This is a genomic window from Thalassolituus pacificus, assembly GCF_025318105.1.
Lineage (GTDB): Bacteria > Pseudomonadota > Gammaproteobacteria > Pseudomonadales > Oceanobacteraceae > Venatoribacter > Venatoribacter pacificus.
In genome coordinates, this window is record NZ_JAOANI010000019.1 from 375,201 (window position 1) to 490,543 (window position 115,343).

102 protein-coding genes and 1 other RNA gene (1 of these 103 only partly in view) are annotated in these 115,343 nt (G+C 52.7%); 26 read left to right on the forward strand and 77 right to left on the reverse strand.

Features of this window, described 5'->3' with window-relative positions; all coding sequences use genetic code 11:
- From NYR02_RS12340 to NYR02_RS12350, 3 genes are all read right to left on the reverse strand, one after another.
- Window positions 1–222 (reverse strand): HvfA family oxazolone/thioamide-modified RiPP metallophore (locus tag NYR02_RS12340; protein WP_476756256.1); only part of this gene is annotated, 222 nt, incomplete at its 3' end.
- A 230-nt stretch (window positions 223–452) separates the two neighbouring features.
- Window positions 453–4,370 (reverse strand): ATP-dependent RNA helicase HrpA, encoded by a 3,918-nt coding sequence (gene hrpA, locus NYR02_RS12345; protein ID WP_338055952.1) that lies wholly within the window; start codon window positions 4,368–4,370, stop codon window positions 453–455.
- A 170-nt stretch (window positions 4,371–4,540) separates the two neighbouring features.
- Window positions 4,541–6,220 carry an AMP-binding protein gene (locus tag NYR02_RS12350; protein WP_260976656.1) on the reverse strand — a complete coding sequence of 560 codons (1,680 nt, stop codon included), beginning with the start codon at window positions 6,218–6,220 and terminating at the stop codon, window positions 4,541–4,543.
- A gap of 236 nt (window positions 6,221–6,456) precedes the next feature.
- Here NYR02_RS12350 and NYR02_RS12355 point away from each other — a divergent pair, with 236 nt between their 5' ends.
- Together NYR02_RS12355 and NYR02_RS12360 are read left to right on the forward strand one after the other, a co-directional pair.
- Complete coding sequence (locus tag NYR02_RS12355) at window positions 6,457–7,368, forward strand: alpha/beta fold hydrolase (RefSeq protein WP_260976657.1); 912 nt, start codon at window positions 6,457–6,459, stop codon at window positions 7,366–7,368.
- A 46-nt stretch (window positions 7,369–7,414) separates the two neighbouring features.
- A complete protein-coding gene (locus NYR02_RS12360) occupies window positions 7,415–7,891 on the forward strand; it encodes a MaoC/PaaZ C-terminal domain-containing protein (protein ID WP_260976658.1) in 477 nt (158 codons plus the stop codon).
- Between the two features lie 100 nt (window positions 7,892–7,991).
- On the opposite strand, the gene NYR02_RS12365 is transcribed toward NYR02_RS12360, so the two are convergent.
- The 26 genes from NYR02_RS12365 to ybfE form a co-directional block, all read right to left on the reverse strand.
- On the reverse strand, window positions 7,992–8,954 hold the full coding sequence (locus NYR02_RS12365; RefSeq protein WP_260976659.1) for an AgmX/PglI C-terminal domain-containing protein: 963 nt from the start codon (window positions 8,952–8,954) through the stop codon (window positions 7,992–7,994).
- Window positions 8,954–9,460 (reverse strand): ExbD/TolR family protein, encoded by a 507-nt coding sequence (locus NYR02_RS12370; protein WP_260976660.1) that lies wholly within the window; start codon window positions 9,458–9,460, stop codon window positions 8,954–8,956. Before NYR02_RS12370 ends, NYR02_RS12365 begins: the two co-directional genes overlap by 1 nt.
- Entirely contained in the window at window positions 9,457–9,966 is a 510-nt protein-coding gene (locus tag NYR02_RS12375) for an ExbD/TolR family protein (protein WP_260976661.1), read from the reverse strand. Before NYR02_RS12375 ends, NYR02_RS12370 begins: the two co-directional genes overlap by 4 nt.
- A 13-nt stretch (window positions 9,967–9,979) precedes the next feature.
- A complete protein-coding gene (locus NYR02_RS12380; protein ID WP_260976662.1) occupies window positions 9,980–10,630 on the reverse strand; it encodes a MotA/TolQ/ExbB proton channel family protein in 651 nt (216 codons plus the stop codon).
- 207 nt (window positions 10,631–10,837) lie between these two features.
- Complete coding sequence (locus tag NYR02_RS12385) at window positions 10,838–11,155, reverse strand: hypothetical protein (RefSeq protein ID WP_260976663.1); 318 nt, start codon at window positions 11,153–11,155, stop codon at window positions 10,838–10,840.
- Window positions 11,152–11,766, reverse strand: coding sequence for a tetratricopeptide repeat protein (locus NYR02_RS12390; protein ID WP_260976664.1), 615 nt, complete (start codon window positions 11,764–11,766; stop codon window positions 11,152–11,154). The genes NYR02_RS12385 and NYR02_RS12390 overlap by 4 nt, the downstream gene beginning before the upstream one ends.
- Entirely contained in the window at window positions 11,747–14,608 is a 2,862-nt protein-coding gene (locus NYR02_RS12395; RefSeq protein WP_260976665.1) for a tetratricopeptide repeat protein, read from the reverse strand. Before NYR02_RS12395 ends, NYR02_RS12390 begins: the two co-directional genes overlap by 20 nt.
- On the reverse strand, window positions 14,601–16,571 hold the full coding sequence (locus tag NYR02_RS12400; RefSeq protein ID WP_260976666.1) for a tetratricopeptide repeat protein: 1,971 nt from the start codon (window positions 16,569–16,571) through the stop codon (window positions 14,601–14,603). Before NYR02_RS12400 ends, NYR02_RS12395 begins: the two co-directional genes overlap by 8 nt.
- 25 nt (window positions 16,572–16,596) lie before the next feature.
- Entirely contained in the window at window positions 16,597–17,115 is a 519-nt protein-coding gene (locus tag NYR02_RS12405) for a hypothetical protein (RefSeq protein ID WP_260976667.1), read from the reverse strand.
- On the reverse strand, window positions 17,112–17,633 hold the full coding sequence (locus NYR02_RS12410; RefSeq protein ID WP_260976668.1) for a peroxiredoxin family protein: 522 nt from the start codon (window positions 17,631–17,633) through the stop codon (window positions 17,112–17,114). Before NYR02_RS12410 ends, NYR02_RS12405 begins: the two co-directional genes overlap by 4 nt.
- Window positions 17,603–18,208, reverse strand: a complete 606-nt coding sequence (locus tag NYR02_RS12415; RefSeq protein ID WP_260976669.1) for a hypothetical protein — start codon at window positions 18,206–18,208, stop codon at window positions 17,603–17,605. Before NYR02_RS12415 ends, NYR02_RS12410 begins: the two co-directional genes overlap by 31 nt.
- Window positions 18,205–18,930, reverse strand: a complete 726-nt coding sequence (locus tag NYR02_RS12420) for an SH3 domain-containing protein (RefSeq protein WP_260976670.1) — start codon at window positions 18,928–18,930, stop codon at window positions 18,205–18,207. Before NYR02_RS12420 ends, NYR02_RS12415 begins: the two co-directional genes overlap by 4 nt.
- A 127-nt stretch (window positions 18,931–19,057) precedes the next feature.
- The gene (locus NYR02_RS12425; protein ID WP_260976671.1) at window positions 19,058–20,239 is read right to left on the reverse strand and encodes a vWA domain-containing protein; all 1,182 of its coding nucleotides are present in this window, start codon (window positions 20,237–20,239) and stop codon (window positions 19,058–19,060) included.
- A 4-nt stretch (window positions 20,240–20,243) separates the two neighbouring features.
- On the reverse strand, window positions 20,244–21,086 hold the full coding sequence (locus NYR02_RS12430; RefSeq protein ID WP_260976672.1) for an AAA family ATPase: 843 nt from the start codon (window positions 21,084–21,086) through the stop codon (window positions 20,244–20,246).
- Between the two features lie 154 nt (window positions 21,087–21,240).
- The gene (locus tag NYR02_RS12435) at window positions 21,241–23,493 is read right to left on the reverse strand and encodes a VWA domain-containing protein (protein WP_260976673.1); all 2,253 of its coding nucleotides are present in this window, start codon (window positions 23,491–23,493) and stop codon (window positions 21,241–21,243) included.
- A gap of 23 nt (window positions 23,494–23,516) precedes the next feature.
- The gene (locus tag NYR02_RS12440; RefSeq protein WP_260976674.1) at window positions 23,517–24,185 is read right to left on the reverse strand and encodes a YEATS-associated helix-containing protein; all 669 of its coding nucleotides are present in this window, start codon (window positions 24,183–24,185) and stop codon (window positions 23,517–23,519) included.
- A 378-nt stretch (window positions 24,186–24,563) separates the two neighbouring features.
- The gene (locus tag NYR02_RS12445) at window positions 24,564–24,935 is read right to left on the reverse strand and encodes a hypothetical protein (protein WP_260976675.1); all 372 of its coding nucleotides are present in this window, start codon (window positions 24,933–24,935) and stop codon (window positions 24,564–24,566) included.
- On the reverse strand, window positions 24,923–25,363 hold the full coding sequence (locus NYR02_RS12450) for a YcgN family cysteine cluster protein (protein WP_260976676.1): 441 nt from the start codon (window positions 25,361–25,363) through the stop codon (window positions 24,923–24,925). The genes NYR02_RS12445 and NYR02_RS12450 overlap by 13 nt, the downstream gene beginning before the upstream one ends.
- Window positions 25,360–25,644: a YcgL domain-containing protein gene (locus tag NYR02_RS12455; protein ID WP_260976677.1), complete on the reverse strand. Its 285-nt coding sequence runs from the start codon at window positions 25,642–25,644 to the stop codon at window positions 25,360–25,362. The genes NYR02_RS12450 and NYR02_RS12455 overlap by 4 nt, the downstream gene beginning before the upstream one ends.
- Window positions 25,625–26,806, reverse strand: a complete 1,182-nt coding sequence (gene rnd / locus NYR02_RS12460) for a ribonuclease D (protein ID WP_260976678.1) — start codon at window positions 26,804–26,806, stop codon at window positions 25,625–25,627. The genes NYR02_RS12455 and rnd overlap by 20 nt, the downstream gene beginning before the upstream one ends.
- Window positions 26,803–27,462 (reverse strand): hypothetical protein, encoded by a 660-nt coding sequence (locus NYR02_RS12465; RefSeq protein ID WP_260976679.1) that lies wholly within the window; start codon window positions 27,460–27,462, stop codon window positions 26,803–26,805. The genes rnd and NYR02_RS12465 overlap by 4 nt, the downstream gene beginning before the upstream one ends.
- 1 nt (window position 27,463) lies before the next feature.
- Entirely contained in the window at window positions 27,464–27,790 is a 327-nt protein-coding gene (locus NYR02_RS12470) for a YbaB/EbfC family nucleoid-associated protein (protein ID WP_260976680.1), read from the reverse strand.
- 55 nt (window positions 27,791–27,845) lie between these two features.
- Window positions 27,846–29,990 carry a DNA polymerase III subunit gamma/tau gene (gene dnaX, locus NYR02_RS12475; protein WP_260976681.1) on the reverse strand — a complete coding sequence of 715 codons (2,145 nt, stop codon included), beginning with the start codon at window positions 29,988–29,990 and terminating at the stop codon, window positions 27,846–27,848.
- A gap of 82 nt (window positions 29,991–30,072) precedes the next feature.
- Window positions 30,073–30,169, reverse strand: an RNA gene (ffs, locus tag NYR02_RS12480) — signal recognition particle sRNA small type.
- 83 nt (window positions 30,170–30,252) lie between these two features.
- Window positions 30,253–30,819: a hypothetical protein gene (locus NYR02_RS12485; protein ID WP_260976682.1), complete on the reverse strand. Its 567-nt coding sequence runs from the start codon at window positions 30,817–30,819 to the stop codon at window positions 30,253–30,255.
- Window positions 30,820–30,940: 121 nt separating this feature from the next.
- Entirely contained in the window at window positions 30,941–31,210 is a 270-nt protein-coding gene (ybfE, locus tag NYR02_RS12490; protein WP_260976683.1) for a LexA regulated protein, read from the reverse strand.
- A 130-nt stretch (window positions 31,211–31,340) separates the two neighbouring features.
- On the opposite strand from ybfE, the gene NYR02_RS12495 reads away from it, so the two are divergent.
- Window positions 31,341–33,731 (forward strand): Lon protease family protein, encoded by a 2,391-nt coding sequence (locus NYR02_RS12495; RefSeq protein ID WP_260976684.1) that lies wholly within the window; start codon window positions 31,341–31,343, stop codon window positions 33,729–33,731.
- Window positions 33,732–33,772: 41 nt separating this feature from the next.
- On the opposite strand, the gene NYR02_RS12500 is transcribed toward NYR02_RS12495, so the two are convergent.
- The 5 genes from NYR02_RS12500 to NYR02_RS12520 all read right to left on the reverse strand — a co-directional run bounded on the left by NYR02_RS12500 (window position 33,773) and on the right by NYR02_RS12520 (window position 38,378).
- Window positions 33,773–35,407, reverse strand: a complete 1,635-nt coding sequence (locus NYR02_RS12500; RefSeq protein WP_260976685.1) for a response regulator — start codon at window positions 35,405–35,407, stop codon at window positions 33,773–33,775.
- 430 nt (window positions 35,408–35,837) lie between these two features.
- The gene (locus tag NYR02_RS12505; RefSeq protein ID WP_260976686.1) at window positions 35,838–36,398 is read right to left on the reverse strand and encodes a chalcone isomerase family protein; all 561 of its coding nucleotides are present in this window, start codon (window positions 36,396–36,398) and stop codon (window positions 35,838–35,840) included.
- Window positions 36,399–36,492: 94 nt separating this feature from the next.
- Window positions 36,493–36,831, reverse strand: a complete 339-nt coding sequence (locus tag NYR02_RS12510; RefSeq protein ID WP_260976687.1) for a diacylglycerol kinase family protein — start codon at window positions 36,829–36,831, stop codon at window positions 36,493–36,495.
- A gap of 92 nt (window positions 36,832–36,923) precedes the next feature.
- Window positions 36,924–37,388 carry a DMP19 family protein gene (locus NYR02_RS12515; protein ID WP_260976688.1) on the reverse strand — a complete coding sequence of 155 codons (465 nt, stop codon included), beginning with the start codon at window positions 37,386–37,388 and terminating at the stop codon, window positions 36,924–36,926.
- A 96-nt stretch (window positions 37,389–37,484) separates the two neighbouring features.
- Window positions 37,485–38,378 (reverse strand): alpha/beta fold hydrolase, encoded by an 894-nt coding sequence (locus NYR02_RS12520; protein WP_260976689.1) that lies wholly within the window; start codon window positions 38,376–38,378, stop codon window positions 37,485–37,487.
- Window positions 38,379–38,633: 255 nt separating this feature from the next.
- On the opposite strand from NYR02_RS12520, the gene NYR02_RS12525 reads away from it, so the two are divergent.
- Complete coding sequence (locus NYR02_RS12525) at window positions 38,634–38,816, forward strand: gas vesicle protein GvpG (protein WP_260976690.1); 183 nt, start codon at window positions 38,634–38,636, stop codon at window positions 38,814–38,816.
- Here the strand turns inward: NYR02_RS12525 and NYR02_RS12530 are convergent, their stop codons facing one another.
- From NYR02_RS12530 to NYR02_RS12545, 4 genes are all read right to left on the reverse strand, one after another.
- On the reverse strand, window positions 38,817–39,434 hold the full coding sequence (locus NYR02_RS12530) for a MiaE family protein (RefSeq protein ID WP_260976691.1): 618 nt from the start codon (window positions 39,432–39,434) through the stop codon (window positions 38,817–38,819).
- The gene (locus NYR02_RS12535) at window positions 39,431–39,847 is read right to left on the reverse strand and encodes an acyl-CoA thioesterase (RefSeq protein WP_260976692.1); all 417 of its coding nucleotides are present in this window, start codon (window positions 39,845–39,847) and stop codon (window positions 39,431–39,433) included. Before NYR02_RS12535 ends, NYR02_RS12530 begins: the two co-directional genes overlap by 4 nt.
- A 341-nt stretch (window positions 39,848–40,188) precedes the next feature.
- Window positions 40,189–40,956 (reverse strand): flap endonuclease Xni, encoded by a 768-nt coding sequence (gene xni, locus NYR02_RS12540; RefSeq protein WP_260976693.1) that lies wholly within the window; start codon window positions 40,954–40,956, stop codon window positions 40,189–40,191.
- Window positions 40,956–42,788, reverse strand: coding sequence for an ABCB family ABC transporter ATP-binding protein/permease (locus tag NYR02_RS12545; RefSeq protein ID WP_260976694.1), 1,833 nt, complete (start codon window positions 42,786–42,788; stop codon window positions 40,956–40,958). Before NYR02_RS12545 ends, xni begins: the two co-directional genes overlap by 1 nt.
- A gap of 59 nt (window positions 42,789–42,847) precedes the next feature.
- Between NYR02_RS12545 and NYR02_RS12550 the strand changes: the two genes are divergently transcribed.
- The 3 genes from NYR02_RS12550 (at window position 42,848) to NYR02_RS12560 (ending at window position 45,704) form a co-directional block, all read left to right on the forward strand.
- Window positions 42,848–43,900: a M14 family metallopeptidase gene (locus NYR02_RS12550; protein ID WP_260976695.1), complete on the forward strand. Its 1,053-nt coding sequence runs from the start codon at window positions 42,848–42,850 to the stop codon at window positions 43,898–43,900.
- A gap of 222 nt (window positions 43,901–44,122) precedes the next feature.
- Window positions 44,123–44,833, forward strand: coding sequence for a TorF family putative porin (locus tag NYR02_RS12555; RefSeq protein WP_260976696.1), 711 nt, complete (start codon window positions 44,123–44,125; stop codon window positions 44,831–44,833).
- 7 nt (window positions 44,834–44,840) lie between these two features.
- Window positions 44,841–45,704 (forward strand): alpha/beta fold hydrolase, encoded by an 864-nt coding sequence (locus tag NYR02_RS12560; protein ID WP_260976697.1) that lies wholly within the window; start codon window positions 44,841–44,843, stop codon window positions 45,702–45,704.
- Here the strand turns inward: NYR02_RS12560 and NYR02_RS12565 are convergent.
- The 3 genes from NYR02_RS12565 to NYR02_RS12575 all read right to left on the reverse strand — a co-directional run bounded on the left by NYR02_RS12565 (window position 45,616) and on the right by NYR02_RS12575 (window position 48,303).
- Window positions 45,616–46,137, reverse strand: coding sequence for a hypothetical protein (locus NYR02_RS12565; RefSeq protein ID WP_260976698.1), 522 nt, complete (start codon window positions 46,135–46,137; stop codon window positions 45,616–45,618). The two genes, NYR02_RS12560 and NYR02_RS12565, sit on opposite strands and share 89 nt — an antisense overlap.
- A 146-nt stretch (window positions 46,138–46,283) precedes the next feature.
- On the reverse strand, window positions 46,284–47,735 hold the full coding sequence (gene rhlB / locus NYR02_RS12570) for an ATP-dependent RNA helicase RhlB (RefSeq protein WP_260976699.1): 1,452 nt from the start codon (window positions 47,733–47,735) through the stop codon (window positions 46,284–46,286).
- 19 nt (window positions 47,736–47,754) lie between these two features.
- The gene (locus tag NYR02_RS12575) at window positions 47,755–48,303 is read right to left on the reverse strand and encodes an elongation factor P hydroxylase (RefSeq protein WP_260976700.1); all 549 of its coding nucleotides are present in this window, start codon (window positions 48,301–48,303) and stop codon (window positions 47,755–47,757) included.
- Between the two features lie 188 nt (window positions 48,304–48,491).
- On the opposite strand from NYR02_RS12575, the gene NYR02_RS12580 reads away from it, so the two are divergent.
- The 5 genes from NYR02_RS12580 to NYR02_RS12600 all read left to right on the forward strand — a co-directional run bounded on the left by NYR02_RS12580 (window position 48,492) and on the right by NYR02_RS12600 (window position 53,736).
- Window positions 48,492–49,847 (forward strand): MATE family efflux transporter, encoded by a 1,356-nt coding sequence (locus tag NYR02_RS12580; RefSeq protein ID WP_260976701.1) that lies wholly within the window; start codon window positions 48,492–48,494, stop codon window positions 49,845–49,847.
- A gap of 88 nt (window positions 49,848–49,935) precedes the next feature.
- Window positions 49,936–50,754, forward strand: coding sequence for a monofunctional biosynthetic peptidoglycan transglycosylase (gene mtgA / locus NYR02_RS12585; RefSeq protein WP_260976702.1), 819 nt, complete (start codon window positions 49,936–49,938; stop codon window positions 50,752–50,754).
- 75 nt (window positions 50,755–50,829) lie between these two features.
- Window positions 50,830–52,125, forward strand: coding sequence for a BaiN/RdsA family NAD(P)/FAD-dependent oxidoreductase (locus NYR02_RS12590; protein WP_260976703.1), 1,296 nt, complete (start codon window positions 50,830–50,832; stop codon window positions 52,123–52,125).
- Window positions 52,126–52,219: 94 nt separating this feature from the next.
- Window positions 52,220–53,503 (forward strand): GGDEF domain-containing protein, encoded by a 1,284-nt coding sequence (locus tag NYR02_RS12595; RefSeq protein WP_260976704.1) that lies wholly within the window; start codon window positions 52,220–52,222, stop codon window positions 53,501–53,503.
- Between the two features lie 38 nt (window positions 53,504–53,541).
- Window positions 53,542–53,736 (forward strand): DUF1289 domain-containing protein, encoded by a 195-nt coding sequence (locus tag NYR02_RS12600; protein WP_260976782.1) that lies wholly within the window; start codon window positions 53,542–53,544, stop codon window positions 53,734–53,736.
- A gap of 137 nt (window positions 53,737–53,873) precedes the next feature.
- On the opposite strand, the gene NYR02_RS12605 is transcribed toward NYR02_RS12600, so the two are convergent.
- The gene (locus NYR02_RS12605; RefSeq protein ID WP_260976705.1) at window positions 53,874–54,908 is read right to left on the reverse strand and encodes an NADP(H)-dependent aldo-keto reductase; all 1,035 of its coding nucleotides are present in this window, start codon (window positions 54,906–54,908) and stop codon (window positions 53,874–53,876) included.
- A gap of 410 nt (window positions 54,909–55,318) precedes the next feature.
- Between NYR02_RS12605 and NYR02_RS12610 the strand changes: the two genes are divergently transcribed.
- Together NYR02_RS12610 and NYR02_RS12615 are read left to right on the forward strand one after the other, a co-directional pair.
- Entirely contained in the window at window positions 55,319–56,200 is an 882-nt protein-coding gene (locus NYR02_RS12610) for an SDR family oxidoreductase (protein WP_260976706.1), read from the forward strand.
- 16 nt (window positions 56,201–56,216) lie between these two features.
- Window positions 56,217–57,386, forward strand: coding sequence for an acyl-CoA dehydrogenase family protein (locus NYR02_RS12615; protein ID WP_260976707.1), 1,170 nt, complete (start codon window positions 56,217–56,219; stop codon window positions 57,384–57,386).
- 5 nt (window positions 57,387–57,391) lie between these two features.
- Here the strand turns inward: NYR02_RS12615 and NYR02_RS12620 are convergent, their stop codons facing one another.
- Window positions 57,392–57,991, reverse strand: coding sequence for a hypothetical protein (locus NYR02_RS12620; protein WP_260976708.1), 600 nt, complete (start codon window positions 57,989–57,991; stop codon window positions 57,392–57,394).
- Window positions 57,992–58,064: 73 nt separating this feature from the next.
- Window positions 58,065–59,063, reverse strand: a complete 999-nt coding sequence (locus NYR02_RS12625) for a tetratricopeptide repeat protein (RefSeq protein ID WP_260976709.1) — start codon at window positions 59,061–59,063, stop codon at window positions 58,065–58,067.
- 335 nt (window positions 59,064–59,398) lie between these two features.
- Between NYR02_RS12625 and NYR02_RS12630 the strand changes: the two genes are divergently transcribed.
- Window positions 59,399–60,166, forward strand: coding sequence for a DUF6436 domain-containing protein (locus NYR02_RS12630; protein ID WP_260976710.1), 768 nt, complete (start codon window positions 59,399–59,401; stop codon window positions 60,164–60,166).
- Here NYR02_RS12630 and NYR02_RS12635 read toward each other — a convergent pair.
- The 17 genes from NYR02_RS12635 to leuC form a co-directional block, all read right to left on the reverse strand.
- Window positions 60,163–62,217, reverse strand: coding sequence for a transglutaminase TgpA family protein (locus NYR02_RS12635; protein WP_260976711.1), 2,055 nt, complete (start codon window positions 62,215–62,217; stop codon window positions 60,163–60,165). The two genes, NYR02_RS12630 and NYR02_RS12635, sit on opposite strands and share 4 nt — an antisense overlap.
- A complete protein-coding gene (locus tag NYR02_RS12640) occupies window positions 62,214–63,191 on the reverse strand; it encodes a DUF58 domain-containing protein (RefSeq protein ID WP_260976712.1) in 978 nt (325 codons plus the stop codon). Before NYR02_RS12640 ends, NYR02_RS12635 begins: the two co-directional genes overlap by 4 nt.
- Window positions 63,188–64,114: an AAA family ATPase gene (locus NYR02_RS12645; protein ID WP_260976713.1), complete on the reverse strand. Its 927-nt coding sequence runs from the start codon at window positions 64,112–64,114 to the stop codon at window positions 63,188–63,190. The genes NYR02_RS12640 and NYR02_RS12645 overlap by 4 nt, the downstream gene beginning before the upstream one ends.
- A gap of 216 nt (window positions 64,115–64,330) precedes the next feature.
- Complete coding sequence (locus NYR02_RS12650) at window positions 64,331–65,545, reverse strand: O-succinylhomoserine sulfhydrylase (protein WP_260976714.1); 1,215 nt, start codon at window positions 65,543–65,545, stop codon at window positions 64,331–64,333.
- A gap of 73 nt (window positions 65,546–65,618) precedes the next feature.
- Complete coding sequence (purF, locus tag NYR02_RS12655) at window positions 65,619–67,139, reverse strand: amidophosphoribosyltransferase (RefSeq protein ID WP_260976715.1); 1,521 nt, start codon at window positions 67,137–67,139, stop codon at window positions 65,619–65,621.
- Between the two features lie 30 nt (window positions 67,140–67,169).
- A complete protein-coding gene (locus NYR02_RS12660) occupies window positions 67,170–67,664 on the reverse strand; it encodes a CvpA family protein (RefSeq protein ID WP_260976716.1) in 495 nt (164 codons plus the stop codon).
- 146 nt (window positions 67,665–67,810) lie between these two features.
- Complete coding sequence (locus NYR02_RS12665) at window positions 67,811–68,365, reverse strand: SPOR domain-containing protein (protein WP_260976717.1); 555 nt, start codon at window positions 68,363–68,365, stop codon at window positions 67,811–67,813.
- Window positions 68,366–68,400: 35 nt separating this feature from the next.
- On the reverse strand, window positions 68,401–69,684 hold the full coding sequence (locus tag NYR02_RS12670; RefSeq protein WP_260976718.1) for a bifunctional folylpolyglutamate synthase/dihydrofolate synthase: 1,284 nt from the start codon (window positions 69,682–69,684) through the stop codon (window positions 68,401–68,403).
- A gap of 4 nt (window positions 69,685–69,688) precedes the next feature.
- Window positions 69,689–70,492: a tryptophan synthase subunit alpha gene (gene trpA, locus NYR02_RS12675; protein ID WP_260976719.1), complete on the reverse strand. Its 804-nt coding sequence runs from the start codon at window positions 70,490–70,492 to the stop codon at window positions 69,689–69,691.
- Between the two features lie 219 nt (window positions 70,493–70,711).
- The gene (gene trpB, locus NYR02_RS12680) at window positions 70,712–71,938 is read right to left on the reverse strand and encodes a tryptophan synthase subunit beta (protein WP_260976720.1); all 1,227 of its coding nucleotides are present in this window, start codon (window positions 71,936–71,938) and stop codon (window positions 70,712–70,714) included.
- Window positions 71,904–72,551 (reverse strand): phosphoribosylanthranilate isomerase, encoded by a 648-nt coding sequence (locus tag NYR02_RS12685; RefSeq protein ID WP_225691994.1) that lies wholly within the window; start codon window positions 72,549–72,551, stop codon window positions 71,904–71,906. Before NYR02_RS12685 ends, trpB begins: the two co-directional genes overlap by 35 nt.
- 92 nt (window positions 72,552–72,643) lie before the next feature.
- On the reverse strand, window positions 72,644–73,474 hold the full coding sequence (gene truA / locus NYR02_RS12690) for a tRNA pseudouridine(38-40) synthase TruA (protein ID WP_260976721.1): 831 nt from the start codon (window positions 73,472–73,474) through the stop codon (window positions 72,644–72,646).
- 12 nt (window positions 73,475–73,486) lie between these two features.
- Complete coding sequence (locus tag NYR02_RS12695) at window positions 73,487–76,675, reverse strand: FimV/HubP family polar landmark protein (protein ID WP_260976722.1); 3,189 nt, start codon at window positions 76,673–76,675, stop codon at window positions 73,487–73,489.
- A 255-nt stretch (window positions 76,676–76,930) separates the two neighbouring features.
- Window positions 76,931–78,055 carry an aspartate-semialdehyde dehydrogenase gene (asd, locus tag NYR02_RS12700; RefSeq protein WP_420864304.1) on the reverse strand — a complete coding sequence of 375 codons (1,125 nt, stop codon included), beginning with the start codon at window positions 78,053–78,055 and terminating at the stop codon, window positions 76,931–76,933.
- A gap of 2 nt (window positions 78,056–78,057) precedes the next feature.
- Window positions 78,058–79,143, reverse strand: coding sequence for a 3-isopropylmalate dehydrogenase (leuB, locus tag NYR02_RS12705; protein ID WP_260976723.1), 1,086 nt, complete (start codon window positions 79,141–79,143; stop codon window positions 78,058–78,060).
- Window positions 79,144–79,232: 89 nt separating this feature from the next.
- Window positions 79,233–79,871, reverse strand: a complete 639-nt coding sequence (gene leuD / locus NYR02_RS12710) for a 3-isopropylmalate dehydratase small subunit (RefSeq protein WP_260976724.1) — start codon at window positions 79,869–79,871, stop codon at window positions 79,233–79,235.
- A gap of 11 nt (window positions 79,872–79,882) precedes the next feature.
- On the reverse strand, window positions 79,883–81,301 hold the full coding sequence (gene leuC / locus NYR02_RS12715) for a 3-isopropylmalate dehydratase large subunit (RefSeq protein WP_260976725.1): 1,419 nt from the start codon (window positions 81,299–81,301) through the stop codon (window positions 79,883–79,885).
- A 147-nt stretch (window positions 81,302–81,448) separates the two neighbouring features.
- On the opposite strand from leuC, the gene NYR02_RS12720 reads away from it, so the two are divergent.
- From NYR02_RS12720 to NYR02_RS12735, 4 genes are all read left to right on the forward strand, one after another.
- Complete coding sequence (locus NYR02_RS12720; RefSeq protein ID WP_260976726.1) at window positions 81,449–82,354, forward strand: LysR family transcriptional regulator; 906 nt, start codon at window positions 81,449–81,451, stop codon at window positions 82,352–82,354.
- Between the two features lie 97 nt (window positions 82,355–82,451).
- Entirely contained in the window at window positions 82,452–83,375 is a 924-nt protein-coding gene (uspE, locus tag NYR02_RS12725; protein ID WP_260976727.1) for a universal stress protein UspE, read from the forward strand.
- Between the two features lie 10 nt (window positions 83,376–83,385).
- Window positions 83,386–84,339, forward strand: a complete 954-nt coding sequence (locus tag NYR02_RS12730) for a bifunctional enoyl-CoA hydratase/phosphate acetyltransferase (protein ID WP_260976728.1) — start codon at window positions 83,386–83,388, stop codon at window positions 84,337–84,339.
- Between the two features lie 41 nt (window positions 84,340–84,380).
- Window positions 84,381–84,842 (forward strand): flavodoxin family protein, encoded by a 462-nt coding sequence (locus NYR02_RS12735; protein ID WP_260976729.1) that lies wholly within the window; start codon window positions 84,381–84,383, stop codon window positions 84,840–84,842.
- Between the two features lie 10 nt (window positions 84,843–84,852).
- On the opposite strand, the gene NYR02_RS12740 is transcribed toward NYR02_RS12735, so the two are convergent.
- The 11 genes from NYR02_RS12740 to sdhC form a co-directional block, all read right to left on the reverse strand.
- Window positions 84,853–87,141 carry a putative bifunctional diguanylate cyclase/phosphodiesterase gene (locus NYR02_RS12740; protein WP_260976730.1) on the reverse strand — a complete coding sequence of 763 codons (2,289 nt, stop codon included), beginning with the start codon at window positions 87,139–87,141 and terminating at the stop codon, window positions 84,853–84,855.
- A gap of 399 nt (window positions 87,142–87,540) precedes the next feature.
- Complete coding sequence (locus tag NYR02_RS12745; protein WP_260976731.1) at window positions 87,541–89,436, reverse strand: propionyl-CoA synthetase; 1,896 nt, start codon at window positions 89,434–89,436, stop codon at window positions 87,541–87,543.
- Between the two features lie 177 nt (window positions 89,437–89,613).
- A complete protein-coding gene (gene sucD, locus NYR02_RS12750) occupies window positions 89,614–90,486 on the reverse strand; it encodes a succinate--CoA ligase subunit alpha (RefSeq protein ID WP_260976732.1) in 873 nt (290 codons plus the stop codon).
- A gap of 9 nt (window positions 90,487–90,495) precedes the next feature.
- Window positions 90,496–91,662 (reverse strand): ADP-forming succinate--CoA ligase subunit beta, encoded by a 1,167-nt coding sequence (gene sucC, locus NYR02_RS12755; protein WP_260976733.1) that lies wholly within the window; start codon window positions 91,660–91,662, stop codon window positions 90,496–90,498.
- Window positions 91,663–91,800: 138 nt separating this feature from the next.
- A complete protein-coding gene (lpdA, locus tag NYR02_RS12760) occupies window positions 91,801–93,246 on the reverse strand; it encodes a dihydrolipoyl dehydrogenase (RefSeq protein WP_260976734.1) in 1,446 nt (481 codons plus the stop codon).
- Window positions 93,247–93,268: 22 nt separating this feature from the next.
- Entirely contained in the window at window positions 93,269–94,483 is a 1,215-nt protein-coding gene (gene odhB, locus NYR02_RS12765; protein ID WP_260976735.1) for a 2-oxoglutarate dehydrogenase complex dihydrolipoyllysine-residue succinyltransferase, read from the reverse strand.
- A 29-nt stretch (window positions 94,484–94,512) separates the two neighbouring features.
- Window positions 94,513–97,350: a 2-oxoglutarate dehydrogenase E1 component gene (locus tag NYR02_RS12770; protein WP_260976736.1), complete on the reverse strand. Its 2,838-nt coding sequence runs from the start codon at window positions 97,348–97,350 to the stop codon at window positions 94,513–94,515.
- A 266-nt stretch (window positions 97,351–97,616) separates the two neighbouring features.
- Complete coding sequence (locus tag NYR02_RS12775) at window positions 97,617–98,327, reverse strand: succinate dehydrogenase iron-sulfur subunit (protein ID WP_260976737.1); 711 nt, start codon at window positions 98,325–98,327, stop codon at window positions 97,617–97,619.
- A 15-nt stretch (window positions 98,328–98,342) separates the two neighbouring features.
- Window positions 98,343–100,115 (reverse strand): succinate dehydrogenase flavoprotein subunit, encoded by a 1,773-nt coding sequence (gene sdhA / locus NYR02_RS12780; protein ID WP_260976738.1) that lies wholly within the window; start codon window positions 100,113–100,115, stop codon window positions 98,343–98,345.
- A gap of 3 nt (window positions 100,116–100,118) precedes the next feature.
- On the reverse strand, window positions 100,119–100,466 hold the full coding sequence (sdhD, locus tag NYR02_RS12785) for a succinate dehydrogenase, hydrophobic membrane anchor protein (RefSeq protein WP_260976739.1): 348 nt from the start codon (window positions 100,464–100,466) through the stop codon (window positions 100,119–100,121).
- On the reverse strand, window positions 100,460–100,834 hold the full coding sequence (gene sdhC, locus NYR02_RS12790) for a succinate dehydrogenase, cytochrome b556 subunit (RefSeq protein ID WP_260976740.1): 375 nt from the start codon (window positions 100,832–100,834) through the stop codon (window positions 100,460–100,462). Before sdhC ends, sdhD begins: the two co-directional genes overlap by 7 nt.
- 353 nt (window positions 100,835–101,187) lie before the next feature.
- Here sdhC and gltA point away from each other — a divergent pair, with 353 nt between their 5' ends.
- From gltA to NYR02_RS12805, 3 genes are all read left to right on the forward strand, one after another.
- Complete coding sequence (gltA, locus tag NYR02_RS12795; RefSeq protein WP_260976741.1) at window positions 101,188–102,465, forward strand: citrate synthase; 1,278 nt, start codon at window positions 101,188–101,190, stop codon at window positions 102,463–102,465.
- Between the two features lie 66 nt (window positions 102,466–102,531).
- Entirely contained in the window at window positions 102,532–103,407 is an 876-nt protein-coding gene (locus NYR02_RS12800; protein ID WP_476756257.1) for an NAD(P)-dependent oxidoreductase, read from the forward strand.
- Between the two features lie 66 nt (window positions 103,408–103,473).
- A complete protein-coding gene (locus NYR02_RS12805; protein ID WP_260976742.1) occupies window positions 103,474–104,052 on the forward strand; it encodes a hypothetical protein in 579 nt (192 codons plus the stop codon).
- A gap of 9 nt (window positions 104,053–104,061) precedes the next feature.
- Here NYR02_RS12805 and NYR02_RS12810 read toward each other — a convergent pair whose 3' ends face one another.
- Window positions 104,062–104,862, reverse strand: a complete 801-nt coding sequence (locus NYR02_RS12810; protein ID WP_260976743.1) for an MOSC domain-containing protein — start codon at window positions 104,860–104,862, stop codon at window positions 104,062–104,064.
- 146 nt (window positions 104,863–105,008) lie between these two features.
- A complete protein-coding gene (locus NYR02_RS12815; protein WP_260976744.1) occupies window positions 105,009–105,959 on the reverse strand; it encodes a chemotaxis protein CheV in 951 nt (316 codons plus the stop codon).
- Window positions 105,960–106,059: 100 nt separating this feature from the next.
- On the opposite strand from NYR02_RS12815, the gene NYR02_RS12820 reads away from it, so the two are divergent.
- Window positions 106,060–107,289 carry an EAL and HDOD domain-containing protein gene (locus NYR02_RS12820; protein WP_260976745.1) on the forward strand — a complete coding sequence of 410 codons (1,230 nt, stop codon included), beginning with the start codon at window positions 106,060–106,062 and terminating at the stop codon, window positions 107,287–107,289.
- 2 nt (window positions 107,290–107,291) lie between these two features.
- Here the strand turns inward: NYR02_RS12820 and NYR02_RS12825 are convergent, their stop codons facing one another.
- The 3 genes from NYR02_RS12825 to NYR02_RS12835 all read right to left on the reverse strand — a co-directional run bounded on the left by NYR02_RS12825 (window position 107,292) and on the right by NYR02_RS12835 (window position 112,282).
- Window positions 107,292–108,851, reverse strand: a complete 1,560-nt coding sequence (locus tag NYR02_RS12825) for an FGGY-family carbohydrate kinase (RefSeq protein WP_260976746.1) — start codon at window positions 108,849–108,851, stop codon at window positions 107,292–107,294.
- 87 nt (window positions 108,852–108,938) lie between these two features.
- Entirely contained in the window at window positions 108,939–110,534 is a 1,596-nt protein-coding gene (locus tag NYR02_RS12830) for a glycerol-3-phosphate dehydrogenase/oxidase (RefSeq protein ID WP_260976747.1), read from the reverse strand.
- A 71-nt stretch (window positions 110,535–110,605) separates the two neighbouring features.
- Window positions 110,606–112,282, reverse strand: coding sequence for an FAD-binding oxidoreductase (locus NYR02_RS12835; protein WP_260976748.1), 1,677 nt, complete (start codon window positions 112,280–112,282; stop codon window positions 110,606–110,608).
- A 172-nt stretch (window positions 112,283–112,454) separates the two neighbouring features.
- On the opposite strand from NYR02_RS12835, the gene NYR02_RS12840 reads away from it, so the two are divergent.
- The 3 genes from NYR02_RS12840 to NYR02_RS12850 all read left to right on the forward strand — a co-directional run.
- Window positions 112,455–113,477 carry an AraC family transcriptional regulator gene (locus NYR02_RS12840; RefSeq protein WP_260976749.1) on the forward strand — a complete coding sequence of 341 codons (1,023 nt, stop codon included), beginning with the start codon at window positions 112,455–112,457 and terminating at the stop codon, window positions 113,475–113,477.
- 99 nt (window positions 113,478–113,576) lie between these two features.
- Complete coding sequence (locus tag NYR02_RS12845) at window positions 113,577–114,230, forward strand: TetR/AcrR family transcriptional regulator (protein WP_260976750.1); 654 nt, start codon at window positions 113,577–113,579, stop codon at window positions 114,228–114,230.
- Window positions 114,227–115,343 carry the 5' portion of an MFS transporter gene (locus tag NYR02_RS12850; protein WP_260976751.1) on the forward strand. 770 nt of this gene lie beyond the right edge of the window, so 1,117 of the gene's 1,887 nt are visible here — the first part of the coding sequence; its start codon is at window positions 114,227–114,229; its stop codon lies beyond the right edge, outside the window. Before NYR02_RS12845 ends, NYR02_RS12850 begins: the two co-directional genes overlap by 4 nt.

Consider the following 115,343-nt stretch of genomic DNA (forward strand, 5'->3'; position numbering starts at 1 on the left):
ACATTTGCCTTCGCCGCACTTACCTTCGGCTTTGGTTTTTTCGCCACCACACTTGCCTTCACCACATTTACCTTCATGGTTAGCAGCCAGTTTATAACCAGACTGCAGTTCAGCCGACGCAAATGGATTTTCAGCAGCGGAGGCGGCTGGTGCCTGAGACAGTGCGGCAATAAAGGCAGTGCCGAGTACAGCAGCAACGGGTTTCATTGTTTTCTTAGCCATGAGGTAGTCCTGTTCATTAGTTTTTAGCTTCAGGGGCAGGCCTCGCAATTGAATCACCGAGGCTGACACATTAGTGACCGGAAAAGGGGCTGAATTCAACCCTTTTCCGGTGCACATAACCTTAGTCGCAGGACCTGCAGGGTTCTTACAGGCAATCAGAAAAATTTTGAGCACCTCTGAATACTTCAGTGCCCGCTTCGGGGCTTGCAGGAAAATGATTCAGAGCTGCCCTAGATATCGCGGATTTCCAGCCAGCGCTTCTGCAGGCGCTTCATCGATACCGGCTCGCGCGTGCCTAACGGCTGCGCAAACAGCGATACCCGCCACTCCTCCAGTAACCAGCCAAATTCCTGCAATTGCGGATAATCGGCTATATCAATGCGGGCCAACAGCTCCTGATACGGCGTTGCCAGCGCTTCATATTCAATCATCGACTGACGATCGCGCGGCAAGTTACCCTGCAATTTATCAATACGATATTCCATGGCGCGCAGATAGCGGCTGTAGCTTTGCAATTGCACCCAGGGCGTACGGCTCATAAAACCGGATGCCAGTAAACGCTGAAGGTGCGCTTTAACATCGCTGTAAGCCATCGCCCGGTCGAGGCTGACCGCCCCGCCAACCTGTTTCAGAATGCCATGACGTAATTGCAGCCATTCGATGTATTGCGCCAGCAGACGTTCACCATGAGCAACCAGCTCAGCGCGACGCTCAAGGCGCGCTTTGTACTCAGATTCGCTGTATGGCAAGGCTTCATCCAAGGGGACAAACACCTGGATAAACGCAGCTTCAAGCAGATCGTTGGCAATGTCAGCCTGATTACCCAATCCTTTTGCCAGCAACCAACGGCTGGCCATGGTTTTCTGGATGTGCGCTTTGAGCATGCGTTCCTGTTCCGGCAATGCGTTGCGGATCAGGCGGCTGACGCCGGTGCGGTGCGCACGGCGGGCATCATTGGCATTGGATTCAACGGTTAATTCCAGCTGCTGGCCTGTCAGGCGCAAACACGGAAAAGCACGCACCGGCAAACCATTCACCTCCGTCTGGATAGATTCAGGTAAATCGGCAAAATCCCACTGACGTATATCACTGCGCTGATAATCCTGATGCGTCAGCGTTAATACCTGCTGCTGACTGGCATCGCTCAACTGTGCTTTAAGGGCCGCCAGATCACGGCCCTGAGCCAACAGTTTTCCGTCAGACATCACCCGAATGTTCATGCGTAAATAAGGAGCTAATTCGATATCCAGTAACTGTGACAACTCCAGCGGCGGGCGCTGGGTTTTATTCAGAAAGTTCAGTAATTGCAGATATAAACCACCCTGCCCGGCATCCGCCTGACGCAGAAACGCTTCCACCGTATTGGGTACCGGGACAAAGTTTTTACGCACCACTTTCGGCAGGCCTTTAATTAACTGCGCCGTTTTTTCGGCAATGAAACCGGGAACCAGCCATTCAACCTGCACGTCCGGAACCTGCTGCAACATTGCTACCGGCACACTGAGGCTGACGCCGTCATCTTCTGTTCCCGGCGCAAAGGTATAACTCAGCGGAAAAGCCATACCTTGCCATTCGAGTTCACCCGGAAAGTCGCGTGCTCCGATGCCGGCAGCTTCCGCGCTGAGTAATTGTTCGCGGGTAAATTCGAGCGCTTTTTTCTCGGTGGCTGATGCTTTTTCATACCAACGCTCAAGATGACGTACGGATGGAATATCCACCGGCAAGCGCTGACGATAAAACTCGGCCTGCCAGGCATCATCGATCACCAGATCGCGGCGCCGGGATTTTTCTTCATATTCGGTAACTTCTTTTAACAGCGCAATATTGTTGCGGTAAAACGGCAGTTTGCTGCGCAACTGCTGCTCGACCAGGCCTTCCTGAATAAAGACTTCGCGCGCTTCCTGTGGATGCGTTAACGCATAATTAACCCGCTTACGCGGATTGACGATCAAGCCATACAGCGTGCTTTGCTCAAATGCTGTTACCTGTCCACGCTGGGCATTCCAATGCGGTTCAAAGTATTGATATTTCAGCAGCGGCTGGCCAATCACTTCAATCCATTGCGGTTCAATACGTGCCACGGTACGCGCATACAATTTACTGGTTTCTACCAGTTCTGCGGTCATCATCCATTTCGGCTTTTTCTTGTATTGTCCGGATGCCGGAAAAATAAATAACTTACGGTTGCGGGCGCCCAGATATTCCTGACCTTCCGATTTAAAACCAATCTGACTGAGCATCCCCGCCAGCAGCGCTTTATGCACCGCCTCGTAGCTGGCCGGCTCTGTATTTTCTTTTAATTCCAGTTCTTTGCACAAAACATGCAACTGGCGGTGGGTGTCGCGCCATTCGCGCATACGCATAAAAGACAGAAAGTGTTTACTGCACCACTTACGCAACTGCGCCTGAGACATTTCCTGGCGCTGCTCTTCATAGGCGAACCATAAATTGACCAGACTGAGAAAATCCGACTCTTCATGCATCCACAAGCGGTGTTTTTCATCGGCGGCCTGTTGCTTCTCTGGCGGACGCTCACGCGGGTCCTGCACCGTTAAAGCGGCCGCAATAATCGATACTTCACGCAATGATTGTTGTTGTTTTGCTTCCAACAGCATTCGGCCAATACGCGGATCGACTGGCAGGCGCGCCATCTGCCGCCCTAATGCGGTCATGTTGCCCTGAGCATCAACGGCTTCGAGTTCCTGCAGCAGGTTAAAACCGTCTTTAATGAAGCGCTCGTCCGGCGCATCAATAAAAGGGAAATCCTGCAGGCGCCCTAATTTCAGATGCAGCATCTGCAAAATAACCGCCGCCAGATTCGTGCGCTGAATTTCCGGATCGGTAAATTCTGCGCGGGCCAGAAAATCGGCTTCTTCATACAGTCGGATGCAAATACCCGGCGAAGTACGGCCACAACGCCCGGCACGCTGATTGGCACTGGCCTGAGAAATCGCCTCGACCGGTAAACGCTGTACCTTACTGCGGTAGCTGTAGCGGCTGATGCGGGCCACACCGGAATCAATCACATAGCGAATGCCAGGTACCGTCAGAGAGGTTTCTGCAACGTTGGTAGCCAGCACCACCCGCCGGCCACCGTGCGGTTTAAAGATTTTCTGCTGATCCGCACCGCTTAAACGTGCATAAAGCGGCAGAATTTCAGTGGACGGTAATTGCGCACGGCGTAAATATTCGGCACATTCGCGAATTTCCCGCTCACCGGGCATAAAAATAAGCACATCACCGTGCTGTCCGGATTTTTTATCTTCATCGCGCAACTCAGCCAGAGCTTCGGCCACCCCTTCAAATAAGGTGCGGTCATCGGCATCTTCTTCATCACGCAGCAGCGAGCGATAACGGACCTCCACCGGAAACGTACGGCCAGACACTTCAATGACCGGTGCGGGCTGTCCCTGGGCATCGGCAAAATGCGCAGAAAAACGTTCAACGTCGATGGTGGCCGACGTAATGATTACTTTAAGATCCGGTCGCTGCGGCAGTAATTGCTTTAAATAGCCCAGCAGGAAATCAATGTTCAGACTGCGTTCGTGAGCTTCGTCGATGATGATGACGTCGTATTCATTCAGAAAACGGTCATGCTGGGTTTGCGCCAGCAAAATACCGTCGGTCATCAGCTTTACCCGACTTGCATCGACGCTTTGATCGGTAAAACGCACCTGATAACCAACTTCCTGCCCCAGCTCGCAACCCAGCTCTTCGGCAATCCGCTGAGCAACTGCCCGCGCCGCCAGACGGCGCGGTTGGGTATGAGCTATTCGTCCCTGACGGCCATAGCCGGCGTCCAGACATATTTTGGGCAGCTGTGTCGTTTTACCAGAGCCGGTTTCACCAGCCACCACCACCACCTGATGATTGCGCAGTGCGGCAAGAATATCGTCGCGCTTACCACTGACCGGTAATTCTTCCGGGTACGCAATGCGTATCGGCTGTGAACGCAGAGCCACAATCTGCTGACTGCGCTGAATGCGCTGTAACAGTTTTTCCAGTTGCGACTGAGCCGCAGGATGATCCAGCGGGCGCTTTTTCAATTGCTGTACGCTGCGGCGTAAACCGTGCTGATCTTTCAGCAGACACTGGTCGATGGCTTGATACAGGGCTGCCCAGCCGGCAGTAAAAGCGTCGGCGCTCACGCGGATCTCCATGTTTGATTGTGACGGCATTTTATCGCATTCAGCGATCAATGCCTGTCCGTTTTCAGCAACCTTTTTCAGCCACCAATAAAAACGCCCCGTATCCGAAAATACAGGGCGTTTCCTAGGGCCGGCTTATTGCTGTTGCCAGGCCCCGGCAACCAGGCAAATCAGTTTTGCTTGGCCAGCTCCGCATCACGCAGCTCACGACGCAGTATTTTGCCAACGTTGGTTTTTGGCAATTCATCGCGGAATTCAATGTGACGAGGCACTTTATAAGCGGTCAGACGTTCGCGACACCAGTCTTTAACTTCCGCTGCAGTGAGGTTCTCGTTTTTGGAAACGATAAACACTTTAACCGCTTCTGAGCTTTTCGGATCAGGAATACCGATAGCCGCCGCTTCAACGATATCCGGGTGAGATACCAGCGCATCTTCAACTTCGTTCGGATAAACGTTAAAGCCAGATACGATGATCATGTCTTTTTTACGGTCAACGATCTTCATGTAACCGTCATCCGTAATAACAGCTACGTCACCGGTTTTCAGCCAACCGTCTTCAGTAATGGTTTCAGCGGTCGCTTCCGGACGCTGCCAGTAACCCTTCATAACCTGCGGACCTTTAACACACAGTTCGCCGGCCTCACCGATGGCCAGTTCATTGCCTTCATCATCAATGACTTTACAGGCAGTGCTGGCAACCGGCATACCAATGGTGCCCAGTTTCACGAAGCCTGGCGGGTTAAACGAAACCACGGGGGAGGTTTCAGTCATGCCGAAGCCTTCTGCAATTTCACAACCGGTCACGCTTTTCCACTGGTCAGCCGCATCTTTGGTTAATGCCATACCACCGGAGATGGTCAGTTTCAGCTTGCTGAAATTCAGCGCACGGAAAGCTTCCTGACCACACAGAGCAACGAACAATGTATTAAGACCCACAAAGCCACTGAACTCAGAAGACTGCAGGGTTTTGATAAAGCCTGGAATATCGCGTGGATTAGGAATCAGTATCGAATGGTTACCGGTTTCCAGCATCACCATGCAGTGCACGGTAAAGGCATAGATATGGTACAGAGGCAGTGGTGCAATAACGGTTTCTTTGCCTTCTTCCAGCACCATGCTGAACAGGCCGTGGCACTGCATCATATTCGACATCAGGTTGCGGTGGGTCAGCATCGCACCCTTCGCCACACCGGTTGTACCGCCGGTGTATTGCAGAACAACCACATCATTACGGTCAACTTTGACTGCGCTGAAGCTTTTGCCTGCACCGATTTTCAGAGCACTGCGCAGTGCAACCGCACCCGGAATATTAAAGGCCGGAACTTCTTTTTTAACATGCTTTAGAACAGTGTTAATCAATACGCGTTTGATCGTACCGTGCATATCGCCCACGTTGGTGACGATAACGTGCTTGATGCCGGTGTTCGGCAGCACCTTCTCGGCTTTGTCAGCCATATTGGCCAAAACAACCAGAGCCTTGGCACCGGAGTCATTAAACTGATGCTCCATTTCGCGTTCGGTGTACAGCGGGTTGGTATTAACCACCACCATACCGGCACGCATAGCACCAAAAACCACAATCGGATATTGCAGAATATTCGGTAATTGAACCGCAATACGGTCACCAACCTGCAGGCTGGTTTCGTTTTGCAGGTAAGCGGCGAAAGCAGCACTCTGCTTATTCAGTTCGGCATAGGTCAGGGTCTGGCCCAGACAGGTAAAAGCCGGGCGATCGGCAAAACGTTCTACGAAACCGTTAAAGATTTCGACTAATGATTCGTGCTTATCCGGGTCTATCGAACCCGGATAGGCCTCCGGATAACGCTCCTGGAAAAATTGCTCGTTCATACCGCCTCCTGATAACCCTGAATTATCGTTATATGCAGGGTTTTGTGAAATTTTGAATTGCCCGGATTCCGGCTCCCCAGTAGAAATTCCGGCCAAAAAAGCAGCCGGAGTTTACCTGTTTTCTCACATGGCGGCAAAAGTCGCTCTCCGGCTATTTACAATTCGACACATAACGGAGAAGGTAACAGCGCCACCCGGCACGGCTGGCACCCCTTCGACAGCACAGCGATCAAATAATGAACAAAATAACTATCTCTGCCGCCGATCATTCCACCTTCGAAGCGCGCCTGTGGCCACAGACCTCACCGGTTGCCACGATTCATCTGATGCACGGCATGGCCGAGCATTGTGACCGTTACATCCCATTGGCCGAATTTCTTCATCAGGCCGGCTATCAGGTGGTGACTCATAATCACCGTGGCCACGGTGAACGCCGCCCCCGCGGTCATTACGCCGATGCCAATGCCGCCGGCATGGGCGGCTGGGAATTACTGATGGACGATATTCTGCGGGTTCAGCAGGCTACCTGCGGTGATGAACCACGCATTCTGCTTGGTCACTCCATGGGTTCCTTTATTGCTCAGGGCTTTGCCATTCGCCATGGCGACCTGCTATCCGGTCTGATTTTGTCAGGCTCCAACCATCAGTCCTCTGCCCTGTTTCATCTTGGGCGCAGCGTCGCCAGCCTGCTGAAACTGCGCCAGGGGCAGCAGCACCTCTCCGGGGTTATGGATGCGCTGTCATTCGGAGCGTTTAATAAAGCCTTTCGCCCCAATCGCACCGACTTTGACTGGCTCAGCCGTGATCACCAACAAGTAGATCGCTATCTGGCCGATGCAGCCTGCGGGCATCTGTGCAGCCTGCAGTTGTGGACCGATTTATTCAGCGGACTGATTGAAATCGGCAAAGCCAATAATCTGCGCAAAATTCCGGCTCATTTACCTATCTATCTTTTCGGCGGTGATCGCGACCCGGTTGGTCAGATGGGTAAAGGCGTACCGGCCTTAAAAGCGTTTTTAGAAAAGACAGGTCATGACAATGTCACCCTGCGAATGTACCCTGAGGGTCGGCATGAAATGCTGAACGAAACCAATGCCTCTGAAGTCTTTCAGGACACACTGAACTGGCTGAAATCGTTATCGCTGTAGTTCAGGCTTTTTGAAACTTATTTCGTTGTAACTATTCGGGAACTGTATGGAAACAATTACCAATCGACCATTTGCTGAAATCGCTGTCGGAGACAGCTGCCAACGCAAGCATACCGTCAGCCGTCAGGATCTGATCCTGTTCGCAACGGTATCCGGCGACCACAATCCGGTACACCTGGACGCAGAATACGCGGCGACCACGCCATTTAAGGGGCAGATTGCCCATGGCATGTTTACCGGTGCATTAATTTCTGCGGCACTGGCGATGGATTTGCCTGGCCCTGGCACCGTTTATCTGGGGCAGAGTTTATCCTTCCGTAAGCCGGTAATGATCGGCGACGAATTACTGGTTGAGCTGACAGTGAGCAGCAAACACGACAGCAAGCCCATCGTTACGCTGGAATGCAGCGTCAGCAACCAGCACGGCAAGGTTGTCGCGAGCGGCGAAGCCACGGTAATGGCGCCAACCGAAAAGATGACAATCAATGCTCCGAAGTTGCCTGAAATCCACATCGGCGACTGAATCTGCTCTGACAGTAATCCGGAATATACAAACCGGGAAAATAAAAAAGGCCGCTGTCGCGGCCTTTTTTATTTTTGCTTTATCAGTAAAGCGATGCCGTTTAAGGCATAAAGCGGATCGGAAATTCAACCGCCGTTACATCGATGTTCGATCGTTTTTCGAACTGCATCTGACGACACTTCATTTCCAGACGTTTATGTAAACCGGCATCGTTCAACTCACTTTTAAACACCGAGCAGGAAGAAACCGAACCATCCGGCTGCACATCCATTTTCAGCGTAACAGAACCAGCCAGTGCCGGATTCTTACGCAGAGCACTGCGATACAAGCGGTCAAACTGCACCTTGTACTGCTCGAATACCAAACGCAATTCTTCTTGCGAACGGGTCGTTGCTGCAGCACTTGCCTCTTCCTGTTCCGCGGTCATTTCCACCGCCGTCACCTGGCGATCGCTGAGGTTTTCACCGACCGTCGCATTGGTTAACGAAGCGACATCAACACCGCCGGAAGTCCGGGTCGCCGCATTGCGGTCAACCACAGTACCCACATTGGTCGCTTTATTACCGGCATTGCTCAGGCCTTTGCTTGAGGTATTCAATGCAGCAATCGGCACCTGATTGCGGATATTGTTCAGCGCTGACAAGGCATCGTTACCAAAATTTTTCTTGGCCGTTTCTTTGGCTTGCTCACGCTTTTCCTTCGTTGCTTCTACCTTCGGCTTGGGCTTGGGTTTCGGCTCAGGCTTGGGCTTCGGCGGCTCCGGTTTTGGTTCAGGCTTGGGCTCCGGTTTGGGTTCGGGCTTAGGCTCTGGCTTCTTTTCTTCCACTTTAGGTGGCACTGGTTTTGGCTTGGGTTTTTCAAGCTTTTTACGCTCAATAACCTTGGCCAGCTGTGGCGGCAGCTTCTCCAGATCTTTACGGTCTTTTTCCGGCAGATCAATGGATGGAATCACCACCCCCAGCACCATAACAACGGCCAGCAAAACAATCAGTATCGGCAAAAAACGTTGTCGATCCCCATTGTCGGTCCACGGCAGTTGTGGTGCGCGCGAATAAACAGTCATCAGGCACCTCCCTTAGCGGGTGGTTTCTGATTTACAGCCAGCGAAATATTATTAAATTCCGCCTTTGCACAGGTATTCATAACCTTTTTCAGCAGCGCATAGGGAATATCCTTGTCACCCATAATGGTGACCGGCCTGCCCTGTTCTTTTTGTTCTGCTGAGAGCGGTGAACGCGCAGCCAGATAATCCAGTTCTTTTTTCAGCTCAGCAATTTCTTCACCGCTGATTTTACTGGCGGCCGCCGTACTGATGACAGCACGCCCCTGAACCAGAATATCGTCTTTGCTGACCAGCACCGTAATATTTTCATTGGGTTTGTTATCTGCCAATGAAGCGGGCAATTGAATGGCATCGCTGCTCTGCACTTCCACTTCGGATTGATTCACCATCAGGAAGAAAACCAGAATGGTAAAAATATCCATCAGTGCCGTCAGATTCAGACCGCTCTTGTTGGCATTACGCTTATGATTACGCTGCATGCGCTTGGCACGACGTGACATTTTCATGGCGTCACCTCCGTACCCGGTGCATCACCCAGAGAAATTTCCGGAAATAACGTGGCATCAACCAGGGATGCGGCAATAACCGCCGGATAAATGCGTACGCTGTCCATCACCGTAATTAACGTCTGGTAATCGATATCGGCTTCCGATAACAGGCTGATGTCTTTTTTGTCTTCAAAGCCAGGATTCTTTTTGATATCCACGAGCGCAGAAGACAGACCACTGTAATCGTAATTTCCGTCTTTTTTCGGCAGAGTCGCAAGCGATTCAGATTTCTCCTGATAAGTTCGGGTGATTTCAAACCCTTGCTTACTGACAATCACTTCGAGCGAAACATCCTCAGGATTCACAGCCCCCGGCTGATCTCCCAATGGCAACTTAAGATCAAGTACGGCCAGCTGTGAGAACACCATGTTCATCAACAGTACTGGGACCAGTACGATCATCAGATTCATAAAGGATGTAACGTTGAGCTCCGCCTCTTCTTGTATTCGTCTTTGGCGTCTCATCAGAAATTACATCTCAGTTGCTGTTTGCTGGAGTTTGACCTGGCTTACGCTCAGTGATGATGTTGAGGAACTTCACCCCGGCCATCTCGATGCTGTCGACAATTTCATTGGTTTTGGATTGCAGAAAGCTGTGCAGCAGAATTAACGGAATAGCGGCCATCAGGCCAAATGCGGTGGTGTTCATCGCGACCGAAATACTCTGCGACAACAGCGCGGCTTTTTCCGCAGGTGCCGCGTTAGCAACGGCGGTAAAGGCGGCGATCAGACCCATAATGGTACCCAGAAGCCCCATCAGGGTGGCGATATTGGCCAGAGTCGCAACGTATTGTGTACGTTTTTCCAGCTGTGGAATGGCTTCCATTAAGCCTTCTTCCAGCGCGTATTCAATTTCTTCACGACGCTGACTGCCAGGAATCCGGGCAATGGCGGCAGAGAAAATATCACCGATTTTTGTTTCAGAACTGGTGGCATAACTCAGGGCACCGCGCAGATCGCGTTTTTGCAGCATTGGCAGCAGCTCTTCGAAGGCACGACGATTGCTGGATTTTTCTTTCATCAGTACCAGTAAACGCTCAAAAGCAATGGCCAAACCAATCGCCATGATGATGGCGATCGGGTACATAAAAGTACCGCCTTCCTGAAAAAAACGTACGATGGTATCCATAGTTACTTCCCCTGGTTTTTAGTTTCTTAATTGTTATTGGCCGGTCTTACGCCGCGACCTGTTCGGGGCCAGGGCCTGTTAACACTAATTAAACAGGCCCTGGCCCATTACTGACGATTTAACCATTAAACCGCACAGCAAAAAACGTTGTTTATTACACGATGTATCACACAATGGATTGACGACTGACTTAACCATTGATTGCATTCACGGTAACGCAGAACCCTCACTCAGCTGGCGGATCCGTTCCTGATTCGGTTCTTTCGGTGCATAACGTTCTGCGTAACGCATTTCGCGGCGAAAACTGTCCCGGTCAATGCCCTGCAACCATTGTTCGCGGTAGCTGTTAATCGGCTGATATAAACGCCCGGTTCCCGGTGGTGGACGCCACGGTGTTACGTACATTACGTTCGGTTCTTCACTGTTACCCTGGATCGATATACCTTTAAGACGCACCACGTTATCAGCAACAACCTGGGCGCTTAACAACAACAGCAACAGCGTACAGAAGAACGATTTAGTCATGAGCCTTCTCCTGCGACCTGCTCGGTACTGCGGCGCTCAAGGTCAGCAATCCAGATCGCCAGGGTGGCATCGGGTTCACTCATCATGCTCTGCGCCCGCTGATACTGCTCCAGCGCTTTTGCCAGATCGTGTAAATATAAGTCATACAATATGCCCAGGTTGTAGCGCACCTCAGCATCGGCCGGGTCACATTGCACGGCCGTCTGATAGCTGCTTTCAGCCGCGCTGAATTGCCCCAGTTCGCGCTGCACCAGGCCCAATATTTTATAAGCCGGGCAAAAATCCTGCTTTAGACTGACGGCCTTATTCAGGCTGTCTAAACCTTCGGAAAATTGTTCAAGACGATATTGCGCCAGTGCCAGATTGGTCCAGCAACCAGGAAATTCGCTGTATTGTTCAGTCAGACTCTGCCAGTGAGTTTCGGCGGCTTCGAATTCTTCATCCTGCAGTAATTCAAGCCCTGCGTTATAAGCCTCAATTAATTCCGGCGGCAACGGCTTTTCCTGCTGGGCAGAATCCACCACTTCCGGTTTTGCCCCCAACAGGCTGCAACCCTGCAAGCCAATCTGCAATACAACCAGCAGTAACAGGCTAGCGAATCTGATCAACATAACTCAGCGCCTTTTCATTTTTATTGTACTGGCCTGGCATTAATACGCCCAACGACCGATAACTCTTTTTAATCCATTCATCATACAAACCGTCATAGGTGCGATTAGCATTGGTCTGGTGAATTTCAATGGCCGCTTCATCCAGCGGAAACACCTGCTCTTCCAGCAGAAACTGATACTCTTCCAGCTCCAGCTCATCCATACCCGCCGGACGCTCCGACTCCATCAGCGCTTTACTGAGCTGCGCATACAGCTGACCAATGCGATAGGTCGCTGAGGTGGTAAATTCCAGAACACCAATCTGTACCGATTGGGTATAGCGTTTCAACGCGGCCTGCATCACGGCATTTTTGCGCGTCACACTTTTATCCAGAGGCAGTGTAATAGCGATTTTTTCGTATTTAGCCCGTTCAAATTCGCCCAGTTCGTAAGCAGCACTGGCAGCCAGATAACGTGAACGATCCGTCTGATCTTTACCGGCTTTATTGTGCAGGGTTATCACCTTATCCAGCCAGAAACGGCGTTTTTCTTCGTCGTTCTGTGCAGCATAAATTTCGTTCAGTTTAAAGTGCGCTTCGACGGCCGCATCAAAAGGTTTTTTATAGCTGTGTGCGTAACGTTTATACATCACCAGCGCGTTATCCAGATCGCCGCCTTTTTCAAAGTATTCCGCAGACTGATAACAGGCGATACGCTGTTGCTCAGGGTCTTTTCCGTCGTTCCAGATACGTTGCAATTCAAAAGCCGCTTTACGCCACTCACCTTTATCTTCATAAGCGACGATGAGTTTGCTGGGAATATCGGCGGTCAATTTATGCTGCGGATACTGTTCACGGAAATGCAGCAGGACCTCAATTGCCTGATCATAATCCTTCATCTGCATTAATAACGTCGCGGCATCGTACTCGGCGATAATACGGGTATTACTTTCCGGAATAACCGTTGCAAGGCGGCGCCAGTGGCCAACAGCGGCAACCAGATCACCCTGCTCTTTTGCTTGCTCGCCCTGTTTATAAACGGTTGCGGCGACTTTATCGCGCAGTTCACGCCGGGTTTTCTTATCCAGTTTGCTGTAAGTCAGGGCTTTGCCCAGCGCTTCTTCAGACTCGGCAAACAGGCCTTGCTCAAAGCTGGCATGTCCGCGTACCAGAGCGGCACCATAGCGGTAACGTTCGGGCAAGTCGGCCTCGACATCAGACGCCAGACGCGCGGTGGCCAGCGCCTGCGGATAATATTTATCTTTCAGTAACATTTCGGCGGTATTGACCAATACCGTTCCGCTGCGCTCATCCTGCGGAAATTCCTGCACAAAGCGCATGGCACTGGCAACGGTAGCCTGTCGCCAGGCCAGAGCTTCTGTTTTTGCCGGGCGGTATTTATTAAATGCCAGAATCGCGGCATAACCGGCCTCTGCTGCTTTTTCATTGTGCGGGTATTGGTAAGCGACAATTTCATAGTGATCTTTGGCCAGTGGATATTCCTGCAGCTCAAAGGCAACCTCCGCCAGCAGAAAATGCGCTTTTACCGTATCGTCAGCATCCGGGAAGCTGCGGATGTATTCTTTATACCAACGTTCGGCTTCCGCCAGGCGCTCGCGTTTATCTTTCAGTTTTTTGCTGTTCTGTCCCCAGGCATGGTGAAAACCGGCCAGGTCCCAGATATAAGTGGTCAGAGAGACGGTCAGTTTTTGTTGTACTGCCTCAGAGTGCGTCAGCCAATAAGAACCGCCGACACCAAACATACCGATGTAAATTTCTTTGTGCTTGCGCATAAGGTTCGGATAACGGGCGGTTTTATATCCTTCGATCAGGCGTTCGTAATATACCGGAGCCAAAACATCGTCCGGGTAGCGCAGAACAAACGCACGCAAGGTAGATGCCCCGCTTTTATAATATTGTTTATCGTAATAAAGCGTCGCCAGACGATCGTAGATCAGATACTCATAATGACGTTTGCCGTGCCGATCATAGAACAGTGCAATCTGTTCCCAGTCGCCAAGATCATCAAACATAATCGCCATAATGCGCAGAATATCGTTCAACATATCCAGCTCACCGCCTTTGGCGTCGGACAGGGCCGCTGCAGTTGGATATTGCTCATCCAATACGCGGGTGAAAGCCAATAAACTGTCTTCGAGGCGATCCTGCTTAAAAATTGCCCAGCCCTGAAGATAACCGGCACTGACATAATATTGGTTATCGTCCGGACCACGATCAATCAGGCGCTGATACGCCATCTGTGCGCCTTCATAATCGCCCGAGGCATAGAGTAGCTGCGCCAGCCGGAATTCGCTTTCAAGGTAATAAACCGAACGCGGAAAATCGCTCACCAGTTGCTCAAGCGTGGCGATGGCCGACTGCATTCTTCCGGCCATGCTGTAAGCTTTAGCTAACTGATAGAGCATGGCATCGTTGTCCGACCGGTCAGGGTATGCCTGCAGCAAAGACTCGTAATCGTTAATCGAAGCTATCGCCTGCGCACGCTCTTCGCGGGTAGCACCAACATTCAGTGCGGCGTCGGACTCTTCCGGCATATTATCCAGTGCGATTTCTTCCGACTGCAATTTCAGACTGGCAATACGGTGTGCGACACGAATACGCATTTCCGGTTCGGTTGCGACATCCAGGTAACGCTGATAACGCGCAATCACATCGTCGTGACTGGTCTCAAGGGGATCATTCGACAATAAACGCACTTTCAGCGCATTAATATTTTCCAGGGTTTTTTCAGTGTCATCCGGCTGCGAAAATAAGCTACAGCCAGTCATCAACACCAAGACCAACAACGTGGTCAGACGCAAACATAAAACACGGGCATTCAGCAACGGAGTGAGCTTATTCATTTTTGCCCTCCGCTTCGCCACCGGCAATCTGTTGCTGTAACGAATCGTCATAAAGGCGGGCAACAGAAAGACGGGCCTGGGCCAGATAATCGGTAATGCGGACATCCAGTTCAGCCATGTGCTGCGACACCCGACGAATGATTTGCTCACGCTGTTGCTTATGCAACTGTTGCAATTGTTGCTCCTGTTGTTGCAAAGCCACCTGCTGCCGGGCGACACGCTGCGGGAAACCAACCCAGCTGCTGTCAGCCCACGCCAAAGCGGTGCGGGTATTGTCCAGTTGCTCGAGCAACGACGACGTAACGCCCTGCAGCTGCCAGTAATTTTTTTGTGCCTGCCACTGCCGCTCTGGTTTTTCTTCATATATACGCCATAACTGCAGGCCACGGCTGCGGCGCCAGCGTTCTTTATAAATACCGAGGTCACGGGTCGGTGTATTCAGGCGTTGCAGAAATTCAATGCGCGGCACGACAGCGGCAAGATGATTGACATTGCCCTGATCGGTTTCAGAGGCGAAGGAAAATACTTTTTTATCTTCATCATACAGGCGTTGCTGCAACGCCAGCACTTGACGGGTCAGTTCAGCCTGGCGTTGTTCCAGGCGCTGCAGTTTTTTCTCGGCATCAAGGCCGGACAGCTTTTTCTGGCGCTGTTGCAAAACGGCCTGCCATAACAACAAATCCTGCTGTTGCCGCTGGACGTCATTTAACATACTGCTCAGATCGTGCAGCCCGGCGGTCATTTGGTTAAAGTCAGCATCGTCCAGCAGATCCTGTAAGGTCCGGGACATCGGGCCATCCGGCATATCGCCAAGACGCACACGCTGCCAGCCCCAGGATTGCCCCTGCTGTTGTTTTTCCCACTCATCGAGCCAGGATGAAACGTCTGCTGTTGTATTCTGAGCCCGTAAGGCATCAAGCATGCCGACCAGTCTTTTTTCAACAAACTCGTAGGTCTTCAGTGACTGAGTGGTCGCATTTAATAATTCAAGGGCGTGAGGAACCGCGAGAATGGATTCAATAACCGCCGGATGAAATTCACTGAAGCGCTGCTGTAAAATCCGCCATGGCTGCATGGCTTCTTCGTATTTCCACTGATCTACCAAAGACCAGCCATATTGCAATAATCCAGGGGCGGTAAAGGCACTGTCGAGACTGATCTGACGCAAATAGGCTTCAGCCTGACGATATTTTCCGGCATCGAGCGCGTAGATACCGGCGACCAGTAAAATCCGATCTTTCAACGACTGCCCTTCATAATTATCGGGCAAATAATAACTGGCTTCTTCGATCAACTTTTCCAGATCACGACTGACCGCATGCAGGCGCATTAACGATAATATCTGGTTGTAACGGGCATAGCCGGTCCAGATGCCACTCTGCGTCATGGTTGCCAGAGCATCGGCGGCTTCATTAGCCCTATCCTGCTGTGCCAAACTGGCAACCAGAATAAACTTTGCTTCTTCGAGATAGGCTTTGTTCAAATGGATAGCAGGGTTGTCAGCGCGTTCATTCAACTGCAATGCACGGCGAATGCAGCGTTCGGCTTTTTCCCATTCTGAACGTGCCTGCCAACGGCGGGCAAGGTGATACCAGGCGTTAGCCGAAGCTTCTCCACCACGCGCTTCAATGTCAGCAAACAAGGCATCGGCATCCGCTTCCAGTCCCAGCGCAAGTAAAACCGCCGCTTTCATTACGGTGATTTCAGCTATGTTTTCTGACGGTACTCCAGCGTTTTGCATTTGATCAAGGCTGACCAGTGCCTGCTGGTAATTATTGGTCAGATAATGAAAATAAAAGGCACCACGCAGCAGACGCTGCGCGGCGTTTTCCGGTACATCATCCGGGGACGCCAGCAGGGTAGCCGGTTGTGCTACGATCACTTCCGCCGTGACATCGCCGTCAGCAGCACGGGCAACCGACAACACACACAGCAGTGGAAGTAGCAATAAATAATGTCGCATCAGGAAATCGTCATCCGTACGCCGGTTACCAGAATTTCAGCTGCGCACGAGCGCTCTGCTGCTCGGCAAGATCACTGACAACAAATTCAAGCAGCAGCGGCTTATCGGTTTTTTCCACCTGCTGTTCGACAACCAGCTCGCGATTCTGGCCAAGCTGATCCACGCCGCGAATAACAGCACGCAGGTTGTGCTTACCTGGCCCTAAATTAATATTGGCTAATGGCTGAACAGCTCCCATACGCAACGCCGCGACCTGGCGTTCGGTATAAATATGGCGCACAGCCTCAAATCCACTGCCCATAATTTCAATCGACAACGGCTCAAAAAATTCGCCATAGGTGAGAGAGAAATAAAATGCTGCGCGGGTTGTCGCCGGACTGAGCAGATCTTCCTCCAGCTCATACAAATCTTTATTCAGTTCCAACACCGAACGTTTAACCTGCACAATATCGGCCGCAATATTGGCATCGGCTGGCTCAGCCTGCACAGAACCAGCCAGTACACCCAACAACATAAATCCGGCCAGCATTGATGTCTTTTTCATTTTTCGTTCTCCGCACTGGCTTGCAGCTGTTGTTTCGCCATCCATTGCGCCAGTGTCTTTTCAGTTTCGTCATAGTGCGCGGATAAATCGCCCAACATCAGATGATCCAGCACACCATCATTATTAATCAGCATGATCGCAGGGCGCGGATTAAAACCCCAGCTCTGCGACCACTTCCGGTCATTCAATAACACCGGCAAACGCATTTTGGGTGGCCGATCATTCTTGCGTGGCGCCCAGATAAACCAGGCAACCAGATGATCGAGCGCATAACTCTCTGCCAGTAGCTGATAACGCACCAGTTCTTCCTCGCACTGGTCGCAGCGGTCCAGCCAGACCAGCATAACCGGTTTGCCACGCTGTTCTGACAGGCGCTGCCCCCAGCCACCGATGGCCGAAGGCATGGAGAAATCATCAACCCGCTGGCCCGGAGCAAGCGTTTCTGTGCTTTTCAACTCTGCAGCCTGAACCGTCAGAGCGGCCAGACTCAGAAATAAGAACCGAATGAAATGCCCCATTGCACACCTTTGTTTACGTTCAGCTTATCCAGGCGACTGTCGTCACTCTGGTATGTTCGCCATTCAGTCGCCAGCCAGTAATCATCGCCCAGCAGCTGCCAGGAGAACGCCAGGCCAGAATAGCGGCCACTGCTGTCACCGGTGTATTGCTCGCCCAGCAAACCTTCCACGGCCACCTGCCATGGATAACTCATATGCCCATTAAGACTGGCTGTACCCTGCAGAAAAGCGTATCCGACGCCGCCGGCCAGCACATTGGCCTGTTCGCCCGATTCCAGTAAAACCTGGCCACTGCCATTACGGATTTCATCGCGATTAAACGGAGCGTATTGTGCGGTACCCAACAAATACCAGCGCTCTCCGGCAAACCAGCGTGCACTGATATTCAATGCCGTTCGTCCACTGAGATTATCCTGCGCCTGCTGAGCAACACCGATTCCCCAACTGCCATAACGGCGACTGATATTTTCTGATTGTTCCAGCCCGGCAACTTTGATCCGTGGCTGGTAAATATCGGTGGTTTCCGCCACCGACAGCAGTGGCAAAGACAATAAACAAAGGATCAGATACTTCATAAACTCAGATTCCAGATCAGCGCGATGGCCGTATGTGCAGATTGATCAGCGCCCAGTGCCTGGGAAGCCTGCAAACGCAGCCGCAGATCAAGGCGTGTTTCCAGAGGCCAGATAACATCACCGGACAAGGTAAAAATTGCCGTTGATGTTTCCCGCCCCTGCTCATCCCAACGACGACTGCCTTCTTCATTAAGCCCAAGGCCTAATCCGGCAAACCCTTGCAAAGACCAGCCGGAGTAGCGGGAAAATAGGTGTTCGAAACCCAGCTCTGCACTTTGCCACGCCTGCTCGCCGGCATCAGAACGGGTATAACGCGCCGCCAGACGATAACGGTCAAGCGGATAACTGATGCCCAGCTGCAGTGCCGTTTCGCTGTTCCAGCCACCCTGCACATGCCAGTCACCCGGGCGCAATGCGTCGTTCAGATACCATAACTGGGCGCGGCTGAGACCGGAGGATTCGGGTACCTCACGCACCGGCAACCAACCCTGACGGCGGCCATTACTGAGCAGCAGCCATTCACCCTGCAGATACAGCGGTTGTAGTTGTTCAGTGGAAGAGACTTCGAAGATAACAGGAAAGGAGCTGCCCGGACCTTTGCGCAGATACAGTTGTTCCTGTTGCGCCCACGATGGAGCACAGATCATACAGAACGTGGTGATGTAGAGCAGCCGACTCAACTTAAAGGTGAGCGGACGCCAGAGATTCCCCAGGACCAACATCGGTCTAAAGCCCTTTTCATTTTTCTAGTTATGTGGGCATCCGTGCCATTCGTGCGCCATTGTCCTATAAAGCGCGCCACTCAATCAATCGGTACATTCGTACAGCTTGAGTTAATTATCATTCATTCTATTTACTTAGATGACGCATTGCCGTTTCCAGCCCTTTCAGCGTCAGCGGATACATATGCTGATTGACAATTTCACGGATAGCCCCCAGCGATCCGCCCTGCCCCCAGTACGACTCCGGTGCCGGATTCAGCCACACCAGCTTGCCGTATTGATCAGCCATACGCTGCATCCATACTGCACCGGCCTCTTCGTTCCAGTGCTCAACACTGCCACCTACATGAGTCACTTCGTAAGGCGCCATCATGGCATCACCGACAAAGATCACTTTATAGTCCGGGCCGAATTTACGCAGGATATCCCAGGTATCGGTGCGCTGATTATTGCGCCGGATATTATTTTTCCATACGGACTCGTACAGGCAATTATGGAAATAAAAGATTTCCATGTGTTTGAACTCGGTGCGGGCGGCGGAGAATAATTCTTCGCACACACGGACGTGCGGATCCATTGAGCCGCCGATATCAAAAAACAGCAGCACTTTCACCGAGTTGTGCCGCTCCGGCACCATTTTAATGTCGAGAAAACCGGCATTACGTGCAGTGGAAGCAATGGTATCGCCAAGATCCAGTTCTTCTACCGAGCCCTGACGGGCAAATTTGCGCAACCGGCGCAGCGCCACTTTGATATTGCGGATACCCAACTCAATGCTGTCATCCAGATCTTTGTAATTCCGCTGTTCCCAGACTTTTATTGCCTTTTTATGGCGTGACTTACCCTGTTCGATACGAATACCTTCCGGGTTATAGCCATTGCCGCCAAAGGCGGAGGTGCCGCCAGTGCCGATCATTTTATTGCCACCCTGGTGGCGTTTATGCTGCTCTTCGAGACGTTTTTTAAACTCTTCGAGCACTTTATCCAAACCACCAAGCGCTTCGATTCTGGCCATTTCTTCCGGCGACAGCATGCGTTCCAGCTCTTTGCGCATCCATTCGGCAGGAATGTTCGCCTCTTCCATAAACGAAGGCAGCGTATCCAGCCCCTGAAAATAAGCAGCAAAAGCTTTATCGAATTTGTCGTAGTGTTTTTCATCTTTAACCAGACACAATCGCGCGAGTGCATAAAACTCGTCGAGGTCGGCAAACACCACATGCGCTTTAACAGCCTGAACCAGATCCAGATACTCACGCACTGAACAGGGTACGCGGGCGTTACGGACGGTCTGAAAGAAATCGATCAGCATCAGATCAGCCTTTGCGACGGCTCATAAAAGCCAGTTTTTCCAGCAACTGTACATCCTGCTCATTTTTCAGCAGCGCACCATAAAGCGGCGGAATGGCTTTGGTGTGGTCGGCGTTACGCAACACGTCCGGACCTATCTCATCAGCCATCAGCAATTTCAGCCAATCAATCAATTCAGAGGTAGAAGGCTTTTTCTTCATGCCCGGCACCTTACGCACATCGAAGAAAACGTCCAGCGCATCGCGCACCAGTTCAGCCTGAATGCGCGGAAAGTGCACATCAACGATGGCTTTCATCGTGTCGCGATCGGGGAAGTCGATGTAATGGAAGAAGCAGCGGCGTAAAAATGCATCCGGCAGTTCTTTTTCATTATTACTGGTGATCAGAATGATCGGGCGGTGCCTGGCGACAATACGTTCCTGCGTTTCGTACACAAAGAACTCCATTTTATCGAGTTCCAGCAGCAGGTCGTTAGGGAATTCGATATCGGCCTTATCAATCTCATCGATCAGCAGAACAACGGGTTTGTCGGCGGTAAACGCCTGCCACAGTTTGCCTTTAACGATGTAGTTAGCAATGTCATGGACTTTGTCGACACCCAGCTGGGAATCACGCAAACGCGATACAGCATCGTATTCATAAAGGCCCTGATGAGCCTTCGTTGTGCTTTTAATGTGCCATTGAATCAGGTCGGTACCCAGAGACTCGGCTAATTGCTCTGCCAGCATGGTTTTACCGGTACCAGGCTCCCCTTTTAACAGCAGTGGACGCTGTAATGCGATGGCGGCATTCACTGCCAGCTGCAGATCCGGCGTTGCAACGTATTCCTGGGTGCCCTGAAACTTCATACTAACCTCTAAGTCATTCATTCGACAAAATAGGTCAGCAGTATATGGTTGAGGGTGCTTATCAGCAAGGCATTAGCGGCCAGCAACCCCGGGGTTACCGGCCGGACCGAACCCGTGCAGGTCTTTGCAGCCCGCCAGGCGGGCGTGGTGTTATTCAGCCGGGTTTATTAGTGTCATCATCGGCGGCATCGGCAAGCGGATCATCATTGGTGTCGAATTCACCCCAATCTTCGTCTGCGGCTTTGTTTTCATCCGGATCAATGTCGAAATCATCATCCATCGAGACATTGATATCAGCATCTCCTCCCATGGAAGATGGCGCAGAGGATGGCAGTGGTATTTCTTCTTCCGATTCGCCATCGAAGGCATCAAAATCACCGGCAAAATCTTCATCCGTCAGGTCGTCGTGCTGCAGGTCATCCGGCAGTGCCTTATGGTCGGCCGATGCCGGCGCAGCAGCATCTTTACTCTGACGGCGTTTCATAAACCACCAGTAACCGGCTCCGCCAAAAATGAGCAGATTCCCCAGCGCCAGAAGCAGGTACACCCACCAGGCGATGCCTTCTTCTTCAGCTACAGGAGCTTCTGTTTCAGCCTCCTGTTCAGCAAAACGTTTGGCAAGATCCGGTTTCACCGGCTCAACGACGGGCGCTGCTTCGGCTGCCTTTTCTTCAGGTGCCTTTTCTTCTGTTGGTTTATCTGTCGCAGCATTCACTTCTGATGCTTTGTCATCACTGGCGTTTTCAGCAACCGCAGGAGCAACCTCTGCAGCCGCAGGCAAATCCGCAGTCGATGCAGCCTCTTCTGCCTGATTATCTGGCGTAACCGGCGCATCAGGATCGACCAATGGGAATTCAATACGAATATCATCAGGCTTACTTTTGAACGTCGCCCCGCCCTTGGACACGCCGCGGATATTCAGTACAACGTCATAGCTCCCCGGGCCTTTATCAGCGCGTAAATCCAGCAACCAGGCTTGTCGTTCAGCATCAAACTCCATCGATTGAATGATTGAGCTCTCGTCCGGACTGCTTATTTTAGCGATCACCCGACTCAGGCCCGAGTCGACATTGGCGCCTTCCGGAATAACACGAATTTCAACTTTCTGCTCAGCTGGCAGAGGATTCACCTCAACCCGTAGCGGTTCCATTAATGTGGAACTTAACACCTGGCGACGTTGGAATGTGCGACCAATGGCATTGATTTCAAAACGGTATTCACCAACCTGTGAGAGACGGGTTAATGCCTCACGGAAAACACCATCTTCCGGTAGTTTTTCCGGGTCTGATAATAATTTACTGCCCGAGCGACCATCCGGAGCAGTGACCTTAAGACTGATATCGGTAAGACGTAACAACGCATCTTCGGCCACCACGGTGCCGGCGTTTTTCAACGCTATCGCAAGATCGATCGGATTACCGGAAAACAAACTGATCGGCAGACCATCAACGCTCAAGGTCAGATCAGAAAGGATTTGCACACGGTTATCAGGGTCGAGGTCAGCATCAGCAGCCCAGCTTCCGGCCTCCGGTGACTGCACGGTGATCAAATCGAAATTAACATCCCGATGCCAGCGCACAGACGCCTGCTGCTGCGCCCCCTGATAGGCAATAACGGTTCCATTGGGCTGAACAAGACGGGTTTCTTTACCACCACCTTTACGGAAAATAAGTGCCGTAAACTCTTTGACGCTGGCATCAATATCAAAGCGGTTGTCGTCCATCGGGACTTGTTCAACCGGTACCGCACGGTCAAAGGCTTTCAGAAACGCTTTCAGTAATTCATCCGCGCTGGAAGCCTGCAAAAACAGGCCACCGGTTTCCAGCGATATTTGTTGCAGTAATTCTTTGTCCGCTTCTTCCGACAGCGCCAGGGTATGAATACGGGCACCGGCGGCGGCATAAACAGGCAACACTTCGCTAAAGAGGCGTTCCCTTTCTGCAGCGTTGACTTTATCAGCATCCTGACCGGCTTCAGCCATGTCGATTTTGCCATCGGTCAGCAGGATAACACTGTGATTAAAACCACTGTCGGCTGCGACTTTCCAACTGGCCCTGGCCAACGCATCGGTGAGATTGGTGCGTAAACCAACCGAGTTAATTGATTGTCCCTGCGCTTTTGCAGCATCACGCCACGCCTGATCAACCGACCCCAGTGGTACCAACATGTTGACGTAACGACCAAATGTCCAGACTCCGGACTGAGCTTGATCCGGTAATAATTCAACCAGCAAATTTAAGGCAGGAATACGCAGATTATCGGGATCTGTCTCCTTCATACTGCCGGAGATATCGATAATGATGCGTACATCAGAGGGTTTTACAGAGGGTTCAGCCGCAGACGTTACGGCAAAAAATGACAGGAGTGATAGAAATATCACCCCCGACAGCCAACGATTAATCATCATAACTGCTCCCGGGGGCAACACTGTTACAGGTTAGATTCGAGTACGCGACGGCCTTTCTCAGTGATATGCCAGCGAACACCGTTTTTACCGCTGACCTTACCGGCCAGACTACGGGTTACCAGCACATGCAATGTTTTCAGAATGGTCGACTCTTCTTCATTGGCTTCACGACAAACCCCGGCCAGAGAACGGAAAATAAAGCGTCCGCTGGAAAGAATTTTCAGAACATGGGTCGAAGTAACATCCAGTTCGTCATTAACCTGTACAACCTGCGGATCTTCACCGCTGGTATCCTGCTCAGTTTCGGTATCAATCAGCGGCAGCAGTTCGCTCTGAATAATACGCAGATTCTGTTGTACTTCTTCGGAACGTTGTTTCGCGACCTGCGCTTCATTGAGAATCCGGTCTGACAGATTATCGATAAAGAAGCGGCTCAGCAGCGCTGAAATAAGACAGAAGCCTGTAAAAATCAGCAAGCGTGACGGATCACCCTGGCTTTCAAGAACAAGTTCGCTGTTAACCATATCCAGTACCACCGGCACCAGAAATGACGCACCTACACCCACCACTAAAAATCGTGGCAGACTTGCTGCATCGGGATCTTTATCCCCATACAGATAATAATTCACCAGCCCCCCAAAAATGCCAGCTAACAGCATCACAGTTGCCAGAATGAAGATATGATTAGCCATGTTTCCAACCTCTCATCCGTTAGAGCGCAGACTCTGCTGCCCCTAATCCGATTACTCCACTGACGGAAAACCCCAAGTTTAAGTACCGCTCCGGATTACGCCGGCCACCTGAGGAAGACCGTCAGAAATACAGAACACTCCTGCATTAAAACTAGCAAAGTTTTATGGGTTAGCCAGAAAAGTAATAAAAAAAATGCATAACTGGGAAAAATGCCGGGATAAAAAAATTAAACCCTGAATAGTAGGCTGGAAACGCTCTTGATTATTTAATGAACAATTGATTATCAAAAGACTTTTACTGCCGCTCATTGCTGCCTGAAGCGTAAAAGAAAGGCAGGTTGCGCGCATGATGGGGCGTTAAAAATAAAAAAGGCGCACTCAGTGCGCCTCATCCTGTTCATTATTTGTCCGCAGCCGACTGCGCAGCCAAAGCAATAACTGGCGTATGCCTAACACCAAAACACCGAGACAAAGTGCTGCCAGTAACCAGCTAACGGCATACAGGGCAGCATTAATGCCTTCGTTGATCGCGGTAAAAGGCAAGACGACCAAAACCGGGGCGAAATAATTTGAATCTTGCGCAATCGGAGCCGGGGTAAACAGCAACACCGCACCAATCATGCGTAAAAAACGTCGAACATCACTGTCTTGTGCCAGCCAGAAAAACATCCGGTTCCAGCACCAGTAGCCTACCAGAGCAGATACCAGATAGGCCGCCCAAAAGGGTAAAAACTGAATTATGCCTTCCATATAATACGATCCTGCCACTCATCTTCGGGAATTTGGTCGTCTGCAATTCCCTTATTCAGAATTGAAATACCAGCCTCATGAACAGAAGCCGGATTGCCGGAAACCAGCGGGTGCCAGTCAAAAAGCGGCTTTTTTTCGGCCAGCAGACGATAAGCACAGGTTTCCGGTAGCCAGAAAAAGCTTTCGGCCTGCTCCGGACTCAGCCAGACACAGTTTGGCACCTTGATATTGCGCTCCTGATAAACTGTGCAACTGCAATTACTGGTATCCATATAGCGGCAATGAACGTCGGTGTAATACACCTCACCACTGTCTTCGTCTTCGAGTTTATGCAGACAACATAAACCACAGCCGTCGCACAAAGATTCCCACTCTGAGCGGCTCATCTCGCGCAGCGTTTTTTCTTCCCAAAAAGGTTTCGCGCTCATTCTTTGTCCAGTTTGCAGAACAAATCGAGCATGTAGGTCTCTTTAGCCGGTGGCATCTGCAGATAAAACCCCTGCTCATCCAATGCCTGAAGAACCTTGTCGATATCGGCTCTGGCCAGTTTTTTCTCCGGCGTCAGAATCATGGTCATTGCCAGTTCAGGCTTGCCAAATTGTTCGATCAACGCATCCGGAACACGCGTCAGCGCATCTTTGCGGGAAACGTAGAGGTAAGCTTCATCTTTCTTTTTCGTCTTGTAGACGTCACACAGTACTTTCGTCATGGCTCGGTTTTCTCAGCGAGATCACTCTCGTCTGATCCTGCAAAATCATCATTAAATAATCCCCGATTTCCGCCTTACGCCAGCCGCTGAGACTTTCCGGCAATTTGAAGGGGCCATTCGGGTATCCAGAGCGTATCAACGCTTCCAGGGCTTTTTTTCTGGCCAACAAATCCGGCGGAATATTCAGCAATTCAGCCTTGCTCACCACGGTTTCTTTAAGCAGTTTTAACCACTGCCCGGCCTGAGGCGAGAGCGGTTTGTCCAGCTGCCTCGGCCACAGGCTTTTATCCATGGCCTGAATCTGGCTGACAATATCCAACAGTAACTTGCCGTCTTCACGCACTGCTTGCGGACGCATCCCGGCCTTTATCAGCTGATCACGATTACGCGGTTTGAAGCGCGCAATATTCCACAGACTGTTATCGTCGACGACTTTACTACGCGGCACATTGCGCTCACGCGCCTGCTGTTCACGCCATAACACCAGATGTTGCAGCAGCAATAATTCTTGCGGGCGTAACTTCCACGCCAGTTTTACCCGGCGAAAATACAGACTGGCCTTTTCTGATTTTTCTGACAGCGTCAGCAATCGTTCGCAATCCTCCGCCAGCCAGGACTGACGCCCCAGCTTTTTCAGCAACGACACCAGCTTCGGATACAAGCGGTACAGATAATGAACATCGGCAACCGCATAACTGATCTGCTCTTCACGCAGCGGTCGCATCAGCCAGTTAGATCGTGTTTCTTCTTTCGGCAGATTGATGTTCAGCACTTCTTTTACCAGACGCTGAAAACCCATCGACGCGCCAAGTCCGGCCATGGCTCCGCCAATCTGAGTGTCAGCCAATGGCGCTGGCACGACGCCGGTAAGGCGGCGACAGACTTCAAGATCTTCGGTGCAGGCATGAAACACCTTAACCACCAAAGGATGTTGCAGAACCTCTACCAGCGGCTGCCAGTCACTGATGGTTAACGGATCAATCAGGTAGCTGCCATGGCTGTCTGCAATTTGCAGCAAACCGGCTTCCGGATAAAACGTTGTGGTGCGGACAAATTCAGTATCCACCGCAATGTAGGCTTCCTGACACCACAGCCTGCAAGCGTCCTGCAGTTGCTCTTCTGTGGTAATCCATTGCGGTTGAGGAATTTTCAGACGCGTCATTCTTCTGCTCCTGCCGGGGCACAACCTGCGGCAGATGATCGCTGCGCACGCTGTAAATCAGCATCCAGTTGCCGCGGAGTTAATACCTGCACCTGGCAGGCAAGATCCGCCAACATATCTTGAATAAATTGTCCGGTAGCATCGGCTTCAACAGAAGACTCCAGCACGACCTGCACCAGCAACGGTCCGGCCGTCGATGGTTCATGTACGGCCGGAATACCTGCTGAAGCAATATCCGCAGAGCGGATATCTTCGCCGGCAAGCAGCGCTTCGACTCTTCGCTTCAGCTGCGGCAGATGCAACTGGCGTGGCCCGACACCTGATACCGGCGACAGCAGACCATGCAAAATGAAATAACCACCACGATATCCGGCTTCTTCCCACAGCGTTAGATCGTCTACGCCGGCGAGGACCAATAAACGCGATTGCTGACGCTCGCCGTCAGCACACAAGGTACAGGTGGGCGTCAGACTGTAACTGCGGCATTGACTGCAATGCTGCAGCGCATCACGTCCACGCAGAATCGCCTGCTGCAGGCGTTCGCCAAGGTCATGCTCAAGTACGTGCTGGGCCAGGCGTGCGGCCGCACGCGGCCCAATACCCGGCAAAGCATCAAAGCAATCAATCAGCTGGCGGTATTCTGCGGGTAGCTGCATATCAGAATGGCAGTTTCATGCCCGCAGGCAGACCCATTCCTGCGGTCAGCTTGCCCATTTGCTCCTGATTCTGCTGTTCGATTTTACGCACGGCATCATTTACCGCCGCCGCCAGCAGGTCTTCCAGCATTTCTTTGTCTTCTTCCATGATGGAATCATCCAGCTCAACACGTTTAACATCGTGGCGACCATTCATGGTGACTTTTACCAGGCCGGCACCGGATTCGCCGGTGACTTCTGCATCGGCCAGTTTTGCCTGTGCCTGTTGCAGTTGCTCCTGCATCTTTTGGGCCTGCTTCATCAGGTTCCCCATTCCACCTTTCATCATAATATTCTCCACTATCGGTATTTAGCTGTCCGGCCATTGGGCTGACCGGCTGTATTTAACTGACCGGACGAACACTGTCGTCCACTACAAATCCACCAAATTCGGCCAGAATCCGCTGCACCAGCGGGTCAGCCTCGATCGCCTGCTTAGCACCATAGTGCGCTTCGGCGGCTTCGCGCTGACGGCGCTGCTCCGGCGTCTCGCCGCGCGGCAACTGCAGGCTCATTTCGACCACAGCCTGCGGTAACCATTCACGCATTGCATCCTGAATACGCAGACGCTGTCCATCATTGAATAATGCGCCCTGTACCGGGTCGACATCAAAAATATAACGATCACCATCCACCTGCACCAGCGCGCTGTTGCGGGCGATGGCCATTGGCAGGCCAGCTAGCTTCAGGCGGGTAACCCACTGCCACCAGGTATAAGGCGTCGGAGCATCATCGGTCTGCGCAGCAGGCTGCTCAACGGCAAGATTGACGGATGGCTCACCCGCGACGCTGGTCGCGCTGACAGCTGCGGTGCTGCCCGCATCACTATCGGCGATTTCAGAGGGCCGATGCCCGTAATCATCCGAATCAGAATCATCCAAACCGGAATCTGCGAAATCGTCAGGTGAACGGGAATAAGGCTCGCCCCCCACAACCGCTGAATGATCGCTCAGCTCAGGAGCAGAATTCACCGCCGATGAGGCTGGCGCTTCATCGGGCAATACAGAGTCCTGGGGCGTTTTCTGAGGCTGCTCATCAAGCCCTTCATGAGAGGCTTGTTCTTCTGCAGCCAGAGCCGCTGAGGATTCTTCATGGTTTAACGCGGAGGCAGGTAATTCAGCAAGAGAAGGCTCAGCATTCGAACATTCAGTAAACGATGAAGCGGCAGGCGATGCATCAACCGCAGACTGAACAGAAGCCAGCGCAGTTTCTGAAGCCGTTTCTGAAGCCGTTTCTGAAGCCGTTTCTGAAGCCGTTTCTGAAGCCGTTTCTGAAGCCGTTTCTGAAGCCGTTTCTGAAGCAACACCCGCCAAAGCTGAAGGCTCATCGGCAATCAGCGACTCAGGACTGAGACGCTTTTTTTTTTGCAGCGCCGATTCCAGATCAAGTTCGAGCGGAGCTGCAGGTGCAGGACGGAAAGCCAGCATACGCAGCAAAATCATCTCAAAACCCTGACGCGGGTCCGGGGCCAGCGCCAGATCGGCACGACCACTGAGAGCAATCTGATAATACAGCTGAAGATCTTCCGGTTGCATCGCCATCGCCAGCTGCAGAATCGCATCACGATCGCCCTGCGAGTTTTCAATAGCATCCGGTACAACCTGGCCTAACGCCGCACGGTGCCAGATGGTCAATAGCCCCTGCAGTACTTCGTCATAGTCCGGACCATGCTCAGCCATGGCCGCCACTTCATTCATCACCTCAGCAGCATCGGCCTTGGCCATAACTTCAGCCATCTTGAACAAGCGGCCACGATCCATAGTGCCCAGCATGGCATTAACCTGAGCTTCGCCCACCAGACCCTCACCATAAGCAATGGCCTGATCGGTAAGGCTGAGCGCATCGCGCATACTGCCTTGAGCGGCACGGCCAAGCTGCCACAAGGCAGGTTCTTCATAGCCGATTTTTTCTGCCTCAAGCACCTTCTCCAGATACGAAACAATGCGTTCCGGAGTCATGTTTTTCAGGCTGAATTGCAGGCAACGCGACAATACCGTAACCGGTAATTTTTGCGGATCGGTGGTTGCCAGCAGAAATTTAACGTGAGCAGGAGGCTCTTCCAGTGTTTTCAGCAGCGCATTGAAACTGTGCGTCGACAGCATGTGCACTTCGTCAATCAGGTAAACCTTAAAGCGGCCACGGCTTGGCGCATACTGGACGTTATCCAGCAGCTCGCGCGTATCTTCTACCTTGGTGCGCGATGCGGCATCGACTTCAATCAGATCAACAAAGCGACCTTCGGCAATCTCGCGACAGGCACTGCACTCACCACAAGGGCGGGCACTGATTCCCTGCTCACAATTGAGACATTTGGCCAGAATGCGGGCAATGGTGGTTTTACCGACCCCACGGGTACCGGTAAACAGATAGGCATGATGCAGACGTTGTTCGTTAAGGGCATTAATGAGTGCTTTAAGCACGTGCTCCTGCCCCACCATTTCATCAAAGAAACGTGGTCGCCACTTTCGAGCAAGTACTTGATAACTCATGAATTTTCCAGCACCAGAGATTACGCAATGAGGCGCATAATACCTTGTAAGGATGGGAAAGTCAGGAGAATTTGGAGATGACCTCTACCAGCCACACCCCGGCACACGAGTCAGCCACTACCGTTGCTCCCTTCCGGGCCTGGCGGGGTTCGCGGCGTATCGTTGCGAGGGGACCAGCAGAGGCCACCATAACGACCCGATGAACATCAGGTGGCGGCACATTAACGAAAACTCACTGAGATATCAAGCAGTTATCTGCTTTTTAGCCGTCAACCAAAGCACTGCTGAGATTCAGATGCTGCAAAGCATCAACAAAGCGCTTGAGTCGCTGCTGCGGACCCAGCATTTTGGGACGGGAAAAATAATCGGACATGGTGCCGGAAATACGTTGCTCCACCGCCTCACCATTAAAGTAGATGCGCAGCATCACGGTCTGACTGCTGGCAATACGATCCAGCTGCTCAGCACTGCTGGCAAAATAACTGCAATGAAATACCGACTGAGAATCTGAGCGCTGCAGACTGAGGATTTCGTGCTCACCATCGATATAAAGCACCAGAGGCTTGCCCGCATCCAGCGGACGACGATGCTGATCACAAACCTGCAACATCGGCTCGCTACCGCTTTGCCACACCGCACCCAACGCCAACTCCGGCATGCCATACAGTGGGACGGGCGTAAGGCTGAGGTGATCGAGCGTCTGATTCAGCTGACCAGGCGCAACGCCTTCGTCAAGGGCGGAAGATTTTGTCGCTTTACCGCCACCAACACAGGCAGCAAGCGGTAACAGAAGGGTCAGGACAAGAATGCCCGATTGCAATCCATGCACAACGATATCCTTTTCGTTTATACGTATAAGCTGATTATAGTGTCAGTTTAGTGAACAACGGAACAGCAACGCAATTGATCCGCTGCACGAGCGGCAGAAATACCTGCTTAAGACTGAACGATTACAGGTGCAGCCAATGCTTTAAAGCCAACTCAAGCACGTCTGCGCGCGCCAGATTCAACTCCGTACATACTTCATCCAGCCGCTCAACAACCTGAGCATCCAGCTTGACTTCCAGGCGGTGCAGACCACGTTCTTTATCGCGCTGCCGCTGCGTACGCTTATTGAAACGACACTGCTGCGAACGCTCATAAGGGTTGCTGCGTGGGCGTCCCGGACGATTGGCGGCAAACATATCGATGGTGGTTCTGTCTTCTGGCTGAACGGACATGCATCCCCCGCGGTAGTAAAAGCGGCGCAATTATCACCACCGGCCGAAGAATTGCAACGCTGACTGACTTGCCAAGCCCTGTCGTTCTCAATACTGTACCGCCTTTATTCGCCAAAATTGACGACTCCGAATGGCCAAACTCCAGACTGCAGTTAACGCTTCCGCCCTGACACAACGTATTAATCCATCCGCCTTTGCTTTTCCCGACACCCGCGAACTGGAAATATTCCAGGGCGTTCTTGGTCAGGACAGAGCCGTTAACGCCATTCAGTTTGGCGTGGCCATGCAGCGTCCGGGCTACAATATTTTTGTCATGGGAGAAACCGGTACCGGCCGTTCATCCTACGTCCGCGACTACCTGAAAAGCGAAGCAAAACGTCAGGCAACGCCCAGCGTCTGGTGCTACGTCAATAATTTCCGTAACCCGCGCGAGCCACAAGCAGTAGAAATGCAGCCGGAAGAAGCCGGGGTTTTACGTCAGCACATCAGCGAGTTAATCGACCAACTGCTGGCCACCTTCCCTGCTGCTCTGGAACACCCAACCTATCAGCAGAAAAAGTCCGCAATTGACTACGTATTCAACCGCCGTTACGACAAAGCGATCGAATTCGTTGAGCGCGAAGCGCATAAACGCGGCGTGGCGGTGTATCGCGATTCCAGTGCCATCAGTTTTACGCCGATGCGTGAAGGCAAAGCACTGGACGAAACCGAATTCGCGCAACTGAGCGAAGAAGAGCGCGACGGTTTCCATAACAACATCGCCGAACTGGAACAAATGCTCAGCGAACAACTGTCAGAGTTGCCACAATGGAAGCGTGAAAGCAGCAATGATCTGCGCCAGCTGAATCAGGAAACCATCAAAAACGCCATCACGCCGCTGATCGAACCCATCCGTACACGCTTTGTTGGCCACGAAAAACTCCTGAACTACCTGCAGGATATGGAAGAGCACCTGCCGCGCCTGGTACTCGAAGAACTGGTTGAAGAGCGCCTGCTGGAGCTGCGCGAGGAATACGTCAAACGCAGCATTCTCGAAGAAGCACTGACCCCGAACATTGCCACCCATCATGCGGAAAACAGTGGTGCTCCGGTCATTTACGAACCCCACCCCAGTTACGCCAATCTGTTCGGGCGAATTGAATACGCTAACGAGCAAGGCGCGCTGGTGACCAACTACCGCCGCGTTTGCCCCGGCGCCTTACACAAAGCCAATGGCGGCTACCTGATTCTGGATGCGGAAAAAGTATTGTCCGAGCCGCTGGTGTGGGACGCCCTGAAACGCGCCTTGCAATCACGCCAGTTAAAAATGGAATCCCCGTATTCGGAAATGGGATTAATTAACACCACGACCCTGTTACCGGCGGTGATTCCGCTGGATTTCAAACTGGTCTTAATTGGTTCGCGTCAGGTGTATTACCTGCTGCAGGAGTACGATGAGGACTTCAAACGATTGTTCCGCGCCGTGGTCGATTTCGACAGTGACCTGCCGCTGAACGATGAGCATCTGCTGGCTTATGCCCGCCTGTTGAAAAGTCGCATCGAAGAACAGGGCTACGCAGACCTCGACCACAGCGCCGTGGTGCGCATGGTGCGTTACAGTGCACGCTTGGCCGAGCAGCAGGACGTTCTCAGCGCCCGCATAGGTGAGCAATTCGACCTGCTGGCCGAAGCCGACTTTATCCGCCAGCTGGCACAGGATGAACTCATTTGTGCAGACCATATTGATCGCGCCCTGGCGGCTAAATTTGAACGCACAGGACGTGTCTACGACAAACTGTTTGAGCAGATGCTCGACGGTACCGTCCTGCTGGAAACCAGCGGCAAGGCGGTCGGCAAAATTAATGGCTTAACCGTGATGTCACTGGGCGACACCAGTTTCGGCTCACCGGCGCGCATCACCGCGACAGTTTATCCGGGCAGCAAAGGTGTGGTCGATATTGAGCGGGAAGTATCTCTCGGACAGGCCATTCACTCCAAAGGCGTGATGATTCTCACCGGCTTTCTTGGCAACCGCTATGCCCAGCGTTTTCCGCTGGCTATTTCTGCCCACATCGCCATGGAGCAATCCTACGGTTACATCGATGGCGACAGTGCGTCACTGGGCGAATTGTGTTGTCTTATTTCAGCCTTGATTCACACCCCTATTGAGCAAAGTTTTGCCATTACCGGTTCGGTTAATCAGTACGGTGAAGTTCAGGCAATCGGTGGTGTGAACGAAAAAATTGAAGGTTTCTTCCGCCTCTGTGCCGCTCGCGGCCTGACCGGTGAGCAAGGGGTGATTATTCCGGCATCCAACCGCCTGAATTTGATTCTCAACGATGAAGTCGTCAGCGCAGTTGCTGCAGGAAAGTTTCACGTTCATTGCGTTACCCACGTGGATCAGGCCATCGAAATTTTGATGAAACGCAAAGCAGGCAAGGTAAACAGCAAAGGGGAATTCACCGCAGGCAGTGTTAATGGTGACATTATTGCCCGCCTCGAAGCCATTGCCAGAATGGGCGAAAAGCATCAGAGCGATTAATGCCTCCGGAGCCAGGTGGCTCTGAATAATTCAGTGCCCGCTCAGCGGGCATTTAACAACCAATTAATCAGCCGCTGTTTATCCAGAGGCTTACCCTGCACATCGTTCATGCCGGCCTGCAAACACGCTTCCCGCTCACTATCAACAATGCCTGCGGTCAGCGCCAATAAAGGTCCCTGGTAATCCAGCTCACGTAAACGCCGGGCAGTTGATGGACCATCCAGCACCGGCATATGGTAATCCAGCACAATAACGTCCGCTGTGTGATAAAGACCGGAGTCCAGCAATTGCTGACCATCCGCAAAGACCTCAACGCGAGCCCCTTGTTGCTCCAGAATTTTACGGATAATTTTCTGACTGGTCGGATCATCCTCACTAATCAGAATCACCCAACCCGCAAGCGCATCAGCCGCCAGCGGATCAGCAGCAGTCTCGTCCACCACAGGAGCCTCTCCTCGCTCCAACGGCACCCGCAACCAGAAGCGACTGCCATACCCGGGCTCACTGTCAGCGCCAACACAGCCACTCATCAACATCGCCAGACTGCGGGATAAACTCAAACCGAGCCCGGTTCCACCATAATGACTGGCCGTTTGCGCGCTTTCCTGTTCATAGGCATTAAAAATATCAGCCAACCGCTCTGCACGAATGCCCTTGCCGTTATCGTCCACCTCGGCAATCAATTCATAGCCATCAGCCGCCACAACACAGGACACGCGCAGCGTTATCCGCCCACCTTGCGGAGTGAATTTATAAGCGTTACTGAGATAATTAATCAGTATCTGCTGAATACGCTGAGCATCCCCGCGCACCCATTGCGGCAAATCATTGCCCTGTTCAACCTGAAAACGAATGGCTTTCTGCTGCATACCAACAACAAAGATAGCGGCGACTTTTTCCAGCAACTGCGGCAAGTGAAAATCGTGAACGTTAAGCTCCAGCTTACCGGCTTCTATCTTGGCAACATCCAGCACATCATTGACGATGCCCAGCAGCGCAGAGCTGACATAACGCAGATCGCGCAGCAGCTCAGCCTGCTCGGAAGAAAGCCCGGTGTCGTCTAATAACTCAACAATACCGGCAATACCATTCAGCGGCGTGCGGATTTCATGGCTCATATGAGCAAGAAAATCGGTTTTCGCCAGTGAAGCACGATCGGCAAGCTGGCGCTGATGCTCCGCTTCGGCGATGCGCCGAGCCAGCTCTTCTGCCCGCAGAATGTCACTGAAACTGCGAATGGCGGCAGTCAGCGACAAAAAAAGCCGGCTTTGAGTGGCATCAGACTTCACCAGATAATCGTTAATGTCATAATCCTGCACGACTTGGCGCTCAGGTGCATAGCCGGCCTGTCCGGTCCGCAACAAAATGCGGACATGATGGTTATTCAGTTCATGGCGGATGTGCTCAACCAAGCGCAAACCGGCATCGTCACTTTCCATAACCACATCAAGCAAAATAACCGCGATATCAGGACGCAATGCCAGGGTCGCCTTCGCCTGAGCGGCACTGCTGGCTTCCAGTATTTCCAGAGAGCGGGATTTATAACGGAATCGGGACAGAACGAGACGGGTGACCTGCAGCACAGCCTCATCATCGTCCACCACAAGCAAAACGATTCGCTCAGGCAGAAAGGCGTCGCCAGATACAGAGGTCAGTACCGCTTCATTATTATTCAACAACCTGCCCCATCGGTGATGACAATTGAATTCAACAACCGCTTTACATCCTTGTCGTGTATAGCAAAAGTTAAGCAATAACTGACGAATAAGCCAGTTTCGCACGAGAAACAAACAGACCCGGACAGCAAACGCTCACGATACGGCATTACGTTGACTGATCATGCTGATGGCGTACTTATCAACCCCTCGCTATATTCCGGAATCTGCGTTCTTCTGCAACATTTGAGGACAAATTTACATTCACCTTGAATAATGCCGGATACATATCCGCCAAACATTCCTTATTTGACACCGATAGAGAACAGATTGTCCGTTTTTGACCAAATGACGATCACAACAACACCGACAGAGCCCTGCCAGAAATGCTGAGTTAAAATGCACCTATAAAAAAACGGGCCGCAGCCCGTTTTTTTTATAATTCACTATTTCAGCCGTTGATCAGGCCTTTTTTCAGCGATTTCTGAATAGGGTCTTCAGATAACCAGATACCGAACAACGCCTGCTTAAACTTAAGACCTTTAACGTTCGACTTCATTTCACCATTGCGATAAACGGTTACGCCGCTTTCCGGGGTATAAGCCAGCTCGAATACATCGCCTTCTTTCACTTCATCACGGAAAGCTTTAATCAGCTCTTCAACATCCTGTTCGATCGGAGCCAGATTGCCACCGGTCGAACGGACAAAGCCATCACGGGTCGATTCCGACATACGCTTGCTGTTAATCATGCCGGACACAATGTGCAAACGAATCGCCATCGGTTCATCAGCAGCAACGATCGCCTTGGCATCATCACTCTTGCTACCCAGGTACAGCGCGGCGACATAAACATCAAGAAAGAATTTGGAACGGACACCAGCACCATTGAGAGTCAATGCATGGCCATTCAGTGTGATCTGCTCTGCAATATCGGCACCTTCAAGCTGTCTGGCATTCACACTGAATATCAGGCTACAGGCCAGCGCCAGGCCCAGTAAGATACGAGTCATGGGAGAATTCCTTAATACTTGTTTTTATTAATAGTTAACTGACGTTTTCTGATCGGCTGCGCCTCAAAAGCAAAAGCTGACATCACCCAGAAGATTACGACAGCCAGTGCGGAATAAAAATCAGCGTGCCGATAATAACAGATGCGAATGCCGATACCAGCACTGCAGCCGCAGCAAGATCTTTGGCTTTACCAACCAGGGGATGATGAGAGGGATGAAGCGCATCAGCCAGCGCTTCCAACGCCGTATTCATTGCCTCAAATGACAAAACCAGCGCCATGGACAAGACCAACACCGTCCATTCAGAGGCTGCCAGGCCGGTTAAAAAACCGACACTGACGACGACGACAACCGCAAGCAGATGAATTTGTGCATGCACTTGCGTGCGCAACATATAGGCCAAGCCAGAAAAGGCATGACCAAAGCCCTGCACACGCCGCACAAGCCAATGCATCATTGCTGTTATCGTCCACTGCTTAAAAGATATCGGCTAATCACCGGCGGCATTAAACACCGGTGATTGTATCAGCGGAAATCTTTCAGGTTTTTACTGACAAAAAGCAGCGTTAATTCAACCAGATTTTCGCCCACATCATAAAAGCGATCATCAAGTTCGGCGATTTCGTCTGCGTGCTCGCTTTCGATATGATCAAAAATCTCAATACGCTCATCTTCGTCTTTAGGGATTTTCTGCCCATCAAACAAGTCGATTAACCGCGCCAAAAGGGCATGAGTCCCTTTTGCCTTAATTTTCTCCAGCGCTTCGAGGGTTTCCTCAGCATACGCTCCTACGTCGTGGTGGATGAACTGTACGAAGCCACCGTTTTCCATTTCCTTTAACAGGTTATCAATACAAAAAACGGCTTTCTCTGCATCCGTCAGCGCTTCAAATCCTGACTCAGTTTCCTTGTCATAAATGACGTCGGTAATCTGAAGAAATGAATCAGTTTCATCGGCAACATCAAGCGCTGCCTGAATCTCCATGTTCATAAATCCTACTCGTAGTTCTCTTTTATTAGGCCAAATGGTTAAGCCACAATAGCTTACCCTTATTTATTTGACAAAGGTTTTAACAGAGAACCGAAATCAAGACTTCTGCGTCAACAATGCCTGAATCCGCTGTGCCGTCTTCAGCGGCTGTTCCATCGGGAAACAGTGGCTGCCCGGCGCCATTTCGAAGCGGATATGATGATTAGCTTTGACTGCTTTGCGCGCCGACTTAAGAATAAAGGGATAGCTGTCAGCAGCTACCAGAATATCGACCGGCACCCTCACCCGGTGTACTGCCTGCCACAACCCTCGCGGATAAGAACCGAAGATGGCTGCTTCCCAGGCGGGATTACAGGCCAGTTCAAGCCCTTCCTGGGTCGGCTTCGTTGCCCCCTGAATAAAACCTTCGAGTGCTGCAGCATCCCAGTTACGGTACAGCGACTTACGCTGCAGGTCCTGGCGCAGATGGTCAGCATCCGGCCAAACCGCACGGCGGGCCTGAACCGCTTTAACCAGTGCTCCGCGTTTCCACAAACCTGTTTTGCGTGCCAAGCGCTGAAACAGAAGAATTTCAGCCGAGAACAACACCGGATCCAGCAAAATAATGCGTTCAAACAAATGCGGACGCTCAGCGGCCAGCATCAATGTCATCACGCCTCCCATAGAATGGCCGATCCCAATGGCTTTGCGACCGTCATTGCGTGCTTCCAGAGCATCCCCTACACGGCGGGCCATGCGCAGCCAATCGGGCATATGGTGCGCTGGCTGCTGTGAACCGCCGTGCCCCGGCACGTCGGTCAGCAGCAGGTTCCAGTCCGACGGTAATGCATCTGCCATGGGTGCCAGCGTATGCGCACTGAAACCATTACCATGCAGAAAATGCAGCAGTGGCGCCTGCCCTGAACCGACGCGCTGCAAACCATGCAGGTCGCGGTCTGGCCCATCCCACCAGGACGTCAACGTACTGAAAATACTCGATTCAACAGACATAGATAAGTCACAACTCTGACAGTAAAAATAGCGGCGCCTATAGTAACGGCTGCCCATAGGGATAAAAAACTTTTATATCAACATCGTCCAAAAACATCGCCAGGCATTAATGCCTGCAATAAAGCAAAAAACGCCACATTTACCGAGATTTGTCCGCATTGAAGCAACAGAAAGAAAATAATACTTCCGACAGATTCCACACCTGCTGATTATTTCCTAGTCTTCTGGCAACAGGGAGCACAAAAGGAGAAGACCATGACAGCACGTACCGTCCTTAACGCACTGGAAGCGAACCGCCGTTTTACTGATCTGAAAGATGCTGAAGCGCGACTGTCCCAGGCGCGCCGCGATCTGGATGCCGGCGCCATCGACGAAGAGGAATACAGTAATATTGCGGATGTCTGCCGTAAAATCATCCGCGCCAGCAGTGACGGCTGATTAAGCCGCCACAGGCACACCGCTGTGAAAGCGGAATTCAGTATCGGGGGATTCGATCAGTTCACGCTCGAACTCACGGAATTCCGCCACCCGCCCGGCAATGGGCGCGTCGGCATACTGTGCAGCCAGCGCCAGATAATCCTGATAATGACGACCTTCAGAGCGCAACAGTGAGCGGTAAAATTTTGCCAGAACGTCATCCAGAAACGGTGCCAGCTTGGCAAAACGTTCACAGGAACGGGCTTCGATAAACGCACCGACAATCAGTACATCGACCAGCTCATTCACCCCACCTTTTCGCACCTGCTCACGCAAACCCGCCGCGTAACGGGACGATGACACATGACGGTATGCAATGCCGCGGTCTTTCATAATGTTAACCACCTGCTCAAAGTGCAGCAGCTCTTCACGCGCCAGCTGACTCATTTTTTTCAGCAGGTCGTCACGGTCAATGTGCTTGTAGAGCAGATTCATCGCCGTAGTAGCGGCCTTCTTTTCGCAATTGGCATGATCAATGAGCAGGGTTTCCTGATTATTCAGCGCTTCATCAATCCAGACATCCGGCGTAACACAGCCCAGAAATCCGTTAATTTCAGCCAATACGTCTTTCACACTCATAAACCATCCTCAATCATGGTTTGCAGCACCGCCCGGGCATTGCCTTCAATCGCAACCGCTTTCTGAGTTTCTGAATCCATCAGGCAGAAAGTCACCACCGCATCAGCGATCAGCGTAGTCGCCTCACCGTCTTCCAACAGACGAACTTCCTGCACCATCTGGGCACTTTTATTGCCGATTTTTTCCATCCTGGTACTGATGCGGATGACTTCACCCGCATACGCCGGACGGCGGTAGCTGATATTGATGTTGGCCACGACAAAGGCCAGATTCTGCGCTTCAAATAACTGAATAAACTGATGACGGTCGAAGTAATCCCAACGCCCCTCCTCGAGAAATTCCAGATAGCGGCCGTTGTTAACATGATGGTAGATGTCGAGGTGATAACCCCGGACTTTGATATCGACGGACATACAACGTCCTCACAGAAAAGGCGGCGATTTTAATCAATCAGGCCGCTGAGTACCAGCCGCCCTTTATCCTAGGGCCTGTTAACACTAAGTGAATCAGGCCTGCTGAGAGCCAGTTTTTCTCAGAACAAGGAGAGAGGAGTGATATTAGCGAGCTAAATGAATGACGAACGACGACGTTAATGAGGAAAACTGGCCTCAGCCCGAAGGGTTATGGCTAAACATTCCTCATCCTGCGTTGCTGTTCGCTCGCTTAACCCGTTAGGCCACACTCTCAGCGCCTTGTCTGAGAAACTTTTAGCCAATAACAGGCCTGTTTAATTGGTGTTAACAGGCCCTAGTCATCAGCGGCCGCTTTGCCAGCGCAGATCATGCAGGTTGAACCCCAGCGGCACATCGGTACGCAACCTGGCCAAAACCCGCGTCAGTAATGCTGTCGGCCAATGCTCGCTCAGGGCATTACGTACCCTGGTATCGCATTGTTCTCGCTGCACCAGCAGTACATCCAGCGAACCGAACTGATCCAGCAGATGACCGGCCGTCTTTGGCCCGATACCCGGCACACCGGGCAGATGATTGGTACTATCGCCGGTCAGCGCCCAGAAATCCGCCAGTTGCTGCGGCTTAAGGCCGAACTTCTGTTCGACCATAAGCTCATCCCAGGTAAAACGATCAAAATGATTGCGTACACTCAAACGTGAATTCACCAACTGGCAGAAGCCTTTATCCGTCGACAGAATCGTCACCTGCAAACCGGCAAAGGCGGCCTTACTGGCCAATGTCGCCATCACATCATCGCCTTCCCAACCAGCCAAATCGAGGCAAAACACCCCGGACTGCTGAAAATAACGCTGCATATCGGCCAGATCCTGCTGCAAGGCTTCTGGCATCGGCGGACGACCCAGTTTGTAATCCGGCCATAAATCATGGCGCCAGGTCTGGCATTTCTGCTCAAACACCATGGCTACATGACTGACTTTTGCGTATTCCGCATTGCGCGCAATGGCACTTAAACAACGACTGCGGGTCGCTTCCAGCGGTAATTCAGTATCAGCCGCCGCAGCATAAATACGGCGGATCAGATTCATTGCATCAACAATCAACAGGTGCATTACTTTTCCTCAGCGTCCGTTTGCTCAACACCATCCGATTGCTGCTGCGCCTGCCAGAGAGCCGCATACGCACCACCGCCAGCCAGCAACTGCTGATGAGTTCCCTGCTCCACCACCTGGCCGTCGTCGATTACCGCAATGGCATCAGCATCGACCACCGTCGATAAACGGTGAGCAATAATCAGCGCCGTATGACCACGGGAGACCTCGCGAATTTCCGCCATAATGCCGCGTTCGGTATGGGAATCGAGTGACGACGTCGCCTCATCAAACACCATAATTGCCGGACGTTTAAGCAACATTCGGGCAATGGCAATGCGCTGTTTTTCACCGCCGGATAATTTCAGCCCACGCTCACCAACCACCGTTTCCATACCGGCCGGACATTCGTTCACCAGTTTCTGCAGATGCGCCATGCGGATCACGTCCGTTAACTCGGCATCGGTGGCCTGCGGTCGGGCATACAGTAAATTGTTTTTCAGCGTATCGTTAAACAGCACCGTATCCTGCGGCACAATGCCCAACACCTGCCTTAACTGCTGCTGCGGCACCGATTGAATGGCCTGGCCGTCGATCAGAATATCGCCCTGCTGAGCATCGTAAAAGCGGAATAACAATTTAGTCAGGGTCGATTTTCCGGCCCCACTGGCACCAACCACCGCCAGTGTTTTACCGGCCTCCAGAGTCAGACTCAGGCCCTTCAGAATCGGCCGCTCTGGCTGATAGGCGAACTGCAGATTGTTAAATACAACCTCTCCCTTACGGATGTGCAAGGGTTCCGTGCCGTTGTCTTTGACCGCCGACTGTTCATCCAGCAACTCAAACATACGCTCAATATTGGCCATTGAGGCTTTAATTTCGCGGTACACAAAACCCAGAAAATTCAGCGGCACAAACAACTGAAACATAAAGGCATTCACCAGCGTAAAATCACCCAGCGTCATGCGGCCAATCAGCACGTAATAAGCGGCAAACAACAGCATGGATCCCATGGCGACACTCACAATCAGCGCCTGACCGCTGTTCAGGCTGAACAGCGAAAAGCGGTTCATGCGCCGCGCCTGCTCCCACTGCGCCAGAGCGCTGTCATAAGCCTCGGCTTCACGCCGTTCGGCGGTAAAGTACTTAACCGTTTCGTAATTCAGCAGACTGTCGAGAGCACGCGCATGGGTGGTGGAATCCATGCGATTCGCTTCACGCACATAATGAGTTCGCCACTCCGTCACTTTTACCGAATACGCCACATAAGCCACCACCGCCACCGCAGTAATAATGCCGAACACCGGCGGGTAATTGGCCAGTAACAAGCCAATCACCAGAAACAGCTCAAGGAAGGTCGGAATAATGTTAAAGATCATAAAGCGCAGCAAAAAACTGATGCCGTTGGTGCCGCGTTCGATATCGCGCTGTAACGCGCCGGTCTGACGGTTGAGATGAAACTCCAGACTCAGGGTATGCAGATGCTCGAATACTTTCAGCGCCATGCGCCGCATTGCCCGCTCGGTTACACGACCAAACAGCAGGTCACGCACTTCACCCATAAAGACGTTCAGAAAGCGCACCGCACCGTAGGCCAGCAATAAACCCAGCGGAAACCACAGCCACCAATCCGCCGGGGCAATGCCTTGTTTGTCGACGCTGCTTAAATGATCAACCTGATACTTGAGTAAGAAAGGCATCGACACACTGGCGAGTTTGGCGGCAACCAGACACAGTAATGCCGCCATCACCCGCCAGCGGTACTCCATCAGATACGGCCAGAGGGTGGTGACCCAGTGCCAGCCGCGATAACGGTCAGGAGGAGTGTCGGGCAGCGACTGGGAAGATTTCATCGAATTGTTACTCTATTCTGGTAAAGAGGTCGGCTGAGCAGAATAAGGATGCAGCCAACGTGATTCAACGGATTTACCAAATTAATAAAGCCCTGCCCGAACTGACCGAACTGGAACACCTGATTGAATACGGACGCCGCCATTTACGGGTCTCCGTTCCGGCTCACATCCAACAGGGCCCATTCAAGTTGCCGTTTTATGTTCTGGAAATGGGTTCAACCTCCCCCCTGGCTCCGACGCTGGCGTTAATTGGCGGCGTACATGGCATCGAACGCATTGGCAGCCAGGTGATTTTGTCTTTTCTGCGCACCTTATTGCGCCGCCTCGACTGGGACCCGACCGCCATGGAAATGCTGGCCCAAATCCGGCTGGTGATTATCCCCATCGTGAACCCCGGCGGCATGTGGAATAACAGCCGCGCCAACCCCAATGGTGTGGATTTAATGCGCAATGCGCCGGTCGATGCCATCGGTAGTACGCCATTTCTGGTCGGCGGCCAACGCATCAGCCGTCACCTGCCCTGGTACCGCGGGCGCAAAGGCGAAGCGATGGAATGCGAAAGTCAGACCCTGGTCGACAGCATCCGCGCCAGCCTTAAACAGCAGAAACACTGCATCACCCTCGATTGCCACTCCGGCTTTGGCTACAAAGACCGCATCTGGTTTCCTTATGCCAAAAGCACCGATCCCTGGCCGGGACTGCCGGAAGCCTGTGCCCTGACACAACTGTTCGAACACAGCTACCCCAGCCACAACCTGTACCTGTTCGAACCCCAGGCACACAGCTACACCACCCATGGCGACCTGTGGGATTATCTGTATGACGATTACATGGCGCAGCAACCCGATGGTCTTTATCTGCCATTAACGCTGGAAATGGGCTCCTGGCTGTGGGTGAAAAAGAACCCGCGTCATCTGTTCCGCTACCACAGCCTGTTTAATCCGATACTGCCACACCGCCATCAGCGCATTCTGCGCCGCCACTTCACCTTAATTGAGTTTCTGATGTCGGCGGTACGCAGCATGCCCACCTGGGCGCCAAGCACCGCCGCCGATAAACAGCAGCTGTATCAACGTGCCTGTGACCGCTGGTATCCACATAATCACCACTGAGCCTGAGACAGGCCTGGGCAAATACCCGGTAAGAGCCTCAACGGCGGGAATTCTCAGCCGGGAACTTTATGCCCGATGCTTTGCCGGAGTTAGCCTGAGCGGATAACTGCGCTCCGGTAAGAGTAAAAACGCGGCATAAGCCACTACAAACACATCACAGCGCCGCCGAAACATCGTATGATAGCGGCCTTTATCTGATTACTAACGGAAAGCGCTAGTCACATGTCTGTATTCCGCCCTCTGCTTACTGCCTCTGCCGCTCTGATGACGCTGGCAGCCTCCACCGTCCACGCCGACCTGAATGCCAATCTGGGCCTGACCTCAGAATACGTTCGTGACGGTGTCAGCCAGACCGGTGGCAACGCAGCCTTGCAAGGGGGCCTTACCTTTCGTCATGACAGCGGTTTTTATACTGGCCTCTGGTCTTCGGGCCTGGACCGCAAAGGCGATCATGCCACCTATGAGCACGATGCCTTTGCCGGTCTGTATCTGCCGCTGAGTGATGGCATCGCCGTTGACGTTTCCGCCACCCGCTACACCTTTGCCGGTGATGCCAGTATCAATGACCAGGCTTACAGCGAAGGGTCGCTGCGCCTGCTGGTCGACGACGCGCTGACGCTGGGCTGGCGTCACAGTGAAGCATACCTCGACTCCGGTTTTGCCAAACGCAGCCTGGAATTGGGCTATACCATCCAGACTGACAGCTTTTCAATTGAGCTGTTTACCGCTCAGCACCGTTATCTGGAAATCAGCGACGATTTCAATTTCGGCGGCGGCAACAAAGATGACTACTGGCAGTTCCGTGTGGGGGTCGAACGCAGTTACGGCCCTTATGACTACCGCCTCAGCATCGACCGCACCAACTTAAGTTCAGCCTACGATGCGGGCACTACACTGCAGTTCAGTGTGCACCGCTACTTCGACCTCTGGTAAACCTGATATGCGCATGGATGCTCAGCAGGATAATCAACACAACAACAGGCCCGAGTGGGTGCTGATCCGCGGTCTGATCCGCAGTCGCTTTCACTGGGGCGCCTTCCCCGACCAGTTGCTCAATCAACTGCAACAGCAGCAATTAGCACCACCCGCACTGCTGTTGCCGGAGCTGGCCGGTAATGGCGAACGCTTCCGCGATAAAACTCCGCTCAGCATTCACCGCATGATGCTCGATATCCGCCAGCAGGTGGCGAACCTCAGTCCCGACAATAAGCGGCCGCTGGTGCTGGTGGCCGTTTCGATGGGGGCAATGATCGCAACCGAATGGGCGCGCTGCTTCCCACAGGAAGTTGCTCGTCTGCACCTGATCAACACCAGCTTCAGTAATTTCGCTCCCCCGTGGCAACGCATGAAAATTCCGCCACTGCTGAGTTTTCTGTACAGTTTGCACAGCTCGGATAAGCTTGAAACGGCCATTCTGCACTGGACGCTGAACATGAAAGACAGCGCCGGCCTGTTGCCGCTGTGGCGTGATTATGCCGCGACTCACCCGCTATCCATGCGTAACGGATTAGCACAGCTACTGGCCGCCAGTCATTTTCGCGGCCCGGCACAAGCCCCTTCTGAAGAAGTATTTTTTTATAACAGTCAGCACGACCGGCTGGTGGATGCGGCCTGTACGCGCCGTATTGCCGAGCGCTGGCAGAAAACCCTGCTCACCCACGCAAAAGCAGGCCACGACCTGCCGATGGATGATCCGGATTGGTTGATTCAGCAAATTATTGCGAATGAACAGCTGTCCATGGCACGCACAGCTCTGCCAGAGCCTGCGTCTGTGAGCCACGCTGACGCTGACACAACGCACTGAAGGCGGGCAGCGCAATATTCAGCAGCGCATCGCTGCCCTGCAGATGGGCATTCACACCCCGCGGAAATTGCACATCGCCCGAGTCCGATACTCCGGATGGAAAACTCAGAACATTGCGGTAGTAGCCCAGCAGATGGGTGTCTTCAAACACCAGCAGGCTGAAGAATTGCTCGTAGTCATCACCGCGTACCCGCTCAAGACCGATCAGCGTGCGCTGCGCTACCCGGCCAAAGTAATAAAACGACATCACATGGTCATTAAAACTGTCGTCGAGCAGGGCTGAATTGCGGCTGTAGAGATAACGTTCGGCCCATTCTGGTGTCACCAGACTGGCAGCAGCAGCGTCCGCCAATTCAGCCAACGGCGCGTCAGCGGCCGCTGGCAATGGCAGCGCAGCAAGCAACGATACAAGCAGTAGCGGTTGAAGAAGCATCCTGCCCTTTCCGCAGCGTTGGCGGGAGGCGTTGTCGCGGGTTAATCGGGACAACCGTGTTAACGGCGATTGCATCCGTCAGCAGCTCCTGTTCAATAACGGTTTAACCTGTCCTGTGGCATCCGTTCTGTATCTGCTTCGCCGCCTCAGGGCTGAGTCAGTTCCAGCTTGGTACCCAGATATTTCTCCAGATCCGGCAGTACGAACGCATCGTCTTCGGAAATAAAGCTGACCGACACCCCTTTTGCCCCGGCACGCCCGGTACGACCGATACGGTGGACGTAATCCTGTGGATCTTCCGGCAGGGTGTAGTTAATCACGTGACTGACCGCATCAACGTGAATACCCCGCCCGGCGACATCGGTGGCCACCAGAATTCTCACATGACCGGAGCGGAAACGTTCCAGCGTACGAATACGTTTCTCCTGTGCCACTTCACCCGACAACAGTACGGCCACATGGCCATTTTTGTTGAGTTTGTCACACAGGTTACGGGTCAGGTCACGACGGTTGGCGAAGATGATACAGCGCTCGGGTTTCTCATCGGCCAGCACCTGTTCCAGCAGCTTATATTTTTCGCTTTCAGCCACCAGATAACAGCGCTGTTCGACACGGTCGGTGGCGACGTGTTCAGGTTCAATCACCACTTCCAGCGGATCGGTGGTCCACTGATCAATCAGAATGCGCACATCGTAGTTAAACGTGGCGGAGTACAGCAGAGTCTGGCGCTGATCTTTGGTTGGCGTTGCACGCACAATGCGGCGTACATCCGGGATAAAGCCCATATCGAGCATACGGTCGGCTTCGTCCAGTACCAGCACTTCAATCTGATCAAGAAACACATCCTGGCTGCGCATAAAGTCGATCAGGCGGCCCGGCGTCGCGACCAGTACATCGACCACATTATTACGCAACTGAGCGCGCTGCTTCTCGTAATCCATACCGCCGACGATGGTCACCACGTTCAGGCCGGTGTACTTGGCCAGACCTTCAGCGTCTTTACCGATTTGCATGACCAGTTCACGGGTCGGTGCAATCACCAGCGCCCGTGGCTCACTGGCGAAGCGCTCTTCCGGTTTAACCGTCAGCAAACGATTGAGAATGGTCAGCAGGAAAGCCGCGGATTTACCGGTACCGGTCTGCGCCTGGCCAATGGTATCGCGGCCACGCAACGCCGCCGGCAGACTTTCGGCCTGAATCGGGGTGCAATACTGGAAACCCAGTGCATGAATACCGCGCATCACGGAATCCGGCAGATCCATATCGTGGAAACGTGTTTTCGTCGGGTCTGCTTCCACTTTAAAGTCATCAATTGACCAAGGGGTATCGTCGACAACTTTGCGCTTGCCTGCCGATTTCTGCTGAGACTTTTTCGCCTCAGCCGGAGCGCCATGATGGGGCTGATGCGCTGCCTGATGGGTGTCTTTCGCCGGCTGGTTACTTTTCTTACCGCCGCGCTTGGCATTTTTATTGTCTTTGCCGCTGATATCTGCGGGCTTTTTAGCAGGTCTGGCCTGCGTTGCAGGCTTACCACCTGAACTGTTTTTCCCTGCCGGTTGTTTTTTACCGGTTACGGCCTGTAAAAATTTCTTTAACAAAAGCTACTCCGCTTCTTGATCATTCCGGTGCAAACAAGTGCACACCAAATAGTGACTGGCGCTGATAATAATCTAACAGCGCCTTTTTTAATACTTCTGCCCGTGGCGGCAGGCCATGCGTCAGATAGAGACACGCCTGCTCGCGGACTGCCTGGCGAAAACGCGCCAGCCCTGCCTCCACGGCGGCGGGATCGCCATTCAGGTTGTCGGTGCTGACATAAAAGCGCCGGCCACAGGCCTCTGACAGAATCCACTCCACCGCCTGAGGTTTTATCTCAACCTGCTCGAAGGCGCGCTGCTGCTGTGCACTGCGGCCATCCGGCTCATACCAGTAACCAAAATCGACCTGTTTGCGCCGCTCAGGCCCGGCAATGCACCAGTGGCTGATTTCATGCAGTGCCGACTCGTAGAACCCATGAGCGAAGATCAGCCGGTGATGCGGATGGTGCTCATCGGCCGGCTGATAAATGGGTTCATCGCCACCGGCAACCAGCAGGGTATTTTCCGATTGCAGAAACAAGCGGTTAAACAGCGGAATAAGGTCGTTAATATCGAGGGCTACGGTCATAACTCAGCAACAATGAATTCACAATACAATCACACAAGAATCACAGAACAACTCTGGCTTGCATCAGGGAATCAGGGCAAAATGCGCACCCTCTCAACAGCGTACTTTTTGTATTCGCAGCCAGCGCTGTTGTCCCCTGCGACTCTATCGCCGCTCAGTCTTCTGAGCAGCGCACGGACACTACCGGCATGACGTTCAAAGCTCAAGAAATAAGAGCCCTGCTTAAACTGACTTTCCCTATTCTTGCTACTCAACTGGCACAGATCGGCATGGGCACCGTTGACACCCTGATGTCGGGCTATGTCAGCACCCGCGATCTGGCCGCAGTGGCTATCGGCACCAGCCTGTGGCTGCCCACCTGGCTGTTTCTGGCCGGTGTACTGGTGGCGCTGTCACCACTGGCCTCCGGCCTGAATGCGGCGCGCCGCAATAACGAACTGCCCAACCTGCTGGCGGCCGCCCTGTGGGTGGGTATCGTTCTGGGCAGCCTATCGGGCCTGCTGCTGTGGGCTGGCTCTTCGGCGCTGCCCATGCTGGTGGATGACCCGGTTACCGCCCGCATCGCCGCCGACTACACCCTCGCCATCGCCTTTGGTATGCCCGGCGCCGGTATTTTCCTGGCTTATCGTTTCTACGCTGAGGCACTGAACGAGCCCGGCCAGGTTACCCGCATTATGCTGACCGGACTGTTGATGAACATCCCCGCCAATGCGGTGTTTGTCTACGGTTTATTCGGCATGCCGGAACTGGGTGGCGTGGGCTGTGGTATTGGCTCCAGTCTGATATTCGCGGGCATGGCAATCGCCATGGCGCGTAACACCCGCAAGAGACGATTACCGCACGACTACCCGCTATGGAGCCATGTGCTGCGCCCGCTGAAAGCGCAGGTTAAAGAAATGCTGCAGATCGGCGTGCCTATCGGCGTTGCGATTTTCTTTGAAGTCAGCCTGTTTACAGTGATTGCGCTGTTTCTGACCGAACTGGGTCCGACCATTGTTGCTGGCCACCAGGTGGCGCTGAATCTGTCATCGCTGACCTTTATGATCCCGCTCAGCCTGGGCATGGCCTTAACGGTGCGTGTTGGTCATTGGCTGGGCTCTGGCCAGTATGTGCTGGCGCGCCGTACCGCCTGGATTGGTATTGGCCTGAACCTTGGCATTGCCCTGCTCAATGCCAGCCTGATGGTGCTGTTCTCGGCCAGCATTGCCCGTCTGTACTCACCCGACCCGGCGGTTGTCTCCACCGCCGCAGGCTTGCTGTTGTTTGCCGCCGTATTCCAGCTGTCAGACGCGATACAGGTTGCGGCCGCAGGCGCTCTGCGTGGCTATAAAGACACCGTAGCGGTGATGCTGATTACCTTTGTCGCGTACTGGTTAATTGGCCTTGGACTGGGATACTGGCTGGCGTTCGGCGAGCAAACCACCATGGGAGCCAAAGGTTTCTGGAGTGGATTAGTGATCGGATTAAGCGCTGCGGCGGTGGCATTGGGCTATCGTTTGTACAGGGTCAGTCATCGCCCGGACACACGGCCTGCCAGCGCCTGATATTCTGGCCGCCAACCTCAGGCGGCCGGTTTTACGACTAAGCAGACAACGCGATGACGCTCTGTAATCCAATCACAGGAGCGTCAGATTGCCTCATTCCTTACTCTACTGGCTTGACTATCCGCGCCGCTGGCTGACCCGTTTGTTGCTGCTGACCGGCGCCTTGTTCTGGCTGTTGGTGTTGTCATCCATCGCCTGGCTGAACTGGCTGCTGCAGGATGTTCCCCCTGCCAGCCAGCTCACCATGACCAACCTGCAACAGCAGGCCATCAGCCTCACGCAACAACGCCTTGATCAGGCCACTGGCATTGACATCATGACGCCACACTGGCTACCGCTGGACGCCATCAACCGCAATCTCGTGTATGCAGTGGTATTAAGTGAAGATGCCGATTTTTTCAGTCATCACGGCATGGATTACGATGCCCTGCTCGCCGCCCTCGGCGAAAACATCAAACAACGGCAGTGGAAATACGGTGCCAGCACCATCAGCCAGCAAACCGCTAAAAACCTGTTTCTTGATAACGGTAAAACCCTGACCCGCAAATTTCAGGAGCTGGTCGCTACCCGTCATCTGGAGCAGGCGCTGAGCAAAAATCAGATTCTGGAGCTGTACCTGAACATGGCCGAGTTTGGCCCGAATCTGTATGGCATCGCCGCCGCCAGCCATTATTATTTCCGCAAATCCGCCGCCGATCTGAATGCCGCCGAAGGTGCTTTTCTCGCACTGCTGCTGCCATCGCCACGGCGCTACCACTATACGCTGGTGCAAAACGGCAACTGGTCACCCAGCCTGCGTAAAAAGATGCAGCGTATTCTGCGCGATATGCGCTTTAAAGATTACATCAGCAGCGAGCAATACGATGATTTCCGCAGCTGGCGCTATGCCGGACTGCCCTCAGACTAAGACCGCGACTGCAGCAATCCAGGTGCAACATGATAAACTGCCGGTTTTCTGCCCGCCCACACAGTCCGGACAAACATGAGCATCAGTACTTCCTCTTCTGCCTCACCGCGCATTGCTGTTATTGGTGCCGGTCCCGCCGGTCTGATGGCCGCCGAACGCATAGCCCGCCAGGGGCTGGCCGTTGAGGTGTTTGATGCCATGCCGAGTGTGGCGCGCAAATTTCTGCTCGCAGGTGTCGGTGGGATGAACATTACCCACGCCGAAGATTACGCAGATTTTGTCAGCCGTTACGGCAACGCCAGCCAATGGCTGCGGCCGATGCTGGATGATTTTAGCCCGGATAATCTGCGTAGCTGGATTCATGAACTGGGTATCGAAACCTTTATCGGCACCTCCAACCGCGTGTTTCCCAAAGACATGAAAGCCGCTCCGCTGCTGCGCGCCTGGCTGCACCGCCTGCGCTCACAGGGCGTCAGCATTCATCCGCGTCATCGCTGGCAGGGCTGGCAAATGGAAAACGGCAAACAAACCTGGTGTTTCAGCACGCCGGAGGGCGACAAGCGCGAGCAGTTCGATGCTGTGGTTCTGGCCTTAGGCGGCGCCAGCTGGCCGCGTCTCGGCTCCGACGGCCAGTGGTGTAGTCTGCTGACGCAACAAGGCGTCAGCATTGCACCGCTGCTGCCCAGCAACTGTGGTTTCGAATTGCCCTGGAGCGAGTATATACTTGAGCGTCTTGCCGGCACGCCGCTGAAAAACATTGCCCTGTCGCTGACTGATATCCATGGCCAGCCATGGACGCGCAAAGGCGAATTTATCGTCAGTCAGTATGGTATTGAAGGCAGTCTGGTGTATGCCCTGAGCGCCCCGCTGCGCGACCTGATGCTGAGCAATCAAGCAGAGAAGCATGCCAACCAGCCCGCACAACTCTGGCTCGACTGGCTGCCACAGAACAGCTATGAACAGGTCCTCAGCAAGCTGCAGCAACCACGTAAAGGCATGAGCTTCGCCAATGTACTGCGCAAAAAACTGAATCTGCCGGCAATCACTAATGCCCTGCTGAAAGAATGCTGCCCGGAGCTTGATCTGCACGATCATCAGGCTGTCACCAGCGCGTTAAAATCCATGCCATTACCCTGCCCAACCGCCACACGGCCAATCGCCGAAGCCATCAGCAGCGCCGGCGGCATTACCCAGGCATCCGTGAATGAGCATCTAATGCTTAAAGCCCTGCCCGGTGTCTTTGTTGCCGGTGAAATGCTCGACTGGGAAGCACCGACCGGCGGCTATTTATTAACCGCCTGTTTTGCCAGCGGTAAACACGCCGGTGATGGTGTCTGCAGCTGGCTGAATGGCAACAACCGCAACCAATAATGCAGAAAGACAGCGCCGGGTCTTCAGGCCGCGATAACCAATGCTAAAGTTTGAAGATAAAAGAGCATAAGCAAAACAACACAGGACCCGTTGAATGGAAAACAGCTACAGCCATCTGGTGCATATTCAGAGTCGCGACGAACTGCGCCTGTATGAGCTGATCCCCAATGTTGTCTGGATTTTTGATCTCGACCGTCATGGCTGGTGGTGGGGAAATCAGGCAGCCATTGATTTCTGGGGCCTGAAGACCGTCGATGACCTGATTAATAAAGATCTGTCCGGTGATACTCAGGGAGCCAAAGACCGCACCGCACAAACCTTTGAACTGGCGGCCCGCCAGGGGCTGACCATCGATCCCTGGACCACCTACCCTAACGGCAAGCCAAAAACCCTGCACATGATGCACCGCGCCGTGTTGCTCGGCCCGGACAAACACCGCGGCATCATTGCCTACATCAACGAAGAAGTGAATCTGGGCGAAACACCGGAAAATCTGCTGCTGGTCGAAGCCATGCGTTACACCAATGTACTGGTCACCAGCTTCACTTTTGACGGCGCGATGGTGATCGAAAACCCGGCGGCCACTGAAGCCTATAAACAGATTAATACCGCGGCACTGAGGGATGGTATTACGGAATTTACAGCACGTTTTGCCGACCCGGCAGAAGGCGCCCACTGTCTGGAAAAAGCCATCGCCGAACAGGGCGGCCGCTGGACTCACCGCATGCAAACCTCTGCCGGACTGCGTGACCATACGCTGGACATCCGCATTACCCGCCATCCGCTGAGTGGTGATTTTCTGATTCTGATGTCGGAATACGATGTTACTTCACTGCATAAAGCCCTGCAGGATGCCCGTGACGCGCAAGAAAAACTGCAACAGATGGCCTACTACGAAGCACTGACCGGACTGCCGACCTTACATTTATTTCAGGATCTTGCCGCCGCTCACATTGCCCATGCGCAGCGTAAACAGGAAAAACTGGCCGTCATGTTTATTGATCTGGATGGATTTAAAACCGTTAACGATACCTACGGACACGAGATTGGCGATCAGGTATTAAAAGAAGTCGCTCAGCGCCTGAAAAGCAGCCTGCGAGTTTCAGATTTACTCGCCCGTTCTGGTGGTGATGAATTTGTTGCCCTGCAGCTGGATATCAGATCAAAGCAGGATGCACTGAGCTTTGCCGAAAAAATGACATCCATATTGGCCAGACCCGTTGCGACTCATCAGGGCAATATCCCCATTGGCGCCAGCATTGGAGTTGCCCTGTTTCCGGATAATGGCCATGACCTGAAAACGTTAATCAATGCTGCCGATAAAGCCATGTATCAGGTTAAACGCAACGGAAAAAATGGCGTCAGCATGGCGCAATAACAACCTGAGTACACACCCTGATGACCAGAGCCAATACGATGACACATCGCGCGGATCATTCTCCGATAAAAGCATCGCCCTGCATCCGTAACTGCTGCCTGGATAATGACGACATTTGCATGGGATGTTACCGATCAATGCGTGAAATTCTGATCTGGCAAGCAGCCAGCGCTGAGGAGAAACAGAAAATTCTGCGCAATTGCGCAGAACGGAAACAGAAGTCAGTAAAATAAAAAGAAATTAATACGAGAAAAAGAAATTAATACGAGAAAAAGAGATACAAAAAGAAAAAGGACAAAACAGAGAAAAACGCCCGCAGATTATTCCACGGGCGTTTTCGTACGGCGCCTTAAAGGCAAAGTGTATTGAATCAGGGGCAAGGATTGGAATGCACTTTATGAATAGCATTAATGCGCTCAAGTATCTCCGCCGTTAATACCACATCCGACGAATCAATATTTTCCTGCAGCTGCGCCATGGTGGTTGCGCCAATAATATTCGAAGTGACAAAACCCTGCTGAGTAACAAAGGCCAGCGCCAGAGTCACCGGACTGATCCCCAGATCCGCTGCCAGGTCGACGTATTTCTGCACTGCCTGTTCCGCATGTTCGCCCTTATAACGGCTGAAACGTTCAAACAATGTAATGCGGCCTTCAGGCGGCAACTGGCCGTTCAGGTATTTACCACTCAGCACACCAAAGGCCAGCGGCGAATACGCTAATAAACCAACCTGTTCACGGTGAGAGACTTCCGCCAGGCCCACCTCGTAGCTACGGTTCAGCAGATTATAAGGATTCTGAACACTCAGAGGCCGTGCCCACTGATTCTGATCAGCGATCTGCAGCACTTTCATTGTGCCCCAGGCGGTTTCGTTGGACAGACCGTAATGGCGGATTTTGCCTTCGTGGATTAACTCCTGCAGCGCACTCAGCGTTTCTTCCAGCGGTGTTGTTTCCGCCTCCTGATGCTCATAGCCGAGCTTGCCAAAAAAGTTGGTTGGTCGTGCCGGCCAGTGCAGCTGATAGAGATCGATATAATCGGTCTGTAAACGTCGCAGGCTGCTTTCAACCGCTTCACGGATATGTGCGCGGGTCAGTTGCGGACCATTACGGATATGGGTCATCCAGTCGCCGGGGCCTGCCACTTTACTGGCCAGAATCACCTTGTCGCGATTTCCGCTTCTGGCAAACCAGCTGCCGATGTATTGCTCAGTGCGCCCCTGGGTTTCTCCCTTAGGCGGCACCGGATACATCTCAGCGGTATCGAAGAAGTTAATGCCACGCTCCAGCGCGTAATCCATTTGCTCATGCGCTTGGGCTTCTGTGTTTTGCTCACCCCAGGTCATGGTGCCCAGACAAAGTTTGGTCACCTGTAAATCGCTGTTACCTAATGGCTGTTTCTGCATCACGCCGTCCCCAATAGTGAATCAAAGAGCACATTATGCCGTTGCGGGTGGCCGCTGATAACCCTGAAGCGCTGAACACCCTATGCAGAAAATACTAACAGTCCACCTGCCGGACTTTCAGGACGCTTAAGGACTGATAGGAAAAACAATACAAAGATAACGGTATAAATAAATGCAATTGCCGCCGGACATTAGGAGGTTAATCTCCACGCTCTGTTTGCTTTGCAGCTCAGGCCATTGCGAAACTAACCAAGCCTCACACGGCCGCAACATGGATAACGGTATAAATGAAAACCGATGGCGACAACCAACCGTTGCCTACCAAGCACTTGCTTGGTAACTTCAAAAACCATAACGGTTCAAGTTCAGACTGACACAATCATCAATACACACCACGGGGAATGTTTTTTATGCCGTATCAATCCACGCTGCGCGCCGATATTTTCGCCGGTAAGACGCTGTTGGTATCTGGTGGAGGCAGCGGTATTGGCCGCTGCACAGCCCACGAGCTTGCTTCTTTAGGCGCAAACCTTGTGTTAATTGGCCGCAACGAAGAAAAACTGCAGAAAGTGCAGGCGGAAATCCAACAAGACGGTGGTCAGGCCTGTTATTACAGCCTCGACATCCGTGATGAAGACGCCGTTGTCAGCACCATTAATGCCATCGTGACTGAACACGGTCCGATTGCCGGCCTGTTTAATAATGCCGGAGGGCAGTTCCCTTCCCCGCTCGAATTTATTAATAAAAAAGGTTTTGAAGCGGTTTTGAATACCAACCTCACCGGCACGTTTCTGATGATGCGTGAAGTGTACCGCCAGTCGATGCAAAAACACGGCGGTGCCATCGTCAATATGACCGCTGACAATCTCAATGGCATGCCGGGCATGGGCCATTCCGGTGCCGCCCGCGCCGGGGTTGAAAACATCACCAAAACCGCCGCCTGGGAATGGGGTAAAAGCGGCGTACGGGTTAATGCCGTAGCGCCCGGGTGGGTCGCCTCCAGTGGCTTTGATACCTACAGCCCGGCAATGCAGAAAACCATCCGTAACCTGCGCCATCATGTACCGTTAAAGCGCATCGCTACCGAAGCAGAAATCAGTTCGGCCGTGTGCTTTTTATTAAGTGAAGGGGCGAATTTTATCAGCGGCGTCTGTCTGCGTGTCGATGGTGGTTCGTCGATGGGTTCAGCACCGGCCATTATTCCACTGCCGGATAAACCCGCCACCAACAGTGAATCTTTTAACGGTTTTCATCGTTATGAATTACCCGACGTGCTGAAAAACAATCAATAATGGATGGAGCCACAACATGCTGACTTTTGACTCACTGCGTTTAGCCAGCCCGTATTACAACGAACATCATGCTGAATGGCGCAGCCAGCTGCGTAAATTTGTCGAACGCGAAATCATGCCCAATGTTGATGAATGGGAGGAAGCCTGCGATCTCCCTCAATCCCTTTGGGATAAAGCCGCCGATGTGGGCCTGCTGCAATTAGGCTATCCGGAACAATACGGTGGCCTGAGTGAAGGCACCGATATTTTTCACACCATTGTGGCCGTCGAAGAACTCAACCGTACCGGTGCCGGAGGGATTTATGCCACGCTCATGGTGCATGGCATCGGTTTGCCACCGGTCGTTCATTTTGGCAGCGACTATTTAAAAGACATGGTTATTGCGCCAGTATTGCGCGGTGAAAAACACATTTCTCTGGCCATTACCGAACCCGGTGGTGGCTCAGACGTTGCCAACCTCAGCACCAGCGCGGTGCGTGATGGCGACGACTATATTATTAACGGCAGCAAAACCTTTATCACCGGTGGCATGCGCGCCGATTGGTATACCGTTGCAGTGCGCACCGGTGGCGAGGGGGTTGGCGGCATATCCATGATTCTTGTGCCGGCCGATGCCGCCGGTTTCAGCCGTACGCCATTAAATAAAAAGCAGGGCTGGTGGTGCTCCGATACCGCCACACTGTATTTTGATAACGTCCGCGTCCCAGCCAAAAATTTAATCGGCGGCGAAAATCAGGGCTTTATGCCCATTGTGCATAATTTTAATAATGAACGACTGGCATTAACCGCCGGTGCTCTCGCCAGTGCCAAAGTCTGTATCGAAGAAGCCGCCACTTGGGCAAAAGAGCGTAAAACCTTTGGTAAGCCACTCAGTAAACATCAGGTTATCCGCCACAAATTTGCCGAAATGGTGCGTCAGGTAAATGCAACTCAGGCGTATATGGACAGCTGCGCCTGGCAGATCCAGAACGGCAAAGCCAGACCCGCCGATATTGCCCTGTTAAAAGTACAGGCAACGATGGTGATGGAATTCTGCGCTCGCGAAGCATTGCAGATATTAGGCGGTGCCGGTTATATGCGTGGCTGTAAAAGTGAACGCATTTACCGCGAAGTGCGGGTTAATGCAATTGGCGGTGGTTCGGAAGAAATCATGCGCGATCTGGCCGCCCGTCAGCTCGGGCTTTAATCCGGTTATAAACCGACAGACGTCGTCCGGCTTAACTGCCGGCGGCGCAGCACAACAATCAGCATCAGCGCAATACAGGCCAGGGCAACGGTGAGCGGGAACAGTAATGTGATCCAGGAATAATGTTCCAGTGCTGCCACCACCAACACATTGCGCAATAAAAAGAGGGCAAAAAAACCGAGCGATTCTTTATGTGGCTGAAACCAGGCTTTACGCAATGTTGGGCCAAACCCCAACAAATCAACCGCCGTTAACACCACCACTGCCATCAGCGCGGATTCACTGAAAAACCACAATGGCAACGACGATAATGCCGCAATAAAAAACAACCAATCCATCGTTGTAATCGCCAGATCGCCGCGTTTCAAAAACGCCAGTAAGGCAATAAATAAGGTAACAGTCGCCGATAATCCTATCGCCCAGGCACCTGCTCCGCCGTTATCGGTGAGCTGCGCAAAAAACACCACCAGAGTGGTAATCCCCCAGATCACCCAGGAAAAAACATGGGCCTGCACGCGATTCGCCAACACATCTCGGATGTAGGGTAAAAATGCACTGAAAGTAATCAGCATCGCCGCCGCACTGGCGAATATTTTAAAAGACATACATTAACTCAGAGGCTAATAACTAAGGCCAAAAGAAAAAGAAATAAAAACCAAATACCAAGTCCATCTGGTTTCAGAATACATTCAGCGCAAATAACTGGCGCCGGTACTGATTCGCCAGTACCCGGTCCGGCAGGATATCGATTATTTCAATCAGCCGCGCCTGAACCCGCTGTCGCAGAGCCGCAGATGCTACCGGATTGCTCGTTTGCAGAAACGCCATCAGAACATCCAGCGCATCGCGGTAATCAGCCGCCGCGGCCAGCGCTGAGGCCAGTAGTAATGCGGTTTCTCCAACCTGATCGGCATCCTTACTGGCATTTGAGAAATGCGCTAACCGCTGGCGCAATGTGGCAATTTCATCAGAATGCGGTTCATGCTCAAGCAAGGCCAGACGCGCCTGCGCCTGCTGCACCCGGGGATCACGCAGCAGAGCGAACCCGGCATCCGCCAGCCATTGCTGCGCTTGCTGTAATAACCCGCGCCGTACAGCACTTCCCATGGGCTGCTGGCGTATGCCTGCCAGTACTGCATTCAACAAATCAGCCAGCACCTGGGCCAGCATACCTTCCTGTCCGGCGGTTGATGCATACACCTGCTGCAACCGCCGCATCGCCCTTTCGGCCTGCCCTGTTGCAAATGCCTGCTCTGCCTGACGCAACAGGTCACGCACCTGACGGATACGCAGATCCGGCGCAACCAGCCAGGGCTGAATAAAAGCGCGAATCTGCGGCTCACTCAGTGTCTGCTGAAAGCGATCAACCTCTTTTCCTTTCTGCAGCAACAATACCGCAGGCAAGCTGTGCACGGCAAAACGCTGCAGCAGTTCCGGCGATTGATCAGCATCCACTTTGAACAACAGCACCTGCCCCTGCAGCTCGCTCACCTGCTTCTCAAGCAGCGGCAATATCGCCCGGCATGGCGCGCACCAGCTGGCCCAGAAATCGAGCAATACCGGTACATCGCTGTGCAGCAGTTGCGCATCTGTTTGCCCGGACGATAACGAATAAATCCAGGGGCTGGATGCGGGCTGTGGCTGCGATGCACTCACTGGCAAAGAGGTATCGGTCATAAACTCTGAGTGATTAGGTAATAGAGTGCGTATCCTAACGATTCGGCCGCTAAATGCTATCCAGATTGCGCTGTAGCGACTACCTGACGCTGGGTAACCAATCAGATGAGCCTGAAACTATCTGATTGCCCGACACAACGCCGCCCCACCCCAGTCCTGCGCAAAAAGCAGAAGAAACAGACCATTGGATAACGGTATAAAGGCTAAAAGGAATAAATCCGCAAGATCCACCACCATAATCACTGCCCCTAATGCTCCGGCAGCGCAGGAAAAGCTCCTCGCGCATACGGTATACTGCCGGCCACACAACAATGGCGATCTGCGGAACCGGCCCTATGACTGCTCCTTCACACCAGACACACAAGCCAACGCAAAAGCCTGGCGATCATGCTGACTCTGCACCGTTTCATGGCCCAAATTCGGGCCATGCCACGACAGCCAGTTCGGCTAAAAACGTCTGGCTCGCCGTGCTGGTGAGCATTTGGTTAGCAGCAACAATGGCCGGGCTGTGGTGGTTTCAGCAGCAGAACGTCCGTCCGTTTGTCGCCGTCACAGACGATGCGCGCTTCTGGCAGGCCAGTCAGATCAATCAGATGCTGCAACCACTGCTGCTGCAATTACCGTCAAACCAAACGGCGCTGTCCGCGGCGAACCACCAGGTAACGCTGCTGCATTTCTGGAACCCCGATTGCCTGTGCAACCAGCTCAGTCAGCGCCATTTCGATGGTCTGATCAGCCAGTTTAAAGCCGATCAATTACGCATTATTGTGGTTGCCGCACCGGGCACCAGTGATGAGCAGTTGCAACAGTTCCGGCAGCTGAACGGCAGCCGAATGGAGGTTATACGTCAGCCACAAGGCATCGATTTGCCCCTGCCCAGCAGCCCGGCGCTGGCCCTGCTAAGCCCACAAGGTGAACTGGGTTACTTTGGCGCTTATGGTTTCGGCGCTCTTTGCACCGTCGCCAATGATGACTTCTTCCCGAATATCGTGCGCGAACTGAGCACAAAAGGTTACGGCCCGTTTGCCAATGTCGCTGGTGATGGCTGTTTCTGCGCCTGGCCACACGCCAGATCATCCGCAGAAGAAATAACGGCACGCTAACCGGCGCGCAACTGCCGCCGTATTTTCGCCAGCGAACGTATCAGCTGGTGCTGCTGTTGCTGTGCGCTGCGTGGGTCCGGCGGTGGCTGATAGAGCAACCGGTTAATCTCTGTCGCCAGCCACAGCAGTAAACTTTTCTGTTGTGGGCAATGCTGCGCCAGCCGCTGCAGGTAGTTGGCGGCCGTTTCACCCGGCTGCGGCTCGATACCCAACTTGCGGCCTTTGTCCTGCAATCGCTGCCAGCTGCGCATAAACGGCGACAACGGTGCCGGACGCTGCCGCCACCAGACAATCAGCGAAGCCAGCAGGAAGAAACCGCCAAAGCTGCCGCCCAGAACATAAAGTCCTTGTTTGTAGTCTTCCAGCCCCAGCCAGCCATTGAGAAAACTCTTCTGCCGCTTGCCGTCATACGACAACACCCACAGTTGCCAGTAATAATTCAGACTGTCCATCTGCAGGCGCAGCTGGTTTAACCAGCTGACGCCTTTAAAGCGATGCGGCGACAGCAGATTATCCTGCAGGAAGGTTCCTTCTTCAGCGACCGCACGTTCCAGCCCAAACTCAATACGCTGCGGCGCAACCGCCGCGGTCGGATCGACCCGTATCCACCCTTGTCCGCTGAGCCACACTTCCGTCCAGGCGTGGGCATCGTACTGACGCACGGTTAAATAACCGTCGGTGGCGTTCCATTCACCGCCCTGATAGCCGGACACCACCCGAGCCGGAATCCCTGCGGCACGAGCCAGGAATACAAGCGCACCAGCATAATGAGCACAGAAACCACGGCGCTGATTAAACAGAAAGTCGTCAATCTCCTCGCTGCCCATTACCGGTGGTTTCAGGGTGTAGTAAAAATCCTGCTCACGGAAATGGCGTAACAACCCATTGATGTAAGCGGCATCATCGCCAGCCTCTGCACGGCGCTGCTGCGCCCAGGCCAGCGCCTGCGGATTACGCTCGCGCGGCAGTTGCAGGTTCTGACGCTTTTCAAGTCCGGCCAATCCGTCTTCACTGATGCTGACCGAAGGCCAGGACAGCGCCTGATACCGTTTGCGTTCATGCAGCGGCCGCCTGGCAACCAGACGGTCATCCATGGTCATGCCGGTACGCTCTTCCTGAGCCGACACACCCCGCAGAGAAAACAGCCACTTTTCACCGGTGCTTTCCTGGATGATGTCGTAACGGATAAGCCCTTCTGCCTGCGCCGGGGGTTGCCAGCTTTGCGGATACCACTGCACCTCGGACGTCACGCCACTGGGCTGCCAGCGGCGACCATCGTAGTTATCCAGAATTAACGCACGCCAGTAAAGCTGATCACGGGCCGGTATCTGGCCATCGCTGAACGACACGCGAAAAGCCAGTTCATCAGATTGACTGAGCTCGGCAATATCACCCGGTGCCATTTCTGCCGACAAACCGGTTTTTGCCTTACCCGATTGCAACGCAATGCTCCACAACGGCGCCAGGCGCGGAAACAGCAGATACAGCACCAGCATCAGCGGCAGCGACATCAACAGAATACCGGCCGCCAGCTTTGCCGCCCGGCGGCTGCGCCGTACACTGCCAGCATCGCGGGTAAAACTGTTCTGATGCAACGCAACCAGGGCGCTGGTCAGCAACCATACCGTCAGAATGCCGTATAAACCCGTCAGAAGGCCCTGATCAAACAGAAAGCCGGTACCGAGCAGAAAATACCCCAGAAAAATCACCACATAACCGTCACGGCGACTGCGCATTTCCAGCAGTTTGAGCAGGCAGGCAGCAATCAGAAATGCCGCAGCACTCTCCAGCGTGAAGGTTTTATCAAACGCTACGATCACCGCAGCCGACGCCGCAACAACCGCCACCGCCTTGGCCCAGCGATTGGGGTAGGACAAACGGCCAAGATGGGTCAGGCCGCGCCAGATAAGAACAAACAGCGCCAGCCCCCACATCCATAGCGGCAGATGCTGTGAATGTGGCAACAACGCGGCGACATTACTGCCCAGCAGCCAGAACAAGGCGCTGCGCGGAATCTGCAGATCGGTATTGGAATAACGGTTGGCGCTCATCGCTCACCTCCGTCAAAGCCATGCAGAGCCAGCGCTTCCAGACAGCGATCACGATGGCCATCGCTGTGATCCGGGGCAATGTCTTTACCTGGCAGCCGCAGGCCATAACGCCAGCCGAGCTGATGCGCCTGCAACACCCAGCCACACAACCGCGACAATCTTACTTCGGTTGTCTGCGGTGCCAGCACATCCCAGTCAAGCCAGCAGGTTGCGCCTTCGTCATGGTCAAAGTCTTTGCTAACCAGACCTTTGCCGCGGGCCAGCTGTTTCCAGGCAATCTGGCGCATGGAGTCGCCGGGTTGGTAATTACGCAGCCCCTGAAAATCCTGCTGACCGGACACGGTCGACGGTGCGCCAATGAGCTGATCGCCCTGCTCGCCATTGGCAAACACAAAGGGCACGGTTTCCGGCCTGGGGTAAACCAGTGCATTAAAGTCGAGTTTCACCCAGGTCCAGGTATTGAACAGGCCCAGCGGAAAACGCGAATCCAGACGCAGACGTTCGGCCTGCAGCGGGCCACGTTTGGCCGTACGAAAACTCAGTGCCAGCGTGCGGGTTTGCGCGGTATCGACGTCCGTCAGCTGGGACGGATTGTCGGGAAAACCCAGCAACAACGCTTCGTGGTAGCGTTTTTTTGCCGCCGTTAAACGCAGCGGTAATTCAATCACATCACCGGCAAAACAGGGATACGCGCGCCCGGCAGCCAGCGTCAGTCCGGACAGATTGCGAAAGGTAAACATCATCGCCGCCAGCGACACACTGAACAGCCAGAACGTCAGGCCGTAAATCAGGCTGTTCTGGTAGTTAATCGCGGTGAGCAACAACACAATCAACAGCAGCGTGAACAAAAACCCGGTGCGCGTCGGCAGGATAAAAATGGATTTATGATTAAGCGTTACCTGAGGCGCGGGCGGAATGCGCCGGTCGAGCCAACGCTTCCAGCGCTCACGCCAGCGCCCGGTCAATGACGTCATACCAGAACCGGCACCGAATTCAGAATACGCTGCGATACGCTGTGTGCCCCGCCATCTGCGGCCTCAGCCAGACGATGATCCACCACTGCGGGTAATACCGCCTGAATATCTTCCGGCAACAAATGCTGACGATTGCCATCCACCAGAGCCCAGGCTTTGGCGCTGCGTAACAGCGCCAGCGCGCCACGCGGTGACAGACCATACTGGTAGCCACCTTCGTAGCGGGTAAAGGCGATGATGCGCTGCACATAATCCAGCACGCTGGCCGAGGCCTGCACGTTATTTACCTGCTGCTGTAATTGTGCCAGTTCCTGCGTGCTCAGCATCGCTTGCAGATTGCTGGCCATGGTACGGCGGTCGCGGCCTTCGAGTAATTCACGCTCGGCTTTTTCGTTCGGGTAGCCCAACTGAATACGCATTAAAAAACGGTCAAGCTGTGATTCCGGCAGTGGAAACGTCCCCGATTGTGATACCGGGTTTTGCGTGGCGATGACAAAAAACGGCAGCGGCAATGGCCGGGTTTCCCCTTCGACCGTTACCTGACCTTCTTCCATCGCCTCCAGCAGCGCACTTTGCGCCTTAGGCGTTGCCCGGTTAATTTCATCCGCCAGTAACAGCTGGGTAAATACCGGCCCCGGATGAAAACGGAAACGGCCAACATCGGAGCCCACTTCGCGCTCAAAAATACTGACGCCAAGAATATCCGCCGGTAATAAATCGGAGGTGAACTGAATGCGGTTATATTTCAGCCCTAACACACCCGCTAAAGCATGTGACAACGTGGTTTTTCCCATTCCGGGCAAATCTTCGATCAACAGATGACCACGGGCCAGCAGGCAACTGAGTGCCAGCTTGAGCTGCTCTTCTTTACCAAGAATGACAGCACTGAGCTGCTCCAGCGCACGTTGAATCGGAGTGGTCATGGCGGTTCCTGTTACTGCGATAAATAAAACCCAAGCATAAGTGACTCGCCGTCACAGGGAAATGGGCAGACACTCAGGCTGAGGAAAGAAGCACAGTATCGCGCGTAAAGAATGGTCAGGCCGACCGTTGTGCGGAAAACAGACAAAAAAAACGGGTACTGCCTGCGCAGCACCCGTTTTCTATATCCATTGTTCAGGTCCGGTCAGAACAGCTATTTATAAAGCATCCAGACCGCGCGCCAGATCACGCTGAATATCAGCAATATTCTCCAGACCCACAGCAACACGCAGTAAAGCCTGAGAAATACCGGCCTTCTGCCGCTCTTCTTCACTCAGACGACCATGCGTGGTAGTGCCCGGATGAGTGATGGTGGTTTTTACATCGCCGAGGTTGGCGGTAATAGAAATCATGCGGGTGGCGTCCACCACCTGCCAGGCTTCATCACGACCACCGGTCACTTCAAACGATAAAACACCACCAAAACCACTTTGCTGTTTTTTCGCCAAAACGTAGCCCGGATGATTTTCCAGGCCGCAATAATTCACGGTTTTAACGTTAGGATGCTGTTGCAGCCATTGCGCCAGCTGCAGTGCATTTTCACTGTGCGCTTTCATGCGCAGCGACAGGGTTTCCAGACCTTTGGTAAATACCCAGGCATTAAACGGACTCATGGTCGGGCCCGCTGAACGCAGCACACCAACAACAGGTTCAATCAGTTCTGCCGAACCAACAACCGCACCGCCAACACAGCGCCCCTGACCATCGATGTATTTAGTTGCAGAATGCACCACCAGATCTGCGCCCCACTGCAAGGGTCTTTGCAGGGCCGGAGTACAGAAGCAGTTATCAACTACAAATAAAGCGTTAGCCGCTTTAGCGATTGCAGCAATGCCTTCCAGATCAGCCACGTCATTCAATGGATTGGATGGGGATTCCAGAAAAAATAACCGCGTATTTTCCCGGGTTTTATTTTTCCAGTCATTCAGATCCAGCAAGTCGACATAATCGATCGACACATTAAATTTACGCAGGAATTTTTCGAACAGCATAATGGTGCTGCCGAACACACTGGCCGAACACAAAACGTGATCACCGGCTTTCAGGTGAGCCAGCGCCACGGCATAAATGGCGGCCATACCTGAGGATGTTGCCGCACAGGCTTCACCACCTTCCAACGCAGCCAAACGGTCTTCAAAAGTGCGTACGGTTGGATTGGTGTAACGTGAATACACGTTACCCGCCGATTCACCGGCAAAACGTGCTGCCGCTTCCGCCGCAGAATTAAATACATAACTACTGGTTGGAAAAATCGCTTCCGAGTGCTCACATTCGGCACTGCGTACCTGACCGGCGCGCACCGCCAGAGTCTCGAAGGCACAGCCTTCGAGATCTGACTGATAACGATCATTAAATTGCGAAAAATCTTTCATATCGCACCTGTTTTTCAGGGCCCTGTTTAAGAATCCAACCTCAGAATTCAGTTTCAGGGCTCAGGATTCAGTTTCAGGACTCAGTTTCGTTGTGCAGATCAATGGCAACATTAGCCACCGCCGCGCGCTTGCCTTTGCTGGCATCGTTACGCAGCTGTGACAAACGATCGAAGTACGCTTCGTTAATATCGCCGGTTACGTATTCACCGGTAAATACCGAGCAATCGAACGAACGCACTTCGGTTTTACTGCCTTCCAGACAGGCACTGATCAGATCATCCAGATCCTGATACACCAGCCAATCGGCGCCGATTTCTTTGGCAATGTCATCGGTGCTGCGGCCATGGGCGATAAATTCTTCTTTCGCCGGCATATCAATACCGTATACGTTCGGGTAACGCACAGCAGGAGCGGCGGAAGCAAAGTAAACTTTGTTGGCACCGGCTTCTCGCGCCATTTCAATAATCTGTTCGCAGGTTGTTCCGCGCACGATGGAATCATCAACCAGTAGCACATTTTTACCGCGGAATTCCAGATCCAGCGCGTTCAGCTTTTGCTTAACCGATTTTTTACGCTGCTGTTGCCCCGGCATAATAAATGTGCGGCCGATGTAGCGGTTTTTCATAAAACCTTCGCGGTATTTCACGCCCAGTTTATTCGCCAGTTCCAGTGCCGAAGAACGGCTGGTATCCGGAATCGGAATAACCACATCAATATCGTGTTCAGGATGCTCGCGCATGATTTTTTCGGCGAGTTTTTCGCCCATGCGTAAACGCGCTTTATACACCGCAATACCATCAATGATGGAATCCGGGCGGGCAAAATAAACATGTTCAAAAATACAAGGCGTCAGCGAGGTGTTTTCGGCACACTGCTGGGTAAATAACTCGCCCTGTTCGGTAATCACAATAGCTTCGCCCGGAGCAATATCACGCTCCAGCTTAAAGCCCAGCGCATCGAGGGAAACAGACTCAGACGCCACCATATATTCAGGACCCTGATCGGTTTCACGACGGCCAAAAATAGCCGGGCGGATACCGTGCGGATCACGGAAAGCGACAATACCGTAGCCACTGATCATAGCCACCACAGCATAGCCACCACGGATACGGCGATGTACTTTTTCAACGGCTTTGAAAATAACTTCAGGCGATGGCTGCAGTTGTTTTTGCTCCTGCAACTCGTGCGCAAAAATATTCAGCAGCACTTCAGAATCGGACGTCGTGTTGATATGACGCAGATCTTCACGGTAAATATCTTCCGCCAGCTGCTCGGTATTGGTCAGGTTGCCGTTGTGCGCCAGCGTAATTCCGTAAGGTGAGTTGACATAAAACGGCTGCGCTTCAGCGGAGCTGGAGCTGCCAGCGGTTGGATAACGCACATGGCCGATACCCATATTGCCGGTCAGACGCTGCATGTGACGGGTCCGAAACACGTCGCTGACCAGACCGTTATCCTTACGCAGAAACAGCTTATTCTCAAAGCTGGTAACAATACCGGCAGCGTCCTGACCACGATGTTGCAACACCGTCAGGGCATCATAGATGGCCTGATTAACATGGGTTTTAGCAACGATCCCCACAATTCCGCACATGCGCGTATAACCTCAGCTGAAACTAAAAAACTAATGGGTAAGAGACATCACCTGATCGGCAGCACCCGGCAGCGTTTTACGCGCCCAGTCAGCCAGCGTGGTCAGATGAGGGATAAAGACAGAGTCCTGCCACCAGGCATCCTGGGGCACTAACGTAAACTGCAGGCCGTACACGATGGCAACCAGCACCACCAGGCCACGGATAAGACCGAACACCATACCGAATACCCGGTCGGTGCCGCCCAGCCCGGTCATGCGCACCATTTCAACCAACAGATGATTGATCATGGCGCCAATGGTGACGGTACCGGCGAATAAAATAACAAAGGCAAGAATCCAGCGCACCGAGTTGGTTTCTACCACACCGGCCAATAACGTCGCGAGGTTGCCGCTGAACAGACGGGCAATAATAAAGGCTGCAATCCAGCTGGCCAGAGACAGAGCTTCCTTGACGAAGCCACGTTTCAGACTGATCAGACTCGACACCGCCAGTACGGCCAGTATCACCCAATCAATTACCGCCATTGATCGCCCCGGAGCTGGAAATTAGAAAGCGCGCAGTATACCAAAGCGGCTCGCTGAAGAAAGCAGTACTTGGCCTGAGGCGCTGAAGTTACATGCGTTCGGGCTTCGCCAGTCAGGGATAAAACCGGCAAACAAGCATGACTGACTCAGGATTCCGCGCGGTAGCGCTTGATATGAATATCCTGCTGCTTCAGCTCTTTGCGCAGCTGCTTTTGCAGGGTTTCAATCTGGCTGCGCTGCAACTCCGGCCCGACGTAAACGCGGGTCAGTTTATCGGTTGTAAATTCCTGGGTATACGCCTTGTAGCCTTTGGCGCGTAGCTGATCGCGCAAGGCAAAAGCGTTTTTTTGTTCCGAGAAGGCACCGAGCTGCAGCGTCCAGGCATAAGGCAGCTGATTGCTGTCGAGCTCTGTACGGTCGCTTTGCCCACGCGGTGGTGCCGGGTCGTTCTGTTCAACCACGTCCATTTCCGGCAGCGCAATCTGTGCGGCGGCCTCACCGGAGGCCAGCTGCTCTAACTCAATACGCACTTTGCGTTCATCTTCGATGCGCGACCATTCCGGCATATCAGGCATGGGCGGAATATCACTTTGTAACGCCAACTGACTGCGCGAGCCATCTAGCACAATCGGCAAAGCAATGGCAACGGCCACGACCGTAACAAAAGCACCAAGGATGCGTTTTTTCAGATGCTGTTCCATTTATCCTTCCATTAACCGCAGTGTTGCCCGGCCCGTTATCCTGTCTGTTGATTGCGCCATTGCGGCCCCTGCTGTTGCATCCATTCCAGCGCCGCTTCCACGGTATAGAAAGATCCGCACACCAGCCAATGACCACGATCCGGCAATGCATTCAGTGCTGCCGCCACCGAATCGAAGCAATAAACGGCTTTTCCGGTTAAAACCTCAGCCCGCTCCAGCAGTTGCTCACCACGCAGAGCACGAGGCCCTTCCAGACCGGCCAAAAACCAGTGATCCGTTACCGGCAAAGCCTGAACCACCTCATTGACCGGTTTATCGCTCAACATGCCGAGGATAATGCCATCAACGTCTGCCAGCTGCGAGCCGACATAAGCCGCCGCCTGTTCGTTATGCGCCACATCCAGTGTCAGTTGCAGAGCCTGATCACCCGACCCGCGCACATAACGCTGCAATCGTCCGGCAACCTGCAACTCGCTGATAACCTGCGCCACCACCGCCTGAGCTGGCAAACGACCGAGCAAGGCCAGCGTCTGCACCGCAGTCGCCACGTTGTGATAAGGAATATTCGCGGCCGGCAATAGCCAGGATTGTTGCTCATCATTCAGCACAAAACGCAGCGCCAGACCCTGTGGTGTTGGCTCTATAAAAAAGTCTTGGTCGCGACAGAGCCACTGCGCGCCAATATTTTCAGCCGTGGCTCTGGCCGTTAATGGCGGATTAGGCTGACCGCATACCAACGCCTTACCAGCACGGGCAATACTGACTTTTTCATACGCAATCTGTTCAACCGTATCACCCAGCCAGGCCTGATGATCAAGGCCGATACTGGTCACCACGGAAATATCCGGATCAACCATATTGACCGCATCCAGACGCCCGCCCAGACCAATTTCCAGCACACAGGCATCAACCTGTTGCTGCTGAAACCAGTTCAGCGCGGCCAGCGTACCAAACTCAAAATAGGTCAGACTGGTATCACCACGCTCTGCCTCGACCGCGCGGAAGCTGGCGCACAGATCGTCATCCGACACTTCTGCGCCATTGAGCATCACGCGCTCGTTGTAACGACGGATATGCGGCGACGAATAAACCCCGACATTCAGCCCCTGCTCGCGCAGCAAAGCGGCCAGCAATGCCGAGGTTGTGCCCTTACCATTGGTGCCGCCAACCAGAATCACCAGCGGCGCCGGGCGCAGACAGCCAAGCCGCTCACCCACGGCCTGTACCCGCGCAAGACCCAGATCGATCTCGCTTGGGTGCATGGATTCCAGTCGCTGCAACCACTGCTCAAGGCCGGCGGTCTGAACATCAAAGCTCATACGTTCAGGCATCCAGCGCCGTGCGCATACTGCCAACCAGAGCGGATACCGCATCCTGCGCCGCTTTGGCGTTATCAGCGTTAGCCGCAATCAGGTTAACGATGGCAGAACCGACAATCACGCCATCACAGACCTTACTGACGGCCGCTGCGGTTTCGCCGGTATTGATACCGAAACCCACGCCAACCGGGATAGAAACATGCTTGCGGATACGTTCCAGATTGCGCGCAACGTCATCGACATCCAGCGCTTTAGAACCGGTTACACCTTTCAGCGATACGTAGTAGACATAGCCGCTGCCGGCATGGCCGATACGCTCAATACGCTCATCTTTGGTGGTCGGCGCGATCAGGTAGATCATGTCGAGATCGCGGGATTTGAAGAACCCCTCAACATCCACCGCTTCTTCCGGTGGCAGATCAACCATCAGTACACCATCAACACCGGCTTCAACCGCAGCGGCGGCAAAGGTTTCGTAGCCCATGCGCTCAACCGGATTCAGATAGCCCATCAGCACAATGGGCGTGCTGCTGTTGGTTATACGGAATTCCGCCACCATCGCCAGCACATCGTGCAGTGAGGTGTTGTGCGCCAGCGCGCGTTCACAGGCCAGCTGAATGGTCGGGCCATCCGCCATCGGATCGGAAAACGGCACACCCAGTTCAATGATGTCGGCACCGGCATTAACCAGTGCGTGCATCATAGGTACGGTTGCGTCTTTCTGTGGGTCGCCAGCGGTAATATAGGGAATCAGCGCTTTTTTACCCTGAGCTTCCAGGCTGGCAAATGCATTTTTAATACGGGACATCTCAGTCTCCTGAATTCTGCTTAACCTCAGCGAACATCTCCGCTGAGCGATAAAATTGTTTTTCTTGGTCTTCTCGCTACTGCACCCCAGAGGCACGGAGCGTTATGAGCGATGAAGATACAAGGCAAGAAACAGCGAAAGAGCGGAGTGTAGATCTCCTACATGAGCATCTTGAGCTGTTTCTTAACGCCGTAGCTTCGAGCGCAATAACACCGCGGCTTAAGCGGTGACACCATCCAGCGTGGCAATGGTATGAATATCTTTGTCACCACGACCCGACAGGTTAACGACAATCACCTGATCCGGCTTCATGGTCGCCGCCAGCTTCATCGCATAAGCGATTGCATGAGAAGACTCCAGTGCCGGCATAATACCTTCCAGCTGAGTCAGCTTATGGAAAGCATCCAGCGCTTCGTCATCGGTGGCAGCCACATACTGGGCACGACCCACGTCTTTCAACCAGCTGTGCTCAGGCCCAACGCCCGGATAATCCAGACCGGCGGAGATAGAATGCGTACCCATAATCTGGCCGTTTTCATCTTCCATCAGGTAAGTACGGTTACCGTGCAGTACGCCAGGACGACCTTTGCTTAACGGTGCGGCATGGTCATTACCATCCAGCCCGAGACCACCGGCTTCAACACCGTACATCGCCACTTCAGGGTATTTAATATAAGGGTGGAACAGCCCAATAGCGTTAGACCCCCCGCCCACACAGGCAACCAGCGCATCCGGCTGACGACCAAACTGCTCAACACTCTGACGCTGCACTTCGCGGCCGATTACACTCTGGAAATCGCGCACCAGCATTGGGTACGGGTGCGGACCCGCAGCGGTACCGATGATGTAGAACGTGTCATCGACGTGGGTTACCCAGTGACGCATGGCTTCGTTCATGGCGTCTTTCAGGGTTTTGGTGCCGGATTCAACCGCTTCGACTTCGGCGCCTAAAAGCTTCATGCGGTAAACGTTCAGCTTCTGACGCTCAACGTCGGTCGAACCCATAAAGACTTTACATTCCAGGCCAAAACGCGCCGCAACGGTAGCGGAAGCCACACCGTGCTGACCGGCACCGGTCTCGGCAATGATTTTCTTTTTGCCCATAAACTTGGCCAGCAACGCCTGACCAATGGTGTTATTGATCTTGTGCGCACCGGTGTGGTTCAGGTCTTCACGCTTCAGATAAATCTGTGCGCCACCACAATGGGCGGTCAGACGCTCGGCCAGATACAGCGGCGACGGACGGCCAACATAATGGGCCAGGTCTTTATCGAAAGCAGCCTGAAAATCGGCATCATCACGCAGTTTTTTATAGGTTGTTTCCAGCTCATCGAGCGCAGCGCTCAGGGTTTCAGAAACAAAGCGGCCGCCATGAATACCAAAATGGCCACGCGCATCGGGCAGGTCGAGATCAAAAGGATTGTTGGTCGACACAGTACACCTCATTAACAAATGCTGTCATTTTGCCGTGATCTTTCACACCCTTGGCCGCCTCGACCCCACCACTGACATCCACAGCAAAGGGAGCCACCTGGCGGATCGCAAGGCCAACGTTTTCGGGGGTCAGACCACCGGCAAGAATAATTGGTTTGGTTTGCTGATCAGGTACCAGCGCCCAATCGAAGGTTTCGCCGGTACCGCCGGGAACTCCCGGCTTATAGCTGTCTAGCAGAATTGCCAGTGCGCCTGGGAAGCGCAGGCACGCCTCCACCACATCCGACGCTTGCCGGACACGGAGGGCTTTGATGTAGGGACGATTGAATTGACTGCAGAAGTCATGTTCTTCATCACCGTGGAATTGAAGTAGATCGATTCTAACGCTATCCAGAACCTTTTGCACCTCAGCAGCATCCGGATTCACAAATAACGCGGTCACAGTAACAAAAGCCGGAACCGCTGCAACCACCGCCTGCGCCATGGCGATATCCACCGCGCGCGGGCTGGGCGCATAAAAAACCAGACCAATGGCGTCAGCTCCTGCTGCGACAGCGGCGGCGGCATCTTCGGCACGGGTCAGACCACAGATTTTAATTCGGGTGCGGCGATAGGAGGCAGACATAACGACTTCCGGACAATAAAGCCGGCATGATAGCAAGGCAGGCGCTGACATTCACCACGCCAGCATTGCCCAGAAAGAGGATCAGGTACGATTCAGACCAGACTCAGAACCGGCTCAAGCAGAACCGGACCATAAGGTTTGCAGGGGATATCAAACTGCTCGGGATAATCAACACCAACAAAGTACAGACCTTCACCGGGCGCCGTTACACCGGCTTGCCTGCGGTCACGGGTGGCCAATACTTCAGCCATCCACTCCACTGGCTTATGCCCTTCTCCGATCGGCAGCAACACACCAACGATGTTGCGCACCATGTGGTAAAGAAACGCACTGGATTCCAGCTCAAGCATGATGACATTACCCCAGCGCTTCACCTGAATGTGATGCATGGTTTTAACCGGGGATTTAGCCTGACAGTCTTTGGCGCGGAAGGCAGAAAAGTCATGCTCACCGATTAACGCCTGCGCCGCATCATGCATCCGCTGCGCATCCAGAGGATAGCGCCACCAGGTAAGCTGGTCATGTTGCAGCGCCTGCTTGGTCGGAGAGTTATTAATCAGGTAACGATAACGCCGCGCGCGCGCTTTGAAACGGGCATGAAACTCAGCGTCAATGGGCGACACCCACTGCAGCGCAATCCCATCCGGCAGATTGGTATTCACCCCCATCAGCCAGCTGTATTCCGTTCGTACCGCATGACTGTCGAAATGAATAACCTGCCGCGTGGCGTGCACACCGGCATCAGTGCGACCCGCACAGGCTATTTCAACAGGATGGTTAGCAACTTTTGAAATGGCCGCTTCGAGAGCGGCCTGAATGGTAGGTTCGTTATGGTGTTTCTGCTTCTGCCAACCGTGGAAACAAGCACCGTTGTATTCCACGATGGCAGCATAACGCTGCACACCGGAGGTAAATCCAGACATTAAAAGACTCTATCAGGCCAGATTATCCATCAGACCGCGGGCATCCGCTTTCTGTTGATCCGAACCTTCCTGAACCACTTCCTGCAGCAATTCACGGGCACCATCAAAGTCTTCCATATCGATGTAAGCGCGAGCCAGATCCAGCTTGGTTGCACATTCATCGGTACCTGCCAGGAAGTCGAACTCATCATCCGCAGCTGCCAGCTCATCGAGATCGATATCGCTGCCAGCACTGACATCCAGATCATCCGGAATGCTTGGATCAACACGCTCATCAAGCTGTTCATTCACAACCGGCACATCATCGGTATCGAAGTCGCTCAGCGCAGAACCTTCGAGTTCAGAATGTTCAAGCTCTGAGTCCAGCTCAGCCAGATCAGACGAGAAATCCATAACATCGTCTTCAGTCTCTGCCGTTTCAGCCGTTTCAGCCGCCAGGGCTGTCAGATCATCGCCCGACTCACTGCTGTCAAACGAGAAGTCTTCATCGTCTGCGTCATCAGTCGAAGGTGATGCTGTCATGGCATCCAACTCTTGCTCCAGTGCCTTCAGGTCATCGTCACCTTCAGCCTGAGCAAAACCGGTGTTCTCTTCCATATCGAATGACAGATCAGACAACTCACCAGTGCCTGCAGCATCACCATCGAGCAGGCTTTCCAGATCAGAAAGATCAGAATCAGCGGCCGCTACCGGCGCTTCACTTTCGAAATCCAGACCGAAATCGTCATCTGCCGCTGCTTCCGGTGCAGACTGAAGATCAGCAACCTCTTCAGCTTCAGACAGCGAACCAAGGTCAAATTCCAGTGCGTTGTCATCCTCAGCGCTAACAGCAGGCTGTGGTGCAGGCTCGGCAGCAACAGGTGCTTCTGGTTCAAAATCACCCAGGTCGAAATCGAGGGTATCGTTATCAGCAGCAGATTCTGCACCGATATCAAATTCGTCATCACCGTCTGCCGCATCATTCAGATCAGCAGCCAATTCCGGCGCAGAGTCATCCAGATCAAACTCCAGCCCATCATCCAGATCCAGAGTAGGCACTTCTTCCAGACCGGATTCAGAATCACCGAGATCCAGAACCGCAGCATTGTCTTCTTCTGCCATGTCTTCAGACAGGTCTAATGCATCACCGAAATCCAGCGCATCGGCAAAGTCATCACCCATGGATTCATCCAGCGCCGGAATATCATCATCAAGGGACAAACCCGCCGCGGCATCGGCCGCAAAGGCACCGGCAACGGCTGCAGGAGCCATAGGTGAAGATAAACGATTACGCAGCTGCTCAGCTTGCTGCGACGCGGCACGATCACCCAATTGATTCAGACCCGCTTCAGCAGCCGCAAAGGCTTCCGCTTCATCCATTTCGACATAGACTTCAAGCAATTTCAGACGCAGATCAGAGCGGCTTGGTTCTTTCTCGATGGCGTCAGACAACAGATCAACCGCCTGCTCAAACTTGCCATAAGCGATATAGATGTCGGATTCGCTGATAACATCTTCAGTTTGCGCAACAGTCTCAAACTGATCCTCATGATGATCGGCATCATCCATACCCAGATCGAGATCAACATCCGCATGCTCATCGTCAAGATCAACATCCGCGGACGACAGCTCGTCATCATCAAAGTCGAAATCGTCGAGGTTTGACGGTTCGGCGTCGGCATCGACAAACGCCAGCTCTTCATCGGTAAATTCTTCTTCCTGCTGCTTCGCAGCTTTACGCTGTTTCAGGCTACGGGCGATCAACAGACCCAACAGCACCAGAACACCAAATCCAGCCAGTGGATACTGAGGATTGCTGATCATCTCATCCAGCAGCGTTGGCTGCGGACGTTGCTGTTCTTCTTGCTGCGCCAGCATGGCGGCAATACGCTCACGACGGGCCTTTTCTTCCGCCGCTTTAGCAGCAGCATCCGCTGCAGGTTCAGTCTCTGCTACTGCATCAGCAGGCTGGGCATAATTAAAGTCTACCGACTCCTCGCCCTGCACTGCTTCGGACTCTGCAGCCTGAGTGGTTTCTGTTGCACTCTCGCTGACACCGGATTCGGCAACAGGCGTTACCGCAGCATCGTCTGCGACCGGTTCAGCGGATTGTTCTGCGCCACCGACCTGCATAGTCGCCAGCTGATCATCCTTCAGCGAAATTAAACGCTGCAGGGTATTAATTTGCTCTTCCAGAGATTCCAGACGCTCACGCAATTCCTGATTGTCGCGACGGCTTTTATCAACGTTTTCCAGTGCGATGGCCAGATCGTTTTCCAACTCCTGCTGACGACCATTACCGGCACCCTGATTGGCATCACCACTGGCCCCGGCAGACTCTGCGTTATCGCTTTTGGCTGACAGCAGGCGAACTTCACCGCCATCTTTTGCTGCAGCCGCCGCCGTTGCAGTACCCGCGCGACCTGTTGCATCGATTTGTGCTGCGCCAGTGCTCACCGCACGATTCTGGCGATCAACCTCAGCAACTGCCTGGCCGAAAGACACACGTTTAATGGCATCAGCATCGGGAATACGCAACACCTGATGAGTTTTCAGGCGGTTAATATTACCGGCAATAAAAGCATTCGGATTTTCATTCTGAATAGCGACCATCATCTGCTGCGCAGTAACGCCACTGGCAGGACGGGTCTGCAGGGCAATTTCCCACAGCGTGTCATTCGGCTGCACTTTATAAGTGCCCGGTGCCGCAGGCTCGCTGTCCCAGCGATTCACAGCAACAGGCTGTGCCGGGGCGGCAATGGTGGTCGTTTCAGTTGCAGCGACAACAGCGCTCTGACCTGCAGGCGTTGTGACCAGCGGCTGAATGGACTCTTCCTGGAACGTTGGCGGATCAAGCAGCAACGTGTACTCACGCAGTACACGACCGGATGGCCAGTTCAGTTCAACCAGAAAGTTAAGAAAAGGTTCGTTAACCGGCTCACGCGAGGTAAGAACCACACGATCACCTTCAACTTTGAATGTGATTTTGGTCAGGAAATATAAACGGTCCACACCTGCACGTTCAAAGTCGTTGGACGAGGCAAGAGCCGGCTTAATTTCCCATTGCGATAAACCATCGGTTTCAACCAGCTCGATCTCTGCCTGCAGAGGCTGATTCAGTGCCGACTTGAGAGTCAGTTCCCCCAAACCCAACGCCAGTAGCTGAGATGAGGCAGTCAATCCCCCGACCAGCATTAAGGTGTTCGCAAGTAGGCGCTTCATTGGTGCTTCCTTGTTGTCATACGGCGATTATTCGCCCCGTATAGTATCGAAAAACAATTTCGTCGAGATATTCCTGACCCAGCTTACTTATAGATTCCGTTCATAAGCGGCGTAAGTATCAAATATAAAACGGGATTACGCAATCTTTTGGCCTCTGGCACCAAAACAAATACGATAGGAAAGAAAGAGTTAGGTCACACTTTGGAGAAAATAAATGAAAAAACGGGGCCAGAGCCCCGTTTCTAATCGGCCAAATCAGGCATTCTTCAACAAAATGCGCAACATTCTGCGCAGTGGCTCAGCCGCGCCCCACAGCAACTGATCGCCCACGGTAAAGGCTGAAATGTACTCAGGCCCCATGGTCAGCTTGCGGATACGGCCGACCGGAATACTCAGCGTACCGGTCACTTTGGCTGGCGTAAGCTCCTGCATACTGGCGTCACGCTCGTTCGGAATCACTTTAACCCAATCGTTATGGGCCGCCAGAATCTGTTCGATTTCAGCAACAGGCAAATCCTGCTTCAGCTTGATGGTGATCGCCTGACTGTGACAACGCATCGCGCCGACACGCACGCAGAGACCATCAACCGGAACCGGCGCAGCCGATGTACCCATAATTTTGTTGGCTTCAACCTGAGCCTTCCATTCTTCACGACTCTGACCCGTGGCCAGCTGCGAATCAATGTAAGGAATCAGGCTGCCGGCCAGTGGCGCACCGAACTGAGCTTTCGGATAGTCATCACTGCGGATAAATTCAGCAACCTGCTGATCGATTTCCAGAATGGCCGAAGCCGGGTTATCCAGTTTATCTTTCACATTAGCGTGAATAGCGCCCATCTGACTGATCAGCTCGCGCATATTCTGCGCACCGGCACCGGATGCTGCCTGATAGGTCTGCGGAGCAACCCACTCCACCAGCCCTTTTTCAAACAGACCACCCAACGCCAACAGCATCAGACTGACGGTACAGTTACCGCCAACATAGGTCTTGATGCCTGTTTTAATGCCGTTTTCGATCACGTTCAGGTTAACCGGATCGAGCACAATAATAGCGTCGTCCGCCATACGCAGTGAAGACGCAGCATCAATCCAGTAACCATTCCAGCCCGCAGCACGCAGCTTTGGATAAACTTCTTTGGTGTAATCACCTCCCTGACAGGTAATGATTACTTCCAGCGCCTTTAAGGCCTCAATATCGAATGCGTCTTCGAGCAAACCGCAATCTTTTCCGCCAAATTGCGGCGCGGCCTGCCCTTTTTGCGAGGTGGTAAAAAACACCGGCTGAATCAGATCGAAGTCACCTTCTTCCTGCATACGTTGCATCAGCACAGATCCCACCATGCCGCGCCAGCCTACCAAACCTACTTTTTGCAAAGCCATTTTTAAACCTCTTGCAGGGCAGCTACGACTGCCTCACCCATTTCTTTAGTACTTACTTTGGTCATACCCGCGGAGAAGATATCGCCGGTACGCAGACCTTTATCGAGTACTTTACTCACTGCCAGTTCAATCGCATCGGCCGCTGCGGCCTGATCGAGAGAATAACGCAGCATCATTGCCGCCGACAAAATGGTTGCCAGCGGATTCGCAATCCCCTGACCGGCGATATCCGGAGCAGAACCATGACAAGGCTCATACATACCCTTGTTGTTCTTATCCAGAGACGCCGATGGCAACATGCCAATCGAACCGGTCAGCATTGCGGCGGCATCCGACAGAATATCACCAAACATGTTGCCAGTGACCATCACATCAAACTGCTTTGGTGCGCGCACCAGCTGCATGGCAGCATTATCGACGTACATATGTGACAGCTCGACATCCGGGTAGTCTTTTGCCACTTCGTTCATGATTTCGCGCCACAGCACCGTCACTTCCAGCACGTTGGCTTTATCCACAGAGCACAGTTTTTTACCGCGTTTCTGCGCGGATTCAAACGCAACCTTGGCGATACGACGAATCTCAGACTCGTTGTAAACGTAAGTGTTGTAGCCTTCGCGCTCGCCGTTTTCCAGCGTACGGATGCCGCGCGGCTTACCGAAATAAATACCACCGGTCAGTTCGCGTACGATCAGAATATCCAGACCAGAAACCACTTCAGGTTTCAGGCTCGAAGCATCCGCCAGTTGTGGATACAGAATGGCCGGACGCAGGTTGCCGAATAATTCCAGACCAGAACGCAGACCAAGCAGGCCTTTTTCCGGACGCAGTTCGCGGTCTTCCAGGTTATCCCACTTAGGGCCACCCACCGCCCCCAGTAAAATCGCATCCGCAGCACGGGCTTTATCCATGGTTACGTCAGGCAGCGGCGTGCCGAACTCATCATAAGCCGCACCACCCACCAGCGCGTGCTCCATATTCAGATCAAGGGCAAAGCGTTGATTAACAACGTCCAGCACCTTAACGGCTTCGGCAACGATTTCAGGACCAATGCCATCACCCGGCAAAATCAGAATGTTTTTAGACATGTTTAAATTCTCAATAAAAATAACCGGACGCGCGCGTCCGGCTGAAAAGTATTCTCAGCGTATCAGTACAGACAGATACGCTGCTGGCTTCAGGAAAAAAGCCAGGGCGACTGTTGGCGGCGATTCGCTTCATAAGCGCGGATATCATCCGCATCCTGCAGCGTCAGACCAATATCATCCAGACCGTTGAGCAGACAGTGCTTACGGAAGGCATCTACCTCGAATGGGATTTCTTCGCCATCCGGGGTAATCACTTTCTGCTGCGCCAGATCGATGGTCAGCTCATAACCTTCATTCGCCGCGACAGCTTTGAATAAACGGTCGACCGTTGCGTCATCAAGTACGATCGGTAACAGGCCGTTTTTAAAGCTGTTGTTAAAGAAAATATCGGCATAGCTCGGTGCAATGATCGCACGGAAACCGAAATCTTCCAGCGCCCACGGCGCATGTTCACGGCTGGAACCGCAACCAAAGTTTTCCCGCGCCAGCAGCACAGACGCACCCTGATAACGCGGCTGGTTAAGTACGAAGTCCGGATTCAGCGGACGTCCGGAGTTATCCGCATCCGGCTGACCTTCGTCCAGATAGCGCAGCTCATCAAACAGATTCGGGCCAAAGCCACTGCGTTTGATGGATTTCAGAAACTGCTTGGGAATGATCATATCGGTATCGATATTGGCACGATCCATCGGGGCAGCAATACCCTTGTGTACGGTAAATGGTTTCATCTTCGCTCCCCTTAAAACTCACGCACATCAACAAAGTGACCGGCAATTGCCGCTGCCGCCGCCATCGCAGGACTCACCAGGTGAGTACGACCGCCATAACCCTGACGCCCCTCGAAGTTACGGTTAGACGTCGACGCACAATGTTCGCCGCTACCCAGCTTGTCGGCATTCATTGCCAGACACATAGAACAGCCTGGCTCACGCCATTCAAAACCGGCTTCAACAAAGATTTTATCCAGCCCTTCCGCTTCCGCTTGTGCTTTCACCAGACCGGAGCCCGGAACGACCAGAGCCTGCTTCACACTGCCCGCCACCTTACGCCCCCTGGCGACATCAGCCGCAGCACGCAAATCTTCGATACGGGAGTTGGTGCAGGAGCCGATAAACACACGATCTAATTGGATATCGGTGATTTTCTGCCCTGGCTTCAAACCCATGTACTGATAAGCACGCTCAAAACCGGAGCGTTCAACTTCATCGGCGGCATCATCCAGCGTTGGCACAGTACCGTCGATGGTGGTCACCATTTCTGGCGACGTACCCCAGGTAACCTGTGGCTTGATGTCTTCCGCACGGATTTCGACCACTTTGTCGAATACCGCATCCTGGTCGGACACCAGATCTTTCCAGACGGCCAGCGCCTGCTCCCACTGATCGGCTTTGGGTGCATAAGGACGGCCTTTTACGTATTCAGCCGTGATGTCATCAAAGCCCACCATGCCAACACGGGCACCAGCTTCAATGGCCATGTTGCACATGGTCATGCGCGCTTCCATGCTCAGTGAACGGATCGCCGAACCACCGAATTCCATCGCACAGCCATTACCACCGGCGGTACCGATAACACCAATGATATGCAGGACCACGTCTTTACCGGTGATACCGGCACCGAGGTCGCCCTCCACTTTAATCAGCAGGTTTTTCATCTTGCGCTGAATCAGACACTGGGTTGCCAGTACGTGCTCCACTTCAGAGGTACCAATGCCATGCGCAAGCGCGGCAAACGCTCCGTGCGTAGCGGTATGAGAGTCGCCACACACCACCGTCATGCCCGGCAACGTTGCGCCCTGCTCCGGCCCAACTACGTGCACGATGCCCTGACGTTTGTCCTGCATTTTGAATTCAGTGATACCAAACTCATCGCAGTTTTCATCCAGCGTCCTTACCTGAATACGTGATACCGGATCCTGAATGCCGTCGATGCCCGATTCACGCTCAACCGGCGTGGTCGGCACATTGTGATCCGGCGTTGCCAGGTTGGCATCCAGTCGCCACGGCTTACGTCCGGCAATGCGCAGACCTTCGAAGGCCTGCGGTGACGTTACTTCGTGCAGCAACTGACGGTCGATATAAATTAATGCGGTGCCGTCATCACGTTCTTTAACAACGTGCTGCTCCCACAATTTGTCATACAGGGTTTTCCCAGCCATCGGGATGTCCTCTCTCATCAGGGATGTTTTTGGTATTGCCTAAGGATACGCCTTCTGTTAAACAACTCAAATTCATATTATTTCTAGTTTGAATTCCTTTTAGGAATGCAAACCGATTACCCCAAGGACATGATCAGGACTTTATTGATGGATACTCAGGCACTCAAAGCCTTTCTTGCCGTCGCCGAGCAGCGCTCGTTTTCGCTGGCGGCCGAGCAACTGCACCTGACTCAATCGGCGGTCAGTAAACGCATTCAGCTGCTTGAACAACAACTGGGCAGTGCATTATTCGATCGCCATAACCGCACCATCAGCCTGACCGAAGCCGGCCATGCCCTGCAGCCTAAAGCCCGGCAAATTCTGGACCTGGTGGCCGACACCGAACTGCGGCTGATGAATCTGGGGGGAGAAGTCAGCGGTGTGCTGTCATTGGCGACCAGCCACCACATTGGCCTGCACCGGTTGCCGCCAGTGTTACGCCAGTTTGTCAGCCGCTATCCGTCTGCTCAGTTGAATCTGAGTTTTATGGGCTCAGAACGTGCGTACCATGCAGTAAACCTGCGCCAGGTCGAACTGGCCCTGACCACTCTGGAACCCAGCAGCGAGCAAGTGCCGGACGGCATTGAAGCGCTGCCTCTGTGGCAGGATGAGATGGTCTGCGTCTGCGCGCCGGATCATCCGCTGGCAACTATTGCACAGCTAAGCCTGCAGGATCTGGCACAGGCTCCGGCCATTCTGCCGGAGCCCGATACCATTACTTTCCAGTTGCTGGAGCGGGTCTTCCGTCAGGCCGGTCTCAGCCTGCATGCACCGATGCCCACCAACTATCTGGAAACGATCAAAATGATGGTATCGGTTGGCATGGGCTGGAGTCTGCTGCCGCACAGCATGCTCGACGAACAGTTAGTACACCTGCCCTGGCCATCCACCCCGATACGTCGCCAACTGGGATTAATTCATTTGCGTCACCGCACCCTCAGTAATGCCGCCCGCGCGTTGATCGATATATTACATGCACCGGGAGAAAACCAACCTGCCATTGCCGCTCATTAAACTCAAAACAAGATGACACAAAACAAGACCACACGGGGCGTGAAGCGTTAGTGTTAAGGTATTCCACTGCCGGATGAACAATTTTAAGGAGAAGGCCATGCTGGACATCAATCATATTCTGGTCGTACTGGATAACGAACATCCGGAACAGATCGCCCTTGACCGCGCACTGTGGTTGGCGCGCTCACTGGAAGCTGACCTTACCCTGCTGACCAACACGTACGAAGCCTACTGCGAAGACGACTCCTCTCTGGATCAGGAAACCCGTACAAGGGTTAAACAGGCACTCGTTGATAAATCTGAAAAATGGCTCAACAGTTTCCTGCCTGAAGGGGAAAACAACATCAACATCAGTGCTGAAGTTCATTGGCAAAAACACCTGCACGATGCCGTTATCGAATCCATGCGTCATAAAGATTTTGACCTGGTTATTAAGGGTACTCAGCCACACAGCCTGCTGGACCGCATTTTCACCCATACCGACTGGAATCTGCTGCGCCACTGCCCGGCTCCGGTGATGCTGGTGAAATCCGCTAAACCCTGGACACATAACCGCGTACTGGCTTCGGTAGACGCCACCTCCGGTGACACCGGCCATCAGATTATCAACGATAATATTCTGTCGTTTGCCGAGCATTTATCAGATCACTTTGATACCGACCTGCACCTGGCCAATTCTTACCCACTGGTTGCAGTGGCCTTTGCCATGGTGCCGGAAGTGACCGCGCCGGACGACATCCAGAAATACATCACCGAACAACACGAAGAAGCCTGTGCGGCACTGGCACGTAAATACAATATCCAGCCTGATCATGTGCATATTGGCGAAGGTGACGCCGATACCGTCATCGCCGGTATTGCCAAGGATATTGATGCCGACGTTGTCGTCGTGGGTACCGTTGGCCGCGAAGGTATCGCCGGCGTCCTGATCGGAAATACCGCCGAATTATTGGTCGATAAAGTCGCCTGTGACGTAATTGTCATAAAACCATCCGATGGTGTTAAACCTGACGCTGACTAAGGAATCAATGATGAGTGCTGATCTGATCAGGGAAGAGATATTAACGGCCACCGCCAACCATCCGCACATGCGCCGCTTATTTGAGCGGTCGCTGCTGCGCCCGGCATTACCAACCGCCGTCGTGCATCCGGTAACAGAAGACTCGTTAAGCGGAGCGCTCGCCGCTCACCGGCTGGGCATGATGAACGCGATTCTGGTCGGACCGGAGCATAAAATCCGCGAATGTGCGGCCCAGTGCGACATCGACCTGAGTGATATTGATATCCGCAACACCGAACACAGCCATGAAGCGGCCGAGTTAGCCGTAAGCCTGGTGCGCAGTGGTGAAGTCCGCGCGCTGATGAAAGGCAGCTTATCGACCGACGAATTATTAGGAGCGGTATTGCATAAAACCAATGGCATCCGCACCGAGCGCCGGATCAGCCACGTGTATTATCTGGACGTGCCCTCTTACCCCAAAGCGCTGTTTATGAGCGACGCGGCCATTAATATTCATCCGGATTTGCGTGTTAAAAAAGACATTGTGTGCAACGCCATACAACTGGCGCAGGCCATGGGCGTCAGTCTGCCCAAAGTCGCGATTTTAAGCGCCGTCGAAAAAATCAATCCGGACATCCCCAGCACCATTGACGCTGCAGCCTTATGCAAAATGGCCGACCGCAAACAAATTACCGGCGGTTTATTAGACGGACCACTGGCGTTCGACAATGCCATTAATCTGGAAGCGGCGAACAGCAAGGGCATTGACTCTCCGGTTGCTGGCGACGCCGACATTCTGATTGCACCCGATCTGGAGTCCGGCAACATTCTGGCCAAACAATTGATTTATTTAGGCGGTGCTCAGGCAGCCGGTATTTTAATGGGCGCGCGGGTTCCCATTATGCTGACCAGCCGTGCAGAGAAAATGGCTGGCCGCTTATTATCCTGCGCTCTTGCCCAGGCTGCAGCGCTGCCTTTGGTATAGCCACAACGCTATACTGCGGGCAACTCAACAGGTTGTATTCAATGAAAACACTTTTGATGGTTGCCCACACGCCCTCACCCAACACGGTGCGACTACTGCAGGCCTGCGAAGCAGGCTTTAAAGCAGCAGAAACAGAGAACAGCCAATTAATCGTGCGCACTGCGTTTCAGGCCGACGCTTCGGACACACTACAGGCCGATGCCATTATTTTAATTACGCCGGAAAATCTCGGTTACATGAGCGGCGCATTAAAAGATTATTTCGACCGGGTGTACTACCCCTGCCTGGAGCAGACTCAGGGTAAACCCTGTGCCGCAATCATTCGTGCCGGCCATGACGGTACGGGCACAAAGCGAGCATTAGAAACCATTACAACCGGCTTACGCTGGCGCTGGGTTCAGGAACCTCTGATTTTACGTGGTGACTGGCAGGAAGATTTTTTGCAGCAATGCGAAGAATTATGCGGCGCAATGGCGGCAGGGACAGACAGCGGTATTATCTGAAAAATCACTACTAACGCAGGGCAATCATCTGCGGCTCTTGGTTATAATTTTCCACAAATTGTACGAAGTCTGCGGCCGCCATGGGCTTGGCAATATAAAAACCCTGCAGCGTATCACAATGCTGTTCGAGCAAAATCTGCCATTGGTTAGCGGTTTCCACACCTTCAGCAACCACTTCAAGATGCAGTCGCTTACCCATCGCAATCACAGCACTGGTCAGTGCACGATCATGTAAATCAGTGGCAATCTGATCAACAAATGAGCGATCTATTTTAATTTCTGTGACCGGTAATTTATGAATATAAGACAGCGAAGAATAGCCGGTGCCAAAATCATCCACCGACACACCCACGCCTAATTCGCGCAGTTGAGATACCTGTTGCGCTGCCCGTTCAAAATCATTTAATACCGCGGTTTCTGTAATCTCCAGAACCAACTGCTGCGGCTCCAGATCGTAACGCCGGATTAATTCTGTTACTTCAGCGATCATGGCCGGGTCAAGTAAATGCTCCGGCGATAAATTAATCGATATGCGCAACGGACGGGAAAACTGCCGGGAAATATCATGAATAAAAGCGCAGGCCTCGGCCATAACAAACCGGTCAATCTGGCGCACAGCACCAATGGCTTCCGCGACCGGAATAAATTCTGCCGGACTGACATTACCTAACGCAGCATTGTTCCAGCGCACCAACGCTTCGGCACCAATCAAAGCGCCGCTGCGGCAATCAATTTGCGGCTGATAATGCACCTGCATTTCGTTACGCTGCCAGCAACCATCCAACTGGCGCTCCAGTTCTTTGCTGCGGCGACTGACCGCGGCGATATCATCGGAATAATGAACGATGCAATTACGGCCGTCGCCTTTCGCCTGATATAAAGCGGCATTGGCTTTACCCAGCAAGTCATTAGGGTCAATGGCATCACGAGGAAAATTCGCCACACCGATACTGGCTGAAACTGAAACAATCCGGTTCTGAATTTCAAATTCTTCTTCCAGTGCTGCTTTAACCGCCTGAGTCAGAACATCCCAGCCACGGAAGCTCAGCTCGTTACGGAATACGACCAGAAATTCGTCTCCGCCTTGTCGCGCCAGCCAGTCACCCGGCGACAAAATACTTTGCAGACGCTGCGGTACCAGTTTTAACAGCGCATCGCCAATGGCATGGCCATGCTGGTCATTAATGCGGTTAAAGTAATCCAGGTCGATGATCAACAGAGAGAACGCGACTTCCGGATCTTCCGCCATGCTCTCTTTCATCAGATGAAGCAAGCGTGCACGATTCAGCAGCCCGGTCAGAGGATCATGATGTGCCTGAAACAGAAGACTTTGCTGATAGAGCCGCTGCTGGCGAAGCACAATGCGATGCACACCGATACTGCCCAACAACAATGCAAAGAAGGCCATTAATGCCGGCTCAATCCGGCCACGCCAGGCCAACCAGAGCGAATATTGCGGACGCACCACCAGATTGAACAGGTCGTCCCCGATGCGGGAAAAATGCACACGATAAGCTGTGCGGCTACGCCCCTCATTCCAGTCGCTGACCAGCCAGCCTTCATCATCGCCAGACGCTTTAATTTGTTGCATCAGGTCTTTCATAAACTGTCGGCCGGACTGACTGTCATAGGCGTTAAAGACCGGCACGGCGTAACGTGGCACGCCATCGGAACTGACCACGACCACCGACGTGTCATCCCCCAGATCAACGCCATCCCATCGAGCCAGGCGATCCTGCAAGCGCACCAGCCCGGTCAATACTCCGGCAACGTCGCCGTTATATGGATCGCGGAACGCATAAAACAGCGGCAGCATCCATTCACGACTGCTGTTTTGCCATAGCGGAGGGCCGGTGACCACATCCTCCGAATCCAGAGCGTGACGAAATAATTGGGAAGATTGTTGCTGCAGATTAGGCAACGTTATGCCGCTGCTGTGAGATTCACCGGGTTTGCTGTAAAGCACCAGAGTACCATCGGTACGGGCGAGACCAAGGCTGACAACACCTGGTGTAAAAAAGGCGACTTTTTCCAGAAGATCCCGCCCGGTCTCAGGCTCATTGAGTGCATTCAGTGCCAGTAGCTCTTGTCCAAGAAGATTAAATGCGTCACGCCGCGCAATCATTACAGAACGAGAGTTCTGCAAGGCGACACGATTAATATGAGCAATTTCGTTATCAAATACACCGCGACTGACAAACCAGCTCTGGACTGCAAACGTAAGCAGCAGCAAAGTCAGAACAAAAATCGCAAGCGGCAGAACCCAGACCGAGGCACGGGAATTTAAGTTATTCAGCAAAAGTTAAACCCCACCCCTTAAGAACAATTATTTATTAAACATACGATTCCCATATAACCACAGAGACTAGCAGGTGAAGTTACATCTCGACACATGCAAATGGTAACAATTGGCAACATTTATACGGTGCTCTGTAGTTCCCGCGTAGCTCCCAGGTAGCGGCAGGGGCTTTGAGCCGCCAGCGCCCCACAAACTGCAGCACAAAGCGACGCACTAGAAAACCTGAAGAAGGAAAATGAAGGAATTAATAACGACGATTTGATATCGGCGAACAGCAGCGTCCAGGCGGGAAATGGCAGGCAAAAAAAACCGGGCTGGAATCGGCCCGGTAAACACCTTAATAATCAGAGAGAGCAAACTGGCTTTAGCCTGCTCATTTTATGACTGAACAGCGTTGCATTAGTTCTCGGGGCGCAGTCCTTTTTTCAAAAGAATCTGCTCAATTTCGCCCAAGCAAGCCGGATCATCGATGGTCGATGGGGTCAGATACTCTTCATTGTTGGCAATATTGCGCAGCACCTTGCGCAAAATTTTACCCGAACGGGTCTTAGGCAAGCGCTGAACCACTACGGCATCGCGGAAACTGGCAACCGCGCCGATGCTGTCGCGTACACGCTGAACCAGCTCCATCTTCAGCGTTTCTTCATCAATATCGACACCGTCTTTGAGCAGTACCAGGCCCAGAGGCTCTTCGCCCTTAAGGTCACTGTGGCGGCCAATAACGGCACATTCAGCAACCGCTGAGTGTCCGGCAACGATTTCTTCCATTTCCCCGGTCGAGAGCCGATGCCCGGCAACGTTAATGATGTCGTCAGTACGCCCCAAAACAAACAGGTACTGTTCATCGTCGAGATAACCACCGTCGCCGGTAATGTAATAACCTTTATAAGTGCCAAGGTAACCGGCGACAAAGCGCTCGTGATTACCCCAGATCGTGGGCAGACAACCCGGTGGCAGTGGCAGTTTGATGGCAATACTGCCCTGCTCATTAGCCGCAACCGGACGACCCCTTGGATCCAGAATCTGTACATTAAAACCGGGCGACGGCCGGGTTACCGATCCGGCTTTTACTTTCGCTGGCTCCAGCCCCATATGGTTACCGGCGATGGCCCAGCCGGTTTCAGTCTGCCACCAGTGGTCCACAATCGGCCGCTGAATGTGTTCATCAACCCAGTCATAGGTTGGAGGATCAAGCCGTTCTCCGGCCATAAAAATGGTTTTAAGTTTGCTGAGATCGTACTTCGCCGCCAGCAGGCACTGCGGATCTTCTTTGCGGATAGCGCGGAAAGCGGTTGGCGCCGCGAACAAGCCTTTAACGCCATACTCAGCACATACCCGCCAGAATGCTCCGGCATCCGGTGTACGCACCGGCTTTCCTTCATAAAACACGGTGGCGCAACCTGCAATTAATGGCGCATAAACAATATAAGAGTGGCCTACCACCCAGCCTACATCGGACGCCGCCCAGAACACGTCGCCAGGATGCATGTCGTAAACCACGCTCATGCTGTAGCTCATTGCTACCGCATGACCACCATTATCGCGCACAACACCTTTAGGCTTACCCGTGGTGCCAGAGGTGTACAACACATACAAAGGATCGAGGGCGGAAACCGGAGTACAGTCGGCAGGTTGTGCCGCAGCGACCGCCTGCTGCCAATCAATATCGCGACCGGCGGTCAACTCACAGCGCTGCTGCTCGCGCTGATAGATAACGCAGCGGGTTGGCTTGTGCGTCGCCATATTAATGGCTGCATCCAGAATGGGCTTGTATTCAATGATACGATCGACCTCGATGCCACAAGAAGCCGACATAATCACTTTCGGGGAAGCATCATCAATACGAATTGCCAGTTCATTCGGTGCAAAACCACCAAATACCACCGAATGCACCGCACCAATGCGGGCACAGGCCAGCATGGCGATCGCAGCCTCAGGAATCATCGGCATATACACGATCACGCAATCGCCTTTACCAACGCCCTGGCTGACCAGCATACCGGCACAGCGCGCTACGGCTTCGGTAAGCTGGCTGTAGGTATAGGTACGTTTATTTCCGGTCACAGGGGAATCATAGATAAGAGCAAGCTGATCACCACGCCCCTGCAAAACATGATAATCCAGCGCCAGATAGGCAGTATTAAGTTGCCCATCCGCAAACCAGCGGTCGATGCCATTATCATCTTTGCTGAGTATGGTTTTGGGTTCTTTAAACCATTGAATGCGCTGTGATTGCTTTTGCCAGAAGGCTTCAGGCTGTTCAATCGATGCCTGGTATTCTTGTTGGTAACCCATAAAAACTCCCCCTGTGTGAATCAATACACCTTAGGGGAAGTGTGGTTACCGCGACTATTCGACCAAGGGTCATAACACCAAGGTCTAGCGGCGTATTCATAACGTCGTTTGGCTCAGCTCATGAGCTAAAGACATAAAAAAACCCGCCGAAGCGGGTTTTTTATAACCGGTAAAAACTTACCAGCCAGTAACTTCTTTCAGAGTCTTACCGATATCGGCCAGGCTCTCACAGGTAGCAACACCAGCATCCTGCAGGGCAGCAAACTTATCCGCCGCCGTACCTTTACCGCCGGAAATAATCGCACCAGCATGACCCATACGCTTGCCTGGAGGTGCAGTTACACCGGCAATGTAAGAAACCACAGGCTTGGTCACGTTCGCTTTAATGAAAGCCGCCGCTTCTTCTTCTGCAGTACCGCCAATTTCACCAATCATAACGATGGCTTCAGTGGCCGGATCTTCCTGGAACAATTTCAGGATGTCGATAAAGTTGGAACCAGGAATAGGATCGCCACCAATACCCACACAGGTAGACTGACCAAAACCGTAGTCGGTGGTCTGCTTAACCGCTTCATACGTCAGAGTACCGGAACGGGATACGATACCGACCTTGCCTGGCAAGTGAATGTGGCCTGGCATAATACCGATTTTACATTCTCCCGGAGTGATCACACCCGGACAGTTAGGTCCGATCAGACGCACGCCCAGCTCATCACACTTCACTTTGGCATCCAGCATATCCAGCGTCGGAATACCTTCAGTGATGCACACGATCAGCTTAATACCACCATTAGCGGCTTCCAGGATGGAATCCTTACAGAACGGAGCCGGTACGTAGATAACCGATGCTTCTGCACCCGTTGCCGCAACCGCATCTTTAACGGTGTTGAATACCGGCAGACCCAGGTGCTCAGTACCGCCTTTACCCGGCGTTACACCACCGACCATTTTGGTGCCGTAAGCAATGGCTTGTTCAGAGTGGAAAGTACCCTGAGCACCGGTAAAGCCCTGGCAGATAACTTTGGTGTCTTTATTGATTAAAATGCTCATGATTACCCCTTAATTGCCAGCTGCAGCCGCGACCACTTTCTGGGCAGCGCCAGTCAGGTCGGTATCGGCGATAATGTTCAGGCCGCTTTCTGTCAGAACTTTTGCACCCACTTCAGCGTTGTTACCTTGCAGGCGAACAACCACAGGAACTTTAACTCCGACTTCTTTCACAGCGCCGATCACGCCTTCAGCAATCATGTCGCAACGCACGATACCACCAAAAATATTGATGAATACGGCTTTCACTTTGTCGTCAGACAGAATGATTTTAAATGCTTCAACCACACGCTCTTTCGTAGCACCGCCGCCAACATCGAGGAAGTTAGCAGGCTGGCCGCCATGCAGTTTCACGATATCCATTGTGCCCATCGCCAGACCAGCACCGTTCACCATACAGCCGATGTTGCCATCGAGTGCTACATAGTTCAGTTCCCACTCAGCGGCATGTGCTTCACGCGCATCTTCCTGGGAAGGATCGTGCATTTCCTGCAGATCTTTGTGACGGTATACCGCGTTGCTGTCGATGTTAATTTTGGCATCCAGACAGTGCAGATTACCTTCGGTGGTGATCACCAGCGGGTTAATTTCCAGCAATGCCAGATCTTTATCGACAAATAACTTAGCCAGACCCAGGAAAATATTGGTGAATTGTTTTACCTGATCACCCTTAAGGCCCAACTGGAAAGCCAGTTCACGACCCTGATAAGGCTGCGCGCCTACCAGCGGATCAATGATCGCTTTCAGAATTTTTTCCGGAGTTTCTTCCGCAACTTTCTCAATTTCCACACCGCCCTCAGTTGAGGCCATAAAAACCACACGGCGTGAAGAACGGTCGACGACCGCACCCAGATACAGTTCCTGAGCGATATCGGTACAGCTTTCAACCAGAATACGGCTGACCGGCTGACCTTTTTCATCAGTCTGGTAAGTGACCAGATTTTTGCCCAGCCACTTATTGGCAAACTCAGAGATTTCTTCTTTGGAAGAAACCAGCTTCACACCACCGGCCTTACCACGGCCACCGGCATGTACCTGAGCTTTAACAACCCAGCGGTCACCGCCAATGGTGTCGGCCGCTGCTGCAGCTTCTTCTGCAGTCTGCGCTGCCACGCCATTCGACACTGGCAGACCATACTGAGCAAAAAGCTGTTTACCCTGATATTCGTGAAGGTTCATCGCTTTCGTCCTGTTTCTCTTATTGAGTCGGGGGTTACCCAACAGCCTGTTTTACCGGGCAGCCAATCGTGTCGGCAGTACTTACTCAGCACTCTCGCCCGGCCATAAAGCGAAGGCCCGGCATTCCGGGCCAACGTATTACTTTTTCGCCTTGGTCTTACGATTCGCTTTGTGAATCGCATTGTTATTCACCGCCAAAGCCGCTTCGTGAACCGCTTCAGATACGGTTGGGTGTGCAAACACCATCATGCCGACATCTTCAGCACTGGAGCCAAACTCCATTGCCACAACAATTTGCTGACACAGATCGCCGGCACTCGGACCAATCACACTGGCACCCAGAATACGATCGGTTTCTGCATGCGCGATGATTTTCACAAAGCCATCGGTATCCGCTGAGGCCATGGCACGACCATTCGCAGCAAACGGGAACATACCCACGTTGTACGGCTCGCCATCGGCTTTAATCTGTTCTTCTGTTTTACCGACCCAGGCAATTTCCGGATGGGTGTAAATTACAGAAGGAATAACATCATAATTCAGCTGCGCTTTATGACCGGCAATACGCTCGGCAACCATAACGCCTTCTTCGGAGGCTTTGTGCGCCAGCATCGGACCACGGACTACATCACCTACAGCCCAAACACCAGGGGCATCGGTACTGCAGGTTTCATCGACGTGAATAAATCCACGTTCATCCATATTCACACCGCAATCACCGGCCATCAGGCCTTCGGTGTACGGACGGCGGCCTACCGCAACAATCAGTTTGTCGAAGACTTCTTTTTTCTCACCTTCTCCGTCCTGATACGTCACCGTCACCTGCTTGCCTTTCACCTCAGTTCCGGTAACACGGGCACCCAGACGAATCGTCATGCCTTGTTTGGTAAACAGTTTCTGAGCTTCTTTGGCAACGGTCTGATCCACCAGATGCAGGAACTTGTCCTGAGCTTCCAGTACAACCACTTCCGCACCCAGACGGCCCCAGACACTGCCTAACTCCAGACCAATAACACCCGCGCCAATAACACCAAGACGCTTCGGTACTTCGGCAAACTCGAGGGCGCCGGTTGAATCAACGATGACGCCTTCTGTCAGTGGAGCCGGCGGAATATTTACCGGTACAGAGCCCGTTGCAATAATAACGTGATCAGCTTCAAGGATTTCAGCAGTTCCTGCATGACTGGTAAATTCGACCTTTTTACCAGCCAGCAATTTCCCAGTACCTTCGAGCCCGGTAACACCGTTGGCTTTAAACAGTGTCGCTACACCCATGGTCAGATTTTTAACGATCTGATCCTTACGCTTAAGCATCGCCGCAATGTCGATGTTCACTTCACCAACACTGATGCCATGCAGAGATAACTTCTCTTTGGCTTCTTCGTATTTGTGCGAAGTATCCAGCAGCGCTTTCGATGGAATACAACCGACGTTCAGACAGGTACCACCAAAAACAGCTTTACCCTCTTTGCTCAGCCATTTATCGATACAGGCCGTGTTCAGACCCAGCTGTGCACAACGGATAGCTGCGACATAACCGGCAGGACCACCACCGATAACGACGACATCAAACTTCTTACTCATGTTTATTTCCTTAACTATCCGATTAAATGTCTAACAGCAGGCGAGCCGGGTCTTCCAGCAAATCTTTAATAGCTACCAGGAACTGCACTGCTTCCTTACCATCGATCATACGGTGATCGTATGACAGTGCCAGGTACATCATTGGCAGAATAACAACCTGACCATTGACGGCCATTGGGCGTTCCTGAATTTTGTGCATTCCCATAATCGCAGTCTGTGGCGGGTTCAGAATCGGCGTAGACATAAGCGAGCCAAACGTACCGCCATTAGTAATGGTAAAGGTACCGCCCTGCATTTCATCAATACCGAGTTTTCCGTCACGGGCACGACCAGCATAATCGCCAATTGAACTCTCAATTTCAGCCAGCCCCATCGCATCGGTATCACGCAGAACCGGTACAACCAGGCCACGCTCAGTCGATACAGCCACACCAATATCCTGATAGCCATGGTAGACCATGTCGTTACCATCAATGGATGCGTTAACGGCCGGGAAGCGTTTCAGAGCTTCTGTCGCGGCTTTCACAAAGAACGACATGAAGCCCAGCTTCACGCCATGTACTTTTTCAAACTGATCTTTGTACTTGGCACGCAGATCCATCACCGGCTTCATGTTGACTTCGTTATAGGTTGTCAGCATTGCAGCGTTCTGCTGAGCATCGACCAAACGGCGGGCAATGGTGGCACGCAGACGAGTCATAGGCACACGTTTTTCAATGCGTTCGCCCTCCGGAATAACAGCCGCTTTTGCTGCAGGTGCCGGAGTTTTTGCTGGTGCAGGAGCAGCCGCCGGAGCTGCTTTTGGTGCTGCTTTCAGATGATTAACGACATCTTCTTTGGTCACCCGGCCATCTTTACCGGTCGCAGTAACGGCAGACGCCGCCACACCATTTTCTTCCGCAATTTTGCGTGCCGCCGGACTCATAATCACGTCACCCGACGCGGCAGCTGGTTCGGCAGCAGCCGGGGCCTCAGCTTCAGCCGCAGGGGCTGCAACATCGCCTGCAACAAAGACCGCAAGAACTTCGTCACTCAGTACAACATCACCTTCTTCCTTGAGCACATTTTTCAGTGTGCCGTTGGCTGGTGCTACAACTTCCAGTACAACTTTATCGGTTTCAATATCCACCAACAGCTCATCACGCTGCACGGGTTCACCAGGCTTTTTATGCCAGGTAGCAACCGTGCCGTCAGCGACAGACTCAGGAAAAGTGGGTGCCTTAATTTCGATGCTCATTATGTTTTCCTTAATATTCCTGCGGTTACCTAGCTCTGGATTCCCAGAGCGTCACGAATTAATGTTTCTTGCTGTTCCAGATGCAGAGCCATGTAGCCTGCTGCCGGCGAGGCCGAAGCTGCCCGACCCGCATATTGCAGATGCAGATCAGGATTAAGCTGTGACAGTGCGCGACGCATATGGTGCTGACTGCTGTACCAGGCACCCATGTTCATCGGCTCTTCCTGCGTCCAGATAACCTCTTCAACATTGCTGTATTTAGAGAGAACCTTGGCAAGCTGTTTCGCCGGGAATGGGTACAACTGTTCAATACGAACAATAGCAACGTCATTTATTTCTTCTGCGCGACGACGCTCCAGCAAGTCATAGTAAACTTTACCGGAACACAGCAACACACGACGAACCGCTTTAGCGTCCAGCTCATCGACTTCATCGATCACGGTGTAGAAACGACCGCCGGCCAATTCTTCCAGCGTGCTGATCGCCAGTTTGTGACGCAGCAGACTCTTCGGTGACATCACGACCAGTGGCTTACGCAGTGGACGAATCACCTGACGACGAAGCATGTGGTAAACCTGCGCAGGCGTAGATGGGACACAAATCTGAACGTTATGTTCTGCACACAGTTGCAGATAACGCTCCATGCGAGCCGAGGAATGTTCTGGACCCTGCCCTTCATAGCCGTGTGGCAGCAACATGGTCAGACCACACAGACGTCCCCACTTGTGCTCACCGGATGAAATAAACTGATCAAATACAACCTGAGCGCCGTTGGCAAAATCACCAAACTGCGCTTCCCAGATTACCAATGCACCCGGCGTAGTGGTGGAATAACCATATTCGAAAGCCAGTACGGCCTCTTCTGACAACAGAGAGTCGTAAAGGTCAAAAGGTGGCTGATCTTCTTTTACATGTTGCAGCGGAATATAGCTGGAGCCGTCTTTCTGATTGTGCAAAACAGCATGGCGGTGTGAGAAAGTACCGCGACCAACATCCTGACCGGTAATACGGATCTGATGGCCTTCATGCAGCAAAGTGGCATACGCCATCGTTTCTGCGAAGCCCCAGTTAATTGGCATGGCACCCGCCGCCATACGGCCACGGTCTTCCATAATTTTGCCAACCTGACGCTGTACCGAGAACCCTTCCGGCACTTCGAGCAGCTTATTGGCCAGCTCCTGCAGCTGCTTCAGATCGAAGCGGGTATCCGCACGCGCCGTCCACTCGTGTCCAAGATAAGGTGTCCAGTTCACGAAAAGTTCAGTGTTAGGCTCTTTCACCAAACTTTTGGCAACGTGATGACCGTTATCAAGTGCCTTACGGTATTCTTCCTCAAACTCTTTGCTGTCTTCCTGCGTCAACACGCCCGCTTCGATCAGCTTATTGGAATACAGTTCGCGGGTGGTTTTCTGACTTTTGATTTTGGCGTACATCAAAGGCTGCGTACCGGATGGTTCATCCGCTTCGTTATGGCCACGACGACGATAGCAAACCAGATCGATTACAACGTCTTTCTTAAATTCGTTACGGTAATCAACCGCCAGCTGAGTGACGAACAACACCGCTTCAGGATCATCACCATTCACATGCAGAATGGGCGCCTCAACAATTTTGGCCACGTCAGTGCAGTATTCTGTTGAGCGAACATCTTCGCGCTTGGATGTGGTAAAACCAACCTGGTTGTTAATTACGATATGAATCGTGCCACCGGTTTTATAAGCGCGGGTCTGTGACATCTGGAATGTTTCCATAACCACACCCTGACCAGCAAACGCCGAGTCACCGTGCATGATCACGGGAACCACTTTTTCCCCGGTTGTATCATTACGGCGATCCTGACGTGCGCGTACCGAACCTTCGACCACAGGCGAAACAATTTCAAGGTGAGACGGGTTAAACGCCAGTGCCAGATGCACTTCACCACCGGAGGTCATTACGTTCGATGAAAACCCCTGGTGGTATTTAACGTCACCATGGGATTCGTAATGGACTTTTCCGTCGAATTCATCAAACAGGTCGGAGGTCTTTTTACCCAGGGTATTAATCAGGGTATTCAGTCGACCACGGTGCGCCATACCAATAACAATTTCTTTGGCACCGTAAGTGCCGCTGCGCTGGATCAGTTCGTCCATGAGCGGAATAAGACTTTCACCACCTTCCAGGCCGAAACGTTTTACACCCGGATAGCGCGAGCCCAGATATTTTTCCAGACCTTCGGCAGCGGTTAAACGCTCGAGCAGATGAAGCTTAACTTCGCTGCCAAATTTCGGATGGGCGCGCACGCTTTCCAGGCGCTGCTGGAACCAGCGCTGTTCAGCGGTGTTAACAATGTGCATGTACTCGGAACCAACCGTTCCGCAGTACGTCATTTCCAGAGCAGCAAGAATGTCGTTCAGCGACGCTTCGTCTTGGCCAATAAACAAAGAGCCGGTTTTGAATACAGTATCCAAATCGGCCCGGGACAAACCATGAAATGACAGATCAAGGTCAGGCACCTTCTGGCGTTCCATCAGATCCAGTGGATCCAGTTTGGCATGCTGATGACCACGACCACGATAGGCATTGATTAATTGCAACACCTGAACTTGCTTAAGCTCGTGATCAGAGCTGACAGAACCCTGAGACACAGGTCGGGAACGACGCTGGTTTTTGGAAATAAGAAGAAACTGTTCCCGAATGGGCTTATGGGGAGTATCTACGGAAGTGTTTTCGTCGACGCGTGGTAACTGATCAAAATAATTGCGCCACTCTTCGGGAACCTCATTGGGGTCTTTGAGGTAGGTTTCGAAGAGCTCCTCCATATAAGCAACGTTACCTCCAGCTAACTGAGAGGTGCTCCAAAGTTGCTCCATTGTCTGCTCGTGCATGTACGACCACCCTGTTTTTGAATAAACGAGGGAAATCACCCACAGAGTGTACGCACCGACTCTAGCGCTAGGCAGGATAGAGGGCCGACCGGATAGATCGCAAGGCCTCTGAGGTGAACCGGGGATTCCCCGCTCCCTCAACTAAAAATTCAGCTTAGTTAAAAATAGAACTTTGTGAGGTCTATTTTTGAAAAATTGTCAACGTAAGTGGGCTGTGTGTCCAGCCCACTTACGTCTAATACCACCGGTCGTCAGTGGTGCTTTTCCTATAATTGCTGGGATAACAGCATATTACGGATGTGGCCAATGGCGCGCGTTGGATTCAATCCTTTCGGGCACACATTGACACAATTCATGATGCCACGGCAACGGAATACACTGAATGGATCACTCAATTCCGCCAATCGTTCCTGTGTCATCGTGTCACGGCTGTCCGCCAGGAAGCGGTAAGCCTGCAACAGACCTGCCGGACCGACAAACTTGTCCGGGTTCCACCAGAAAGACGGGCAGGAAGTTGAACAGCAGGCACAGAGAATACACTCGTACAGACCATCCAGTTTTTCGCGCTCTTCAGGTGTCTGCAGACGTTCGATCGCCGGTGCCGGTGTGTTATTCACCAGGTAAGGTTTGATCTTCTCGTACTGCTTATAGAACAGTGCCATATCGATCACCAGATCACGAATCACTGGCATACCTGGCAGCGGACGCAGCACGAGCTTGTCCATTTTACCTTTGGTTGCTTCAGAGATTGGCGTGATACAGGCCAGTCCATTCTTACCGTTGATGTTCATGCCGTCAGAGCCACATACGCCCTCACGACAGGAGCGACGGTAAGAAACCGATACGTCTTGCTCTTTAACCAGATTCAGAACATCCAGAACCATCAGATCCTTTCCCGCAGGAAGAGCAATCTCATAGTCTTGCATGAACGGCGCTGCATCCTTTTCAGGGTTGTAACGGTAGATACTTACTAACATTTCAATACTCCCCTATTAATAAGTACGGATCTTCGGCGGGAATGCTTCCATAGTTTTGGGAGCAAAGTTCACCGCACGCTTACCGATGGTCTTGGTTTGAGGGAAGTACAATGAGTGGCACAGCCAGTTCTCATCGTCACGCTCTGTGAAGTCGTTACGGGCATGCGCACCGCGTGACTCTTTACGCTCAATAGCCGCAACGGCAGTGGCGTAAGCTGTTTCGTAAAGGTTATCCAGTTCCAGCGCTTCGATACGGGCAGTGTTAAACGCACCGCTCTTATCGTCGAGCACGGTGTTTTTAATACGCACACCGATTTCGTCAAGCATTGCCAGACCTTTTTCCATGCTCGGACCTTCACGGAATACACCGAAGTACAGCTGCATGGTTTTCTGCAGATCTGCACGAACCGCAGCTACAGACTCACCAGAAGTGGAGTTGTTCAGACGATTCAGACGCGCCATGGCACGTTCGATATCTTCTTCAGAAGCATCCGCTGACTCAAAGCCATCTTTGAAGCTTTTCTCGACCTGCAGACCAACCGCACGACCGAATACCACCAGATCCAGCAGTGAGTTACCGCCCAGACGGTTTGCCCCGTGCACGGATACACAAGCAATCTCACCGGCAGCGTACAGGCCTTCAACGATAACATCGTTACCATTTTCGTCCTGAGTCAGCGCCTGACCACCAATATTGGTTGGCACGCCACCCATCATGTAGTGACAGGTCGGAACAACCGGAATGGGCTCTTTCACCGGATCGGCGTGAGCAAAAGTACGCGACAATTCAAGAATACCAGGCAGCTTGGCGTTCAGGGTTTCTTCGCCCAGATGATCCAGCTTCAGGAATACGTGATCGCCGTTTTCGCCACAGCCACGACCTTCCAGAATTTCCAGAACCATTGAACGGGCAACCACGTCACGACCCGCAAGGTCTTTGGCGTTGGGCGCATAACGCTCCATGAAGCGTTCGCCGTCTTTATTGATCAGGTAACCACCTTCACCACGACAGCCTTCGGTCACCAATGTACCTGCGCCAGCAATACCCGTTGGGTGGAACTGCCACATTTCCATATCCTGCATCGGCACACCAGCACGCAGTGCCATGCCAACGCCGTCACCGGTGTTAATCAGAGCATTGGTCGTTGACTGATAAATGCGACCAGCACCACCGGTAGCCAAAACAGTGGCTTTAGCTTTGATGTAGCTGGTTTCGCCGGATTCGATATCGATGGCGATAACACCAGCAATCTGACCCTTGGAGTTTTTAACCAGATCAACGGCATACCATTCATTCAGGAAGGTAGTACCGCCTTTCAGGTTGCCCTGATACAGAGCGTGCAGCAAAGCATGACCGGTACGGTCAGCGGCGGCACATGTACGGGCAGCCTGAGTCGGATCATTAGGACCCTTAGACTGACCACCGAAAGGACGCTGATAAATACGGCCTTCTTCGGTACGGGAAAATGGCAAGCCCATGTGTTCAAGTTCGAACACAGCCTGAGGACCTACTGAACACATATATTCAATAGCATCCTGGTCACCGATGTAATCGGAGCCTTTGACTGTGTCGTACATGTGCCAGCGCCAATCATCATTGGGATCGTTGGACGCGATGGCACACGTAATACCACCCTGTGCTGATACCGTATGCGAACGTGTTGGAAACACTTTGGTTACACATGCGGTTTTGATGCCTGCTTCGGTCAACTGCAGCGCAGCACGCATACCCGCGCCACCACCACCAATTACGATGGCATCGAAGGACATGGTTCTGATTTTAGACATGACTTACACACTCCAGAGAATGTCGATACCCCAAACCAGGTAAACGAACAGGAATCCTGCGCATACCAGTTGGAACGCAAAACGGATTGCGGCGGCTTTGAGATAGTCAGTTGAAATGGTCCACATACCTACCCAGGCATGCGCACAAATTGAGATCAGGGCAGCCAGACTGAATACTTTCATCCAGGTGCAGGCAAACAGGCCCTGCCATTGTCCGTATTGCAGGTCTGGAGAGGCAATCAGGAAGCCCAGCAGAAACAGAGTGTAAAGCGCAAGAATGACCGCACTCAGACGCTGGACAACCCAGTCATACAGGCCACTACGGCCCAAATTGGTGACACTTGCTACCATACCCAAACTCCTGCCAGAACGATTACGATCACGCCAAGTACCAAGGTAATGATGGCTCCGGTACGACCGCCTTCTTTGGTTTCACCAATTCCCATATCCATCAACAGGTGCTTAACGCCCGCTACCAGGTGGTAACCCAGTGCGGACAAAATGCCCCAGGTGATGAACTTGACCAAACCGTTATCAAACACCGATTTCAGTTCAGCAAAGCTTTCTGCTGACTCCAGAGATGCCGCCAGCGCACACAGCATAAATGCTACGGCGAAGAACAGAATAAAACCGGAGATACGATGAAGGATGGAGGCTTTGCCGGGAAGTGGGAGCTCAATAGTAGTCAGATCTAAATTTGTAGGTCTATTGCTATTCACGGCTCTTACACTCTTATTTGGGCTTAACACCGCCCATAACAGGGGGAAGTTAAGCGCAGGCTCAAGAAGATACCCAAACCCTTGTACAAGGTTTGCACAAGTTTCGGGTCGCGACAAATTATAGTCACCCACCCGTTGATTTACAAACAGTCTGCGCCGCGATCGCGCATGCAGTACATAAATGCAACAGATCAGGTGACATTATCGCAGCAGGACTATACTAGACCCGGCTGCTTATGGCTGCTCGACCGCTGGGTAATTGACAAACGGAGTTCAGAACCTATAGTTGTGCCCTTTCTTTTTAGGTCCGCCTTATATTTAAGGCTAAATTTTGAACAGCAGGAGGCCTATCCATGGCTGACAAAAAAGCAACACTGAAAGTTGACGGCATAGAAGAAACTCTGGAACTTCCGGTTTACGAAGGCTCTCTCGGACCTGATGTTGTCGACGTTCGCAGCCTCTCCGGCAAAGGCCTGTTTACCTACGATCCGGGTTTCATGTCGACCGCCGCAACTGAATCAAAAATTACCTATATCGACGGCGCTGCCGGTGTTCTGCTGCACCGTGGCTACCCGATCGACCAACTGGCGGAAAAATCTGACTATTTAGAAACCTGCTACCTGCTGCTGCACGGCGAACTGCCAACCGCACAGGAAAAAGAAACATTCGTCAGCACCATCAAGAACCACACCATGGTGCACGAGCAACTGAGCCATTTCTTTAATGGTTTCCGCCGTGATGCTCACCCAATGGCTGTTATGTGTGGTGTGGTCGGCGCACTTTCTGCGTTCTACCACGACTCTCTGGATATCCACGACGAACATCACCGTGTTGTATCTGCACACCGCCTGATTGCAAAAATGCCAACTTTGGCAGCCATGGTTTACAAATATTCCATCGGCCAGCCGTTCATGTACCCACGCAATGAACTGAGCTACTCCGAAAACTTCCTGCACATGATGTTCAACACCCCATGTGACGAGAAGAAAATCAGCCCTGTTCTGGCCAAAGCAATGGACCGTATCTTCCTGCTGCACGCCGACCACGAACAAAATGCATCAACGTCAACAGTGCGCCTGGCTGGCTCTACCGGAGCCAACCCATTCGCCTGCATCGCGTCCGGCATTGCAGCACTGTGGGGCCCTGCTCACGGCGGTGCCAACGAAGCCGTACTGAACATGCTGACTGAGATCGGTGATGAGTCCAACATAGATAAGTTCATCGACAAAGCAAAAGACAAAGAAGATCCATTCCGTCTGATGGGCTTCGGTCACCGCGTTTACAAAAACTTCGACCCTCGCGCGAAAGTAATGAAGCAAACCTGTGACGAAGTTCTGGCTGAACTGGGCATGGAAGATGACCCGCTGCTGAAAATCGCCATGAAACTGGAAAAAATCGCGACCGAAGACGAGTACTTCGTAAAACGCGGCCTGTATCCGAACGTTGACTTCTACTCTGGCATCATCCTGAAAGCGATTGGCATTCCAACAGAAATGTTCACCGTTATCTTTGCCACCGGCCGCACCCCAGGCTGGATTGCACACTGGAACGAAATGATCAGCAGCGATTACCGCATTGGTCGTCCGCGCCAGCTGTACACTGGCCACCCAAAACGCGACTATCCGGGATAATCGGATCGTTGTATAAAAAGCCGCTCACTGAGCGGCTTTTTTTTATTTATTTACGAGGAGATTCCAATGGCAACACTGGCATTTATCGGACTGGGCAACATGGGGTATCCGATGGCGGGCCACCTTGCCAACAGCGGTCATGAGGTCAGAGTTTATAACCGCAGCCAAACCAAAAAAGACCAATGGATTAAGGAATTCCGTGGTCAGGGATTCGGCGATGTCGCCACCACCGTCAGCAATTGTGACGCTGTTATCCTCTGCGTTGGGCGGGATGACGATGTCCGTGACCTGCTAATCGGCAGTCATAATGCCATGGCCGCCATGCGCCCCGGCGCGCTGATCATTGACCACACAACAACGTCAGCAACACTGGCCGAAGACATGGCCTCTGCAGCGCAAAATTTCAATCTGCGCTTTGCCGATGTACCTGTATCCGGCGGCCAACAGGGCGCCATCAACGGCCAGCTCAGCCTGATGGTTGGATGCCATACCGATGACTACCCCGAGATTAAACAACTGACATCCCCGTACACGCGAATGATTGAACGCTTGGGCGACATTGGTTGCGGCCAAAAAACCAAAATGGTGAATCAGATTTGTGTCGCCGGGCTGATACAGGCCTTAGCTGAAGGGTTGCATTTTGCCGAACAGGCAGGGTTGGACCGCAGTAAAGTGATGGAGGTGATCTCCCAGGGAGCCGCCGGAAGCTGGCAGATGAGCAACCGTCATCAGACCATGATTGATGGCGAATACCAGCATGGCTTTGCTATTGACTGGATGCGCAAAGATCTGGATATCTGCCTCGAAGAAGCAAACCGCAACGGTGCCAATCTTGCCATTACCCGCCTGGTGAACCAGTACTATGGCGAACTGCAAACACTGGGCGCCGGACGTCAGGACACCTCTGCCCTGCTGCTGCGCCTGCAACAACAGAAAGCCTGAGGCATTCAACAGGCAAGCTGTGGATTCTCATCTATGCTTTAAGCAGTTGCTAAAATGAGAATCTGCATGAGCCACCAACAGCGCCACACCCTGGGCGGATACGGAAAAACGGAACACGAAGTTGACTGGAGCCAGGTTGGCGAAACACTGACCATGCTGGCGCTTGCCGTCGCACAGATTGACACCTCATTGCATGAAGGCAACCAGTCCATCAATAAGCTGACCACCAGCTTTACTGCCATGGCAGGCAACTCGCAAAAACTGTTGCAACTGGCAGCGTCTGCAGACAGCGACATGCCGCAAAAAGCAGGGCAAATAGCCGGTGAATTACAGCAGGAAATCCAGCAGGCAATCATTGCTTTCCAGTTTTATGATCGCCTGACACAGCGCCTTGAGCACGTGGGTGACAGCCTGGAACGTATGGGCCACTTAATTGGCAACGCCGAACAACGCTACCAATCCGTTGCCTGGAATACCTTACAGCAACACATCAAAAGCAATTACACCATGGAAGCCGAACGCATTATGTTTGAACACATCATGGCCGGCCATTCCGTTGCCGAGGCGCTGGAGATCTACCGCCACCACTTCGACAAACAGGCTAAGGACAATTTTAACACTGACGACGATATCGAGTTTTTCTGATACCACGAATTATGGTTTAAAGTGCTCAACCAATTCGTCGCCGATATTCAGTACCTGCACACCTGAAACCAGAGCATTCTGGCCAAAAATGATTTTCCCATCGATACGGCAAAGTTCTTTTAGGACATCCAGCACATCACCTTCACGTTCCAGCGTCTCCATACTCCGCGTGGGAATCACACAACGCTGACATGGCTTGCAAATATTCAGCAGACCGTCTTTGTGCAACAAAGAGTGCCATTCGCGCTCGGCAAAAACAGCCGTTCCCGCCAACACAACATTCGGCCGAAAACGCTCCATCTTTAATTCACGCCCCACCCGCTCAGAAAGTGCTCCGAGACTGCTTTCAGTGGTAACTAACACAGGAAAACCATCCGCAAAACTGACCCACTGCCCAGGCTCGGCATAGCGCAGATCGACCTGACGCTGACTGTCAGCCGGTAGCCGGACCAACCGACAGGCGATGCCAAGAACATCTGAAAACCAGGCGGCGGCCTCATCACCACAGTCTTCTGCGGGCAACGTATCACTCCAGACACTTACCGTTTGCAATACCGCCGCATGCTCGCGTAATGGCACCTCAAGCGTATCCTTACCGGCAAAGGCAACCATCAGCGCCGATGCTTTCAAATCCGGGCGAATATGAGCCATCTTCGGCTGCTGGCGCTGCGTAATAAAGCCCCCCTGCTCATCCACCAACAGGAAACGGCGATCTCCGACGGGTCCATACTCATCGAATATCAACTGCTCTACTTCAACCGGCGCACAGGATTTGATCGGATAGATAAATAAGCGGGAAATCGTTGGCATACGCCCTCCTTGTTGAGGCACAACTCTAATGGATACCCCAGCAACAAACAACATACTCAATACAGCGCCAAACGGACCTTAACAAGAATCAAACAGGCAATAAAAAAGCGCCACGAAGGCGCTTTTGAATATCCATCGGTCAGAGATCATTCTGGCCGGGGCGGCATTTTCATTTTTTCCCGCATCAGTCGCTGTACTTCTTTGGCCATCGCTTCCGGTGCGAACTTGGATAAGAAGCCATTACAGCCCACTTTTTCAACCATTGCCTTATTAAAATTACCGGACAAGGATGTATGCAAAATAATGAAAGTCTCTTTTAATTCAGAATCACGACGGATTTCCGTGGTCAGCATATAACCGTCCATTTCCGGCATTTCCGCGTCGGTAATAATCATCACCAGATTACTGTTTACATCGCGACCTTCTTCTTTCCAGTGCATCAGCAGCTGATAGGCCTCAAGGCCATTGTGAGCCTCGATAATATTCAGCCCCATAGGTTCCAGCACCTGACGCATCTGCTGAATGGCCACATGCGAATCATCGACGATCAGAATGTCTTTACCCCGGACTTTTTCCAGCAACTCGGTATCGTAGGCATCCGCTGACAAAATCGAGTTGTAAGGAGCGATTTCCGCCAGTACTTTTTCTACGTCAATGATTTCAACAATACGATCATCAATACGGGTAATAGCCGTCAGATAATGCTGACGCCCCGCGCCACCCGGCGGCGGCAGAATCTCACTCCAGTTCATATTGACGATACGGTCAACGCCACCCACCAGGAAAGCCTGTACCGTCATGTTGTATTCCGTCACGATGATGGTGGCATCTTCTTCATTCAGCTTCAGCGGTCCCATCTGGATAGCATGACGCAGATCCACGACAGGCACCGTTTGCCCGCGCAAATGCGTCACCCCGCGCACCACAGGGTGGCGATCAGGGATACGGGTCAGGCGCGGCATGCGCATGACTTCCTGCACCTTAAATACGTTGATCGCAAAGTGCTGTGAGCCCCCGAGATGAAACAACAGCAGTTCCAGCCGGTTTTGCCCGACCAGCTTGGTACGGGCATCAACACTACTCAGAACCCCGCTCATATCACACTCCAATAACCGTTCTTTACCAAAGTGTAGCTAAGAGCAATAAAAACGCATGAAAATACTGTCTACACTTGAGGGTGTGAATCAGGGACATAATATGGATAAAACAGATCCACCACTGCTGGCGCGTCAGCCTATTCTGGACTCCAGCCTGCAGGTGGTTGGCTATGAGTTGCTGTGCCGCCCTATGCCACAAGATACACTCGCCTGGCAGAATGAGCACGGTGACCGCGCAACCAGCGAAGTATTGATCAGCGCCTTCAACGATATTGGCATCGATCTGGTAACCGGAGGCCTGCCCGCTTTTATTAATTTCACCAGTCACTGGCTGCACCATCCGCCAATAATGCCAGCCAACAGTATTGTTGCCGAGCTGCTGGAATACATCCCGGCCAACGAAGAAAACCTGGCTGCGTTACGCCGACTGAAAAAGTTGCGCTACAAAATCGCGCTGGACGATTACGAAGGCGACGAAAGCCAGGCGCCCCTGTTTCCTCTTATCGATATCGTCAAAGTCGATATACGCCGGCTGCCCGACCTGAACAACCTGCCCGCCCTGATTAATAAATACCAGCAACACAATCTGCAATGGTTGGCTGAAAAAGTAGAGACGCAGGAAGAATATCGACTATGCAAAGAAGCTGGCTGTACGCTGTTCCAGGGGTATTTTTTCAGTCATCCGGCCAATGTTTATGGTAAGCGCCTGCCCGACAATCAGCTGGCCGTTCTGCAGTTACTCCGGATTCTGAACAATGAAGACAGCAAAATTGAGGAGGTCGCCAAAATTCTGCAGACCGACCCACAACTGAGCTACAAGTTGCTGCAGATGGTTAATTCTGCGGCCGTCGGCTTTGCCCGGGAAATTACCTCAATTTCCCGGGCAATTGTCATTGTTGGCCTTGATCGCCTGCGGGCCTGGGCCAACCTGATTGCCCTCGGCCGCCTGCAGGAAAAACCCGCCGTATTACGCGAGCAGGCCGTTGTGCGTGCATTTCTGTGTAAAGCGCTGGTGTTTTCCTGGCCCAATCTGGATGACGAAACCGCATTCACCCTCGGCCTATTCTCTTTACTGGATGCATTTCTCGACCGTCCGCTGGAAGAAATCTGCGAGCGCCTGCGCCTGCCGGTCGAACTGACCGTCGCCCTGACGAATCATCAGGGTGACTACGGTTTTATTCTGGCAACAACGGTGCGGATGGAAAAAGGCCAATGGCAAGCAATTGACTGGAATGTACTGCAAGGCCTGGGCGTCAGTCCGGCACAGCTTGAATGGCACTACCTGAACGCCCTGCAAACAGCCAATGCCCTGCTGCAGAACGCTGGCTGACTTTACTGCGGATAACCGGTTATTTCACGAATGCTCTGATACAGAGGTTTCATGCGCTTATACATTTTGCGGTAAACCTCTTTATAGAGACGGTCATACAGCCGCACCGTATTCAATTCCGGCTCAAACACCTGACCAACCCGTGTCATTTGCATAATGGCACTGCGGTAATCGGGATAAATCCCTAAACCGACGGCACAATTAATGGCAGCGCCCAAGCCAGAAGTTTCACTGGTGTGCGGGCGCTCTGCAGCCATGCCAAAAATATCCGCAGTTAACTGCATGGCCGCATCACTCTGAGAACCACCGCCCGATACGCGCAAACGCGTAATAGGCACACCACTGCGCTTTTCAATCTGTTCTTTACCCTGGCGCAATTCATACGCCAGGCCTTCGAGAATCGCACGGTAAATATGCGCCCGTTTATGCACATCACCAAAACCGATCAACGCGCCCTTTCCTTCCGGCCCCGGCTGACGTACCCCAGGCGACCAATAAGGTTGCATCATCAATCCCATTGACCCTGCCGGTACCTGATTGACCAGCTCATCAAATAATTGCTCCGGCTCAATACCGCGTTCAAACGCCAGGCGCTGCTCGTTATGCGCTAACTCTTCTTTAAACCAGCTCACCATCCAGAAGCCGCGATAAATCATCATCTCGGTGTTGTAGTGTCCGGGAATCGCAGCGGTATAAGGTGGAATAAACGGAATTGTTTCGATGTATTTGGCAGTTGTGGTGTTGATGGTTGCCGTCGTACCGTAGCTCAGACATCCGATGTGTGCATCCAGACCACCAGCACCCATCACTTCGCAGGCTTTATCCGAGGCTGCGGCAATCATCGGCAATCCGGCCGGCAAACCGGTTAACGCCGCAGCCGTTGCGCAAATAACCCCTAACGGCTCACCCGGAGAAACCAGCTCCGGCATCATCTCGCGGGTAGCAGACAGCAGTTTCCATTTCAGATCAGAAGGCTTTGCCCATTGCTGACGTTTGTAGTCGTATGGCAAATAACCAACGATGGAACCAGTCGAATCTTTTAATTCGCCACTCAGACAATACGTCAGCCAGGCTGATAAATTCACGTAATAGCGGGTTTTTGCCCATACATCCGGTTCGTGCTGAACAATCCAGTTATCCCGTGCTTTTGCACGCATCTCGCGGATTAAATGACTCAGACCCAGGGTTTTAATCAGCACGCCCCAAATGCCGCCGACGGGAGTTTCTACCGCAGCCTGACGCTGATCCATCCAGACAATCGCCGGACGCAGCGGCTGAAAATTTTCATCAAGATTGATCATGGTGTAGCGCTGCGTTGTCAGCGACACACCACAAATCTGATCCGGCGTGACCTTACCCTGCGCCCATAAACGCTTAAAGGCTTCCTGAAGGTTTTCCCAGTAATAACCAGCGTCCTGTTCTGCCCAGCCCGGATGATGGGAAAAATATGGTTCAATGGTTACTTTACTCTTGGCAACTTCGTTACCCTGCTGATCAAACACCAGCACGCGCACACTTTGAGTGCCGTTATCAATTGCCAGTAAATATTCCGCATTTGCCATACTGCTGAGCTGCCTGATTCTTTTTATCGTTGTGATAAAACGCCACGACAGAGCGCCCACATTCGGGGATCTGTTATGGCGTTTATATTATTTGGGGATGCTGTAATACTTATTCCAGATGGCCTGATAACGCTCAAGTTCCTGCTGAAACTGTGCATCATTCCAACCCAATTCCTCAGCACAGACTGCACGGATTTTTTCAATAAATCCAAGTCCGCCCTGTTCCAGCAATAAGCCGAGACGGGTGCGGCGCAGCAGTAAATCATCCAGATGTATTACCGACTCATTCGCCGCCGACCAGCGTAATTCCGCCCACAAGGTGCGACTGCCGGGAATAACGTCCAGTTCGCCGTCTTTGGCCAGATCGAGCAGTGCATCAAGGTCCATACCAAAATGACCACTCAGGCGCTTTTGTACATAACCGGGCAATGCGAGGTATTTTTTATGCGACGAAACAGACGGCGTAAAAATCTGCGCGCCAAACTCTCCGGCCGGAAAACGTTTAATGTATTTACGTGCCGCTTCGAGTGCATCCAGAGCAATTAAACGGAAAGTGGTTAACTTCCCGCCACTGACACTGACCAGACCTTTATCATCCCAAACGCTGTGATCACGCTTTTCTTTCGATGGATTTAACGCTCCGGACGATACCAGCGGACGTACGCCGGCCCAACTGGAAATAATATCTTTTTCAGTAAGATCAGCTTTCGGAAACTGATAAAGCGCAACTTTTAACAGATAGTCCAACTCCGCCCGGGTCATACTGGCTTCACTGTTATCGATGCCATTATTGTCCAGATCGGTGGTACCGATAACGGTCCGCCCTTCCCACGGAAAAATAAAAATAGGGCGTTTATCGTCCGGGTGCATGGCCGTAAAAGATTGCGCAACCGGTAAGCGCCAGGCAGGCACAACAATATGACTGCCACGTGCCGGACGAATCTTTTTTTCGTCTGTCATCTGACCACGTAATTCATCTGCCCAGGCACCGGTCGCATTAATCACCACGTCCGCTTTGACGTCATAGCCTTCACCGCTGAGAACATCTTCCACACGGGCACCCACAACCTGCTCACCGTCTTTCAGCAATTGCTTAACGCCGACATAATTCAGTACAACGGCACCGTCTTTCTGTGCTTCACGCAGCACGCGAACAACCAGACGGGCATCATCGGTTACGGCATCGGCAAACTGCGTGCCGCCAATTAATGCATTTTCATTCAGCAACGGGCTTAAAAAACCAAAGTCGTCACGTTTGAAATAATGGCGATAACGCTTACCAGCAAAGAAATCGTAGATGCGCAGCAGCGTATTAAATACAAAAGGCCCGGGGAAACCGCCTTTATAATGCGCCATCAGGTAGCCCATCTGATCGACCAGACCCGGCGCCTCAGTCATTAAACGTTCACGTTCCTGCACCGAATGCATGGTGGTTTTTACATCACCTGCGGCGATATAACGCAAACCGCCATGCACCATTTTGGATGACCGGCTGGACGTACCCCAGGCAAAATCCTGCCGTTCCAGCAGCAGCACTTTCAGACCGCGGCGTGCAGCCTCACGGGCAATTCCCGCGCCGGTAATACCACCACCAGCAACGATTACATCCCAGTGCTGCGCGGCACTGGTTAACTGTTCCAGCTGATGTTCGCGCTGTCCTGGTGCCCATGCTGTGTGCGACATACTGCTCTTTTATCCTGTCCGGCGTGTATTTAAGAATGAGTGAGAATGTAGTTATTCATTCAGGGGGACTGTTATCCGACGACGGATTCAGCCGCCTCCTGTTGTGCCTTTTTTGCGGCATGTTCTGCCGTATTCCCGGCGTTGCTTTTTTCCAGCAACGTCCCTGGATTCATACGCTGTTGCGGGTCAAAATCCTGCACCAAAGTATTCAGAACCCGCATACCCAGTGCGCCTTTTTCGGCCGGCAGATACGGCGCGTGATCTTTACCAACGCCGTGCTGGTGTGAAATCGTGGCGCGGCCACGGGCAATAACCGAAGACGCTTTATTTTTCAGCTTGCGCCAGCGTTCCAGAGTTTCTTCATAGCTGTCGGCACAACGGAAAAAATACGTGGTGTAGATGCTGGAACCCTGAGTGTACATGTGCGAAAGGTGGGTAAACACCATCACTTCTTCACCATCGCTGCGCAGTGCGGTTTCCAGCGCGCTCTCAACATCGGCCATTAACTGATCGATATTATCCCAGTCAGTCGAGGTTTCCAGCGTATCCACGGCAATGCCGCGGGTCCAGGTCGTCTCACGCAGGTATGGAAATTTAAAACGCCCATGGGACCAGATGCTGCCCATAATATTGGCCAGCGGACCACCCACCCCGCCATGCGACTTCAGTACTTTACGAATCTGTTTCAGCGACGTTTTATTCTGATACTTAGTGCCGGTCACACCGTAAGTCAGCATGCAGCGCTCGTCACCCATCCCCATCAGGCGCAGGAAGCGATCAAGTAATTTAAACTGTTTTTCCTGGGTGCCCAGGTGAAGGTGCGTTTTGGCTTCTTTGGCATTGCTGACCCGCATCATCGACATCGGTACTTTATTCTGCACCAGCTCACGCACGGCGGTTTTGGCCGCCTGCCAGTTGGGCATAAAGACCACAAAAAAGCGCTCTTCTTCGGCCATGCGGGTAACACGCACTTTCACCTCGGTGAAAATCCCCATGCGACCTTCCATCCCCATGGTGATTTCGCGCATATCCGGGCCAGCGGAAGAAGCCGGAATGGTCGGAATATCCATCGTCCCCAGCAGGGTTTCCATACGACCACCGGCAAACATCTGCTCGATACGGCCATAACGCAGCGACTGCTGGCCACTGGAGCGGGAAGCCACCCAACCACCAATGGTCGAAAGCTCCCAGGATTGCGGAAAATGCCCCAGCGTGTAACCGCGGGCGCGCAACTGGCTTTCAACCAACGGCCCCGGTGTACCGGCACCAAAAGTAGCAATCTGGCTTTCTTCATTTAATTCCATCAACTGGTTCATACGCCCCAGATCAATGGTCAGAATCGCACGTTGACTGGCCAGCGGCGTAATATGCCCAGCAACGGAAGTACCGCCACCATAGGGAATAACCTCCACGTCGTGTTCAACGGCATAATCCAGCAGCTCACGTACCTGAGAGCTGGTTTCCGGATAGGCAACCCCGTCAGGAAAAACCCCGAAGTCCCCACTGCGCATGGCCAGCCAATCCGGAAAACTTTGTCCACGGGCATGGCGTACACGGTCTTCTGCCGCAGTAACCACCAGAGGATGGGCCGGCAAGCGGGAGGCAGGAACCTGCGCCATCACCGACTCCAGCGTGGCATCGGTCAGAGCGTGGGTTTCTCCGATGACGGAATGAATCAGGCGCTCGCCGTGTGCCGGCACCTCTTTGATATAACTCTCATCACCCCAACCATTCCAGCGACGACCCATGTTGTATTCCTCAATGTCCGTTAGACCCAATTCGCAGAGAACGCTAAGATACAGCGAAGGCTGAGCGCTGGCACTGACAGTTTGAGACAGAGACGTAGTATATTCAGCCAGCGCAACGACAAACCCCACGCCAGACTCCACGCGGTTATAACAACAACATGATGCACATCGGATGAACTCTCAAGATTTATTAGGTACCGCTTCATCTGCCGCCATCCGCCAGTATCTGCGCGCAGCGCAGGACTACGGTATAGAACCGGTGCAGGCACTCGACGCCGTTAATATGCCCCATGGCATTATGGACAACAGCATCAGCCGCACCCACGGCCGTGCCTTCCAGAGCCTGATACGCTGGCTGATTGAACAAACCCGCGATCCGCTGTTTGGCTTAAAAAGCTCCCGCTACGTCCAGCCCGGCTCCTACAGCCTGGTCGGCTACATGGCGATGAATTGCCGCACCGCACGCGAAGCCCTGCACATCACCCCGGAATACGAGGCGATTGTCGGCGACATGGGGGTCACCAAAATCGAAAAATACGGCCCGCATCTGGCCATGCGCTGGGTGTGTCAGTACGACGACCCCATTGTGCGCCCACACATGATTGATAATGTGCTTGGCAGCTGGCTGGTGTTCGCCCGCTGGCTGGCCGATATGCAGGACGGCAAACCCGAATGCGTACTGTTCGAACGCAACAAGCCGGCACCCGCTCTGCTGGCTGTTTATGAAGACATTTTTCAGGCACCACTGGAATTTGGCAGCGACCGCAGTGCACTGATTTTTCCGGAGCCGGTTCTCGACACCCCACTGCGTCAGCCAGACCCGACTCTGCTGGCAACCCTCGAACAACAGGCAGCCAGCGTAATGGCCGAATTGCAGGAAAAGCATCCGATCGTGATGCAAACCCGCTCCCTGCTGCGCAACCTGATGGAAGAAGATCTGCCACGACGCGATAAAGTCGCTACCGAGCTGGGCATGACCGAACGCACCCTGCAACGTCGCCTGCAGGAAGCCGGCACCGGCTACCAACAACTGCTGGATGACCTGCGCCGCGAAGTCGCGACCAACTGGCTGCGCACCACCAACATCCCGGTCAATGATATCGCCGCGCGTTTGGGCTTCAGTGAGGCCCGCTCATTTCACCGCCGCTTTAAAGCCTGGACCGGTATGACTCCGGGCGAATACCGGGGTAAATAAACCCCGGCCACCTTGCCCGCTCCTGGCGTAAAAAACTATTGAACAGCGTTCAGAACAGCCTTATATTGAACGCCGTTCAAAATAATACAGGTCAATCTTATGGCGCGACGCCAGGATCATACCCCCGCACAACTGCAACAACTGACCATGGAAACGGTGCTCAAGCTGTTGCAACAGCAACCGGCCAGCAGCCTCAGCCTGCGCCAGATTGCCCGCGAGGTTGGCTATTCTCCCGGAACACTGATCAATCAGTTCGGCAGCTACAGCCTGCTGTTACTGGCCGCCAATGCCCGCACACTGGATCAGATATACCGCGAATTACTCGCCGCCATCGACCACGCAGATTCTCCACAGCAGACACTGGAAGCCTGCGCGCTGAGCTATCTCAATTTTGCCAGTCAGTACCCGCATCAATGGCGACTGCTGTTTGAGCATCAGCTGCCGGAGCAAGATCACCTGCCCGACTGGCAGCAACAACGCATCGACAATGTATTCACTCTGCTGCAACAGCAACTCGCCATACTCAAACCCCGCGCGAACGCGAGCGACTGTGCGCAAACCGCGCGAACGATCTGGGCAAGCGTACACGGCATCTGCGTACTGGCACTGGACGATAAATTATTTACCCCGGGCAACATCAGCGGCCGCAGCATGATTCATTCACTGCTGAGCCATTATCTGCCCGCCTGGATTAAGGATGAAAAGGAAACCGTTATGCATAACCAACAGGCCACAGAAGGAAGCCAGCCATGAGCCAACACAGTCAGTTCGCCCTATTGGGCAAGCGCCGTTTTCTGCCCTACTTCGTGACCCAGGCACTCGGGGCTTTTAACGACAATTTATATAAAAATGCGTTGTTACTGCTGATCGCGTTCAGCGGCATCATTGCCGAAGAAGATTCCGCGCTGTACACCAATCTCGCCGCCGGGTTGTTTATCCTGCCATTTTTTCTGTTTTCACCCATCGCCGGCCAGATCGCCGATAAAATGGAAAAATCGCGTTTAATCCGCAGCGTGAAATTACTCGAAGTGGCCATCATGCTGATCGCCGCTGTCGGTGTGATAACCAACAACATGACCCTGATGATGACCCTGTTATTTTTAATGGGGTTGCAATCGGCATTGTTTGGACCGGTCAAATTCGCACTGCTGCCACAACAACTGCATAAAGACGAACTGGTCGGCGGCAACGCCCTGGTGGAAATGGGTACTTTTCTTGCCATTCTGGGCGGCACCATTACCGCCGGTTTATTGTTTGATTTAACCGCCGCCAAATACTGGATTGCTGCGGGTGTTATCTTTTTTGCCGTGCTGGGTTATTTCAGCAGTCGCTTTATTCCAACCGCTGAAGCCGGTGATCCACAACTGACGATTAACTGGAATCCGTTTACCGAACTGGTCAACACCTTACGTAATGCCCGCCAGCAACGCGCCGTGTATTTATCCATCATGGCCATCAGCTGGTTCTGGTTTTTAGGCGCCAGTTATTTAACCCAGTTTCCGAACCTGGCCCGCGACCACTTAGGTGGTAACCCACAAATTGTTACCTTACTGCTCACCCTGTTTTCCGTCGGCGTTGCTGCAGGCTCACTGCTGTGTGAAAAACTATCCGGTCATAAAGTCGAGCTAGGCATTGTACCGATTGGATCACTGGGCATGAGCATCTTTGGTGTTGACCTCTATTTTGCCATCAGCAGCCTGAATATCAGTTCCGACCTCAGCGCTCTGGCGTTCGTCCAAAATGCCGATCACTGGCGCATGATGGCTGATATCGCACTGATCAGTTTATTTGGTGGTTTATATGTTGTGCCGCTGCAGGCGTTAATTCAGCAGCGCAGTGACGAAAAAATGCGTGCCCAGACCATTG

Excerpts from the sequence above, each read along its gene's own strand:
- NYR02_RS12350 (WP_260976656.1), bottom strand. The coding sequence starts at position 6,220 with ATGAACGAGCAATTTTTCCAGGAGCGTTATCCGGAGGCCTATCCGGGT.
- NYR02_RS12355 (WP_260976657.1), top strand. The coding sequence starts at position 6,457 with ATGAACAAAATAACTATCTCTGCCGCCGATCATTCCACCTTCGAAGCG.
- NYR02_RS12360 (WP_260976658.1), top strand. The coding sequence starts at position 7,415 with ATGGAAACAATTACCAATCGACCATTTGCTGAAATCGCTGTCGGAGAC.
- NYR02_RS12365 (WP_260976659.1), bottom strand. The coding sequence starts at position 8,954 with ATGACTGTTTATTCGCGCGCACCACAACTGCCGTGGACCGACAATGGG.
- NYR02_RS12370 (WP_260976660.1), bottom strand. The coding sequence starts at position 9,460 with ATGAAAATGTCACGTCGTGCCAAGCGCATGCAGCGTAATCATAAGCGT.
- NYR02_RS12375 (WP_260976661.1), bottom strand. The coding sequence starts at position 9,966 with ATGAGACGCCAAAGACGAATACAAGAAGAGGCGGAGCTCAACGTTACA.
- NYR02_RS12380 (WP_260976662.1), bottom strand. The coding sequence starts at position 10,630 with ATGGATACCATCGTACGTTTTTTTCAGGAAGGCGGTACTTTTATGTAC.
- NYR02_RS12385 (WP_260976663.1), bottom strand. The coding sequence starts at position 11,155 with ATGACTAAATCGTTCTTCTGTACGCTGTTGCTGTTGTTGTTAAGCGCC.
- NYR02_RS12390 (WP_260976664.1), bottom strand. The coding sequence starts at position 11,766 with ATGTTGATCAGATTCGCTAGCCTGTTACTGCTGGTTGTATTGCAGATT.
- NYR02_RS12395 (WP_260976665.1), bottom strand. The coding sequence starts at position 14,608 with ATGAATAAGCTCACTCCGTTGCTGAATGCCCGTGTTTTATGTTTGCGT.
- NYR02_RS12400 (WP_260976666.1), bottom strand. The coding sequence starts at position 16,571 with ATGCGACATTATTTATTGCTACTTCCACTGCTGTGTGTGTTGTCGGTT.
- NYR02_RS12405 (WP_260976667.1), bottom strand. The coding sequence starts at position 17,115 with ATGAAAAAGACATCAATGCTGGCCGGATTTATGTTGTTGGGTGTACTG.
- NYR02_RS12410 (WP_260976668.1), bottom strand. The coding sequence starts at position 17,633 with ATGGGGCATTTCATTCGGTTCTTATTTCTGAGTCTGGCCGCTCTGACG.
- NYR02_RS12415 (WP_260976669.1), bottom strand. The coding sequence starts at position 18,208 with ATGAAGTATCTGATCCTTTGTTTATTGTCTTTGCCACTGCTGTCGGTG.
- NYR02_RS12420 (WP_260976670.1), bottom strand. The coding sequence starts at position 18,930 with ATGTTGGTCCTGGGGAATCTCTGGCGTCCGCTCACCTTTAAGTTGAGT.
- NYR02_RS12425 (WP_260976671.1), bottom strand. The coding sequence starts at position 20,239 with ATGCTGATCGATTTCTTTCAGACCGTCCGTAACGCCCGCGTACCCTGT.
- NYR02_RS12430 (WP_260976672.1), bottom strand. The coding sequence starts at position 21,086 with ATGAAGTTTCAGGGCACCCAGGAATACGTTGCAACGCCGGATCTGCAG.
- NYR02_RS12435 (WP_260976673.1), bottom strand. The coding sequence starts at position 23,493 with ATGATGATTAATCGTTGGCTGTCGGGGGTGATATTTCTATCACTCCTG.
- NYR02_RS12440 (WP_260976674.1), bottom strand. The coding sequence starts at position 24,185 with ATGGCTAATCATATCTTCATTCTGGCAACTGTGATGCTGTTAGCTGGC.
- NYR02_RS12445 (WP_260976675.1), bottom strand. The coding sequence starts at position 24,935 with ATGGAAGGCATAATTCAGTTTTTACCCTTTTGGGCGGCCTATCTGGTA.
- NYR02_RS12450 (WP_260976676.1), bottom strand. The coding sequence starts at position 25,363 with ATGAGCGCGAAACCTTTTTGGGAAGAAAAAACGCTGCGCGAGATGAGC.
- NYR02_RS12455 (WP_260976677.1), bottom strand. The coding sequence starts at position 25,644 with ATGACGAAAGTACTGTGTGACGTCTACAAGACGAAAAAGAAAGATGAA.
- rnd (WP_260976678.1), bottom strand. The coding sequence starts at position 26,806 with ATGACGCGTCTGAAAATTCCTCAACCGCAATGGATTACCACAGAAGAG.
- NYR02_RS12465 (WP_260976679.1), bottom strand. The coding sequence starts at position 27,462 with ATGCAGCTACCCGCAGAATACCGCCAGCTGATTGATTGCTTTGATGCT.
- NYR02_RS12470 (WP_260976680.1), bottom strand. The coding sequence starts at position 27,790 with ATGATGAAAGGTGGAATGGGGAACCTGATGAAGCAGGCCCAAAAGATG.
- dnaX (WP_260976681.1), bottom strand. The coding sequence starts at position 29,990 with ATGAGTTATCAAGTACTTGCTCGAAAGTGGCGACCACGTTTCTTTGAT.
- ybfE (WP_260976683.1), bottom strand. The coding sequence starts at position 31,210 with ATGTCCGTTCAGCCAGAAGACAGAACCACCATCGATATGTTTGCCGCC.
- NYR02_RS12495 (WP_260976684.1), top strand. The coding sequence starts at position 31,341 with ATGGCCAAACTCCAGACTGCAGTTAACGCTTCCGCCCTGACACAACGT.
- NYR02_RS12505 (WP_260976686.1), bottom strand. The coding sequence starts at position 36,398 with ATGACTCGTATCTTACTGGGCCTGGCGCTGGCCTGTAGCCTGATATTC.
- NYR02_RS12515 (WP_260976688.1), bottom strand. The coding sequence starts at position 37,388 with ATGAACATGGAGATTCAGGCAGCGCTTGATGTTGCCGATGAAACTGAT.
- NYR02_RS12520 (WP_260976689.1), bottom strand. The coding sequence starts at position 38,378 with ATGTCTGTTGAATCGAGTATTTTCAGTACGTTGACGTCCTGGTGGGAT.
- NYR02_RS12525 (WP_260976690.1), top strand. The coding sequence starts at position 38,634 with ATGACAGCACGTACCGTCCTTAACGCACTGGAAGCGAACCGCCGTTTT.
- NYR02_RS12530 (WP_260976691.1), bottom strand. The coding sequence starts at position 39,434 with ATGAGTGTGAAAGACGTATTGGCTGAAATTAACGGATTTCTGGGCTGT.
- NYR02_RS12535 (WP_260976692.1), bottom strand. The coding sequence starts at position 39,847 with ATGTCCGTCGATATCAAAGTCCGGGGTTATCACCTCGACATCTACCAT.
- xni (WP_260976693.1), bottom strand. The coding sequence starts at position 40,956 with ATGCACCTGTTGATTGTTGATGCAATGAATCTGATCCGCCGTATTTAT.
- NYR02_RS12545 (WP_260976694.1), bottom strand. The coding sequence starts at position 42,788 with ATGAAATCTTCCCAGTCGCTGCCCGACACTCCTCCTGACCGTTATCGC.
- NYR02_RS12555 (WP_260976696.1), top strand. The coding sequence starts at position 44,123 with ATGTCTGTATTCCGCCCTCTGCTTACTGCCTCTGCCGCTCTGATGACG.
- NYR02_RS12560 (WP_260976697.1), top strand. The coding sequence starts at position 44,841 with ATGCGCATGGATGCTCAGCAGGATAATCAACACAACAACAGGCCCGAG.
- NYR02_RS12565 (WP_260976698.1), bottom strand. The coding sequence starts at position 46,137 with ATGCTTCTTCAACCGCTACTGCTTGTATCGTTGCTTGCTGCGCTGCCA.
- NYR02_RS12575 (WP_260976700.1), bottom strand. The coding sequence starts at position 48,303 with ATGACCGTAGCCCTCGATATTAACGACCTTATTCCGCTGTTTAACCGC.
- NYR02_RS12580 (WP_260976701.1), top strand. The coding sequence starts at position 48,492 with ATGACGTTCAAAGCTCAAGAAATAAGAGCCCTGCTTAAACTGACTTTC.
- NYR02_RS12590 (WP_260976703.1), top strand. The coding sequence starts at position 50,830 with ATGAGCATCAGTACTTCCTCTTCTGCCTCACCGCGCATTGCTGTTATT.
- NYR02_RS12595 (WP_260976704.1), top strand. The coding sequence starts at position 52,220 with ATGGAAAACAGCTACAGCCATCTGGTGCATATTCAGAGTCGCGACGAA.
- NYR02_RS12600 (WP_260976782.1), top strand. The coding sequence starts at position 53,542 with ATGACACATCGCGCGGATCATTCTCCGATAAAAGCATCGCCCTGCATC.
- NYR02_RS12605 (WP_260976705.1), bottom strand. The coding sequence starts at position 54,908 with ATGCAGAAACAGCCATTAGGTAACAGCGATTTACAGGTGACCAAACTT.
- NYR02_RS12610 (WP_260976706.1), top strand. The coding sequence starts at position 55,319 with ATGCCGTATCAATCCACGCTGCGCGCCGATATTTTCGCCGGTAAGACG.
- NYR02_RS12615 (WP_260976707.1), top strand. The coding sequence starts at position 56,217 with ATGCTGACTTTTGACTCACTGCGTTTAGCCAGCCCGTATTACAACGAA.
- NYR02_RS12620 (WP_260976708.1), bottom strand. The coding sequence starts at position 57,991 with ATGTCTTTTAAAATATTCGCCAGTGCGGCGGCGATGCTGATTACTTTC.
- NYR02_RS12625 (WP_260976709.1), bottom strand. The coding sequence starts at position 59,063 with ATGACCGATACCTCTTTGCCAGTGAGTGCATCGCAGCCACAGCCCGCA.
- NYR02_RS12630 (WP_260976710.1), top strand. The coding sequence starts at position 59,399 with ATGACTGCTCCTTCACACCAGACACACAAGCCAACGCAAAAGCCTGGC.
- NYR02_RS12635 (WP_260976711.1), bottom strand. The coding sequence starts at position 62,217 with ATGAGCGCCAACCGTTATTCCAATACCGATCTGCAGATTCCGCGCAGC.
- NYR02_RS12640 (WP_260976712.1), bottom strand. The coding sequence starts at position 63,191 with ATGACGTCATTGACCGGGCGCTGGCGTGAGCGCTGGAAGCGTTGGCTC.
- NYR02_RS12645 (WP_260976713.1), bottom strand. The coding sequence starts at position 64,114 with ATGACCACTCCGATTCAACGTGCGCTGGAGCAGCTCAGTGCTGTCATT.
- NYR02_RS12650 (WP_260976714.1), bottom strand. The coding sequence starts at position 65,545 with ATGAAAGATTTTTCGCAATTTAATGATCGTTATCAGTCAGATCTCGAA.
- purF (WP_260976715.1), bottom strand. The coding sequence starts at position 67,139 with ATGTGCGGAATTGTGGGGATCGTTGCTAAAACCCATGTTAATCAGGCC.
- NYR02_RS12660 (WP_260976716.1), bottom strand. The coding sequence starts at position 67,664 with ATGGCGGTAATTGATTGGGTGATACTGGCCGTACTGGCGGTGTCGAGT.
- NYR02_RS12665 (WP_260976717.1), bottom strand. The coding sequence starts at position 68,365 with ATGGAACAGCATCTGAAAAAACGCATCCTTGGTGCTTTTGTTACGGTC.
- NYR02_RS12670 (WP_260976718.1), bottom strand. The coding sequence starts at position 69,684 with ATGAGCTTTGATGTTCAGACCGCCGGCCTTGAGCAGTGGTTGCAGCGA.
- trpA (WP_260976719.1), bottom strand. The coding sequence starts at position 70,492 with ATGTCCCGTATTAAAAATGCATTTGCCAGCCTGGAAGCTCAGGGTAAA.
- trpB (WP_260976720.1), bottom strand. The coding sequence starts at position 71,938 with ATGAGGTGTACTGTGTCGACCAACAATCCTTTTGATCTCGACCTGCCC.
- NYR02_RS12685 (WP_225691994.1), bottom strand. The coding sequence starts at position 72,551 with ATGTCTGCCTCCTATCGCCGCACCCGAATTAAAATCTGTGGTCTGACC.
- truA (WP_260976721.1), bottom strand. The coding sequence starts at position 73,474 with ATGTCTGGATTTACCTCCGGTGTGCAGCGTTATGCTGCCATCGTGGAA.
- NYR02_RS12695 (WP_260976722.1), bottom strand. The coding sequence starts at position 76,675 with ATGAAGCGCCTACTTGCGAACACCTTAATGCTGGTCGGGGGATTGACT.
- asd (WP_420864304.1), bottom strand. The coding sequence starts at position 78,055 with ATGGCTTTGCAAAAAGTAGGTTTGGTAGGCTGGCGCGGCATGGTGGGA.
- leuB (WP_260976723.1), bottom strand. The coding sequence starts at position 79,143 with ATGTCTAAAAACATTCTGATTTTGCCGGGTGATGGCATTGGTCCTGAA.
- leuD (WP_260976724.1), bottom strand. The coding sequence starts at position 79,871 with ATGAAACCATTTACCGTACACAAGGGTATTGCTGCCCCGATGGATCGT.
- leuC (WP_260976725.1), bottom strand. The coding sequence starts at position 81,301 with ATGGCTGGGAAAACCCTGTATGACAAATTGTGGGAGCAGCACGTTGTT.
- NYR02_RS12720 (WP_260976726.1), top strand. The coding sequence starts at position 81,449 with ATGGATACTCAGGCACTCAAAGCCTTTCTTGCCGTCGCCGAGCAGCGC.
- uspE (WP_260976727.1), top strand. The coding sequence starts at position 82,452 with ATGCTGGACATCAATCATATTCTGGTCGTACTGGATAACGAACATCCG.
- NYR02_RS12730 (WP_260976728.1), top strand. The coding sequence starts at position 83,386 with ATGAGTGCTGATCTGATCAGGGAAGAGATATTAACGGCCACCGCCAAC.
- NYR02_RS12735 (WP_260976729.1), top strand. The coding sequence starts at position 84,381 with ATGAAAACACTTTTGATGGTTGCCCACACGCCCTCACCCAACACGGTG.
- NYR02_RS12745 (WP_260976731.1), bottom strand. The coding sequence starts at position 89,436 with ATGGGTTACCAACAAGAATACCAGGCATCGATTGAACAGCCTGAAGCC.
- sucD (WP_260976732.1), bottom strand. The coding sequence starts at position 90,486 with ATGAGCATTTTAATCAATAAAGACACCAAAGTTATCTGCCAGGGCTTT.
- sucC (WP_260976733.1), bottom strand. The coding sequence starts at position 91,662 with ATGAACCTTCACGAATATCAGGGTAAACAGCTTTTTGCTCAGTATGGT.
- lpdA (WP_260976734.1), bottom strand. The coding sequence starts at position 93,246 with ATGAGTAAGAAGTTTGATGTCGTCGTTATCGGTGGTGGTCCTGCCGGT.
- odhB (WP_260976735.1), bottom strand. The coding sequence starts at position 94,483 with ATGAGCATCGAAATTAAGGCACCCACTTTTCCTGAGTCTGTCGCTGAC.
- NYR02_RS12770 (WP_260976736.1), bottom strand. The coding sequence starts at position 97,350 with ATGCACGAGCAGACAATGGAGCAACTTTGGAGCACCTCTCAGTTAGCT.
- NYR02_RS12775 (WP_260976737.1), bottom strand. The coding sequence starts at position 98,327 with ATGTTAGTAAGTATCTACCGTTACAACCCTGAAAAGGATGCAGCGCCG.
- sdhA (WP_260976738.1), bottom strand. The coding sequence starts at position 100,115 with ATGTCTAAAATCAGAACCATGTCCTTCGATGCCATCGTAATTGGTGGT.
- sdhD (WP_260976739.1), bottom strand. The coding sequence starts at position 100,466 with ATGGTAGCAAGTGTCACCAATTTGGGCCGTAGTGGCCTGTATGACTGG.
- gltA (WP_260976741.1), top strand. The coding sequence starts at position 101,188 with ATGGCTGACAAAAAAGCAACACTGAAAGTTGACGGCATAGAAGAAACT.
- NYR02_RS12800 (WP_476756257.1), top strand. The coding sequence starts at position 102,532 with ATGGCAACACTGGCATTTATCGGACTGGGCAACATGGGGTATCCGATG.
- NYR02_RS12805 (WP_260976742.1), top strand. The coding sequence starts at position 103,474 with ATGAGCCACCAACAGCGCCACACCCTGGGCGGATACGGAAAAACGGAA.
- NYR02_RS12810 (WP_260976743.1), bottom strand. The coding sequence starts at position 104,862 with ATGCCAACGATTTCCCGCTTATTTATCTATCCGATCAAATCCTGTGCG.
- NYR02_RS12815 (WP_260976744.1), bottom strand. The coding sequence starts at position 105,959 with ATGAGCGGGGTTCTGAGTAGTGTTGATGCCCGTACCAAGCTGGTCGGG.
- NYR02_RS12820 (WP_260976745.1), top strand. The coding sequence starts at position 106,060 with ATGGATAAAACAGATCCACCACTGCTGGCGCGTCAGCCTATTCTGGAC.
- NYR02_RS12825 (WP_260976746.1), bottom strand. The coding sequence starts at position 108,851 with ATGGCAAATGCGGAATATTTACTGGCAATTGATAACGGCACTCAAAGT.
- NYR02_RS12830 (WP_260976747.1), bottom strand. The coding sequence starts at position 110,534 with ATGTCGCACACAGCATGGGCACCAGGACAGCGCGAACATCAGCTGGAA.
- NYR02_RS12835 (WP_260976748.1), bottom strand. The coding sequence starts at position 112,282 with ATGGGTCGTCGCTGGAATGGTTGGGGTGATGAGAGTTATATCAAAGAG.
- NYR02_RS12840 (WP_260976749.1), top strand. The coding sequence starts at position 112,455 with ATGAACTCTCAAGATTTATTAGGTACCGCTTCATCTGCCGCCATCCGC.
- NYR02_RS12845 (WP_260976750.1), top strand. The coding sequence starts at position 113,577 with ATGGCGCGACGCCAGGATCATACCCCCGCACAACTGCAACAACTGACC.